Here is a 115,343-nt window from a genome sequence, read left to right as displayed (position 1 = left end):
GCCATATGCTCCAAAAGGCTCTGAGGAAATAGAGTCTGCTTTTAAGGATGATAAGGAAGTTCCTTCTTGGGTTGGAATAGATGCCTGGATGACAGGTATAACAGTAAATACTAAAGAATTAAAAGATAAAAATATACCAGTTCCTAGTTCTTATGAAGATTTAACAAAACCAGAGTATAAAGGGCTTATATCTATGCCTAATCCATCTTCTTCTGGTACAGGATATTTAACAGTATCAGCGCTTATACAAATTATGGGAGAAGAAAAAGCATGGGAATATATGGATAAATTGCATGAAAATATTGGTGTATATACTCAATCTGGTTCAGCTCCAGCTACATCAGCAGCTTCTGGAGAATACCCTATAGGTATATCTTTTGGATATAGAGGTATAAAACTAAAAGAGGAAGGCTATCCAGTAGAAGTTGTATTTCCAAAAGAAGGTTCTGGATGGGATATAGAAGCAAATGCGCTTGTAAAAAAAGATGATATAAAAGAAGCTTCAAAAGTATTTTTGGATTGGGCGATAAGTAAGGATGCAATGAATGAATACTCTAAGAATTATGCTGTTACTACAGTTTCTACAGGAAATCCAATTCCAGAAGGATTCCCCAAAAAGCCATTAGAACAAATGATAGATAATGATTTAAAATCAGCAGCAAAAAATAGAGAAACTATATTAAATAAATGGATATCAAAATATGATGGAAAAACAGAAAAAGAGAGTTAAACTTATAGTAAATTAACTTAAAATAAAGTATACCAAAATAAAATGATAATTTACAAATATAAAAAGGTGAATTCCAATAGATGGAATTCACTTTTTTATATATAAATATCCTATTGACAGAAGGATATAATGAATATTAAGAAAATATATTTACAGATTGAATATGCAGAAGAATATCTTTAATCATATTTGGAAATAAGGTTATAAAAAACAAAGTCTATATTAATCTAATAAAATAATTTTTTAATAAGATATGTTTTCAAATAAAAATAAATAGTTTAGTACCTTGATTAAATCAAATAAAAACTTTAAAATAAAGAGATGTAAAGAAAAACTAAAAATGAATAAAAGGTGAATTTATATGATAAAAGAAATAATCGTAGTAGAGGGTAGAGATGATGTTACAGCAGTTAAGAGAGCAATAGATGCAGAACTTATAACTACAGGTGGATTTGGATTTCCAAAAGGTGTAATGGAGCGTATAAAATCTGCTAATGAGAGACGTGGTGTTATAATATTTACAGACCCAGACTTTGCAGGTGAAAAAATAAGAAAAAAAATAGCATCAGAAGTTCCAGGATGTAAACATGCATTTCTACCAAGAGAAGAAGCTAAAAAAGATGGAGATATAGGTATTGAAAATGCTACTCCTAAAAGTATAATAGCTGCTTTAAATAAAGTCAGAACTGAAAATACAGAAAAAAGAAATGAATTTAAACAAGTTGATTTAATTAGAAATGGTCTTATAGGCAATGAAGATGCATCACTTAGAAGAGATACACTTGGCAAAATACTTGGAATTGGATATGGAAACGCGAAACAATTTTTAAATAGATTGAATAATTATGGAGTTGAAAGAGAAGAATTTATAGATGCATTAAAACAGCTCTAAGTGTAATATTTAGTATGTGAAAAATATTATATAAAATGGATGTAAAATCACAGGTTAATTTAAGATAAAATATTTCTAATAAATACTTTATTTTAAATACATACGAATATGTATAATTAAAAAAATTAAATCTTAAAATAAGTCAAAAGGAGTAAATAATGGATAGACTATCTTCACATAGTGCAACAAAAGAAGTAGTACAAAAATATAATTTTAAATTTTCAAAGTCTCTAGGTCAGAATTTTTTGATAGATAGTAATATAATTGATAAAATACTGGTTGGAGCTAGAATTAAAGAAGGCGATAATATAATAGAAGTGGGGCCTGGTATAGGTACACTTACTCGTGAAATGGGTAAAGTAGCACAAAAAGTAGTAGCTATAGAAATTGACAGGAATTTAATCCCTATACTGAAAGACACATTGTCAGATTTAGATAACACAGAAGTAGTAAACAAAGATATATTAAAAGTAGATATACAAGAACTAATAAAAGAAAAATTAAATGGTGGGCCAGTTAAGCTTGTGGCAAACCTCCCATACTATATAACTACCCCAATAGTTATGAAATTTCTAGAAGAAGATATACCTGTAACAGATATAGTGGTCATGGTTCAAAAAGAAGTTGCAGATAGAATGAATGCTATACCAAGCACTAAAGATTATGGAGCATTATCTATAGCTGTTCAATATTATTGTGAAACAGAGATTGTAGCAAAAGCTCCAAGACATATGTTTATACCACAACCAAATGTAGATTCTACAGTTATAGGTCTACATGTAAGAGCTGAAAAAAAATATGATGTTCATAATGAAGAACTATTTTTTAAAACAGTAAAAGCATCTTTTGGACAAAGAAGAAAAACTCTTCTCAATTCGTTGGGAGGACTTGGTTTTCTTAATAAAGATGAAATAAGAGAAATATTAAAAGAAGCTAATATAGACGAAAAAAGAAGGGGCGAAACTCTTAGTATAGAAGAGTTTGCAGTTCTTTCAAATATAATAAATACAAAAGTATCTTCTAAATAGAAGGTACTTTTTTTTATTTTATCAACATATATTGTTTAGAGAAACTGTGTTAAGGGGGGATTGCAGTGGGTTCTAAAAGAAAGTTTAAAAGAGACTATATAATACTAGAAGCTAAAGACATAAACTTTAGATACAAAGAACGAGTACTGCCAAAAGCTTTTGCAAAAGTTGAAGTAAATGATGAAAAAGCAATTATTGCATTATATGTAGAAAATCTAAAATATGTTAAAGATGGGTATAAAGCAGTAGCAATAAAAGGTGACCATGGATTGATAGACTTGGGAAATATAATTTTAAATGAACAAGGAAGAGGTGAATTTGTTTTAGATTTAGAAGATTACGATGATGAGATAAAAGGTATTGCGTTATTGTATGAAAGAAACATACCTTTAATTGGATTTAAAGGAAATAAGATTGAAAATTATGAGGACATATTATTCCAAGAGATAGAAGAAGAGTATGAAGAAGAATATGAAGAAGAATATGAAGAAGAATATGAAGAATTGGAAGAAGACGAAGAATATGAAGAGTCAGACGCTGAGGAAGAGAGTGATAGAGAAGAAGGGAATGACGATGAAGAATATATTATAGAAGAATATGATGAAGATGAGTATGAAGATTATTGGGAAGATGATGAAGACGTTGAAGAGGGAGAGTTAAAAGCAAGAACGGATATAGAAGATTCTAGTGATGAGGAAATAGAAGAATTTAATAACTATAAGGAAATAGAAAATTATAATAAGGTTAAAGCACAAGAAGAATATAGAGATATGGAGTATGATGAGGAATATGACGAAGATGATGAAGAAGATTTTGAAATAAGTAGAGAAGAAGAAGCTATCGTTTCTTCAAAACCTACTAAATCAAAGAAAGCTCAAAAAGAGTTAAATAATATTGAAAAAATAAAAAGAGCTAATGGAATAAGTCAAGGAGATAGTGGAAATAAACAAGCTGGAACATTACTTATGCCTAGACAAATAAAGAAAGGTTTGAAACTTTTTAGAGAAGTAAAACCTTTTGCGACAGATTATATAGATAAGACAAGATGGTGGAAAATAGAGATAAACCCTACAACTCTATGTGGATATACAATGCCACATTTAGGATATTTAAATGTGTTGAATTATACGATGTATAGTGATGCAGTATTAAATTCATATAAATATAGACATTACTTATTTGGAGTTCAATATGATGAATATAATAAAAGAAAACATTATATATATGCTATTCCGGGAAATAGAAGTGAACAGCCAGACAATGGAAGTACAGGATTCTTAAGATACCAAGCTTGTGACAATAGAACAAATAGTTTAGGATACTGGTTATGTTTTATAGATTCTAGACAAAGAAATATAGTCAGATAGAAATAATGAAAATGCAAGAATTTAGCTTTAACTTTCATTTTACTAAAATAAATTAATGAAAGTAATATAAAAACTTAAAAACTATTGATAATATTTAAATATTACACTACAATATATGTTGAAATACCTATTATATTATGGAGGAAAATTATGATAAACGAGCAAAGAATTTTAAACGAGTTCCTTGAATTAATACAGATAGACAGTTTATCTTTAAAAGAGGGGAATGTTGCTAAAGTATTAGTTAAAAAATTAGAAGAAATAGGTTGTTCAGTTGCAGTAGATAATGCTGGTGAAAAAACAAATGGAGAAACTGGCAATATAATAGCTACATTAAAAGGAAACAAAGAAGGTAAGAAAATATTATTTAGTTCACATATGGACACAGTAACTCCAGGTATAGGAGTAAAACCTATAGTGGATGAAGCAAATGGAATAATAAAAAGTGATGGTACTACAATATTAGGTTCTGATGATAAAGCAGGTATAGCAGCTATATTAGAAGGCCTAAGATATATAAAGGAAAATAACATAGAACATACTGATATACAAGTTGTATTCTCTATATGTGAAGAATGTGGATTAGTTGGTGCTAAAAATTTAGACTATGGAAAAATAGATTCTAAATATGCTTTTGTATTAGATAGTGGAGGTTCTCCTGGAGAAATAATAGTAAAAGCTCCTGCACAAGATGTAATAAATGTTAAGATATTAGGAAAGACTGCTCATGCAGGTCTTGAGCCTGAAGCTGGTATAAGTGCTATAATGGTAGCAGCTAGAGCAATAGAAAATATGAATTTACTTAGAATAGATGAAGAAACAACTGCTAACATAGGAATTATAAACGGCGGAACAGCTACAAACATAGTAACAGGTGAAGTTAATATAGTTGCAGAAGCTAGAAGTTTAAAAGAAGATAAATTGGATGTTCAAACTAAACATATGGTAGATACTTTTGAAAAAGCTGCCAAAGATTTTGGAGCTCAAATTGAAATAGATGTAAACAGAGCATATACTCCAATTGATGTTAGTGAGGATTCTGAAATAATAAAACTTGCAAAGAAAGCTTTTTCAAACTTAGGTATAGAAGGTCATACTGAATCTACAGGAGGAGGTAGTGATACAAATATATTAAGTAAAAATGGTATCGAAGCTATAACTTTAGGAATAGGTATGAAAAATGCTCATACATTAAGCGAACATATAGCTATAAAAGATTTATATGATTCTGCTAAAATGGTAGTAGAGATAATAAAAGAAGCATAAATTTAAATAATAGTGTATAATATATATCGCCTAGCTTAAGCTAGGTGATTTTTCATTTTATAGAAGATTGATAATCTCTATTGAAAGTAAAGAGTATACATTTGCATGTAATAGTAAGTTTAATTTATATCCAGATGTATGTTTTTGATATAATATTAGAGTCGTTTTAGGAGGAGGAATAAAAGTGGAAACAAGGTATGAGGAAGCAAATAAAATAACTATACAATCAATACTTTGGAATATAGCATTAACAATAATTAAGATGATAGCTGGGGTTATTGGTAACTCTAGTGCAATGATTGCAGATGGTTTACATTCAGCATCAGATATCATAAGTTCGATAGGAGTATTAATAGGTAATTATGTATCTTCTAGACCAGGAGATAGAGAACATAATTATGGGCATGAGAAAGCAGAAACATTGGTATCATTCGTATTATCAATATTACTTATATTTGTTTCTATAACAATAGGTATAGAGGCAATTAAATCTTTATTTAACTTAGATGCACTAAGTGTTCCATCAATATTACCATTAGTTGTATCAGTTATTTCAATCTTGATAAAAGAGTATCAATATAGAATAACAATAAAAGTTGCTAAAAAGATAAATTCTCCAGCCTTAAAAGCTGATGCTTGGCATCATAGGTCAGATGCATTATCTTCAGTAGCTGCTTTTATAGGGATAGGAGGTTCTATTTTAGGTTTTAAGCCTTTAGACCCAATTGCATCAGTTGTAGTGGCTATATTTGTAGCTAAGGTAGGAATAGATATACTTATAAGTTCTGTTAATGAATTGATGGATGTTTCAGTTGATGAAGAAGAAATAAAAGAATTAAACTATATTGTAGCAGATACAGAAGGCGTTAAGAATCTAGGAGATATAAAGACTAGAAAACATGGAGCTATGGCATATGTAGATTTGACTATATGTGTTGATGAAAACTTGACAGTTAAGCAAGGTCATGACATTGCTACTAAACTTGAAAAACATATAATAAAACACATGGAATTTGTAAAAGGTATAACGGTTCACGTTGAACCATGTACTAATTGTCAAGGAAATAAGTGTAATAAATAATTAAACCTTAAAAAAAAGTGTAAAAAGTTATATAATTGTTTTATGATTATAAACTCTAGGGGTGGTTAAATGAGTAAGAAAAGAAAACTAAAGAAAAAAGCTGCGATATTAATAGGAGTGGTTGTTTTCTTTATAATATACTTTATATCCTTCAAAATAGGATTGAATATGGAAAAGGATAAAAGTGAAGTTCCAAAAAAAGTAGAAAGAGAAGAAGAAGATACTCGGTCTTTAATGACTCAAATAAAAGAGAAGAAGAAGATTTATATATCAGATAAGAATATAGAAAACATAAAAATTGAAGAAGATATGTGGGATGAGATAAAGTTCTTTTTCTCAGATTTTAAGAAAGTAAGAAATACCACATCTTCTTATGAAGCAGTTTACGAAGGTTATTCTGATGATGGTGTTAAGTTTTCTACAGACCTTAACTTTTTTAGAGTATATACTGTAAACAAAGAAGAGTATTATAAAGTTCCAGTTGATTCTAAGAGTGCTTTTAAGAAGCTTTTAGATGAAAGTATATATACTTCATTTGACCTCTTAAGTCACTATAAAGATTGGAAAGAAGTGACTATATCTCATGGAAAAGAAATTAAAAAAGTTCATAGATGGAAGTTCGATGATTTAGCACATAAGATGATTTCAAAGAGGGTTGTAGGGAAAGTTCAGCCTGAGAAAAGTAAGGAAAGAAGTGAATATAACTTTACTATAGACATAAAAGGTGATGATTTTGCTGTAAAAGTTGAAACAATGGGAAAAGATTATGTGAAAGTCACTTCTAAAAAAACTGTATCTTACTATGAGGTTCATACAAGTTTGTTCGATTACCTTAAAAACGAGATATTTGAAATTGGAAAGAAATAAGATTTTAAGAAGGCTATCAAATGAGATATTTGATAGCCTAAATTACTTTTTATATATTATTTTTCAACCAACAAGTCTGCAACTTTATAAATTGGACCAGCACCAGCAGTTATTACTAAATCATTATCATTAACATTTTCACGTAAATATTTTACTATATCTTCAAATTCTTTTATGTAGATAGCATCTACATTGTTTTGATATAACTTTTCAACTAAGTCTTTAGAATGTATGTCTCCTGGGTCATTTTCTCTAGCAGCATATATATCTGTTATTATAACTTTATCAGCTGCATAGAATGCTTCTGAGAATTCACCTAAAAGAGATTTTGTTCTAGTATAAGTATGTGGCTGGAAGATACACCATAAAGTGGATTTTTTTAATTTTTTAGCAGCAGCTAAAGTAGCTTTTAATTCAGTTGGATGATGTGCATAATCATCTATTACTAAAGCATTTTTATAATATCCTTTAGTCTCAAATCTTCTTCCTACGCCTTTATAAATCTTTATATTTTTTCTTATAGTCTCTAAATCAATACCAGAAACAAGAGCTGCCATTATAGCAGAAGATGCGTTGTATATATTATGAAGACCATATACAGAAAGTTCAAATTCTCCTAGGTCTCTTCCTTGATATTCTATTTTAAATATTCCATGACCACCATTGTCAAAGTGAATATCTTTTATTACAGCATCATTATCAGAGTCTCTACCGTATTTTATAATAGTAGCCTTAACATCGTACAATATGTCATCAACATTCTCATCATCACCATTTATTATGAAATAGCCATCTGGAGGTAATAGCTTACCAAATTTGTTAAAAGAAGCCTTGATTTCATCTATACCAGAGAAATAATCAAGATGGTCTTCCTCAACATTTAAGACTATAGATATTTTAGGGTTAAAATTAAGGAAGCTATCTACATATTCACATGCTTCAGTTATAAAGTGGTCAGAATTACCTATCTTAACATTACCACCTATCATACTTAAGTTACCACCAACTAGTATAGTTGGGTCTAAATCTGCATATTCAAAGATTGTAGATAACATAGATGTTGTAGAAGTCTTTCCATGTGTTCCAGAAACTGCTATAGAGTTCTTATATTCCCTCATGATTTGGCCTAAAAAAGTAGCCCTGTTCATTACTAATTTATTTTTTTCTTTAGCAGCTATAAGTTCTTCATTGTCTGGATGAACTGCTGCTGTATAAACAACCATATTTACATTATCTGATATGTTCTCTTTTTTCTGACCGATATAGATAGTTGCCCCTTGGTCTCTAAGTTTGTCTAATAGGTATGATTCGTTTGAATCCGAACCTGAAACTTGGTAACCTTTATTGATACATATTTCAGCTAATGCACTCATGCTGATACCACCAATTCCTATAAAGTGTATATTCATAATAAAACCACCTTTCTTTTTAATTAAGTCCTACAATATGAACTATTTTTGTGGTATAATAATATAATGTTCAATATTTTATAATTAATATGCATATAATATTATATGTATTTTATTTTTGAATATAATAAAACATAAGTAATATTATACCACAATAAGAATTGTTATGCATTAGTTAGTTTAACGTTATATAAAGGTACTTGTAGGAGGAAATAGCAATGAAATTTAAAAGAACAGAGAGAATTGGAGCGATAGTTAAAATACTATCTGACAATCCAAATAAAATATATACATTAAGTTATTTTACAAATCAATTTAATGCAGCAAAATCAACAATAAGTGAAGATTTATTAGTTGTAAAGAATGTATTTGAAAAACTTCATTTAGGTAAAGTTATAACTATCTCAGGAGCAGCAGGAGGAGTAAAATATATACCTAAAACTTCTATAGCAGAAAATGCAGAGTTCTTAATGGAATTATGTGAGAAAATATGCGACAAGTCTAGAATATTATCTGGTGGTTTTTTATACTTGATTGATTTAATTTATGACCCTACAATAGCTGCTAAAATAGGAAAGATATTTGCCTCAAATATTGATTATGTAGATGCAGATTATGTTGTAACAATGGAGACAAAAGGTATACCTATGGCACTTATGACTGCTAAAGCTATGAATTTGCCTCTAGTAATAATAAGAAAAGATATAAAAGTATCAGAAGGTCCTACTCTTAGTATGACATATGTGAGTGGTAATAGAAGCTCTAAGGTTGAGAGTATGAGTTTGCCAAGAAAAGCCCTTAAGCCAGACAGTAAGGTTATAATTATAGATGATTTCATGAGGGGTGGAGGTACTATAAAAGGAATGGTAGACCTTATGAATGAATTTGGTGCAGAAGTTATAGGTACTGGAGTATTCATATCTACAACAAACCCTTCAGAAAAGATGGTAAAAGATTATATCTCATTAATTCAGTTGGATGTCGATGGAGATAAAATAGTAGTAGAGCCAAATTTAAAGACTTTTAAAGATGAATATAGAAATGAAGATTTAGATGAGGAAGAAGATTCAGAATTTGAATTTGAGATAGATGAAGATTAATAAAAAAAATATTTAGAAAAATATGTAAAAATAAAAAGAGGATATCCCTAGTTGTTCATAGAATTACTTAAAAAACAGTTTATATTAATTTATTCCAGCGATAATAATTTTAATATAAATTAATTTCTGTCAAAATCAAAGGGGGATATTTTGGTATGAAGATAACTGACGTAAGAGTAAGAAAATTAACAGAAGAAGGTAAGATGAAATGTATAGTTTCAATAACTTTCGATAATTTGTTTGTAGTACATGATATAAAAGTTATAGAAGGCCATAATGGCCTATTTATAGCAATGCCTAGCAGAAAAGTAGGCGAAGGAAATTTCAGAGATATAGCTCATCCAATAAATGCAGAAATGAGACAAGTTTTAGAAGATGCAGTTTTACAAGCGTATCATGAAGCATTAGTTCAATGGGAAGTAGCTGCTGAATAATAATAAATATATAAAATGGAGAGAGCCCGAACATTTAGGCTCTTTTTAAATGGAGAATTTGTATTAAAATATGTACTTTTTAGTAAAAAAGTGCTATATTATTAGTGATAATGTATATGTTGTATACAAATTGTCAAATAAATGTATTATAATGTATATTGATTGAGAGAATAATACGAATAAAATTAAATTGATTGAATGGAGTGTATCAATGAACTTTAAAGCTATAATCCTTGCCGCAGGCAAAGGAACAAGAATGAAGTCTAAATACCCAAAAGTTATTCATAAAGTATGTGGAAAAGAAATGGTCAACCATATTATAGATGTTTCAAAAAAATCTGGTGTAAAAGATACTGTTGTGATTTTGGGACATGAAGCTGAGGTAGTAAAAGAAAAACTAGCAGAAGAAACTATAATAGCTATGCAAACAGAACAGCTTGGAACAGGACATGCTGTAAAGATGGCTAAAGAATATATTAATGATGAAGATATAATAGTTGTACTTTGTGGAGATACTCCACTTATAAAGGAAGAGACATTAAAAAAATTATTTGAATATCATATAGAAAATAAATATCATGCCACAGTTCTTACAACAAGAGTTGGAAATCCAACAGGTTATGGTAGAATAATAAGAGATAAGAAGGGTGACCTTCTTAGAATAGTGGAACAAAAAGATGCAAATTCAGAAGAAAAAATGATAAGTGAGATAAACTCTGGAATTTATTGTTTTAATGGTAAGAGTCTTAGAGAAGCATTAGATTTGTTAAATAATAACAATGCACAAGGCGAATATTATTTAACTGATACTGCTAAAATAATGAGAGATAAAGGTCTTAAAGTTGGTGCATTTGCAGGTTCAACTATTGAAGAGCTTATGGGTGTTAATTCAAGAGTAGAATTATCAAAAGCAGAAGAGATTATGAGAAGAAGAATAAATGAATCTCATATGGTAAATGGAGTGACTATAATAAACACTAACTCTACCTATATAGAATCTGATGTTGAGATAGGTAATGATACTATAATATATCCAGGAGTTATGTTACAAGGGAAAACAAAGATAGGTTCAGATTGTATAATTGGGACAAATTCATCTATAACAAATTCAGAAATAGGTGATGGTACAGAAGTAAAAAATTCAACTATAATTGATAGTAAAGTTGGAGAAAATACTACTATTGGTCCATATGCATATCTAAGACCAAAGAGTAACTTAGGAAACAATGTAAAAATAGGCGATTTTGTTGAAGTAAAAAATGCTGTTATAGAAGATGGTTCAAAGGCATCTCATCTTTCTTACATAGGAGACGCACATGTTGGTAAAAATGTAAACATTGGATGTGGAGTAGTCTTTGTAAACTATGATGGTAAAAATAAATTTAAATCAATAGTAAAAGATAATGCATTTATAGGTTCAAATTCTAACCTAGTTGCACCAGTAGTTGTAGAAGAAAAAGGATATATAGCAACTGGTTCAACAATAACACATGATGTTCCAGATGGAGCTTTGGCAATAGCTAGAGAAAGACAAGTTATTAAAGAAGGCTGGGTAGAAAAGAAGAATCAAAAAGATGCAGAAGGTAAGTAATCATTAGTTTATTATTTTGGCTAATAAATTTAGCTCGAAATTATTATAAATTATATTCACTAGGATTTTAAAATTTTCAGGAGGGTTACATAAATGAATACTAGCGGAAGCGAGATTAAAATTATTGCAGGTAATTCATCGAAAGAGTTAGCGCAGAAGATAGCTGACTATATAGGTGTATCAGTGCTAGACTGTGAAGTAGGTACATTCAGTGATGGTGAAATATGTGTAAACATGAATGAGACAGTAAGAGGTTGTGATGTGTTTGTAGTACAATCTACTAACAGTCCAGTAAATGATAACTTAATGGAGTTATTAATCTTAATTGATGCATTAAAGAGAGCATCAGCAGGAAGAATAACAGCAGTTATTCCTTACTATGGATATGCAAGACAAGACAGAAAAGCTAAGGCAAGAGATCCAATCACTGCTAAATTAGTTGCAAACTTAATAACTGCTGCTGGAGCAGACAGAGTATTAACAATGGATTTACATGCAGCTCAAATACAAGGATACTTTGATATACCACTAGACCACTTATTAGGTGGAACAATATTAGCAGATTACTTCAATGAAAAGAAAATAGAAGATTTAGTAGTAGTATCTCCTGATTTAGGAAGTGTTACTAGATCAAGAAAATTTGCTAATACTTTAAATGGAGAAGTACCAATAGCTATAATAGATAAGAGAAGACCAAAAGCTAATGTATGTGAAGTTATGAACTTAATAGGTGACGTTAAAGGTAAAAATGTTATACTATTAGATGACATGATAGATACAGCAGGAACAATAGTTAATGCGGCAAATGCACTTAAAGAATTTGGTGCAAAAGATGTTTATGCTTGTTGTACTCATGGTGTATTATCAGGACCAGCTATTGAAAGAATTTCTAATTCAGAGATAAGTGAGTTAATAGTTCTTGATACTATACAACTTCCTGAAGAGAAAAGAATTGATAAGATAAAGATAAAAACTGTAGCTCCTTTATTTGGTGATGCTATAAGAATGATATTCTCTAACGAATCAGTAAGTAAATTATTCTAATTTATTAGATTTATAAGAGTTGTTTAAAAGGATATAAAACTTTTGGACAACTCTTTTTTGTTATTTTAATTTATAGGAATATTTTAGATGTGTATATGTAATTTTAGAAAAGGATTATAGTTTAAAACTTCAGTGTATTTAAGTAAAAATAAGTGTAAAAAGTAAATAAAATTATGAATATTATGAATATAAAAAATATTTAGAAAAAGTATTGAAAAATTTTAGATTATGTAGTATTATGTAAATATAAATAAAGAAAGAGGTGTTTCCAATGGGAAGGTCAGAAGATGAACCCTTAATAATTAAATGATTCAGTCACAATCTATAAGGAATAAAAAAATCTATTGAAAGTTTATTTATAAGAATTGAAAATAGTATCTATTCTATATCTTTAATGTTTGTGAGAGGGTTCTGGATTATATAAAGTTACTGTAAAGAAAGTAATTTTGCACAATAAGCATATCTGTAAATGAAGAATTTCGTTTATATAGTGATTGTGGCTGAATCATAATTAAAAGAGATAGAATGTTTATAATAGATGATTTTAATAAAATACTATATTGTAATAGCTTCTAGCTTTCAAATAAATATTAGCAAAGGATGGAAATGACGATGATAAAACTAAATGATAATTTATAAATATCTCCTTACGATATATGATAATTGTAGGGAGATGTTTCTTTTTTTGTATAGTCTAAATATTTCTAGAAATTGTGTTTCAATATGTAAAAAATTGGTATATATAAATAATATAAACTTAGTTGATAAAATTTGGTAACTATTATATAATATAAGTGGATATGTATATATAATTATGCATTACCCTGAATTTAATAAAAATAGAAACGCTGATATATGTTCTGTGATTTGGGCACCTTGGGACATATGGAGTTAGTGGTGCAACCGGCTATGGAATTGTATTTATTTATGGATACTTTTATTTTCATAGCATTTTTTGTTTTAAGATGGTTATATGCTAGAAATAAATCTGGTTAGTACGTGTAAATAACTTTACTTAGATTTTAACCAGGTATATTATAAGTAAGTATTAATTAAAAAAATTGAGGGGGAATAAAAATGAAGTTAAGAAAGAATAAAAAAGGTTTCACTTTGGTGGAATTATTGGTAGTAATTGCAATTATAGGTATATTAGCAGTAGTAGCAGTTCCAGCTTTATTTAGTAATATAAATAAGGCTAAGGTAGCAAGTGTTGAGTCTGATTATAGTTCAGTTAAGAGTGCAGCATTGTCTTATTATTCAGATGAGAATAAACTACCTGTAAATGCAAGTAAATTAGATGTATTTGGATCATATATGGAATCTATACCAACTAAAGCAGATATAGGAGGTAGTTATGAGCTTACTGTAACTGGAAATAAATTGGCACTAAAAATAGATGATGTTACATTAACAAAAGCACAAATGGACAAATTAATAAGTGACATAGGTGAAGATAAAATATTTACAGATTCAAAACTTACAACAGCGTTAAATGCTGCAGAAAAAGCTGGTGTGAAAAATATTCCAATATATCTAGTTCTTATTGATAATACAAATTTATAATTAAGTAGGAAAATATACTAGTTTCAAATTAATAGAATTTAAAAGACAGGAAGAAAAATCTTCCTGTCTTTTTATACTATTTTCTTTAATATCCAATCACAAATGATGATATAATTGAGATAGTAAAGGAGTGAAATCTGTGGCTAAAAAAGTTAGAATAGGAGACAAACTGGTTGAAAAAGGATACATAACAGAAGACCAGCTTAAATGGGCATTATCAGAGCAAAAAAACAGTGGGAAAAGACTAGGAGAATTTCTAGTACAAGAAGGTCTTATAGATAGTAACTTATTAATAAGTGTATTAAAAGAACTTTTGGATATAGAAAGTGTATTTTTAGAAGGAACAGAAATAGACACATTAGCTACAAAAATGGTTCCAGAAAATATATGTAAAAGATATACGATATTTCCATTCAAAATCGATGGAGACAAGATATGTCTAGCCATGTCAGACCCACAAGATAGAGAAGCAGTTCAAGATGTAAGACGTATGTCAGGGAAAGATGTAGAAATATTTATATCGAGTGCAGAAGATATAAACAAAGCAATAGGTCATGCTTATGCTCATTCAGAAATAAATAAGGCAATGACTGAGTACAACAAGAATAGAACTGGTGGAGTAAGAGAAACAGTAATACTTGAAGAAGATGTAAACGCAGCTCCAATAGTAAGATTAGTAAACAACATACTAGAAAATGCTGTGAGAATGGAAGCAAGTGATATACATATAGAACAAAGCGAAAATTACATGCGTGTTAGATTTAGAATAGATGGTATGCTAAGGGAATATATGAGAATGAACTCAGCGCCATACAAAGCAGTAGTAAGTCGTATCAAAATAATGTCAGATATAAATATATCTGAAAAGAGAATCCCACAAGATGGCAGAATTTATTTAAAAGTAGATAACAAACCTATAGATTTTAGGGTTTCTACAATGCCAACTAATAGGGATGAAAAGATAGCCATGAGGGTTCTTGATAAGAGTAATTTTATGGTTAGTAAAGAAGTACTAGGAATAGATGAACATGGCTCTAAGATATATGACGAGTTGATAAACACTCCTTATGGGCTTATATTGGTAGTTGGTCCTACTGGAAGTGGAAAGACAACTACATTATATTCAATGTTAAATCAATTAAATACAGAAAATAGGAACCTCCTAACTATAGAAGACCCTATAGAGTATGAATTACCTGGCGTAAATCAATCTCAAATAAATGAAAAAGCAGGTCTTACCTTTGCCAGTGGACTTAGAGCTTTTATGCGTCAAGACCCAGATATAATAATGGTTGGGGAGATAAGGGATACTGAAACTGCGGAAATAGCAATAAGAGCTTCTCTTACAGGACATTTAGTTTTAAGCACATTACATGCAAATACAGCAGTTGGAGCAATTTCTCGTCTTTTAGATATGGATGTAGAAAGTTTTTTGATAACCTCATCCGTTTTAGGGGTAATATCTCAAAGACTTACAAGAAAAATTTGTGAGCATTGTAGGGTTTCATATGAAGCAGATATTGGAGAAAAAAAGGCTCTTGGTATTGATATAAATGAATCAGTAACTATTTATAAAGGAGAAGGATGTGAAAGATGCAATAATACGGGATATAAGGGGCGTCTAGGTATATTTGAAATGCTTGAAATAACACCAGAAATAAAAGAGTTAATAGATTCATCTGCCAATCAAAGAGAAATTTTAAAGGTAGCTAGACAACAAGGTATGATTAGTCTAAAAGAGGATATAGTTAAAAAGGTTTTAAATGGAAAGACAACAGTAGAAGAAATGATTAGAATAATTTTGATGACTGATTAAAGGATGATATTATGAAAAGTTTTAAGTATACAGTGATAAAAGAGGATGGAAAAAAGCAAACTGATGTGATTGAAGCTAATGATTTTAATGAAGCTAGAAATCTACTTAGAAAAAGAAATCTTAGAGTTCTCGAAATTAAAGAAAGTAAAAGTAAAAATATAAGTGTCTTTAGTAGAAAGAGAAAAAAAGACTTAGGAGCTGACCAGATAAGCCACTTTTGTAGACAGTTTGCTATTATAGTATCTTCGGGTATAAATAGTATCTCAGGCCTAGAAACATTAGCCAGAAGGTCAACTAATGTTACCTTGAGAGAAGAAATTAATCGTATAGTGGCAGAAATAAAAATAGGTTCTACTATTGCAGATTCAATGCTTTCATCAAAATCAAAGTTTCCAAAATTACTTGGAGCTATGGTAGCTACAGGTGAGGCCACAGGTAAATTAGATGAAGTACTAAAAAGTATGGCTTCATTTTACTCAAGTGAACATAGAATTAAGCAAAAGCTTAGAAATGCAGCAACATATCCATTAATAGTTTTAATTTCTTCATTTATAATGATTTTTATATTTACAGCATTTATGGTGCCTAAGATGGTTAATTCAATTACAACAGTAGGTGCAACCCTTCCCCTTATAACAAGAATTGTTATGGGGTTTGGTATGTTTATGAAGAAGTTTTGGATAATAGTACTTCTAGCTATTATACTGTCCATTTACCAATTTAAGAAATATTTAAAAACACCAATTGGTAGAGCACATAAAGATAGAGTCATAAATAAGATACCTATTTTAGGAAAAGGAATAAACTGTATGGTAGCTACACGTTTTTCAAGAGCATTGTATCTATTTGTATCAACAGGGTACCCATTAGTTCAGGGACTTGATTATATTATAGATAGTGTAAATAATACCATGGCAGAAAAGATTTTGTCATCAGCTAAAGATGGAATAACAAGAGGTGAGGGCTTAGCAGAAAACTTAGAGAGATATACCTATTTTGATTCTGTATTAGTGCAGATGATAGCTATAGGAGAGCAGACAGGGGAGTTAGAGAATATAAGCAGACAGATGGCCGAATTCTATGAGTATGAATCCGAAATTTATTTAAATAGGATGGCATCAATGATAGAACCTGTTTTAATAATTGCAGTTGGTATTATAGTTGCGGTACTGGTTGTATCAATATTTATGCCAATGCTTAGTATATATGATGCTATGTAGGAGGGAAAGGACAAATGAACAAGGTTTATGTATCATATTATGGCGATTCTATTTCCATAGTTGAGGGCAGATATAAACATGATAAAGATAAGTTTTATATAAAAAATTTTAATGCGTTTTCAATAGAGGATATTGCACAAGATTTTTCTAAGGAAAAGTATGCTCTATTGAGATACGCATTAGAAAATATTAAGTTAAAATCAAGACATGTAGTTTTTTGTTTAAATACAAGAGATGTAATTCTAAAACCCCAAAAACTCCCTAAGATGGATAAAAAGGATTTAGATGGATTTATGAAGCTAGAAATGGATGAGATGATGGCTTTGGAATCAGATGAATATGTGTTTTCATATGAAGTATCTAGTGAAACATCAGATAGTTCAACTGGTGAGGAGTCAAGTCTAAATCTTATCATTGGAGCTATAAAAAAGGAAGAAATAAATGCAATTGTAGAGATAATGCATGAGTTCGATTTAATATTGGATAGAATAGACACATTATCAACTGCTTATTTAAGAATTCTTAAAAATTTGGATTACAACGATATAATGGTAACTAACATAAGTGACAATAGTACAATTATAAATATATATAAGAAAGATACTTTATTTATTAGTGATAATATACCGATAAGAATAACTGCAAAAGATATGGAAATGCAATTATTAAATGTAGTAGAAGAATCAAAAGGTCTTATGAATTACTATTCGTCAAGAAACTTTGGTAAGGTTACAGATACCATATTAATATTAGGAAAAAGATATTCAAATAAATTGATTTATGAGGCTTTTAGTTCTGCATTTTCAAATTATGTTTCTCAAGGTCTTACTGAAATAATGGATATATCTGATATGATAACTGGAGATATAGATGAAGATGATATAAATTCAATTGTAGAGCTTCTAGGAAGTATGATAGAACCTAAAGGTAAAAAGGATTTTGAAAATATAAACTTTTTACCAATGGATATACTCAAAAAACAGATGAAAGCCAAGCAAGTGAAAAACATGCTAAAAATAGCACCAATAGTTATTTTAGTTCTTGCTATTCCATATTTATGTTTGATTTTTTCAAATAGCTTAGCTAATAAAGAGCTTGAAAATGTTAATGATGAAATAAGAAGTATTGAATCTGCATATTATCAGATTGGAAATATAGAAAAGATGATACAAAGCAAAACTGAAGAAATAAAAGTATATGATATGTTAATTGGGAAAAAGGTGAAGTGGGAAAATTTATTGGATGATATAGATAAAAATACTCCAAGTAGAGTTGAGCTAACAAGTTTATCAACTACTTATCAAAATCTTGGCACTACTAATAAAACTGAAAACTCAAATAATGATAAAGCTACTACAAATAAATCAAGTAATAATGAAACAAAATCAAACACAAAAAGCAATAGTGATGGAAATAAAACTAGTAGTGATTTAAGTGAAGAGAAGACTACAAATATATCAGAAGCATTAACTGGGGATAGTGAAACTAATGATACAGATACAGAGAAGGATGATAAGACACCATTATATGACAAGATACCAAATATCATAAACATAGAAGGAAATGCTAAAGATTCTTCTTATGTAGGTCAATTTTTATATAAACTAAAGGGATTGTATTATTTTGAGGATGTTAAATTACATAGCATAAAAAATAATGAAGAAGATTCTAATTATACATTTAACATGACATTATACCTGAAAGAAGGTGTATTAACTAATGAATAAAGATATATTTAAAAAAGATATAAAAGATATATTCAAAGTGGAAGTTACTCTAAAAGGAATTCTTATAAAAGTCATAATTTTATTAGCTATTTTATCATATGGCTACTTTGGGCTTTATCCTCAATACCAAAAATATGTTGCTACAAAAAATTCTGTAAAACAATCTACAGAAAAATTAAATACGTATAAAGAGAAAACAGCTCTTATGCCAAAATATGAAAAACAACTTAAGGAAATTGAAAGTGAACTTAAAGAAAAAAGTAAAAACCTTTTATATGATATGCAAGACGGTCTTTTTTTAATAGGTCTAGACAAAAAAATGAAAGCATACAATATAGACTTAACTAGTTACGATGTTGGAAACGTTAGAGAATATGAACATTTTTATGGTATATCAACAACAATAAGTGTTAGAGGTGATTATAGAAACGTCAAGAAATTAATGGCTTACTTAGAAGAACAAAAAAATGTTACTCAGATATTAGATTATACAATGACTTCATATATAGAGCCAGAAAAAGAAGAAAAAGAAACGACAACTAGTAAGGATTTAATTAAAAATGTGAACATAAATAAAGATACAAAAATATATTGGGTAGAAGGCGAAGATAGATGGCACTTATATAATGATTGTCCATTGATAAAAGAAGGAGAAATTCTAAAAAATGATAAGCTTTTAGATAGGTCTACTAGTTATCTATGTAATACTTGTGTACTTAGAGCAGCTACAGAGAAAGAAATACAAAAAGAAGTTGTAGCTCCAGAAGCAGAAGGTGTAGTGGATGCTACATTCAAATTTATAATGTACACTAAGGATAATACTACTATGATACTTGATACAGATAATCCATCTTCATGGAGACCAGGAAAATATAATCCATTTAAGTCTAGTGCAAAATAAAGCTAAATGGGCTTTAAAGATAGGTGATAAACTTGTACAAAAATAATGAAAAAGGTCTTACCTTATTAGAAATAATCATAGCTGTATTTATATTGACTATAGTTTTAAGTATTTCTTATAAAGTGTTTAATGGTATAACATTAGCAGTAAAGAAACAACAAATCATTACAGATGCTCAAGTAAATGTTAATTTGATTAATAAGTATCTAAATAGGGATTTGGAAAACTGTAAAGAGGTAACCAAAGCTAGCTCAGGTGATAATTATGAATATAATATAGAGACACCAGATAATATTGTAAGGTATGAAGTTTCTATAGAAACCAAAAATAATACAGGAGTATATTCTGTAACGAGAATTCAAGAAAATACTTCTGATGCTGATAATGCAGTTAGAGAAGAAATAATCTCTAATCAACCACTAGTTCAAAATAATAAAGAAATGAAGGAAACACCATTTAAAATAGAGAAGCAAACTGATAAATCTATTTATACTGTAAGTATATACTATAATGAATCAACACAAGAAAGTCAGAAAGACAGTGATTTAAACAATAAGACTTATACATTTGATGTTATGTCTAGAATTGGGTAATAAGAATTTATTTAAAAATAAGTAGGTTGATAAAATATGGGTAAAAAGAGTAATGAAAAAGGATTTTCCTTAATTGAAGTGCTGGTAGCCCTGGCTATTATGGGAATTATACTATTTGCATTTTTTAACATTATCAATACTAATAACAAAGCTAACACTAAAAATGACACAGATATAAGTTCCTTAAACTATGTTCAAAGTGAAATAGAAAATCTGAGGGGAAAAATAAAGAGTGGAGAATTTGATTTTGATAGTTTAGATAAACAAGAAGATGGGAATGTTGTGTATGAAAAACTAATAGATAAGTCAAAAAAAGTAGTGTATGATAAGGCACTTAGTAAGGATGATGTGAGTCTATATGATACTCCATACGAAAAGATTACAACTATAAAAGATAAAAATGGAGATTTAATTGACAAAGAAAGTATTGCAAATAAGATAAAGATTACTGTAGAAGATAAAAATGGTCAAATATATAAAATAACTGCAATTGGAAAAAGTATGAATGACTATTCAAGTAAAAAAGAAGTTAAAATTGTAACTGAAATATTTAAAGATAAATAATTTTACTTGGGGGTGAGATTTTGAGGAAGTGGAATAAATCTAAAAGTGAAAGAGGGGCAGCTTTAGTTTTAGTTTTGGTAGTGGTGGCATTGCTTTCTATTGTGGGATTGACATTTTCAAATCAGATAGCTAATAGAATAAAATCTACAAAGACTACTAATGAGGGTATACAAGCAAAGTATTTGGCAGAAACATGTGTGGAAAATAGTATTGATAAAACATATACAAAATTATATGATGAGCTTGAAAAAATAGATAATGAGTTTAAAAATGAAAATAAAGAAAAATCTATATCTAGGTCAACATTAAGGAATATATCAGAGACAGATATTAATAATCAAGATGATGAAAATCTTCCAAAAGAAAGATTAGGTTATATGAATAATGTAAAGTCTTATTTAAGTAAGGCTTCTTCAGATTTAGAAAAAGCTAGTATAGAGTTAAAAAAATTACAGGATTTAAATATACTTGATGATAGAGATTTTGAAGAAGTAAATATAAATATTCTATCACATAGAGATTCTATATTAGCAATCTTGAAGAATTATACTTCTGGAGATATAAATAAAATAAGTGAAAGTGTTTTGGATGGAGATATAAATTCAACTACGATTACTGAAACAAAGTTAATAAATAATGATATTATTTTAAAAATGTTCTTAGATGAAGGGAAAGTTGAAAAAGAACAATTAAATCCTACATTTTCATACACTTATAAGGCACTAGATAATATTTCCTTGGCAATGCAAAATATGATTGAGTATAGACATACATTTCATATTGATGACCCAAAAGTAGAGGTATCTGATGGAATTCCAAATTCTCAACAATATTATGACTTAATACAAAGTTCTATAATGAATAGTAAGAAATATAATTGGAAGGATACATGGGAGAAATTAGAAGTATTATTGAAAGATTTACCAAATCAAACTGAAGGATTTAATTCCTTAAGAGTTCATTTGAGAAATAATGTAAGAAAATTTGAACAGTTAAGTGATAATATATCTAATGGTAATAAAAATACGGCAGAAGCTTTTCTAGAATATAAAGATTTATTATATGAGATATCAGAACAATGTAATCAGTTAAAAAGTATGTCTTATGAGAAGATACCAGTTAGATATGACAATATGGCTTTGATAACAAACTTCAATTATATACAAAATGATCTTTTAGCAGAAATAAAGTGCAGACTGAAAGAATTAAAACCTCAAGAAGTTGATAAAACAGAAGACACTACTATAAAAATACCTTTTTACAAAGCTGACTATGATATGACAAAAGAAGGTTGGCCAGAATTAAAAGAAAATGGCTCAGGGTCAGAATTGAGTTTGATAGTAACTGGGGATGAAGACGGAATAAAAGAGGTAGAAATTAAAGAAGGACAAGAAAAAATTCTCGGATTAGGTGTTGAAGAAAACTCAAATTCAAAATATGAAGTTGAGGCTAAAGTTAAATTTAATATAAATGTAGATTCAAATATATTAGATAATTATGATATAAAAGACAAAATTTCAATTAGCCATGACATAAGTTCATACAAAAAGGTAAACTAAACACAAAAATACAACTTAGTATAAACGAATAAGTAATAAATTAACTTTGTATATTTATTACTAAAAAATAAGTAAACTAATAAAAGATATGGAGATTAAATATTATGTATATTTATGATTTATTGGAGCAAGGTATAAGACTGAACGCATCAGACATACACATAACGGTTGGAACGAATCCTGTAGCTAGAGTAAAAGGTGGATTTGTAAAGCTAAGTGAGCAGATACTTACACCAGAAATAACAATGCAAATGGCAAAAGACATAGCAGGGGAATCTATGTTTAAAGTAATAGAAGAACATGGAGAAGCTGATTTTTCAGCTTCTCTAAAAACAGGTGAAAGATTTAGGGTAAACTCATATAGACAAAAAGGCGATTACGCAATAGCAATAAGAACTATAACAGCAGAGATACCAACTTTTGAGAAATTAGGTCTTCCAGAAAATATAAGGTCATTTACTGAAAGGCATAAAGGATTAGTTTTAGTTACAGGTCCAACAGGAAGTGGTAAAAGTACAACACTTGCAAGTATGATAAATATAATAAATGAAACACAGCAAAAACATATAATTACACTTGAGGACCCAATAGAATATGTACATCATCATAAACAAAGCTTGGTAAATCAAAGAGAAGTAGGAACTGATACAGAAAGTTTTCACTCAGCTCTTAGAGCTATCTTGCGTCAAGACCCAGATGTAATACTAATAGGAGAGATGAGAGACCCTGAGACTGTATCAATAGCATTAACAGCAGCAGAAACAGGGCATTTGGTATTTTCAACACTACATACAGTTGGAGCAGCTAAGACAATAGATAGAATAGTTGATATGTTCCAACCATCTCAACAGCAACAAATAAAGACTCAGTTATCTACAGTTTGTGAAGGGGTAGTGTCACAACAATTACTTCCTACAGCTGATGGAAAAGGTAGAATAGCTGCTATTGAATTGATGTTTGCTACTCCAGCAATAAAAAACTTAATAAGAGAAGGAAAAACATATCAGATTCCAAACATGATACAGACTGGGGTTAAAGCAGGTATGAAGACTATGGACCAAGATTTAATGGAACTTTATAAAAACGGAAAGATTACAAAAGATATGGCACTTAGTAGATGTACTGACCAAGAGTTTATGACAAGGATGATAGGTGGAGTAAATTATAATGGACATTATAATCGTTAATTTATATGTATTTATAGTTGGACTAGTATTTGGAAGTTTCTTTAATGTTTGCATTTTTAGGATTCCAGAAGGTATATCTATTTCTAGACCTCCATCCCATTGTATGAGTTGTAACACTAGATTAAAGCCTATAGACTTGATACCAGTACTAAGCTATTTAATAAGTGGTAGAAAATGTAGATATTGTTGTGAGAAAATCTCTAGTAGATATGCTCTAGTAGAATTAATTACAGGAATTTTATTTTTAACAGTGTTTATGATATATGGAATATCTACAACAGCCATTTATTATTTAGTTCTTGTGTCTTTACTGATTATAATAACATTTATAGATATTGACCACTTTATAATACCAGATAGAATACTGATTTTTGGAGCTATATTTGCTATAATTTTTAATCTCATTTTTAAAGAAATACCAATTAAGAATTCCATTATAGGAGCTTTTATCTGTGGAGGAAGCGTTTGGCTTATTGTGCTTCTTATTGAATTTATAGTAAAAAAAGAGTGTATGGGTGGAGGAGATATTAAACTATTTGCAATGATAGGTCTTTATATGGGTGTTAAAAATGGTCTTTTGACTGCCCTACTAAGCGTTTATGTAGGTGCAGTATATGGAATTTGTGTGATAATCTTAAGTAAGATAAAGAGAAAGAAATACAATTCTGTTATACCTTATGGTCCATTTATATCAATTGGAGCATTAATAACAATCTTATGTGGGAAACAGTTACTTGAACTTTATTTTTCTATGATTATGTAGAAAATAGTTAAACTTAATCAAGTTTTAATTTTTATAAAAATGAATTAAAGTATTCAATAAGGACAATATTATTATTAACCCTATTACTAACGTGCTGTAGACTATGGAGTATATAATAATAATTTCCTTATTTTTTGCGCATTTGATAAATAAATCTCTAGATATTTTTTGTGCTAGAGGAAAGAAAAATCTATATAATATGTTTTTTATTTACATAATAACTGTAGTTTTATCTGTATTAATATATCTAAAGTTTGGAATTAGTGTAGAATGTGTACAATATATGGTATTAATTCCATTTCTAATAATTATATCCATTATAGATTACTACACAATATATGTATATGATATAACAATAGTTAGTGGTATAATAGTTCAAGGTATAATTTTTTTGGTATTTTGCAATATTGTTAAGTTTGACTATATAAATCATATAATTGGACTAGCAATAGGCTTTGTTATACCTTATATTATTGCTAAATTAACAAAAGGATTAGGCTATGGAGATGTAGGTCTCTATAGCTTATGTTGCTTTGCATTGGGAAATAATTATGGTTTTTATGTGATAGTTTTATCATTTATTTTAGCGTTTTTGTTTTTTGTTGTTTTATACATAACTAAAATATTTAAAGGTATAAACATAAAAAGGCAGATTCCTTTTACACCTTTTATTTCCTTATCAACAATTATAATAATATTTACAGAGTATAATATATTTGATTTTTATTATAGTTTGTTATACAAATTTATATAACAGGAGGTAAGAAATGTACGTAGTAGTAGGGTTAGGTAATCCAGGAAAGAAATATGAGAAGACTAGACATAACGTTGGATTTGATGTTATAGATATTCTTGCAAAAGAATACAACATTAGTGTCACTAAAATAAAGCATAAAGCTTTAATTGGTGAAGGTAGAGTAGGTACTGAAAAAGTATTATTAGTAAAACCACAAACTTATATGAATTTAAGTGGAGAAACATTAATAGATATATATAAATATTATAAGGTTGATTTAAGTAATATAGTAGTAGTATACGATGATATAGACTTAGAGGTTGGAAAAATACGTATAAGAAAAAAGGGAAGTGGGGGAACACATAATGGTATGAAGTCTATAACTAAATGCCTAGGTTCAAATGATTTTCCAAGAGTAAGAGTAGGTGTATCTAAGCCAGCAATTGGGCAAGATTTAGCCGACTTTGTGCTTTCTAGATTTAGAAAAGAAGAATCTGATAATATAAATGAAGCACTAGAAAAAGCAGCATGTGCTATTGACTCAATAATAAGAGAAAATATAGATATGTCTATGAACAAATACAATGGATAGTGAGAGGGAGATTTAAATGAATGATGTTTTTTTATATCCTTTGCAAAATTCAAAAGAGTATAAAGATATAATAAACTGTATAAAAAATACAAAAGGTTCATTATTAGTTAATGGACTTTTACCAGTACAAAAACCTCATATATCTTATTCTATATTTAATGATTTATCACGACAAATGATTTTTATAACTAGTAGTGATTTAGAAGCTAAGAAAGTATATGAAGATTTAAGTTTTTATATTGAAGATAAAGTTGAATATTTAGGCTTTCAAGATATTTATTTTTATCACTTAGATGCAAAGGACAGAAACGAAGAGGCAAAAAAATTAAAGGTATTATTAAAACTGGCAAATAAAGAAAAAATAATATTAGTAACTTCTATTGAAGCAGTTTTAAGAAAATACATACCAAAACAAGTTTTACTTGATAGTGTATCTCATTATAAGGTGGGAGACAACTTAGATTTAGAAAAATTAACTGAAAAACTAGTTTCATTAGGATATGAAAGAGTTTCAAAAATAGAGGGGTTTGGTCAATTTAGTATAAGAGGTGGAATTATAGATGTATTTTCACTTGAATATACAAATCCAATTCGTATGGAATTATTTGATGATGAGATAGATTCCATACGAACTTTTGACGTATATTCGCAAAAATCAATTGATAAATTACAACAGTTTTCTATTACCCCATCCAGAGAATTTATTTATCCAGAGAAAACTACAGATGCATTAGTTAAACTAAAAAAAGAAACAACTAAGATTACTGATGAAGGTACATTTCAAAATATAGACTATATATCAAGCAAGACTTATTTTGAAGGAGTAGAAAACTATATAGATTATATTTATCCAGAAGAAAACAAAAGTATATTTACTTATCTAGCAGATGATGCAATAGTATTTATAAATGATATAACAAGACTTAAAGAGAGATGTGAAAATTATATAAATGAGTTTAGAGAAAATTATAAACTTAATCTTGAAAGAGGCTTGGCTATTAAAAACCAAGGAAAATTATTATATCATTATACAGACTTAGAATATCTAGTAAAAGACAAGTCTGTAGTTTTAAACTCACTATTGCCAAAGTCTATAAATAATTTTTCTATAAAATCTATAATCAACTTTGAAAGTAGAGAAGTCCCTACATTCAATGGAAAAGTAGATTTGTTAACTGAAGAATTAAATCGTCTGAAATACAATGGATACAAAATAATTTTAGCAACAAATACATTGGAAAGAGCAACTAAGTTGAGTAAAGATTTGTTGGATAAAGGCTTAGAAACAACTATTTCTAAAGATAGAGACCTTGAGATTAAATCCTCTCAAATTATAATTGTGCCTGCACATATAAACAGCGGTTTCCAGTATAAATCCATAAAGTTTGCTGTTATAACAGATAATGAAATGATAGGTGTTTATAAAAGAGCATCTAAAACGAGTAATAAAAAAGCTAAAAAAGGGAAAAAAATCGAATCTTTTTTAGATTTAAGTGTTGGTGATTATGTAGTACATGAAAATAGTGGTGTAGGTAGATACACAGGGATTGAACAGATTACAGTCAATGCTATTAAAAAAGATTACATGAAAATAGTTTATCAAGGTGGAGATAACCTATATGTACCAATAGACCAAATGGATAAAGTACAGAAATATATCGGTGCAGAGGTAGAAAAAGTTAAGTTAAATAAGCTTGGAACCAATGAATGGACAAAGGCAAAAGCAAAAGTCAAAAAAGAAATTGAGGACATGACAAAGGATTTAATTGAACTTTATGCAAAACGTGAAAAAATACAAGGATATAAGTTCTCAAAAGACACACCTTGGCAGGCAGAGTTTGAATCGTTGTTTCCATATCAAGAGACAGAAGACCAATTAAAAGCAATAGAAGAGACTAAAAAAGATATGGAATCAAGTAAGGTAATGGACAGACTTGTATGTGGAGATGTTGGTTATGGAAAAACAGAGGTAGCTATTAGAAGTATTTTCAAAGCTTGTATGGACCAAAAGCAAGTTGCTGTGCTAGTTCCAACAACCATATTAGCTCAACAGCATTATAATACATTTAAAGAAAGATTTGAAAATTATCCTTTAAGAGTTGAAGTTTTAAGCAGATTTAAAACTCCAAAACAACAAAAACAAATTATTGAAGATGCTAAAAAAGGATTAGTAGATATTTTGATTGGGACACATAGAATAATATCAAAAGATATAAATTTACCAAACTTAGGTCTTGTAGTTATTGATGAGGAGCAAAGATTTGGGGTAAAACATAAGGAAGCTTTAAAGAAAATTAAATCTACAGTAGATGTACTTACACTTTCAGCAACTCCTATACCAAGAACCTTACATATGTCTCTAAGTGGAATAAGAGATATGAGTGTTATAGAAGAACCTCCACAAGAAAGACATCCTGTAATAACATATGTTACAGAGAGTAAGGAAAGTGTAATTCAAGATGAAATAGAGAGAGAATTAAGTAGAGGTGGACAGGTATTTTTCGTATACAATAGAGTTGAGCATATTGAAGAGATGGCAAGCATGATTCAAAAGCTCGTACCAGATGCTAGAGTAGCTGTTGCACATGGAAGAATGACTTCTAAATCATTAGAAAATATAATCCTAGGATTTTTAAATAAAGATTATGATGTACTAGTTTGTACTACAATAATCGAAACAGGTATGGACATATCCAATGCAAATACAATGATTATATATGATGCAGATAAAATGGGATTAGCTCAACTTTACCAATTAAGAGGTAGGGTTGGCAGAAGCTCAAGACAAGGATATGCATATCTCTTATATGAAAAAGACAAAACTCTGAGTGAAATAGCTGAGAAACGATTAAAAGCTGTCAGAGAGTTTACAGAGTTTGGTTCAGGTTTTAAAATAGCAATGAGAGACCTTGAAATAAGAGGAGCTGGAAATATTTTAGGTTCTCAACAACATGGTCATATGGCGGTTATAGGTTATGATTTGTATGTTAAAATGCTTAATGATGCAATTAAAAAGGTTAAAGGTGAGCCTATTGTTGAAGAAATTGATGTTGAAATAGACTTAAGCGTAAATGCATACATTCCAGATAATTATATAAAAGATGAATTGATTAAAATTGAAATGTACAAAAAAATTGCTTCTATTGAAAACAAAGAGGATATGCTGGATATACAAGAAGAACTTGAGGACAGATTCTCTGATATACCTAAACCAGTTCAGACATTACTTACAATAGCTTATATAAAATCATTGTGTAAAATATTGAAAATAGAAAAAATAAGACAATTAAAAGATGAAATATTATTAGTTCCAATAACAAAGTATAGAACTAAACAGAAAATAGGTTATAATATAGTTACAGAATTAGAAGAATTATTAGAAAAAATGTGCAAGGCAAAATAACTTGTAAATTTAAGAAGGGATGTTTTAAATTTGAAAAAAGTAATAACGTTGGCAATAGCTATGATTTTGGTAGTATCTATGACTGCCTGTAGTTCTAGTAAAGGAGAAACTGTGGCGACAGTTGAAGGGTCAAAGATATCATCAGATGAATTTAAAAAGACTATAGCTCTTTATAAAGATTCTATGGAACAAACTTATGGAAAAGATATATGGGATAAGGAAGTTGAAAAAGGTGTAAAATATAAGGATAAGTTTAAGGATTTAATTCTTGACCAACTTATAACTACAGAAGTAATATATTCTCAAGCTAAAAAAGATAACTTACTTCCTAAAAAAGAAGATGTTGAGAAAAGTTTTAAAGATTTAAAAGATGCTATGAGCAAAGACGAAAAATATAAAGAACAACTTAAAAAACTAGGAATAGATGACGAATTTTTAAGAGACCAACAAGAGAAAGATTTAGCTATGCAAAATTATCAAAGTAGTTTTACTAAAAAGACTAAGATATCAGATGAAGAACTGAAAAAATATTATGATTCACATAAAGATGAATTTAAAAAAGATGAAGTAGAAGCTTCTCATATTTTATTGAAAACAGTAGATGATAATAACAAACCACTTTCAGATGATAAAAAAGCAGAAGCTAAGAAAAAGGCTGAAGAAGCTCTTAAAGAAGTTAAATCAGGTGAAGATTTTGCCAAAGTAGCAAAAAAATATTCACAAGACTCTACAGCAAGTGATGGTGGCAAATTAGGTTTCTTCTCAAGAGGTCAAATGGTTGCTGAGTTTGAAGAAGCTGCTTTTTCTATGAAAAAGGGTGAAGTATCTAATTTAGTTGAAACTCAATATGGATATCATATAATTAAAGTAACAGATAGAGTAAATGAGCAAACTTCATTTGAAGATGCAAAAGAAACTATAAAAGACCAATTATTAAAAAATAAGTATCAAGAGCAAATAGAAAAATTAACTAAAGAAGCTAAAGTAGAAAAAGATGAAAAAGTAATAGATAAAATCACAATCTAAAAACTAAAAAAAGAGTAATATGCTTAAAAAAGCTATATCTAGATAAGATATAGCTTTTTTTGTATATTTTTCTTAACAATGGTAAAAATAAACTTAAAGTAATTTATGGAGGGATTAAAAAATATGAAAGCAACAGGCATAGTTAGAAGAATAGATGATCTTGGAAGGGTAGTTATACCAAAAGAGATAAGAAAGACATTAAGAATTAGAGAAGGAGACCCTTTAGAGATATTCACAGCAAAAGATGGAGAAGTCATACTTAAAAAATACTCTCCAATAGGGGAATTAAATGAATTCTCTCAAGAATATGCTGAAACATTAGCTGAAGTACTAGGATATGGTGTATTGATAACAGACTTAGATTCTATAATAGCTGTATCTAAACTTCCTAAAAAAGATTATAAAGACAAAAGTATAAGTGATGAGTTAGAAGCAATAATAAGTGAAAGAACAGTAAAATATTCAAAAGATAAAAATATTTTACCTTTATTTAAAGAAGACCAAAAAGAATACACTAGTCAAGTTATAATGCCTATAATTAGTGCATCTGGAGACTGTATAGGTTCAATTGTAGTCGTTTCAAAAGATAAAGATACAATTGCAGAGAGTGAAGAAAAATCTTTAAAAATAGCTGCTAACTTTTTAGGAAAACAAGTTCAATAATTTTATCATAAAGACCTTTTAAATGAAGGTCTTTTGAAGTTTTTGTGTAAAATATTGAATATAGCATTAAAAATATGGTATATTAAAGTTTGTTATATAAACAGTATGGAGGTTATGTTATGAACAATAACAAAAATAAAGACTCTTTTTTAAAAGGAGCCCTTATACTTGGACTAGCGGGTGTAATCGTAAAAATAATGGGAGGATTTTTTAGAATTCCTCTTGGTAACATGATTGGTTCAGAAGGAATGGGATACTATCAGGCTGCTTATCCTGTGTATACTCTATTTTTAACATTAGCTACTGCTGGATTCCCAACAGCTGTGGCAAAGTTGGTTTCAGAAAAAGTTGCTGTTGGAAATTTTAAAGGTGCAAATAAGATATTTAAAGTATCGCATACAGTTTTATTTATTACTGGAATAATATCATTTTGTATATTATTTTTTGGTGCTGACTACATAGTAACAAACGTAATGAAAAATCCAGGTGCATTATACTCTATGAAAGCTATTGCTCCAGCATTATTATTTGTTCCTGCAATGTCTGCATATAGAGGATATTTTCAAGGGAGACAGGATATGACTAAGATTGCTGTGTCTCAAGTTGCAGAGCAATTTTTTAGAGTTGTATTAGGTCTTACTTTGGCTTATTTACTTATGAAAAGTCTAGGTCAAACTTTTGGGGCGGCTGGTGCTATATCAGGAGCTACAATAGGTTCAGTAGCATCTATGGTTTATTTGATGTTTGCTTATATGCTAGGGAGAAAAGAGCGTAGAGCAGAGATAGATGCAAGTCAAAGATTTAAAGATGAGAGAGTTTCTTATATTTTTAAAAAGCTTTTAACTGTTGCTATTCCTATAACAATAGGAGCATCAGTAATGCCACTTGTGAATATGATAGATAATGTTATCGTGATAAGAAGACTTATGGAAGCAGGCTATACATACAAAGTAGCGAACTCAATGTTTGGTCAGTTAACAGGTATGGCAATGGCCACAATAAATTTACCAGCAGTTATAACAACTGCAATGAGTATGAGTTTAGTTCCAGCAATTTCTAAAGCATATGCATTAGGAAACAAGACAAAAGCTAGAAAAGATACTAAGAGTGCAGTTAAGGTAACTCTACTTATAGTATTACCTTGTGCGTTTGGTATGGCTTCTTTAGCAATACCAATAATGGGTCTTTTGTTTCCACATGAACCATCTTCTGTAGGAACTATTTTATTTACTCTTACTCCATGTGTATTATTTTTAGGATTAATACAAACATTAACTGGTATAATTCAAGGTATGGGAAAACCAATAGTACCTGTAATTGCCTTATGTGCTGGTATGTTATGTAAGATTGTGATAAGTTATACTTTAACAGGAATACCAGATATTAATGTATTAGGCTCTGCATTTGGTACAGTTACAGCATACTTTGTTGCAGCTATGATTAACTTGTTATACGTTAAAAAGCACATGAATGTAAGCTTCCCTAAAAAAGAATTTATAATAAAGCCATTTATAACAGTTTTGACAATGTTTATAATGGTTAAATTGAGTTATGGAGCTTTAGTTGGATTCTTGGGAAATAGTATATCTACAATAATTGCAATATGTGTTGGTGGAATTGTATATGTAGTAGTTATACTTGGAATAGGTGGAATTAAAAAAGAAGAGATTTTGACTATGCCAAAAGGTGATAAATTATATAAATTGTTAAAAAAAGTTAAGCTTATAAGATAATATAGGAATATATATGCAAATAAAGGAAATACTATACAAATAGTAAAGCTCCTTATTTGTATAATAATATAAAAATAAAGTGAAATTTGCTAATAGGAGTGATGTTATGGGTAAGATAAGTATTGTAGGTCTTGGACCAGGAGATTATTCTCTTATAAGCCAAGGTGCGTTAGAATCTTTAAGAAATAGCCCAAGAGTTTTTTTTAGAACAGAGAAACATCCAATAATTGATAAACTTAAAGAAACTATACAATACACTTCATTAGACTATTTTTATGAAAATGAAGAAAATTTTGAAAATGTTTATTTAAAAATATCTGAGTTTATCATAGAAGAATCTACAAAGGGTGATTTAATATATGCTGTTCCTGGTCATCCAAGAGTCGCAGAAAAGACTGTAAGTATAATAGAAAGAATAGCCAATGAAAAGCACATAACAGTAGAAATATTGCCTTCTATGAGCTTTGTAGACGCTATGTTTAACTATTTGGCTATAGACCCATCTGAGGGATTTAAATTGATAGATGCTTTTGAAATAGAAAATTCATATATAGATTTGAATACTAGTATGATAATAACTCAAGTATATGATAAATTTATAGCATCTAATGTAAAGTTAAAGCTTATGGAATATTATGACTATAATCAAGAAGTATGTATAGTAAATGGAGCAGGTGTCAAAGATTTAGAAAGTAAAAAGTTTATAAAACTGTGCGAATTGGACAGAAATGAAAACTTTTTTGACTATTTAACTAGCTTATATATACCCAAAAGTTCTAAAAAGATGTATAATACAGTACATGACTTAGAAATAATAGTTAATACACTTAGAAGTCCATCTGGATGTGAATGGGATAAAAAACAGACACATCAATCATTAAAAAATTCTGTTATAGAGGAATCATATGAACTTTGTAATGCAATCGACAATAATGATATAGATGAAATGGTAGAAGAACTAGGAGATGTTCTTTTACAAGTTATATTCCATTGCCAGATAGGAAATGAGGAAGGCTACTTTGATTTAAAAGAAGTAGTAAATGGAATATGTAAAAAATTAATTAATAGACATCCTCATATATTTAGTGGTGTAAAACTAGATATGTCTAAGTTTGAAAAAACTTGGGAAGAATTAAAGAAAGAAGAGAAGGGCGAAAGCACTATAACAGATAGCCTTAGAAGGATACCAAAGCATTTACCAGCTCTTATGAAGGCTAGTAAAGTTCAACATAAAGCAGCCCTTGTTGGCTTTGATTGGGACAATGTAGAAGATGTATTTAAAAAAATTGAAGAAGAATATCAGGAATTACTTGACGAACACAGGGTCGGGAATATAAAATACATAAAGGAAGAACTAGGCGATTTATTATTTTCGATAGTAAATCTAGCTAGATTTTTAGACATAGACTCAGGAGAAGCCTTGAACTGTACTACCGATAAATTCATAAATAGATTTGAGTTTGTGGAGAAAAGTGCAATGAATTTAAATAAAAAATTAGAAGACATGACACTTGAAGAGATGGATGAATTTTGGAATCAGGCTAAAAAACAATAAAATTGTGGAAGGAAATTTGTCAAAAATCTAGAACTTTTATCACAAAGATAGAAGTCTATATTATAAACATTTTTAGGAGGTAAATATCGTGAATAAAGCTGAATTAGTATCAAAGATGGCAGAAAAAAGTGGATTAACAAAGAAGGAAGCAGAGGCTGCATTAAACGCATTTATGAGTTCTGTTCAAGATGCACTAGTAAATAACGAAAAAGTTCAATTAGTTGGATTTGGAACATTTGAGACAAGAGAAAGAGCTGCTAGACAAGGAAGAAATCCAAGAGATCCAGAGCAAGTTATAGATATACCAGCTTCTAAAGCACCAGTTTTCAAAGCTGGAAAAGGATTAAAGGATATAATAAATGGATAATTAGAAATCTTGTGAAAAAGTGTGGATAAATTTGCCACACTTTTTCTATAGAACTAAGGAAGGTGATAATTATGAGATTAGATAAGTTTTTAAAGGTATCTAGGATTATAAAGAGAAGAACTGTTGCTAAGGATGCATGTGATAAGGGAATTGTCACTATAAATGGAAAAGTTGCTAAATCCTCTTCAGAAGTGAATATTGGAGACACCTTAGAAATACAATTTGGAGAGAAAAAGATGAGGCTTAAGATAAATGAAGTAAAAGAGCATGTGCTAAAAAATGATGCAAAAGAAATGTACGAAATTTTAGAATAAAATTGATAGTCCTCTAGTATATTAATAGTAGTATTAGTGAAATATTTACTGGGGGGATATTATGGAACAGAACATAACTTTGAAAGATAGATCAAAGCTGGTTATTTCAGGAGTCGAGCACATATATTCTTTTAATGACAAAAGAGTTGAGCTTAAAACTTCTGTAGGCGAGATGGTAATTGAAGGCGAGAACCTAGATATGAGCAAGCTAAGTATAGACGAAAATATAATTAGCATAGATGGAACTATAAATTCTATGGTGTATGCAAAGCCTAAAAAGCCACAAGAGAGTTTCTTGAAAAAGGTATTTAGATAAATGATACCTTTCACTCAAGATGTAAGCATTTTTTATGCTACTATTTATGGTGGAATACTTATAGGAGTATTGTTTGATTTTTATAGAGGTCTAAGAGGAAACTTTAAATTTATCAATTATTTCGCGATAATCTTTGATGTATTATTTTGGTTTCTAGCAACAGCTATAATATTTGTAACAATAAACCTTACAGAATTTTTTGATTTAAGATATTACCATTTTGTGGCTTTGTTTATTGGTTTTATTTTATACTATAACACCATAAGTAAAATTGTTTTATCAATTATCAATAAAATAATCTGTTTTGTGAGGAATTTTTTTAAAAAAGTTATACAATACATAGTCAGTTTTTTAAATAATTTGTATTACGTTATAATCTATTCACTACACCTACTATTTGATATTATATTTTATATACCTAATATATTTATAGCAACAAAGAAAAGTATAAAAAGAAAATCAAATAAAAAGTTAAAGAGCAAGAAAAAATCAAAACATAAGAAGAAAAAAAATAAAACCAAAAAAAGGGTGTAGGGAAAATGAACTTAAGAAAAAAATTTTCAGGACAAATTATTGTTGTCAGTTTATTTTTAGGAATATCACTTTTTAGTATGATGACAGGGTTTGTATTTGAGTACACAAAAGCCAAAGAGTATAAAAAAGAAATAGCAAGTCTAAATAAACAATTAAAAAAGACTGAAATACAAATAAACAGCTTAAAGAAAGATGAAAAATCATATGAAGGAGACTTAGAAGAGATAGCAAGAAAAAGATTAAATATGGTAAAGCCTAATGAAACCGTTTATGTTGATATAAACCGTTGACTAAAACTTGCTAATAAGTTTACAGATGTATTGATTTTAAAATTTAAGATTTAATAAAAAAGTCATTCAGTTTAAGAATGGCTTTTTATTTTTATTGAGGAGGTATTTTATAATGAAAGTAGGAGCTATAGATATTGGGACAAACTCAATGAGATTATTGATAGCAGATTATAGAGATGGAAATCTCACAAACAGAAAAAAATTTGTTAACACAACTAGAATTGGTCATGGTGTAGATAGTAAAGGATATATAAAAGAAGATGCTATTCAAAGAAACATAGATGCCTTAAAAAAATTTTCTGATAAGTGTAATGATGAAAAGTGTGAAAAAGTATACTGTATGGGAACATCTGCCCTTAGAGATAGTAAAAATGGAGATTACTTTGTTAAACTAGCAAAAGAAGAAACTGGGATAGATGTTGATATAGTTACAGGAATAGAAGAATCAAATCTAGGATTTAAGGGTGTCTTAGAAGGCATACAAGGTGATGACAATATTATTGTTATAGATATTGGAGGAGGCTCAACAGAATTTATTATAGGCGACTTAGATGGAATTAAATTTAATAAAAGCGAAAATGTAGGTGCTCTTAGAATGACAGAGAGATTTTTAAAGCATGATATTATTGAAGATGAAGAGTTTGAAAATATGAGTTCATTTATATATAACGAGATTAATGAAACTTTAAATTATATAAAAGGAAGAGGATTAAAAACTCTTATAGGCATAGGTGGAACGATTACATCATTATCAGCAATGAATCAAGAATTAGAGGTCTACTCTATGGAAAAAATACATAATAGTAAAATACACAAAAAAGAAATAGAAGAAATTCTACAAAAATTAATAAACATGACATTAAGTGATAAAAAGAACTTAAAAGGCCTACAAGAAAAACGTGCGGATATTATAACTGCTGGTGTAAAAATATTGAATATAATAATGGAAAAATTAGAAATAGAAGAAATAACCGTAAGTGAATACGATAATTTGGAAGGCTTAATATGTCAAAAGTCAAAAAAAATGTATTAATATTTTTTGATTTTTAAAACCGATTATGACAAAAAAAATTACTCCTCTTTGTTACAATTCTTAATATAAACAAAAGAGGAGGTTTTTTTATGCAAAGAAGTGTAGCAGTTGTGGAGAGTAAGACTGTAAAACCAAATGTCATAAAATTAATAAGCGGATATATTGATTTTACTACGGTGGCATTCGCCGTAATGGGATTTTTACTTAGTAGGTCTATTATAGTAGACTCTGTAGCTCCTTTAGGAATTGCCTTTTTTATATGTGCATCAAAGATTGACAAGTACAAGATACCTGTATTCATATCAACATTATTAGGAATATTGTTATCATCTAATGATTTTGGAAATGTAGCAAAATATGCTGTGTGCCTTACAATATTTATGGCAGTGAATAAAAAGTTAAAATTATCAGATTCAATTGCTAAGGTGGCATTTATAAGTGCAATGATATTACTTCCAATTTCCATGGGACAAGCTTTCTTTTCAAATAGGTATATGTATAATCTTCTTATAGCAGGTGTAGAAGCAATAATAATGTTTATATCTGTATATGTATTTTCTTATGGGATAGGTTTGATGGCCAATGTCAACAATAGGATGTCCGTACGGACAGAAGAAGCTATATCAATAAGTTTACTGCTAACCTTTAGCATAATGGGAATAGGTGATATATCCTTGTTTGGAATATCGATAAGGACCATTTTGTCCACCGTATTGATATTACTGACCTCAATAGTAGGAGGAGCTACGATGGGAGCATCTAGTGGTGTAATTATTGGCGTAGCATCCATTTTAAATAACATAACATCAGCCATTTATATGGGTATATATTCTTTTTCAGGATTAATAAGTGGCGCATTTAATAAAATAAATAAATATTTCTGTATATTAGGATATATTCTAAGTTGGACAATAATATACCTATATACTTCTGGTATTACTTCTAATATGATGCAATTAAGAGATATATTGTTAGGCTGTTTAATAGTTATAGTGTTACCAGAGAAGTTGTTTAGTAAGATTGAAAAATTAATAAAAAGTAATGTAGCTTCAAATGAAATCGTATACGATTATATTATGAGAAGTAAGAACTTAACTAATAGTCGATTAAATAGTATTTATAAAACTTACGATGACCTTGCAGATACATTTGATAAGATAAGAGAAAAAGATAAGGTACTAGACCAAAGAGATATAGCAAATGTAATAGATATGATTCATAATGATGAATGTAAAAGTTGTAGTATGAGAAGAATGTGTTGGGAATCAAGATTTAATCATACATACACTATGATATATAACATTCTTGAAAAAATTGAGGAGGAAGGGGAGTTAAATCTAAACGATATACCTAAAAACTTTAGAAAGGAATGTATGAAACCAGAGTCAATAGTGAAAATATCAAATCACTATTACAAAATGTTTGTATTAGATTATGATTGGAGTGTGAAGTTTTCAGAAAGTAGAAAATTAATAGCAAATCAAATAAGAAGTATTTCAAAATCAATTAAATCATTGTCTCAAGATTTAGAGAGCGATATAATGCTGGATATAGAAAAAGAAAAAAATATATATGAGCAATTAGAGAGATATGACATAACCGTTGATAAAGTAAGTTACTTAACGAAAAGTAACAGTGAATTTGAAATATCTATAGAAAAGAAAACTTGTCATGATGGTTGTATGTGTGAAGATAAAATTGTAAACATAATTTCAGACCTAGTAGGTGAAAATATGTCTGTTAGGAAAATAGGGTGCCATTGTTTAGGAGGTAAATGTAAGGCAACATTCGTTAAATCTCAGAAATATAAGGCTGTTACAGAAGTTTCAGCCATGTCAAGGGATGGGCATATTCTTTGTGGAGACAATTACACATATATGGAGATAAATGATGGTAAATATATGATGGCTATAAGTGATGGTATGGGAAAAGGTAAAAAAGCATATGAAGAATCCTCTGCCACGATTGATATATTAGAAAAAATGATAGATGCAAAAATTAAAGACGAAATAGTTATAGATACTATAAATAATATGTTGCTATTAAAGTCTTCAGAGGAGATGTTTTCAACCTTAGATTTAGGAATTTTAGATTTAAAACGAGGTTGTTTAGAAACTATAAAGATGGGAGCGTGTTCTACCTATATAAAAAGAGGTGATGGAGAAGTCGATTTAATATCATCATCATCATTACCTGTGGGTATATTATCTGATGTAAAAATTGATAGAAAAAATGTAAAAGTTAAGGAGGGAGACTATGTCATAATGGTTTCTGATGGAATTGTAGATGCAGGAAGAAATAACAATTTGGGAGATAATTGGTTAATATACTTCTTAAAGAATATAGAGACTACAAATCCAAAAGAAATTTCAAATTTAATATTAGATAGAGCATTAGAGTTACAAGCGTTACAAATCGAAGATGATATGACTGCTTTAGTTACGAAGATATGTACAAAATAAAGTTTATAAAATTCTGTGTATAATATGTGGATAACTTGTGTATAATATGTTAATAGACTTTTGAAAAAAGTATAGTTATTAACAAAAAAAACATATAAATCAACAAAATTTGTTGATAAGTATGGCATAAATGTTAATAAAATGTAAAAAAAGAAAAAACAAAAGCTATTATCAAAAGAGATTCATGTTGAAATAACTAAATTTCTAGGTAAACAAAGCCTGTGAATATGTTGATTATTATGTGGATAACTATTAATTCGATATTTGTTTATATAGTATGAATAATTGAATAATATATCTAAAAAAAGCCATCCTATTATTAAGTAAATTTATTGAAAGGATGGCTTTTTATGAATAGAAAATTGTGCAAAGCAATAATACCTTTATTTATTTCTATTTTTTGCATGTTAATAATAAGTATAAAAGCTGACCAAGGATATCAAAAAAATAATGATAGAGCAGTTACTGTCATGAATAATGATACTGAAGATGATGCTGAAAAAAAACAAGAAATAGATTATGAAAAAACATGTTGGAACTTACAATCTTTGTTTAAAAGTGATGACCAGTGGAAAAAAGAACTTAAGAGTTTTGATAAAGATACGAAAGAGTTAAAAAATTACATAGGTAAAGTAACAAAATCGCCAACACATTTGTCTTTTGCCTTAAATATCAAGGAAAAACTTGATATAAGATTAAATAGACTATCTGCCTATGTAAAATTAAAACAAGATACTAATAAAAATTCATATAAATACTTAGATATGAATGATATTATGAGTAAATCTTATGGAAACTATATGGGAATTTGTTCAGATTTAGAATTAGAGATATTAAAATTATCAAACAAAGATTATAAGAAAATTATTTCAAATAAAAATATAAATAGAAAATATGGTGCATATTTAAGAGATATAAGAAGAAACAAAGTGCATTATTTAGATGATAAGTCAGAGGACATCCTAAGCAAAGTGTCTTCTATAAGTAGTCTTCCAAGTCAAGTTTATGAATTGTTTAGAAATATGGATAGAAAAACTAATTTAACACCAGCTCAATATGCTAGTGAGCTAGAATCATCAGATAGAGAAAATAGAAAAAAAGCTTATCAAGATGAACTTATAACTTACAATGATAATCTAAATACAATTGCAGGCTTGATTACTGGTCAAGTTAAAAAGAACATTTTTTATTCTCAAGAGAGAGGTTATGAGTCCTCGCTAGAAATGTATTTGGAATCTGATAATGTAGATGAAAAAGTATACAATAATCTAATAAGAACTGTAAATGGGAACATGGACAGTTTACACAAATATATAGATTTAAGAAAAAAAGTCTTAAAATTAGATAAGGTCCATTCATATGATATGTTTGTGCCTATAGTTAAGGCTGTTGATAATAATATTAACTATGAGAAAGCGCAGAGTATAGTATATTCAGCGTTATCACCTCTAGGAAAAGAATATAATGATGTAGTCTATAAAGCTTTCAATGAAAAATGGGTAGATGTTTATTCACATGAAAATAAAGTGAGTGGTGGATATTGCTTATCTGTTTATGAAAATCATCCATATATACTTTTGAATTATAATAATTCATTAAGTTCAGTTTCAACATTATCTCATGAACTTGGTCATGCTGTATACGAATATTTAAGTTCTAAGAATCAAAATTATTTTAATTCAAATCCATCTATATTTACTCATGAGGTTGCATCTACAACTAATGAAGCTTTACTTTATGAAATGCTTATAAGAGAAGCCAAAGGTAATGATGAAAAAGCTTATTATATAACACAATATTTAGACTTGATAAAAGATACTCTTTATACACAAACAATGTATGCTGAATTTGAAAAGACTATACATGAGTTAGTTGAAAAAGAGAAAAGTGTAAATGCACTAGTACTAAATGATGTTTGGGGACAACTTCTTAAAAAATATTATGGACAAAGCTATGAATTAGACCAATTATCTAAGGTCGGATGGGCTAGAATCCCACACTTTTACAATAGTTTCTATGTCTATAAATATGCAACAGGTTGTAGCGCAGGAGTAAGTTTTGCCCAAGACATATTAAAAAATGGCTCAGACAACTATATAAATTTTCTTAAAAAAGGAAGCTCAGATTATCCAATAAACTTGTTAAAATCAAGTGGGATAAACTTAACTAATACAAAACCTATAGAAAATACAATTAAAAAATTTGACAGTTTAGTAGCAGAACTTGAAAAGCTATTATAAAAGATTATTATAATCCACATGGTAAATATATCGAATTAATGTTAAAATATACTAAAAGTTTAAAGTCCTATTGAAGATAGGACTTTTTATTTATTAATTAGTGGGAGATGATTCTATGCAAATTAAAGTTAAAAAAGCTGTAATACCAGCAGCAGGTTTAGGGACTAGGTTTTTGCCAGCTACTAAGGCGCAACCGAAAGAAATGTTACCAATAGTTGATAAGCCAACACTACAATACATAATAGAAGAAGCTGTGGCCTCAGGAATAGAGGAAATACTAATAATAACTGGTAGAAACAAAAAATCTATTGAAGACCACTTTGATAAATCCGTAGAATTGGAACTTGACTTGGAGAAAAAAGGTAAAAAGGAATTGTTAGAGATAGTCCAAAATATATCTAACATGATTAACATACATTATATAAGACAGAAAGAGCCAAAAGGATTAGGAGATGCGATTTACTGTGCTAGACACTTTATAGGTGATGAGCCTTTTGCAGTAATGTTAGGTGATGATATTGTAGATAATGATGTACCTTGTTTAAAGCAATTAACAGATGCATATGAAGAATATAGAACTACAATATTAGGAGTTCAAAAAGTGAATTCAGAGGATACTAATAAATATGGTATAATAGAGGCAAAAAATATAGAAGGTAGAGTTTATAAGGTAAAAGATATGGTAGAAAAACCAGAGCCAGGAAAAGCTCCTTCAAATATTGCTATATTAGGTAGATATATAATAACTCCTGAAATATTTGATATTCTTAAGGATTTACCACCAGGTAAAGGTGGAGAGGTGCAACTAACAGATGCTCTAAAAATATTGTCTAAAAAAGAAGCTATGTATGCATACGATTTTGAAGGAAAGAGATATGATGTTGGTGATAAGTTAGGATTTTTAGAAGCTACTGTTGATTTTGCTCTAAAGAAAGAGGACCTTAAGAAAGATTTTATAAAGTATCTAAAACATGTATGTGACGAATTTGATAAAGATAAAAATGTGTTATACAATAGTACAGATGAAGAATTAGGTTTATCTGAGGTCTCTGATGTTAGAGAACTTGAAATTCAAAAATAATTAGTGAAAGGTGATGTACTGTGGCAAAATCAAGTCAGAAAAAAATTAATAGAATAATAGCTATTGGGATTGTAGGGATTCTTGTGTTAACAAGCATAACAGCTGTTTTAAGCATGATTGCAACCATGTAATAGGATAAATAACTACAATGAATATACATAAATATAAAAACCATATATAACTTAATGTAGTTAAAAACTTACAATATTTTAGTTATATATGGTTTTTAGAATTTATAAATGTAAAAAAAAATTTTTATAATAGTTGCATATTTTAAGGGAAAATATTATTATAAGATATAAATATAGTGATAAATTTATAAAAATGTGCTAAGATTGGACTTGAAATACAATAATATAATAGATGATAGTGTTTTAAATTTTATTTATTGACCATAATGTATAAATAGTGATATTATTAGACTTAACTGTTTAAATAAAACTTTTCTTTTTCATGCCTTCAATTTCCAAAATAAGTATGTATATAAATGAATATATAGATGAGGAGGATTTTTTTGATTTTAGATGATAAAGTATTAGAAGGATTAGGTAGTAAAACCTTAGTTGAGCTACGAGAGATAGCGAAAGAATTAAAAATAAAATCAATTACTACATATAAGAAAAATGAGTTAATTGAGATTATAAATTCTAAAAGTAAAAATGAGGAAAAAATAAACGAAGAGATTAAAGAAAAAAATGAAGAGATTAAAGAAGACATAAAAAATAGAAAAGAAAATATAGAGCGTGAGAGTATAGAAAAAGAAGTTGAATATAAGAGCCCTACCAAATCATACAACAAGAAAGAAATAGATACTCAAAATATTTCCCAAAACCAAGAAAACAGAAACCAAAGAAACGATTATAATAAGACAACGAATGTAAATGATTGTAATAAGGCATCAAATATATCTAATAGAATGGTCAGAAATAATAATAAAAACTATTATATGCCTAAACAAGTCGATGAATCTAAAATAGTTGATGAATTTAACACATCAAAAGAAGATGAAGTAGTAGGTGTACTTGAAATTTTGCCAGATGGCTTTGGTTTTTTAAGAGGTTCAAATTATTTATCTACTGAAGGAGATGTTTACGTTTCGCCATCTCAAATAAGAAGATTTAATATGAAAACAGGAGATAAAATTAAAGGGATAACTAGACATCCAAAAAGTGGAGAGAAATTTAGAGCGCTTTTATACGTTCAAAAAATAAATGATGAAAACCCTGATACAGCTATACAAAGAAATGCATTTGAGACATTAACACCAATATTCCCAGAAGAGCGACTTACACTGGAAACTAATAGAAATGAAATAGCTACAAGAATTATAGATTTAATTTCTCCTATAGGAAAAGGACAAAGAGGATTAATAGTAGCACCTCCAAAAGCTGGGAAAACAGTTCTTCTAAAAAGTGTTGCAAATAGCATAGCTAAAAATCATCCAAATGTTGAACTTATAGTACTTCTTATAGATGAAAGACCAGAAGAAGTTACTGACATGAAAGAATCCATTGAAGGAGATGTTATATACTCTACCTTTGACCAAGTATCAAGTCATCATGTTAAAGTTGCAGAGATGGTACTAAATAGAGCTCAAAGATTAGTTGAACATGGGAAAGATGTGGTAATCTTGCTAGATAGTATAACTAGATTAGCAAGAGCATATAACCTTACAATATCTCCTACAGGTAGAACTTTGTCTGGAGGTATTGACCCTGGTGCACTTCATGGACCTAAAAAGTTCTTTGGAGCAGCTAGAAACATTAGACAAGGTGGTTCTTTGACAATACTAGGAACAGCATTAGTCGAAACTGGTTCTAGGATGGACGATGTAATATTTGAGGAATTTAAAGGTACAGGAAATATGGAATTACACCTAGATAGAAAATTAGCTGAAAAAAGAATATTCCCTGCAATAGATATTTACAAATCTGGGACAAGAAGAGATGACTTATTGCTTGATGATGAAGAAAAGACAGCTCTTTGGAGATTAAGAAGAGAAATGAGTAATAATTCAGTAATGGAAATTACAGATAAAGTTATTGAGCTTATCAAAAGAACTAAAGACAATAAAGAGTTTGTAAAATCAATAAAGAATTTGTAAAGTTAGTAATATAAATGTAAATATAGATTATATAAAGTAATGGAAAAATCACTTGAATGGCATAATAAGTTGTGCTATAATAATGTAGTTGATAATGTAAAAAGAAAGTTAATATAATTAATTTTTTTAAATAAAGAGAAGAGGTGACTATAATGCAAAAGGAAATACAACCAAAATACAATCCAGTTGAAGTGCGTTGTGCTTGTGGGAACACATTTGCTGCTGGTTCAACTAAGGACGAAATAAAAGTTGAAATATGTTCAGAGTGCCATCCATTCTATACAGGAAAACAAAAGAACATAGAAAAAGGTGGAAGAATCGACAAATTCAAAAAAAGATTCAAAATGGATTAATTTTTATAAAAATGGAGTTGGAGGAAGCCAACTCCTATTTTATTACAAAAAAACATTCATATTCTACTTTAAATTGTCTTTTTGTATTATAATAATAAATATGTAAAATTGAGTATTCTAAATACAATAAAATGAGGTGAGTGGATGTCAAAACAAGCTGTAGGTGGGCAAGCTGTTATTGAAGGTGTAATGATGCAGTCAAAAGACAAAAGAGCAGTAGCTGTTAGAAAAAGTGACGGAGAAATAGCACTAAAAGAAGATAGAATAAAAAGTTGGGTAAGAGATAAGAATATAGATAAGATACCTTTTGTTAGAGGTTCTTTTGTTATGATAGATACAATGATTCAAGGTATAAAAAGTTTGAATTTTTCTTCAGAGTTTTTTATGGAAGACGCCGAAGAAGATAAATTTGATTTATTTATAAAGAAAATCTTTAAAGATAAAGCGAATGATATCATTATAATATTTTCATTGGTCATAGCAATGCTACTTTCTGCTGGATTATTTATTTTCATACCTACATTAGTAGGAGGAGCTTTTTCTAAAGTAATGCCTAATGACTTTATGCTCAATTTAATAGAAGGTATTATAAGAATAGTTATATTATTTGCATATATAGTACTAATCTCACGAAGCAAGGATATAGAAAGAGTATTTCAATATCATGGTGCAGAACATAAATCTATATATTGCTATGAAAATGATTTAGAACTTACAGTAGAAAACGCTAGAAAATTTAAAAGGTTACATCCTAGATGTGGTACAAATTTTTTATTTATAGTTATGGTTGTATCAATAATATTATTTGCATTTTTTGGTTGGCCAAATCCAATTCTTAGAATATTTATGAGAATCATATGTGTGCCAATAGTAGCAGGTTTATCTTATGAGGTAATCAGGATTCTTGGAAAATATGACAATAGATTCACTAAAATTATTGCATACCCAGGGATGATGTTGCAATATTTTACAACAAAAGAGCCTGATGATGAGCAGCTAGAGGTAGCCTTAGAAGCATTAAAGGCAGTAGTAGATTAAAGAAAAGGATATTTATTATGACGATAAGAGATATAATTATTAAATATTCAGATACATTTAAAGATATAAGCGATACTCCAAGATTAGATACAGAGTTATTATTGCAAAAAGCTTTAGGTGATGTTGACAGGCTGTATATTCACTTAAATCTAAATAAAGAGTTAGCTCAAGAACAAGAAACAAAATTTATAGGCTTTGCACAAGAAAGATTAAATGGGAGACCAATAGCCTATATAGTTGAAAATAGAGAATTTATGGGATTAGATTTTTTTGTTAAGGAAGGTGTATTAATTCCAAGACCAGATACAGAAACATTGGTAGAAGAAATAATCGAAATGTGTAAAGGAAAAAGAGATGTAAGTATACTAGATATAGGTACTGGTTCTGGTGCTATTACAATCAGTTTAGCAAAATATATTGAAAATTCTAAAGTCATGTCTTTTGATGTATCAGAAATAGCTTTAGAAATAGCTAAAAAAAATTCTATTATAAATGGAGTTGATGAAAAGACAGAGTTCATTAATTCTGACTTATTTACAGCAATAAGTGATAGTGATATAAAATTTGATATCATAGTTTCAAATCCACCATATATTAAAAAACAAGATATAGAAACTTTACATACACAAGTAAAGGATTATGAGCCATATAATGCTCTTGAAGGTGGAGATGACGGATTAGATTTCTATAGAAAAATAACAGAGCAAGGTAAGAAATATCTAAATACATGTGGAATATTAGCATACGAAGTTGGTCATAATCAAGCTGAAGATGTTATTAATATTATGAAAAGTAATGGATATAAAAAAATATATACAAAGAAGGATATTCAAGGCATTGATAGAGTTGTTATAGGTTACAATATATGATATAATCAACAATTGATATGTTACATTTAATCGAGGTGAAAGTATGTTAAAAAAATTAGAGGTATTGGAAGATACATATAAAGACTTAAGTGAAAAAATAGGTGACCCTGATATAATAAATGATCAAAAAGTTTGGCAAAAGTATATAAAAGAACACGCTGACTTAGAGCCTATTGTTATGAAATACAGAGAGTATAAAAATGTTTTAGATAGTATAAAAGAATCAAAAGAAATTTTACAAGAAGAGTCAGATGAAGAATTAAGAGAATTAGCTAAAATGGAGTTAGCTGAGATGGAAGAAAAAGTAGAACCTCTAGAGGACGAAATAAAAATATTATTATTACCTAAAGACCCTAATGACGACAAGAACGTTATAGTTGAAATTAGAGGTGGAGCTGGAGGAGATGAAGCAGCTCTATTTGCAGGTGATTTATTTAGAATGTACTCAAGATATGCTGAGAGAAGAAGATGGAAAATAGAATTATTAAGTGCAAGTGATACTGGAGTTGGTGGATATAAAGAAGTATCTTTTATGATAAAAGGTAAAGGAGCATACTCAAGATTAAAGTATGAGTCTGGAGTTCATAGAGTTCAAAGAATACCATCAACTGAATCTGGTGGAAGAATACACACATCAACTTCTACTGTTGCTGTATTACCAGAAGTTGAAGATGTAGAAGTTGAAATAAATCCAAATGATTTAAGAATAGATGTTTTCCGTTCTTCAGGTAATGGAGGGCAAAGTGTCAACACTACTGACTCTGCAGTTAGGGTAACTCATATACCTACAGGTGAAGTAGTATCTTGTCAGGATGGAAAATCACAATTAAAAAATAAAGAGCAAGCTTTAAAAATATTAAAAGCTAGACTTTACGATAAAGCATTGGCAGAACAACACAAAGATATAGCAGCGGAAAGAAAGAGCCAGGTTGGAACAGGAGATAGGTCAGAAAGAATAAGAACATATAATTTCCCTCAAGGTAGAATAAGTGACCATAGAATAAATTTAACTTTATATAAGCTAGATGCGTTCTTAGATGGAGATATAGATGAAATGATAGATGCTTTAATTACTGTTGACCAAACAGAGAAAATGACTGCAATATAAGTAATGTTTTAAAGAAGCTGTTTCTTTCTAGAAATTATTTTCTATTTTGAAACAGCTATTTTGCATTTTAGGTCATGTTATCATATTCTACTGTATATAATTGTTATATACAAGTATAGGAGGGTTATATGATACTAAAAGTAACAATGATTGGGCTTTTGGCAGGTGTTATAGGGACAGGATTAGGAGGAGTAATATCGGCTATTTTTAAAAGAGAGGTTGATAAATATCTAAATTTCTTTATGGGATTATCTGGCGGAATAATGTTAGCTGTAGTGGTATTTGACTTGATGAAAGAATCAATGGACAAAATGGGTATACTCAATACAGTTATATTTACATTTGTTGGGGCTCTCATAACTATGTACATAAAAACAAAATTAGATGTGTCTGGAAGTATGACATCTGGGTATCTTATATTCATAAGTATATTACTACATAATTTACCAGAGGGGTTAGCAATAGGCTCTTCTTTCATGTCAACTGAAAGCTTAGGTATCACTCTTGCTATAGTTATAGGTCTACACAATATACCAGAAGGATTAGCTATGGCATTAGGTTTAGTTTGCAATAAAATGAAACTAGGCAAGGTAATTTTATTTACTTTGATAGCTGGACTACCTATGGGTCTAGGAAGTTTTTTAGGTGCTTATTTCGGAGGGGCATTTACGTCCCTTATAGGTGTATTTCTTGCTACAGCAGGAGGTACAATGATGTATGTTGTATTGGAAGAAATTTTCCCGCATTCAAAAAGTGTGTATTGTATAATTGGTTTTTTGGTAGGTACAATAATTGTAAACTATATATAAAATTAAAATGAAAGCAGGCATACAAAAGATGAAAACTATTATAAGTAGTATTGATATAAATAATATTGATTATGAAGAAATAAAAATACAAGCAAAACTTCTTAGAGAAGGTAAAACAGTTATCTTTCCAACTGAGACAGTATATGGGCTAGGTGCAAATGCATTAGATGAGAATGCAGTAAAAAAGATTTATGAAGCTAAAGGAAGACCTAGTGATAATCCACTAATAGTTCATATATATGAAAAAGAAGAAGTATATGATTTAGCTAAAGATGTAAGTGATAAAGCTAAACTTGTTATAGAAAAGCTTTGGCCAGGACCTATAACAATAATATTAAATAAGAAAGATATAATTCCATATAGAACTAGTGGGGGGCTTGATACAGTTGCAATAAGAATGCCTTCTAATGTTATTGCCAGGGCAATAATAAAAGAAGCTGGCGTACCTATTGCAGCTCCTTCTGCAAACATATCTGGTAGACCATCTCCAACAAAAGCAAAACATGTATATGAAGAAATGAATGGAAGAGTAGATGGAATAGTTTTGGGTGGAGATAGTAACTTTGGATTAGAGTCAACTGTATTAGATTTGACAGAAGAAACTCCAATGATATTGAGACCAGGAAGTATCACTAAAGAAGTTTTGGAAGAACTTCTTGGTGAAGTAAAGCTTGACCCATCATTAAGTAAAAAAGAAGACAATCAAAAAGCTAAAGCTCCTGGAATGAAGTATAAACACTATTCTCCAAATGCAGATGTATATATTATATCTGGAAAAAGAGAAAATGTAGCAACAAAGATTAATGATATGATAAAATCTAATAAAGATAAAGGCCTAAAAACAGGCGTAATGTGTATTAGTAGAAATAGAGAGTTTTATGATGGAGAAGTAATAGATTTAGGAAGCACTCTTGAAGAAGTTGCAAGTAATCTGTTTGATGCTCTTATAGAAATGGATAAAAAGGGTATTGATGTCATATATTCAGAGGAGTTCCCTAAAACTGGCGTTGGACAAGCCATTATGAATAGATTACTTAAGTCAGCAGGATACAAAGTAATAAAGGCTTAAAAGGGAGTTGTAAAATATGAATATACTTATTGTATGTACAGGGAATACTTGTAGAAGCCCTATGGCTGAAGCTATATTAAAGAAGGCAATTGAAGAATCTGGAAGAAATATTGAAGAATATTGTATATCATCAGCAGGTATATCAACAGTAGATGGTATGAATGCTTCTAAACATTCTATAGAAGCAGTAAAAGAATTAGGTATAGACTTATCAAATCATAGAAGTAAGGTAATTACTAAGGAATTAATTGATAACTCAGATATAATACTAACAATGACTAAATCTCATAAAGAAATTTTAGTACAAGCAGTTCCCAAATGCAAAGAAAAAGTGTATACTTTTAAAGGGTTTGTAAATAAGAGTGAGTTAGATATATCTGACCCATTTGGTGGAAATTTAGATACTTATAAAGATACTATGAAAGAAATAATATATTCTGTCAACGAAATAGTAAAAAAAATATGAAGTGGAGGATAAACAAATGAAGATAGGATTAGGTTGTGACCATGGAGGATATAATTTAAAAAAAGAAATAATAAGCTATTTAGAAGGTAAAGGGATAGAATGTGTGGATTATGGAACTAATAATGCTACAGATTCTGTTGATTATCCTGTTTATGGAGAAGTAGTTGCAAATGCAGTTGTGGATAAAGAAGTAGATTATGGAATATTATGTTGTGGTACAGGTATAGGAATATCTTTAGCTGCAAATAAGGTTCCTGGAATAAGATGTGCAGTTGTATCAGATGTATTTTCTGCAAAAATGTCAAAAGCACATAATGATGCAAACATGTTGTCATTAGGTGAAAGAGTTTTAGGAAAAGGTCTAGCACTTGAAATAGTTGAGGCATGGATTAACACAGATTTTGAAGGTGATAGACATGCTAGAAGAGTAAATATGATTAAATCAATAGAAGAAAAACATAATAAATAATAAAAATTACAGTTTTATCAGGAGGAATTATCAAAATGAGTAAAGTGGTAGAGACAAACCATCCATTAATACAACATAAATTAACTTTAATGAGAAACAAAAATACTGGTTCTAAGGATTTTAGAGAACTTTTAACTGAAATTGCAATGTTAATGGGATATGAAATAACAAAAGATATACCATTAAAAGATGTAGAAATAGAAACTCCTATTCAAAAAACATCATCTAAAGTAGTTGCGGGTAAAAAATTAGCAATAATTCCAATCTTAAGAGCAGGTCTTGGGATGGTAGATGGATTAGTAAGTTTAATGCCAGCAGCAAAAGTTGGGCATGTGGGACTATATAGAGACCCAGAAACATTAAAACCAGTTGAATACTATTGTAAACTTCCTCAAGATATAGGAGAAAGAGATATAATAGTAGTTGACCCTATGCTTGCAACAGGAGGGTCTGCTGTAGCAGCCATAGATTTACTTAAATCTAAAGGAGCTAAAAGTATAAAATTAGCTAATTTAGTAGCTGCACCAGAAGGTATAGCAGAAGTACAAAAATATCATGATGATGTTGATATATATGTTGCATCAATTGATGAAAAATTGAATGAACATGGATATATAATTCCTGGTCTTGGTGATGCTGGAGATAGATTATTTGGAACTAAATAAAAATAAATAACCATAAATATTTCTTGGGGCCTTCTTATGTAATATATAATTTTATGTAAGAAGGTTCCTTTTTATATATTTTTCTCAAAATAGTAATTCTTGAATTGATAAATTTCTCGAATTGAGAATAAAAAGTTTTTACCAATTAAAAAAGAATGGCTATTTTACAGGAATCTACAAAATATTAATGTTTTTCAATATGGCATGTTAGTTGCTTACAATTAAATTGATGTGTATTAAATTAGAAATAAAGTATGAAGGATATTATTAGGAGTGATAATACATGAAAAATTGTATAGTGGTAAGAGGAGCAGGAGATTTAGCGACAGCAGTTATTCATAAATTACACAATAGTGGTTTTAAAGTGATTGCTCTAGAAATAGAAGAACCATTAGCCATAAGAAGACAAATTTCTTTTTGTGAAGCTGTTTATGAAAAAAAAGTAATTGTTGAAGGTGTAGAGTGCATACTTTGTAATACTGAAAAAGAAATAGAAGAGACCTTGTCTCAAGATAAGGTAGCATTGATTATAGACCCAAAAGGAGAAATGCTATCAAAGATAAATCCAATTGTTTTGGTTGATGGGATATTAGCTAAGAAAAACTTAGGTACAACTAAAGATATGGCGCCACTTACAATAGCTTTAGGACCTGGATTTTGCGCAGGTGAAGATGTAGACATTGTTATAGAAACAATGAGAGGTCATAACCTAGGAAGAATAATAATTGATGGTAGAGCAGAAAAAAATACTGGAATACCAGGTGCAATAAAAGGTTTCGCTAAAGAGAGGGTAATGCATTCACAACATGCTGGTATAATGGAAAATGTATGTAAAATAGGCGACATAGTTGAAAAAGGAGACTTACTTTGTTATATTAATGATTATGAAAAAAAGCATGAAGTTAGAGCAACAATACCTGGAGTGCTTAGAGGATTATTAAAAGATGGAGCAAAGGTAAATAAAAATTTAAAAATACTAGACATAGACCCTAGAAAAGAAGAAGTTAAGAATGCTTTTACAATATCAGATAAAGCTAGATGCATAGCTGGGGGGGTTTTAGAAGCCATATTAAATAATGGAATCTATCCAAAAAATTAATTTATATTAGATAAGGCTATTAATATTTTGTTAAGATGATATAATAAATTTAATAGATTAAAGAGAGCATATAACGGGTATTTAAAATTTAAATGGTAAAAATGCTCTTTTTTTATTGGACATTCAATTAACATGTGTATATAATATAAAAATAAGTATTTATTTAGCTTGAAATCTAATAAATATATAAGACCAGTACATAAGCAAAGAGGAGAAAAGTAAATTATGAGACCATCATGGGATGAATACTTCATGGAAATTGCAGAAGTAGTGAAAAAGCGTTCAACTTGTATTAGAAGACAAGTAGGTGCTGTCATTGTAAGGGACAAACAAATATTAACAACTGGATATAATGGCTCTCCAAGAAATCTTGAACACTGTGAAAATATTGGATGTAAAAGGCAGGAATTGAATATTCCTTCAGGAGAAAGACATGAATTGTGTAGAGCATTACATGCTGAACAAAATGCCATAATACAAGCAGCTCATAATGGTATTAGTGTAGATGGAGCAACTTTGTATGTTACTACAAGGCCTTGTGTTTTGTGTGCAAAAATGTGCATAAATGCAGGTATATTAAAAATTGTTTATGAAGGTGATTATCCAGATGACATGTCTACAGAATTGCTAAAAGAAGCAGGAATAGAGCTTATAAAATTTTAGTAAATAGCAATGACATGACAATAAAAGCCAAATTATGACAATGGAATGATATGGTTAAAAGAAAGTGTTTGAAAAATCATCAGATTAGTAGTAAGATATATTTTATAATTAAATAAATTTATGATATAGATTAATTAATTGTTATTTATTTTGTAATAATGAGGGATACTATTTATGAGTAAAAGAAATACACATATGGAAATTGCAAAGTTGTTTAGTTTAATAAGCCAAATAGGATTGATGATTGTAATATCAATATTAGGATGTACTTTCTTAGGAAAATTTTTAGATAGTAAATTAAATACTAGTCCAGTTCTGACAATAATATTTTTATTGTTAGGCGTTGGAGGAGCTTTCAGTGGTGTTTATAAAACTCTAATAGTATATACACGAAGGAAGTGATATATTGGATATAAAATTACTTAACCAAGTAAGGTCAGTAACAAAGGGTATAGTAATATTTGATGTAATTTTAATTGTGCTAATGTTGATAACATCAACATTAAGTAAGCCATTATTATTAGGACTTATATTTGGCTCTATAATAGCTATGTTAAATTTTAGATTATTGGCAATATCACTGGAAAAATCAGTGACATTTCCTGCTGGAAAGGCACAAGCTTATGCATCAGCACAATATACCATTAGGTTATTTATAATGGCAGTTGTTCTAATTGCTTCAGCTAAAGTACCACATTTAAATATAATCGGAACAGCATTAGGATTATTGAGTACAAAGTTTGTCATATTATCAAAAAACTTTATAAATAAATTAAAGAGGAAGGAGGCATAAGTATGAGTCAAGCGCATTATTATCTCATAGGAAACTTTAAAATTAGTGAAACAATACTAGTGAGTTGGGGAATAATGGCCTTTTTAGCGATAGCATCTTATTTCTTGACTAGAAACTTAAAAAAAGTTCCAACTAGTAAAATCCAAATATTTTTGGAGTTTGCAATAGGTGGTCTTGCTAAAATGGTTACAAATGTTATGGGTAAAAACACAATAAAAAGAATGCCATATATGATACCATACATAGGAAGTTTGTTTTTATTTTTCGCATGCTCAAATTTAAGCCCATTACTTGGATTAAGATCACCAACAACCGACTTAGATACAACTGCTGCATGGGCAATGATTACATTTTTTATGATTTATTTTGCAGGAGTTAAATTTAAGGGATTATCGTACTTTAAAGAATTGGCTCAACCACTTCCTGTAATGTTACCAATCAATATTATAGGTGAGTTAGCCAGACCAATATCATTAAGTTTCCGTCCATTTGGGAATATTTTAGGTGGAACAATTATAATGGGTCTATTTTATCAACTTTTAGGTTTTGTATCTAGTTTAATACCAGGATTATCAATACCAATTGGACAGATACTAATACCAGTACCATTGCACTTGTATTTTGACTTATTTGCAGGATTGTTACAAGCATATATATTCATAATGTTAACAATGGTGTTTATATCAAGTGCAGGAGAATTAGATTAAGAAATCAACTTATATTAAGATAAAAATAAAATAATTTAAAAAATTAAAGTTTTAAGGAGGAAATAATTATGGAAACAGCAATAGTAGCGGCAGCATCAGCAATAGGTGCAGGAATAGCAGTTGCAACAGGTATAGGTGCAGGAATAGGTCAAGGTGTAGCAGCAGGTAAAGCAGCAGAAGCAGTAGGGAACCAACCAGAAGCTAAAGGTGATATAACTTCAACTTTATTACTAGGTGTTGCTATAGCAGAGTCTTCAGCAATATATGGTTTGGTTGTATCAATAATACTTCTATTCGTAAATCCATTCTTTAAATACTTAGGAATGTAGATTTAGTCCTTAAATATTTTGAGATAGGTTTATAGGTAAATCATCTCAAACTTATAATCATGAGAAGAGTTTTTTCTTCTCGTGATTATAAGTAGTTATGATTTATGGAAAGGAGGATAATTATGGAGAAAGCACTAGTAGGTATAACATGGGAATTTGTGTTCCAAATTGTTAATACTTTTATAATATTTTTACTTCTGAGAAAGCTTTTATTTAAGCCAGTATTAAATATAATTGAATCAAGAGAAAATGATATTAAAAACGATCTGGCAGAAGGCGAAAAAGCAAAAAATGAAGGTTTAGCTCTGAAAAAAGAATATGAGTCAAAAATCAATTTTGCTAAAGATGAAGGTCAAGAAATCATAAAACAAGCAACTATAAGAGCAGAACAGAAATCAGATGATATAGTAAATACTGCAAAGAAAGATGCTCTTGATATAAAAGAGAAAGCAAGTAAAGATGTAGAACAAGAAAGACAAAAGGTTATAAATGAAATTAAGAGTGATATATCTAATATAGCACTACTTGCAGCATCTAAGGTCATTGAAAAAGATTTAGATAAATCTAAACATGAAGAATTGATAGAAAACTTTATAAAAGAGGTAGGGGAAGCTAAATGATAAATGTAATAGCCAACAGATATGCTGAAGCCCTATTTCAATTAGGAGAAGAAGAAAATTCAACTGATTTATTGTTCAAAGAATTAGAAAAAGTAGTAGATATGATGACTAAAGTTAGTAAAGATTTCTACAAAGTTTTAAAATCACCATTAGTTTCAAAATCAGAAAAGAAAAACTTGGTAGAAATTATTTTTAGTAAGGAAGTAAGTTCCAACATAAAAAACTTCTTGAAAGTTTTGATAGACAAAGATAGGATATCATATTTAGAAGATATAGAATTAGCTTATAAAGAGTTATTAAATAAGAAAAACAATGTGATTGCTGGTGTAGCAATAAGTGCTATTCCAATGAGTGAAACAGATATTAAAGAACTTGAAGTTAAACTTTCAAGTAAATACAATAAAAATGTTACTATAGAAAATGTAGTTGACAAGACTATACTAGGGGGAGTTCTAGTTAGACTTGGAAATGAACAGATAGATGGCACTGTAAAAACTCGTCTAGATAAGATGAAAGAAAAGCTATCTGAAGTAATATCTTAAGAATGGCGGTGAACCCATGAACTTAAAACCTGAAGAAATAAGTTCTATAATTAAGCAGCAAATAAAAAATTATGAGAATAAAGTTGAGTTAACAGATACAGGGAGTGTTTTAACAGTTGGGGATGGTATAGCGAGTGTATATGGATTAGAGAAAGCTATGTCTGGTGAGTTACTAGAGTTCCCAGGTGAAATATATGGTATGGCACTTAACTTAGAAGAAGAAGTAGTTGGAGCTGTTATACTTGGTGATGACAGTGAAATAAAAGAAGGCGATATAGTTAAGAGAACTGGAAGAATAGTTGAAGTTCCAGTTGGAGAAGCTTTAATGGGTAGGGTTGTAAATTCTCTAGGTCAACCAATAGATGGAAAAGGACCTATAGCATATACAAAAACTAGACCAGTTGAATCTGAAGCACCTGGTATAATAGATAGAAGGTCTGTTTATGAACCATTACAAACGGGAATCAAATCAATAGATTCAATGATACCAATTGGTAGAGGTCAAAGGGAGTTAATAATAGGTGACAGACAAACTGGTAAAACATCTATAGTTATTGACACTATATTAAATCAAAAAGGAAAAGATGTTATATGTATATATGTAGCAATTGGGCAAAAACGTTCTACTGTAGCTCAATTGGTTAATTCACTAGAAAAAGGTGGAGCTTTAGACTATACAATAGTAGTTTCAGCAACAGCATCTGAATCAGCGCCACTTCAATATATAGCGCCATATGCTGGAGCAGCAATGGGTGAAGAGTTTATGTACAATGGAAAACATGTACTTATAGTATATGATGATTTAAGTAAACAAGCCGTTGCATATAGAGAAATGTCATTATTACTTAGAAGACCACCAGGACGTGAGGCATATCCTGGAGATGTATTCTATTTACATTCAAGATTACTTGAAAGAGCAGCTAAGTTATCAGATGAATTAGGTGGAGGTTCAATGACTGCTTTACCTATAATAGAAACTCAAGCTGGTGACGTTTCTGCGTATATACCAACAAACGTTATATCTATAACAGATGGTCAAATATACTTACAACCAGAATTGTTCTATTCAGGTGTAAGACCAGCAGTTGACCCTGGTATATCAGTATCGAGGGTTGGTGGTTCTGCGCAAATTAAAGCAATGAAAAAAGTTGCAGGTACATTAAAACTTGCATATTCACAATATAGAGAACTTGCAGCATTCTCACAATTTGGTTCTGACTTGGATGAAGATACTAAAAAGAGACTTGCTCAAGGTGAAAGAATAGTTGAGATATTAAAACAAGGTGAGCATCAACCAATAAAAGTTGAAAATCAGGTTATGATAATATACGCTGTTATAAATAATCATCTAGAGGATATTCCAATAGATAATATAGCTAGATTTGAATCAGAATTGTATGCATTTGTAGATAATAATTATCCAGAAATATCAAGAAAAATATTAGGTGGAGATGACTTCACTCATGATTTAACAGATGCAATAAATGAATTTAAAGAAAAGTTTGTTGTTGAAGTATAATCCTTTTTAAAAAAGGAGGTAAATTAATTGGCAGGAGCTGGAATTAAAGCAATCAAAATACGTATGGGAACTGTTGAAAGTACAAAACAAATAACTAAAGCTATGGAACTAGTTGCATCTTCTAAGCTTAGAAAGGCAAAAGAAAAAGCTGAAGATTCAAGAGAATACTTTAATACTTTGTACGATACAGTAAAAGATATTGCCCAAACAACACGTGGAGTTAGAAATGAATTTTTAAAAGAAAGAGAAGTAAAGAATAAGTGCTATATAGTAGTAGCTGGAGACAGAGGTCTTGCTGGTGGATACAATTCCAATGTGTTAAAGGAATCTGTATCTCATATGCAAGGTAAAAAGGAAACAGTTATAACTGTAGGAAAGAAAGCTCATGAATTCTTTTCTAAAAGAGATTACAATATAGTAAAAGATATAAATAGTGTGGAAGCTTGTGGATATGAAGATGCGATAGAAATTTCACAAACTATTATCGACCTGTATAAAAAAGGTGAAGTAGACGAAGTTTATATTTCTTATACAAAATTTAAATCAGCTTTATCACAAGAAGTTGAAATTTTAAAATTGCTTCCATTAGTTTTTGAGAAAGATACAGATGACCATGGAATTGTAATAAAAGAAGAAAAGCAAAGTAAATCAAAAGTACAATATATACCATCAGCAGAGGCAGTTTTAAGTTATATAGTACCTCAATTTATATCAGGTACAGTATATGGTGGAATTTTGGAATCTTTTGCGTCAGAGCAAGGTGCTAGAAGAACTGCGATGGAATCAGCCACAGACAATGCGAATGAAATGCTATCTAATTTAGAGTTAAGTTATAACAGAGCAAGACAGTCAGCTGTAACTCAAGAAATAACAGAGATAGTTGGTGGAGTTGAAGCTCTAAAATAGGGAGGTTAGGAAATGGCAAATGTAGGTAAAGTAGTACAGATTGTAGGAGCTGTACTAGATGTTAAGTTTGATAGTGAACAAAGCCTACCTAACTTATTAAATGCGTTAGTAATAAAGTTAGGAGATAAAGAAATAGTTGCAGAAGTTGCTCAACATATAGGTGATGATACTGTAAGATGTATATCTATGAGTGCGACAGATGGACTTGTAAGAGGTATGGAAGTTGTAGATACAGGTGGACCAATAAGTGTTCCTGTTGGAGACGAGACTTTAGGTAGAATATTTAATGTTCTTGGAAAACCAGTTGATGGAAAACCAGCTCCAAAATCTGCACCTAAATTACCTATACATAGACCAGCACCAGCATATGATGAACTAGAAACTACAGCTGAAATACTTGAAACAGGTATTAAAGTAGTTGACTTACTAGCACCATATCTAAAAGGTGGAAAAATAGGTCTATTTGGAGGAGCAGGAGTAGGAAAAACAGTTTTAATACAAGAACTTATAAACAATATCGCTAAGCAACATGGTGGTATTTCTGTATTCTCAGGAGTAGGAGAAAGAACAAGAGAAGGTAATGACCTTTATGGAGAGATGAGTGAATCTGGAGTTATAAATAAAACTGCTCTAGTATTTGGTCAGATGAATGAGCCACCAGGAGCAAGAATGAGAGTTGCTTTAACTGGACTTACAATGGCAGAGCATTTTAGAGATGAGCAAGGACAAGACGTTTTACTTTTCGTTGATAATATATTCCGTTTTACACAAGCTGGTTCAGAAGTTTCAGCACTTCTAGGACGTATGCCATCAGCTGTTGGTTATCAGCCAACATTAGCTACTGAAATGGGTGCGCTTCAAGAGAGAATAACATCAACTAAAAAAGGTTCAATAACATCTGTTCAAGCAGTATATGTACCAGCGGATGACTTAACTGACCCAGCGCCAGCTACAACATTCTCTCACTTAGATGCAAAAACAGTTTTATCTAGACAAATATCATCATTGGGTATATATCCAGCAGTTGACCCTCTTGAATCTACATCAAGAATTCTTGACCCTAATATAGTAGGAAAAGAACATTATGAAGTAGCTAGAGGTGTACAATCAATACTTCAAAGATATAAAGAACTTCAAGATATAATCGCTATACTTGGTATGGATGAATTATCCGATGAAGATAAGTTAATAGTTGCACGTGCTAGAAAGATACAAAGATTCTTATCTCAATCATTTACAGTTGCTGAGCAATTTACAGGAAATCCAGGTCAATATGTTCCTGTTAAAGAGACTGTAAGAGGATTTAAAGAGATTCTTGAAGGTAAACATGATGACTTACCAGAGTCAGCATTCTTGTTTGTAGGAACAATAGAAGATGCTGTTAAAAAAGCGAAGGGAAGTATGTAGTCATGGCCAGTGAATTTTCATTGAAAGTTGTAACTCCAGATAATACTTTTTATGATGGAGACGTTGAAATGATAGTAGTTAGAACTACAAAAGGAGACAAAGGAGTATTGAAAGGTCATATACCATTTGTTTCAGGTATACCTGTAGGAACTTTAAAGATAAAAAAAGATGGAAGTTTTAAAGAAGCAAAAATAGCAGAAGGATTTGTTAACGTAGCTCAGAATAAAACTGTTATATTAACAGAATCTGCTGAATGGATTTAATAAATTAATTTATAATCTGAAAAGTCATTTTGACCAAAAAAATATTTTGGATAAAATGACTTTTTTGTTTTTTGGTGTTAATAAAATAACAAAAAAATTGTAAATTTTTAGTGACAATAAATTCACAAAAAGTTTAAATTTACTGCAAAATTATGTTGTAATTCAGAATATAAAGAAGGTTTAGCTAGGTTTTATGTAAATGAAAACATCTTCATATAATAAATATATATAAAATTTTTATAAAATTTAAAAAATTTGCTTAGTTGTGTAGTATAATAAATAATATAATAGATTTGTATATAATATTCATTACAAATAATTTTAAAAGTTACAATTTTATTATAATGATTATTAAATTAAGATAAGTAACATAAACTAAATAATAATATGTATTATCAATAGTAAATTTATAAATTCATTATTAATATTTAAAGAAGCATTATAAATTTTCTGGAGGAACAATGAATATATTTGATATTGGTGTAGACATAATTGAAATTGACAGAATAAGAAAAGCTGTAGAAAAAAATAACAGGTTTTTGGAAAAAATATTTACTGATAAAGAAATTGAATATTTTAATTCTAAGAATTTTAAAGCAGAAAGTATAGCAGGTAATTTCGCAGCTAAGGAAGCTATAAGTAAATCTATGGGTACAGGAATTAGAGTATTTAACTTTAAAGACATAGAAGTTCTCAGAAATGAAATGGGAAAACCAATAGTAAAAACTTATAATAATCTCGCAAAAATGTGCATAGATTATAATGTTTTAGAAATAAAAGTTTCAATATCACATTCAAAAGATTATGCTATAGCAAATGCGATAACCATAATTAAGGACTAAGGAGTGATTACATTATGATGGATAAAACAGCAAAAGAAATAATGACAACAGATGTAATAGTAGCAAAACAAGATGATAGTATAGCAGATGTAGCTAATATGCTAATTGCAGAAAAAATAGGAGGTCTGCCAGTTGTAGATTCAGAAAACAGAGTGGTTGGAGTGATTTCTGAAACAGATATTCTTAAAAAAGAAAAATATATAGAAGCACCTCTCTATATAAATCTATTACAAGGATTGATTTTCTTAGATGATTTAAAAAAAGTAGAAAAAGATATAAAACAGGTGGCTGCTTATAAAGTTGGAGAACTTATGTCTAAAGATATAATAAAGGTTCATGAAGATGATAAGTTTGATGATGTAGCTAATGTAATGATTAAAAAATCAATAAACAGAGTTCCTGTGGTAGATGATGACAATAAACTTAAAGGTATAATTTGTAGATATGATATAATAAAAGCTTTATACAATGAATAAACTAGAGTAGGAGGTGTGATGTGAGAAAAAAGTGGACCATAGTATGTATTATGTTTTTGGCACTGGTTATAATTGTAATAGGATGCCAAAAGCGACAGTCCACTAAAGAAGAAGTATACAAAGACTTTCAAAAGCAGATTTCTGATATGAATTCTTACAGTTGTAAAGCTGAAGTAGAAGTATTTGGAAATAAAAGCCCACACAATTATGTTTTAATTCATACTTATAAAAAAACTGATAACTATAAATTAGAAGTAATTTCCCCAAAACATTTAAAAGGGAAGAGTATAGAGTATCAAGGTGATAAAATATTAGTTAAAAATCCAAATATCAGTGATATAGTGGAATTGCCTAATACAGGAAAGAACAATCAATATCTTTTTATAGGAGACTTTATAAAAAACTATCTTCAAAACGAAGAGATGAAAATAAAGTTATCCAAAGGACATTTGGTTCTAGAAACTTTTATTCCTGGGGATAATAAATATTTTAATAAGCAAGTATTATATGTAAATGCTGACACAAAGAACCCTGAAAAAATGGAAGTATTAGATAAAGAAGGCGTGCCGAGATTTACAGTAAAATACAATGATTTTGAATACAGAAACTAAGGGGGACTAAAGAAATGCAAAAAATAACAGTGCCTACATGGGCAGAGATAAATCTAGATAACTTAAGATTTAACTTAAATAATATTAAAAATTTATTAGAAGAAGATATTAAGGTTTGTGGAGTAATAAAAGCTGATGCATATGGACATGGTGCAGTAGAAGTTGCAAAATTGCTAGAAAAAGAAAAAGTAGATTATTTAGCAGTAGCAAGAACTGCTGAAGGAATCGAACTTAGACAAAATGGCATAACACTTCCTATTTTGAACTTAGGATATACTCCAGACGAAGCTTTCGAAGATTCTATAAAAAATAAAATAACTATGACAGTTTATTCTTTAGAAACAGCACAAAAGATAAACGAGGTTGCAAAATCTTTAGGAGAAAAAGCCTGTGTTCACATTAAAATAGACTCAGGAATGACTAGAATAGGTTTCCAACCTAATGAAGAGTCAGTACAGGAAATAATAAAATTAAATAAATTAGAATATATAAATTTAGAAGGTATGTTTACTCATTTCGCTACAGCTGATGAAGTAAGTAAAGAGTACACTTATAAACAAGCTAATAATTATAAATTTATGTCTGATAAGTTGGACGAAGCTGGTGTAAAAATAGCTATAAAACATGTATCAAACAGTGCAGCTATTATGGATTGCCCTGATTTAAGATTAAATATGGTAAGAGCAGGAATAATATTATATGGTCATTATCCATCTGAGGATGTATTTAAAGAAAGATTAGAATTAAGACCAGCAATGAAATTAAAATCAAAAATCGGACATATAAAACAAGTTGAACCAGGTGTAGGAATAAGTTATGGACTAAAGTATACAACTACTGGTAAAGAAACAATCGCTACAGTTCCAATAGGATATGCAGATGGATTTACTAGAATTCAAAGAAATCCAAAGGTTCTTATTAAAGGAGAAGTGTTTGATGTAGTTGGTAGAATTTGTATGGATCAAATAATGGTTAGAATTGACAAAGATATAGACATAAAAGTTGGAGATGAGGTTATACTATTTGGAGAAGGTGAAGTTACAGCTGAGCGTATAGCCCAAGACTTAGGAACTATAAACTATGAAGTGTTATGTATGATATCAAGAAGAGTTGACCGTGTTTATATGGAAAATAATGAGCTTGTACAAATAAACAGTTATTTGCTAAAATAAAACCATGATATTATAATCTGGGAGGCGATTTTGTGTACGATAAAAGTAAAGAAAAAATAGAAGTTACTTTACCAGACTCTCTGATTTCTGAAGTTGATAGTATAGTTCAGATGGAGAACAGTAACAGAGAAGATTTTGCAAAAGCTGCTTTTCAGTTCTATATAACTCAGAAAAAGAGAATTCATATTAAAGAATCTATGAAAACGGGTTATAGAGAAATGGGTCAAATTAATCTGTCATTGGCTGAGTTAGGTATGACAGTTGAAGAAGTATCTTCTGATGATAAAAATGAAGGGAAGATTGCCCAAGGTGAGTACTAATTGTGAAATAAAGCGTGGTGATTTATATTACGCTGATTTAAGTCCAGTTGTTGGCTCAGAGCAGGGAGGCGTTAGACCTGTTCTGATAATACAAAATGATGTAGGTAATAAATATAGTCCTACAGTTATAGTATCAGCTATAACATCTCAGATTAATAAAGCCAAACTACCTACTCATGTAGAGATAAGTTCCAATGAATATGGGCTTAATAAAGACTCAGTAATTCTTTTAGAGCAAATTAGAACTATTGATAAAAAGAGACTGAGGGAGAAAATTGGTTGTCTAGATGAAAATATGATGATAAAAGTAGACGATGGACTTCAAATAAGTCTAGGATTGTTTACTTTTTAAAGAGGGGTTTGTCTTTTATTAGACAATCCCTTTTTTCTTTGGAAATATCTTTTAGTATTTAATTTTGGTAGCGTGTATTAAGAAAATCAAAAATAACGCAAAAAAATAGCATAAAAGTGATATAATAATATGGAATTGATATAAAATTACGAACTCAAGGGAGGTAATTGCATGAGAGACCATAAAGGATTAAATGAGATTGCGCGTATCATAAGAAGAGATATAGTTTCCATGATACATAGAGCCAAATCTGGACATCCAGGAGGGTCATTATCAGTAGTTGAAATACTTACTGCGTTATACTTTGATGAAATGAATGTGGATTATTCAAATCCTAAAATGGAGGATAGAGATAGATTTGTATTATCAAAAGGACATGCTGCACCAGCATTATATGCTACATTGGCTGAAAAAGGCTATTTTGATAAGGAAGAACTTGATGGTCTAAGGAAGATTGGAAGAATGTTACAAGGTCATCCAGATATGAAAGGTACGCCTGGTATAGAGATATCTACAGGTTCTCTAGGGCAAGGTTTTTCAGTTGCGTGTGGTATGGCGATGGCATCAAAACTTGATAATGCACCATGGAACGTATATACTTTACTTGGTGATGGAGAAGTTCAAGAGGGTATTGTTTGGGAAGCTGCTATGAGTGCTGCACACTATAAGCTTGATAATTTAATTGCTTTTTTAGATAATAATGGGCTTCAAATAGACGGAGATACAGAAAGTGTAATGAATTTAGGTTCAATAGTTGATAAATTTAAAGCTTTTGGATGGAATGTAATTGAAATAGATGGTCATGATTTTGACCAAATATTTGCTGCTCTTGACATAGCTAAATCAACAGTTAAAAAACCTACAATGATAATTGCAAAAACTATAAAAGGCAAAGGAATATCTTTTATGGAAAATCAAGCAGGATGGCACGGAACAGCTCCAAGTGATGAAGAGTTAGAAAAAGCCTTGCTTGAACTAGGAGGTGCTGACAATGAGTAAAATGGCGACGAGAGAGGCATATGGTAAAGCATTAGTAAAGCTAGGTCAAATAAATGACAATGTTGTTGTGTTAGATGCAGACTTATCAAAATCTACAAAGACACACGACTTCTATAAATCATTTCCAGATAGATTTTTTAATATGGGTATAGCAGAACAAAACCTAATAGGTGCTGCTTGTGGATTGTCAACTGCTGGCAAAATACCTTTTGCAAGTACTTTTGCTATGTTTGCTACAGGAAGAGCTTTTGAGATTATAAGAAATTCAGTTTGCTATCCAAAACTAAATGTAAAAATTTGTGCTACTCATGCAGGTCTTACTGTTGGAGAAGATGGAGCATCTCATGAAAGTGTAGAGGATATTGCTATAATGAGAGCTATACCAAATATGACAGTTCTTGTTCCAGCTGATGGTGTTGAAACAGAAAAAATGATTTTTGAAGTAGCTAAGTATAATGGTCCTGTTTATGTTAGATTAGGAAGAAGCTCAGTACCAATTTTATTTGATGAAAACTATGAGTTTGAAATAGGAAAAGGTACAGTTTTAAGAGATGGAAATGATGTGTCTATTATAGCTTGTGGAATTATGGTAAATGAGGCTATACTGGCACAAGAAAAGTTGCAAGAAGAAGGTATAAGTGCTAGGGTCATAAATATGTCTACAATAAAACCTATAGATAAGGATTTAATATTAAAAACAGCAAAAGAAACAAATGCTATAGTAACTGTAGAAGAACACAGTGTAATTGGAGGATTAGGTTCTGCTGTAAGTGAAGTAGTTGGAGAGTCTTATCCAACTATAGTAAAAAAAGTTGGAGTTAAAGATTCATTTGGAGAATCTGGTGCTCCAAATGACTTGTTAAAAAAATATGAATTAACTTGTGATGATATAATAAAATCTGTCAAAGAAGCTATTCTTGCAAAAAGAATTTAAGACATATAAATTATTCATATTTGTTAATAATATAATATATTTGAAGGAGAGATATAAAGGTCTGTATTAATTTATATCTCTCTTTTTTATACATGATATCAATATATCAAAAATGTAATAAAATATTCAAATTTTTACAAAAATAGAGAAAATATTCAAATATATATTGACTATTCAGAAAAATATGACTAATATATAGTTTATAGGGAAATTAATTTTATATATAAAAGCTACTTAGACAAAAAGAATTTAATAAATCTTATGGAGGGAGGTATACTGTATAAAAGATATATTATAAGTTTTAAGTTATTATACTAAAAAGCTCTAAAACAGTTATCATGTATTTTATGTTAAAGGAAATTATAGGTAGTTTATCGAATTGTTTAAGCAGATGAAAAATTTCACGTGGGGAGGTAACTGAGATATGTCAGAAAAGGTAAACGTTAAAACAGTCATAAGTTTCGCAGGAGCTTATGTAGCAACAGTAATAGGTTCTGGATTTGCAACAGGACAGGAAATAATGCAATTTTTCACTTTTTATGGTTTCGCAGGAGTTATTGGTGGGATAATTTCAATGGTATTATTCTCATGGATGGGTGCTTCAGTTATGTCAAAAGGTAAAGAACTTCAACTTAAAGAACCTATCAAAATTTATCGTGTTTATTGTGGTAAGTATTTAGGAATATTCTTTGAGTGGTTTGGACCATTATTCTTATTTGGTGTTTTCGTAGTAATGATTTCAGGAGCAGGAGCAACTTTAACTGAGTACTATGGATTAAATCCATTTGTAGGTAGAGTTGGTATGGCAGTAGTAGCATTATTAACTGTTTCACTAGGTCTTGATAAATTATCAAAGATACTAGGTGGAATAGGACCTATAATAATAATCTTTACACTTTTAGTTGGTGGTATAAGTTTAGCTAATAATATAGGTAATATAGGTCAAGCGGCAGAAGTTCTTAGAACTGTAGAGATAACTAAACCAGTTCCAAACGCATACCTATCTGGTGTAATATACACTACTTATAATACAATCGTTGTCATGGCATTCTTAACAGGATTAGGAGCAAGTGCTGCTAATAAAAAAGAAGCTGTTTGTGGTGGTATATTAGGTGGGGTAGCACTTATGGCAGCAGCTATAATGATGCACTTAGCTATTCTTTCTGATATAGGAAATCTATATTCAAAAGCAATACCTTCATTATTCTTAGCTGATAAGATTTCACCAATAGTTGGAGTTTTATTCTCAATAATTCTTATATTAGGTATATATACAACAGCTGTGCCTCTATTATGGTCAGTAACTAATAGATTTGTTGATGATAATCATCCTAAGTTTAAGATAATAACAATAATAACAGCTATATTAGGTCTTATAGGTGGATTCCTACCATTTGACAAGCTGGTTGGTATCTTATATCCATACACTGGATATATGGGCGTCATAATACTGGTCTGTGTTCTTTATAGACAGATTACAAAGACATCTGGATATCAAGAAGGCGTTAGCGATAAATAAATATTTTAAGATTGTAAATCAAAGAGCTATATTAAAACAATTAAATTGTTTTAATATAGCTCTTTTTATTTTATGTGTTATAAAATGTTTAGAATATGTTTTTTAATAGTATTACATATATTTATAATTATGGATAAACGTATTCTAATCAATAATTTAGAGTCTAAGATAAGGTTGTAAATCATATATTTAGAATAGATGGGAGGAGTGATAAGATTGAATGTAAAATTTAATATTAAAGGTATAATTTATGGAGTTATAGCTCTTGTATTCGTTATAGGGGGATTTATATTCATACCAAGTATGTTTGTAGAGAAATCTAAGCCTGTAGATTATACGATATTACAAAGAAATTCAATACCAGAAAAAATACTTGATGTCATGGATAAGTATACAAATGAAGAAAGAGCTTTGGCAGCTAAAATTGATAACAAAATATACATCATAGTAACTAGAGGAAATAATAAATATGGTATAGAAATGAACAAAATAGAAAGTGTAAGTGAAGAAGGAAAAGATGTTTTAAGAGTCAAGATAAAGTATAAAGATAAGGAGGACTCTTATCCGTACATAGTTGTTGAAACAAATATGAGTGAGCTTCCAGATAGAATAGAATTAAATTCAACCAAATAAAAATATGTTTTATAACTAAATAACTAAGTAGTTTATATAATAAAGTCATGGTTTTTATTATAAGTAAATGATATGTGTTTATTATTATTTTAAAAGCCATGACTTAAGATGTGATATTAACAATATTTGCTATTCTAATTGTCTGGTGTGATAATTCTAGTTTCAGTAACTATATAATTTAATTGTGCATCATGAGTTTCTTTTGGGATAGAATTGAATATTTGGAAATCAAATGCTATTCCTATAGTTATAGCATCTTTTCTTAAGTTTTCTAAAAACCTATCATAAAATCCTCCACCATATCCTAGTCTATAGCAATTTATATCATATGCTACAGCTGGTACAATTACAACATCTAAGGTCTTGATATCGATTGTAGGTGATTTTTCTTTAGGTTCTCTTATTCCATATATTCCAATTTTCAATCCTTCTTTTAAGTCTGTTATTTGAGTAGGGATTAATGTATGATTTTCTTTTATTGTAATAGGGCTTGAGACTATTTTCTTTAGGGATAAAAGTTTTTGAATTAAACTATCTGTTTGAACTTCGTTATTGAAGTCTAGATAAAGCATTATATTAGTTGCATTTCTTATATCTTTCATTTGAAGTAATCTTTCTGTTATTAAATTTGAATTATTAAATACAAAATCTGCACTCTTACTTTTTCTGGATTCAATAACTTTTTTCCTAAATTCTTTTTTCATAAAATATTCCTCCCTTAATGTGTTATAATGTGTAAAGCAATTGTATTTAATATAAATTTTAGTATAGTTTATTATAATAAAGCAATATATTTGGGTAAATGTAATAAAAATAACAGCTAGTCATATAATAATAATAGTTTATGTAAAAGGAGATGTATCTTGTGATTTCAAAGAAGAAAGCTATTTTTTTAGGGGTGATTTTAGTAATTATAACGGCGATGACTACATCAGCCTTTCAGTTAACATTGGGGAATAAGGTTGTAATATCGAAGGAACTCTATGAGGACTATAAAAAATATGATAAGTTGTTAGGATTAGAAACTATTATAAAACAAGATTTTTATAAAAAAGTATCTGATGCTGACTTAGTAGATGGAGCATCAAAAGGTTTGTTCTTAGGTACTAATGATAAGTACTCTGGTTATTACACTAAAGATGAAATGGAAGACTTAATAAATGATAGTGAAGGCTCCTATGTTGGTGTAGGTATGTATATAGGTGCATCGAAAGATGGAGGGCTAGTGGTAGTTCCTATGAAAGATTCTCCAGCAGAAAAAGCAGGTGTAAAAGCAGGGGATAAATTAGTAAAAGTAAATGGAAAATCTGTGTCATATAAGAATTCAGATGAAGCTGTGCGTATGATGAAAGGTAAAAAAGGAAAAATAGTCGAATTGACTATATTAAGAGAAGACAAACATCTAAACTTTAAAGTAAAGACAGAACAAATAGTTGAGAAAAGTATAGAAAGTAAAGTAATTGATAATGATTTAGGATATATAGAAATCACTCAATTTATATCAAGTACATATACTGACTTTGACAAAGCTTTAAAAGAATTAAAAACAAAAAATATTAAGGGATTAGTAATAGACCTTAGAAATAATCCTGGTGGAATGCTGGATATATGTAAAGAAGTTGCTGATGAGCTAATTGGCGAAGGAACTATAGTATATACAAAAGATAATAAAGGAAACACTGAGTACTTGAAATCTGATAAAGAAAAATTAGGACTTCCAATAGTAGTCTTAACTAATGGAGAAAGTGCTTCTGCTGCTGAAATATTAACAGCTGCAATCGTTGATAATAAAGAAGGTATTTCTGTAGGTACTACAACCTTTGGTAAAGGGTTAGTACAATCAGTTGTAAGATTAAAAGATGGAACAGGGTACAAACTAACTACTGCTCAATATTTTACACCTAATGGAGATTATATCAATGAAAAAGGAATAAAGCCTACAATTGAAGAAAAAGATGAAAATAAGCAACTGGATGTAGCAACTAAGTGGCTTAGAGAACAGATTGATAAATAGGATTTAATTTTTGTAAACTTATACTATAAAATAAAGTGTACTATGAAAGAGTGGATAATTGAAAATATCCACTCTTTATTTTTATATAAAAACTTTTCATATTAATTTGCATAATATTTTGCAAAAGTTAGAACTTAAAGATACAATTTTTTAACTGACTTTTATTTAATGTATATTTATATTGTAAGAAGCAGTAAAAATTTTTCCTTTACCAAGTTTATTAATGAATTTCTTATCTTTATAAATTTTATTAGAATGTATACTATCAGCAAGACCATACCAAGGTTCTATACATAAAAATGGAGCAGTAGAATTAGTTTCACTATAATAAGGAGTCCAAATACCAACTAGAGGAAAATCTTGCATAGATAGAGTTATATATTTGCCACCATCATTATTACATATAGACACTTCATCTATATTAGTGTATATTAAGGCATCATTCTTGAATAATTCTGGACTTAACTGTAAGTTTTTTAAATCTCCAATAAATGTTATATCATCTATAAAAGAAGTATTTAAATTGATTTTTTCTACATCACTTCTTTTTTTAAATTCAAGATGATATTTAGAAAAATCATTTTGCTCAAAAAGAGGAAGATTAAATGCAGGATGTCCGCCTATAGAAAAGAATATATCTTTAGAGTCAGTATTTTTTACAATCCACTCTATATTTATACTATTATCTTTTAATGTATAATTTATGATTAGCTCAAAAGAATATGGATACTTTTCTAAAGTAGATTCATTGTCTGTTAATTTATAAGATATGAATGTATCTCCTTTATCTATAATCTCAAATTCCATATCTCTGGCAAATCCATGCTGAGTCATGCTATATAGATTTTCTTCTATTATAGTTTCATTATCAACAAGTTTACCTACTATAGGAAATAATATAGGTGATTGTCTACCCCAATATTTTTTATTACCATTCCAAAGAATGTCTTTATTATATCTTTTAGAAAATATTTTAGTGAGTTCAGCACCAGAATTGTTTGATTCTATAATTAACTTTTCATTTTGTAATATATTCATTTAAAATCTCCTTTATTATATTTTATGAGTATATTATACTATAAAGTATAAGGATTATTAAATTTTATTTGATATTATATTTGAAAGGTAGATTTTAGTATATTTTGAAAATTTTGTTTTGAAAATTTGGGATTATTTAAGAAATTTTGTATTATAAATAGAAGGAAATAGATAAATTGTATAGAATAAAATATATTAAGATAAGTTAATAATGTTAAATGGGAAGTGAGTTTATGGAAAAACCAAATACAAAAGTTGTTAACTTTCAAGAGTATAAGGACAGAAAAAATGAAAGAGAAGTAAACAGAGACGAACTTTTAAAGCTTATAAAAAAAATTGTGACTTCAAAATAGGGAGTTGTTAAACTCCCTATTTTAATGGGTTTCATAATATTTAAGACATTCTCAGTCCATCTATATAATCTTTGAATTGCGAGAAATCTGATTCGCTACTTAACTCGATAGTTTCTGAACCTTCCGTATAAAAATTCTTAAGATATATAGTGTAATTATTATCTACACAATCATGATAAATACATCTATATCCATCTTCATATAAATTTTTTAATTTAGAAAAATCATCCACGATATCATCTCCTTAAAGTTCTTTTAAATATATTTTTACAAAAAGCATGCGATTGTATGCAAATTCATAATGGAAAATAAAGGAAATAGAGATAAAATGTAGAATAATTTTTGTATATATGTAAAAATAAAAATAAAAAGTTGAAATTTTTAGAAAATAAGAGTATTTTTTATCTAAAAAGATAATTTAAAAAATAAAAAAATGTTGGGAGGATAGAAAATGAGTTTATTAGAAAGTATATCAAAAAATATATATTCTTTAGATAATTCTTCTATTGAAAAAACAAAGCAGAGATTGGACAGGCTTATACATCCAACTGGAAGCTTAGGCAAAATAGAAGATATTTGTATGCAATTATCAGGGATATTTGGTAATGAAAATTTTGATACAAGTAAAAAAGTTATAATAGCTTTTGCAGGAGATCATGGTGTATATGAAGAAGGTGTAGCACCTGACCCTCAAAATATAACAAAACTACAATTTCCAAATTTTTCGAAAGGATTATGCGGAGTTGGAGTAATAAGTAAATTTGTAGGGGCAGATGTTGTAGCTGTAGATGTAGGAATAAACTGTGATGAAAAACTAGAGGGAGTATTGGATTATAAGATTAGAAAAGGAACATCAAACATGGCCAAAGGGCCAGCTATGAGTAAACAAGAAGCTATTAGATGCTTAGAGATAGGAATTGAAATAGCAGAACAGTGTATAGAAAAAGATTATAAGGTTATTGGTATTGGAGAGATGGGAATAGCGAATACTACTCCAAGTACAGCAATAATATCTGTAATTTCAGGCTGTGACCCATTAGAAGTTACTGGTATAGGTGCAGGTCTTAAAAAAGAGAGACTAAAACATAAGGCTGAAGTAATCAGAAAAGCTATTGAAATTAATAATCCAAATCCAACTGATGGAGTAGATATTTTATCTAAAGTGGGTGGATTTGAAATAGGTTCAATGGCAGGTGTAATATTAGGATGTAGTGCTAATAGAATTCCAGTAGTAATTGATGGATTTATTTCTTATGCAGCAGCACTAATTGCTTATAAGATAAATCCAAAAACTAGAGAATATATGATAGCATCTCACATGTCAGCAGAATCAGGAACTAAGAGAGCCTTAGATATATTGAAATTAGACCCTTTACTAAATATGGATATGAGGTTGGGTGAAGGAAGTGGAGCTGCTCTAGCATTTAACATAATAGAAGCTTCAAATTATACTTATAGGAATATGGCAACTTTTGATGAAATTGACATGGGGAGATAAGGCATAAAAATTTAATATGTAGGAGTGTTTTGATGAGTGAAATTGTTCTGGTAACAGGAGGAGCTAGGTCAGGGAAGAGTAACTTTGCAGAAAAGCTATGTTTAAATAGGAATAATAAAACAGCTTATATAGCAACTTCTATTCCGTTTGATGATGAAATGAAAGATAGGGTAAAAAAGCATCAAGAAAATAGACCTAGAAATTGGGATACATATGAAATATATGAAGATATATATTCCATAATTAGACAGCTATACAAAGAACATGAAACTGTTATACTAGACTGTGTAACCTTATTAGTAAATAATCTAATGTTTAAACACAATCTAAATATAGAAGAGTCTACTCAAGAAGAGATAAACAAATTGGAAGAATATATAAAAGAACAAGTTATAAGACTTATTGAAGAAATAGAAAAAACAAATCTATACTTTGTATTTGTTACAAATGAATTAGGTATGGGAATTGTTCCTGGGAATAAACTTAGTAGGATATATGCTGATATTGTAGGTCGCATAAATCAATACATAGCATCAAAAAGTAATGAAGTTTATTTTGTAGTTAGTGGCATACCTATGAAAATAAAGGAGTAGTATGTGACTATGAAAAGATTTATTTTAATACTACAGTTTTTAACAAGGATACCTATAAAATTAAATGTAGGATTTGATGATGAATTTTATAAATCAATAGTGTATTTTCCACTTGTAGGTTTTGTTATTGGTGTATTATCTTATTTAATAGGATGGATTTCTATGCTTTTATTTGAACCATTTATAGCTTCTATAATAATAACTCTAGCTGGGGTATTAATTACTGGAGGTCTTCATATAGACGGATTAGGAGATACATTTGATGCAATATATAGCTATAGAGATAAAGAAAAAATGCTTGAAATAATGAAAGATTCAAGGTTAGGTACAAATTCACTTTTAGCAATTATGTTTGTGCTTTTATTAAAGGTTGGATTCATATACAATATAATAAGTAATAATTCATTATGGGTTATAATATTTATGCCAATGATTGCAAGATTAGGAGTAATGTTATTGACATATAAAACTGTGACACCAAGAGAAAAAGGAATGGGAAATTTATTTATAGGTAAACTGACTACAAATATGTTAATAACAGCTATAGTATATACATCATTAATAGTTATTCTTATTACTAAATTTATATTCTTATTACCTAATATAGTGTTGATTAAAATATTAGGTTCAGCTATAGTAATTTTTATATTTATAATATTATTCAAAAAACACATTTATAAAAAGATTGATGGAGTAACAGGTGATATATTAGGTTGTGGAATAGAACTTTCAGAGCTTGTATATTTGATTTATATATATTTGTTAATTTTTATGTTTTTTTAAAACTAAAAAGTGGTGATAATGTGATAAGATTAATACTAATAAGACATGCATTGACAAATGATAATAAAAAAGGAAGATTATCAGGTCACATAAATAGTTGTATCAGTGAAGAAGGAAAAATTCAAATAAATAAAATTACTGAATACCTAAGTAATGAAAATATAGACCGAATTTACACGACACCATCTTCACGTACAAAGGATACAATAGAAAAGATATCAAGGTTAAAATTAATAGAAATAGAAGAAAAAGAAGCTTTAAGAGAAATTAGTTTTGGAGACTTTGAAGGAATAACTTTTGAAGAAATTAAAGTCAAATATCCCAAAGAGTTCGAAAAGATGATAGAAGAAGGTAACAACTATAGATATCCAAATGGAGAAAGTCTCATAGACTCTTATAAAAGAGTGGCAAAAGAAATTGATAATATACTTTTAGAAAATGATAGTCATTCAGATATAAAAACAATACTTATATGTTCTCATGCAGGAACAATAAGAAATATAATAACACATTTGATTTCTGGTGGTTATAAATATCATTGGAACTTTAAAATTGATAATGCATCTATTACAGTTTTAGAAATTAATAGTGGATTTACTGTAGTAGATAAAATGAATTTTACAGACTTTATATAATTTAATTAAAATTAAGTATTACAATATATGTCTGTAAAAATATTAATGAAAATAGAATATTAGATTAAAATTAGGTTCTTAATTATATATTAAAAGGGAAAAAGGTTAGATGCCTTTGCAGCCCCCGCTACTGTGAAACCAACGAAACTATAAATACCACTGTCAATTTGATGGGAAGGTTATAGAAGTAGGATGAAGTTAAGCCAGGATACCTGCCTAATTTAATTTAAAACAAGAGGTCTTCGGGGTGAAAGATTTTTAATTAATACGTATAAAAGTCCTATCTTTAGAAGCAATAGGACTTTTTTTATTGGCATTTTAGTAAATTTTAGCAAGGAGGGGTTAGAAAGTGGGGAAAAAAATAATGCTACAAGGAACAGCATCAAACGTAGGTAAAAGTATCTTAGTAGCAGGTTTGTGTAGAATATTTAAACAAGATGGTTATACTGTTGCTCCTTTTAAGTCTCAAAATATGGCTTTAAATTCCTTTATAACTAAAGAAGGATTAGAAATGGGAAGAGCACAAGTATTTCAAGCTGAAGCAGCAAAAATAGAGCCTATAGCTGATATGAATCCAGTTCTATTAAAACCTTCTGGAAATAACAAAAGTCAAGTTATTGTAAGAGGTAAAGTTATAGGGGAAATGCCTTCTTCCCAATATCATGATTACAAACTAGAATTGGTAGATATATTGAAAGATACCTTTGATAGCTTGAATTCAACTTATGATATTGTAGTTATGGAAGGCGCTGGTAGTAATGCAGAGATAAATTTAAAAGATAGAGATATATCTAATATGGGTATGGCAGAAATAGCAGATGCACCTGTAATAATAGTTGGAGATATTGATAGAGGAGGAGTATTTGCATCATTAGTAGGAACAATGCTTTTATTAAATGAAGATGAGAAAAAAAGAGTAAAAGGTGTAATAATTAATAAATTTAGAGGAAAAAAAGAGCTTTTACAAGATGGAGTAAATATGCTAGAAGACATTATAAAAGTACCTGTTATAGGAGTAGTTCCTTATACAGATATAAAAATAGAAGATGAGGATAGTGTGACTACTAGATTTAAGAAAAAAATGAATAAAGGTGATATACACATAGAAATAATTAGAACTCCACACATGTCAAATTTTACAGATTTCAATATATTTGAGACACAAGAAGATGTAAGCATCAGGTATGTAGATTTTGGAGAATCTTTAGGAAATCCAGATATGGTAATAATACCAGGAACTAAAAGTACTATAAATGATTTAATGTATATAAGAGAAAGTGGTCTTGAGTCACAAATTAAAAATTTGCATGGTCAAGGTAAATTGATATTTGGTATATGTGGTGGGTATCAAATGCTAGGTAAGAAATTAAGAGACCCTTATCATGTTGAAAGTGAAATTGAAGAAGTTGATGGTATAGGTCTCTTAGATACAGAAACAATATTTGAGAAAGAAAAAACTACCACACAAGTAGAAGCTACTATTGTTGAATGTAATGGTGAATATATGAATGACCTTAAAGGTATAAAAGTAAAAGGTTATGAAATCCATATGGGTATTACAAATCGAGGTGATGGTATAAGAAGCTTAGATTTGATAACAAAAAAACTGGATGAAGAAGTGAATTATACTGAAGGAAGCATAAATAAAGATGGTACTGTAATTGGAACTTATATTCATGGAATCTTTGATGAAATAAGTTTCACAAGGAAAATTTTAAATAATATAAGAAAGAAAAAAGGTCTACAAGAATTAGAAAGCAAGGTAAATTCTTTTGGTGAATTTAAAGATAAAGAATATGATAAATTGGCTGATTTTTTAAGAGAGCATTTAGATATAGAGAAAATATATGAGATTATGAAATAGTAATGATTCTGTATTTATAATTTAGGTAGGAGGTGTATTATGAAAAAAATCTTAATTGCAGGTACCAGTAGTGGAGTAGGCAAGACAACAATTTCATTAGGAATAATGCAAGCCTTAGTCAAGAGGAATATGAAAGTACAGCCATATAAAGTAGGGCCAGACTATATAGACCCTTCATATCACACTTTTATAACTGGAAGACATTCCAGAAATCTAGATTCTTATATGTTAGATGATGAAAAAATAAAGTATATAGTGAATAAATCATCAAAAGATGCAGATATTTCAGTAATAGAAGGTGTTATGGGGCTATATGATGGTTTTGGAATAGATTTAGATAACTGTACAAGCTCACATACTTCAAAGGTGTTAAAATCACCTGTTATATTAGTTATAAATGGAAAATCTATGGCTGCATCTAGTGCTGCTATGGTACTTGGATATAAGGAATTAGATAAAGATGTAAATATAAGAGGTGTCATAGTAAATAATGTTAAGACCAATAGCCATTATCAAATAATTAAAAGTTCTATAGAGAAATATTGTAATATTGAAGTATTGGGGTATTTTCCTCCAAATAATAAGTTTTCTTTAGAATCTAGACATTTAGGATTGGTTCCTAGTGTGGAGATGAAATCTTTAAGAGAAAAATTTTATACTTTAGCTGATGAAATTGAAAGTTATATAGATATTGATAGGATAATAGAAATTTCAGAAAGTGATGAGTTTGAGAGTGATTTTGATTTTCAAACTTTAATAGAGAATAATGAAATAAAAAAGCATGTTAAGAATAAATCAATAGCTATAGCATATGATAAGGCATTTAATTTTTATTATAGAGAGAATATAGAGCTTTTAGAAGAACTTGGATTAGAGGTAAACTATTTTAGCCCTCTTGAAGATACATCAGTGCCAACTTCAGATTATATTTATATTGGAGGGGGATTTCCAGAGATATTTGGAAAAGAATTGGAGGCAAATGAGTCAATGAGAGCTTCTATATTAGAGGCACATAACAATAACATACCAATTTATGCAGAATGTGGGGGGCTGATGTACCTAGGTGAGAAACTATTGAATCAAGAAGAACAAGAATTTAATATGGTTGGTATATTCAGTGGAATTAGTAAGATGACATCTTCTTTAAAAAGATTTGGATACTGTATTGGTGTAGCTAAAGAAAATACTCTTTTATCTAAAAAAGGAGAAGCTATCAAAGGTCATGAGTTTCATCATTCAATATTTGAAAGTGATGAAAAATGTGCATATTCAATGAAAAAAGAAAGAGATGGAAATATAGTTGAGGAATGGGATGGCGGTTATAGTAAAGGAAATACTTTAGCTACATATCTTCATACTCATTTCTATAATAATTTAAATTGTATAGAAAATTTTTTGAATAAAGGAAATAAGTAAATGAATATTTTATCTATTTATATAGGATATGTGGCAGATTTAATTGTAGGAGACCCGTATTCTTTTCCTCATCCAGTAAGGTTTATTGGTAAACTTATAAATTTTACTCAAGGTATAATAAGGAAGGTCTTTAAGAGTGATAAACAGTTAAAATTTGGTGGATTTATATTATGGTTTATAACTGTGGGAATAACATATTTAATAACCTATTCTATAGTGAAGTTATTTAGCTTTAATGGATTATTGAGTGTTGTGGTAAATGGTTTTATAATTTATACCACACTGGCTACAAAATGTTTGAAAGATGAAGCTTTAAAAATTTATAATGTATTAAAAACTGGAGATATAGAGAAATCTAGAACGCAGTTGTCTTATATAGTAGGTAGAGATACTACTACTTTAAGTGAGTCTGAGATAATAAGAGCAACTGTAGAAACTGTTGCAGAAAATACTGTAGATGGTATAATCGCACCTATGTTTTATGCATTTATTGGAGGAGCACCACTTGCTATGGTGTATAAAGCTATAAATACATTAGATTCAACTGTTGGATATAAAAATGAAAAATATAAAGATATTGGCTTTGCTTCTGCTAAGATTGATGATGTAGCCAATTATATACCAGCTAGAATATCCGTTGTCCTTATGACAATTGGGAGTTTCTTTTTACGTTACAATTATAGAAATTGTTTTAAGATATCCATTAGAGATAGAAAGAATCATAAAAGTCCAAATTGTGCTTTTTCAGAGGGTGCAGTATCTGGTGCTTTAGGAATCCAATTGGGTGGTACTAACGTTTATTTTGGGGAAAAAGTATATAAGCCAACAATAGGGGATAAGCTTAGGGAGATAGATAAAGAGGATATAATTAAAACGAATAAAATTATGTACGCATCTTCGTTTGTATCCATATTAGTATTTACACTATTATATGTGTTGTGTAGGATGATTTTAATCAAATTAATTATATAAATGATGGTTTGCGAACTTAAGGGGGACATAGATGAAGGATTTAGGGCATGGTGCCAATGTGGATGAGATGGCTGAATTGTATGGGAAAGACCCAAAAGAAATAATAGATTTTAGCTCAAATATAAATCCAAATGTATTGCCAAATTTAGAAAAATACATTTTAAAAGGATTAAAGGAGTGTAGGAATTATCCAGACATAAACTATACAAACTTGAGAGAAAATATATCAAAATATATAGATATAAATCAGAACTTTATAATACCTGGAAATGGTGCTACAGAAGTGATTTATTTGCTTATGAAGAGTCTTAAAAAAAGATTAGCTATAATAAATCCTACATTTTCAGAATATAGAAGAAGTGCTAAGTTAAACAATCTAGATATTATAGATTTAGAGTTAGATTCAGAAAATAATTTTAAATTTGATATAGATATAATAAAAAATAACATTGAAAAATTCGATAGCTTATTTATCTGTAATCCTAATAATCCTAGTGGAAATGTTCAAGACTTAAAGGAACTTGTTTATTTATTAGGTCAGTATAATAAGATGTTAATAGTTGATGAAACTTTTATGGAGTTTGTTGAAGATGAAAATGAGTATAGCTTAGTCAAATATATAGAATCAAACAAAAACATATTCATAATTAAAGCTGTGACTAAGTTTTTTGGTATGCCTGGCTTAAGGTTAGGATATGGTATTACAAGCAATACTAACATTATGGACAAAATTTATGAATACAAAGAGCCATGGACTATAAATTCTTTTGCAGACATACTATCTGATTTTATTTTTGAAGATAAAGAGTATATTAGAAAGAGTAAAGAATATTACATAAAAGAAAGAAAATACATGTTACAAGAGTTGAGAAATGTAAAAAATATAAAAGTCTATGATACAGATGCTAATTTTATTTTGATAAAAATTTATAAAAAAACATCTAGAGAATTGAAAAAAGATTTATTTAAGCAAGGAAATTTATTGGTTAGAGATGCATCTAACTTTGTAGGACTAGATGAAAGTTTTATAAGAGTAGCTATAAAATCTCATGAAGATAATAAAATTCTTATAGAAAATATAAAAGGTTTATTGGGTGATTAGAATGAAATCTTATGGAATGTGCCCAGCATCTTGTGGAGAGTTTGTACAAGGAATAATTGATGATGAAGAATATCTATGCTCATATGCAATAGATATGTATTCCAAGGTGTATATTGAAGAAAAATTAATAGATATAAACTTAGGTAGACGTAAGTCAAGACTAGCAATTGAGAAAGTATTTGAAAAGTTTAATCTACCTAAAAAATATACTAAAAATATTTCTCTGAATATAGATAGTAAGATACCTGTTGGAAAGGGAATGGCAAGTTCGACTGCTGATATAGGAGCTACTATAAAGGCAACATTGTCATTGATAGATAAAGATTTAAGTAGTGAAGAGATTTGTAAATTAGCAGCGGAAATAGAACCAACAGATTCTATATTTATAGATAAAAATAGCATATTTAATCCTTTAAGTGGAACTGTTATAAAATATTTAGGGAATCTAACCAATGCAAAAGTTATAATACTTGAACCAAACAAAATGTTAGATACTATGAAAATTAGGCTGAGGAAAGATTACAACACCTTAAAAATAGAAAATAGAGAAATCATAAAAAGGTCATTTGCTATTCTAGAAGAGGGAATAAAAAGTGATAACTTATCCCTAGTTGGAGAGGCTTGTACTTTAAGTAGTTTAGCAAATGAAAATATAGAGAAAAAAGAGTACCTAAGTGAAATAATAAAAATATCAAAAAAATGTGGAGCATATGGAGTAAACATTGCTCACAGTGGTACAGTAATAGGCATCTTAATTGATAAGTTTATGGATGATAAAAAGATAATAGATGTATTATGTGAATCTAATATAGATTCTGTTTATAATAAGATTTATACATTGAACATAATAAATGGAGGAGTTAAGGGGGAAATAGAATGCAATACATAAAGAATCCTATGAAAATAGAAGAAAAAAGTTTTGAATTAATACAAGAAATAATAGATGAGATTAGACCAGATTATAGATTTAAGAATAATATCGAAGAAAAAATAATAAAAAGAGCTATACATACTACTGCTGATTTCGATTACTTAGACATATTAAAAATATCAGAAGAAGCAGTAGATAGTATAATAGATGCATTAAAAAATAATGCTAGTATTTATACTGATACAAATATGGCTCTTAGTGGAATAAATAAAAGAAAGCTAGAAGTATTAGGATGTAAATATAAATGCTTAGTAGCAGACGAAGAAACAGCAAAATTAGCTAAAGAGAAAGGGATTACTCGTTCTATGGCAGCAGTAGAAATTGCAGCTAAAGAAGATGGCAGAAAGATATTTGTTTTAGGAAATGCACCAACAGCTTTATATAAAGTTATGGAGATGAAATCAGAAGGTAAATTAGATTTAGATGCAGTTATAGGAGTTCCTGTAGGTTTTGTAGGGGCGCAAGAATCAAAAGATGAGGTTGAAAAAACAGACATACCATATATAATTTCTAAAGGTAGAAAAGGTGGTAGTAATTTAGCAGCAGCAATAGTAAATGCTATATTATATACTATGTAGGTATATGTATGGAAGAATATGTATATATAGATGGTAAAAAATATCGAAGAGGATATACTACAGGCTCATGTGCAACAGGTGCATCCAAAGCTGCTGTATATATGCTGATAACAAAAAATAAAATTGATACTATAAATATAGATACTCCTAAAGGGATACCATTATCATTAAAGGTTGATAATATAAATATTTCTAATACATTTGTGGAATGTTCCATAAAAAAAGATGGTGGAGATGACATAGATGCAACTCACACCATGGATATTTATGCAAGAGCTGAAATTGTGTCCAAAAACGATAATGATAAAGATTATCTTACTTTATGTGATATTGATAGTGTAAATACTAATAGTGAGAGTCAAAATGAACTTTATAAATATATTAGAGTTTATGGTGGAATTGGTATTGGAGTAGTAACCAAAAAAGGACTAAGTGTAGATGTTGGTAAGCCAGCTATAAATCCTACTCCACTTAAAATGATAAACGAGGAAATAAGAAAGCTTGTAGGAAGTAATTTTGAATCTATACTTGGAGATAATAAAGTTTTAAAAATAACAATCTTTGCTCCACAAGGAGAAACGGTAGCAAAGAAAACATTTAATCCAAGATTAGGTATAGTTGGAGGAATATCTATAATAGGTACAACAGGTATTGTTGAACCTATGAGTGATGAAGGATGGAAAAAATCCTTATCCATAGAACTTCAAATGAAAAAAGAACAAGGCTTAGATAAAATAATACTGGTTCCAGGAAATCATGGAGAACAGTTTATAAGAGAAAAACTAAACTTGGATATTAAGTATGTAGTTAGAACGAGTAATTTTGTAGGCTATATGATTAAAGAAGCTCAAAGAATAGGGTATAAAAAAATATTAATGGCTGGTCATATAGGCAAATTTATAAAACTATCTGCTGGTATCTTTAATACTCATAGTAAAGTTGCAGATGCTAGAAGTGAGATATTAGTGGCAAATCTAGCCTTAATGGGAGCTAAATACGAATTTTTAAATAAAATAAATCAGTGCCTAACATCTGAAGAAGCTGTAGATATAATAAACAATAGTGAGTATAAACGGGTGTATAATATATTGAGTAATAAATGTAGAGATAGAGTAAAGGAATACTTAAATGAAGAGTCAGATGATATTGATGTGGAAGTGATGATATTTTCAATGGATAAGTCATTGTTAGGTAAATCGGATAATACAGATGCATTAGTGGAGGTCTTTATATGATAAACATAATAGGTCTAGGGCCTGGAAATTTGGACTATATAACAAAAAAAGGTGAAAACTTAATTTCCACTTCTGATGTATTAATTGGTGGTAAGAGGAATCTAGAATCTATAAAAAACTTCGAAGGAGAAAAAATAATCTTAGATTCTAATTTGAGAGAAATTATAGAGTACATAAATAATAATAAAGAAAAGCAAATATCAGTAATAGCTTCTGGTGACCCATTAATATATGGTATAGGTAGGTATCTATCTAAGAATATTGACAACAAAATAATAAATATGGTTTCTGGAATTAGTTCATTACAATATATATTTTCAAAAATATATGTTGATATGAATGATGTATATATCACAAGTAGTCATGGAAAAGTACCAGATTTTGATTATATACTATCACATAAAAAAGTATGTATGGTTACAGACTCTAAGATAGGTCCAAAACAAATAAGTAAAGAAATAATAGATAGAAATTTAAATAAGATTGTTGTAGTAGGAGAAAATTTATCATATGAAAATGAAAAAATAACAATAGCAAAACCAGAAGAGATAATAAGAATGGACAATTTCGAGATGAATGTTGTGGTGATTTTAGATGAAGAATAGTGAATTTATAACAGGGAAAGTTCCAATTACTAAAGAAGAAGTTAGAGCAATATCAATAAGTAAGTTGAATTTAGTAAAAGCTAAAAACTTTATAGACATAGGTGCTGGTACAGGAAGTGTAAGTATTGAAGCTGCATATAATTATCCTAATCTAAATGTTATATCTATAGAGAAAAATGATGTTGCTATAGAACTTATAGAGAAAAACATAAAAAAGTTTAACTTAAAAAATATAGAAGTAATAAAAGGGTATGCTCCAATCGATGTAGGATTAAATACCCAAGTTGAGTCTATTTTTCTTGGTGGGACAGGGAATAATTTAGAAGAAATAATAGAATGGTCTAAAAATAATTTAGTTATAGGAGGAAGACTTGTAGCTAATTTTATAATAATGGATACTTTTAATCAAACTTTAAAATTACTTAAAAAATATGGATTTAAAGAAATAGATGTAAGTGTTTTAAATGTTTCTAAACTAGAGAAACTAGGAAAAGGTGAATACTTTAAACCACTAAATCCTATATATATAATATCTTGTGAAAAAGGGGAAAATGATTATGAATAAAGTACATTTTGTAGGAGCAGGGCCTGGAGATAAAGAATTAATAACATTAAAAGGATACAAATTATTAAGTAATGCAGATGTAGTAATATATGCAGGTTCACTTGTTAATCCTGAACTTTTGGAATATTGTAAAGAAGATTGCCAAATACATAATAGTGCACATATGGATTTACAAGAGATAATAGATGTCATGAGAGAAGGTATAGAAAATAACAAGTCTGTTGTAAGACTGCAAACAGGTGATTTTTCTATATATGGTTCAATTAGAGAGCAAGTAGAGGACTTAAATAAATTGAATATAGATTATGATTGCACTCCAGGAGTAAGTTCTTTTTTAGGAGCAGCTTCATCTTTAGGTGTTGAATATACAGTTCCAGAAATTTCTCAAAGTGTAATTATAACAAGAATGGAAGGAAGAACCCCAGTTCCAGAGAAAGAATCAATACAATCATATGCTAAACATCAGACATCTATGGTAATATTTTTATCTGTTCAAGAAATTGAGAAAGTTGTGTCTAGATTACTAGAAGGTGGATATCCAAAAGATACTCCTATAGCAGTTATATATAAAGCAACTTGGGCAGATGAAAAAATAGTTAAAGGAACTTTAAGTGAAATAGCTATAAAAGTTAAAGAAAATAATATAAATAAAACTGCTTTAATAATGGTTGGAAGATTCTTAGGAGAAGAATATAATAACTCAAAGTTATATGACAAGGATTTTAAACATGAATATAGAGGGTAATATTGCTATAATCTGTATCACAGAAAATGGTAAGAATCTAGCTATAAAGATAAAATCTCTAGTAGATAATTGTGTTGTATATCAAATAAAAAATAAAGAAATTAATTTAAATCTTCAAGAAACCTGTGTACATATAGTTCAAAAGAAACTGAGCGATTTTGTGGGAGAAATATTTAATAAATTTGATTACATAGTATTTATAATGGCTACAGGTATAGTTGTACGAAGTATAGCGCCATATATAGTGAGTAAATTTAGTGACCCAGCAATTTTAGTACTAGATGAGAAAGGTAAAAACGTAATAAGCTTATTGAGTGGGCATATTGGAGGAGCAAATAAATTAACACATTACATAAGTAATCTTATCGATGCTAATCCAGTAATAACAACAGCCACTGATGTAAATCAAAAGGCTTCATTAGATATGATAGCAAAAAATCTAAGTGCATATATTGATAACTTTAGAGAAAATGTAAAAGAAGTGAATTCTAAGTTAGTTAACAATAAATGTGTTGGTTTATATGTTGATGAATGGTATCAAGTTGATACTAGAGGATTTAAGTTTATACAAAACATTGATGAGTTAAAAGAGAGTTTCTTAAATAAGTACATAGAAAAAGTAGTTATAATAAGTCATAAAATAAATTGTATTAGAGATGTTGAAAATTTAAATACAGATAATGAGTTTGAGAATGATTATATTAATGAAAAAATAATAAGAGTAATTCCAAAAGATATAGTAATAGGAATTGGCTGTAGAAGAAATACAGATAGTGAGCTAATGTATAATTCGCTTGTAGAATTTCTTAATAAACAAAATATAGATATAAGAGCAATAAACACGATTGGAAGTATAGAGCTAAAAAAAGATGAGAAGGCAATCATTGATTTATCAAAAGAACTACAAATACCTTTTAAAACATTTTCAATAGATGAAATATCAAATGTTGATAATCTATTTGATAAATCTGATTTTGTTAAAAAAAATGTGGGAGTGTATTCAGTAGCAGAGCCAGTAGCGTATCTTTTGAGCAAAGGGAACTTAATAGTTGAAAAACATAAATATAAAGGAATAACTTTTTCAGTGGGGAGAATAAAAATATGATATACGTTGTAGGAATTGGTCCAGGAAGTAAAGATACCATGACTTTAGAGGCAATAAAAGCAATAGAAGATTCTGAGGCTATTGTTGGATATAAGACTTATATAAATTTAATAGAAGAATTTATACAAAATAAAGAAATAATTCAAAATGGTATGAGACAAGAAGTTGATAGATGTAAACAAGCAGTAGAGGAAGCGAAGAAAGGAAAAAAAGTGGCAGTTGTAAGTAGTGGAGATGCTGGAATATATGGAATGGCAGGACTTATCTTGGAATTAATATCTAAAGAAAAAGAAGATATAAAAGTAAAAGTGATTCCAGGTGTTACTGCAAGTATTGGTGCAGCAGCTATACTTGGAGCTCCTATTATGCATGATTTTTGTCATATAAGTTTAAGTGATTTAATGACTCCATGGGAAGTAATTGAAAAAAGGTTGAAATTAGCTGCTGAAGCTGACTTTGTAATTTGTTTATATAATCCAAGAAGTAAAGGAAGAAGTGAGCATTTAAGTAAAGCATTTAAAATAATGGGTGAATTTAAAAGTGGGAATACGCCTGTTGGAGTGGTTAAAGATGTAGGTAGAGAAAAGGAAGAAAAGTTTGTATGTACCTTTGAAAATATGGATTTTGAAAAGGTTGATATGACTACAATGGTTATAATCGGAAATAAATCTACTTATATTGATAATGAGTTGATGATAACTCCAAGAGGTTATACAGTATGATTTTGATTTTAGGAGGAACTTCAGATAGTTTATCTATATGTGATAAGATAAATGAACTAAAACAACCATATATCCTTTCAGTGACCACAGATTATGGAAAGGAGCTTGCACAACGACATACAGATAATATAATTTTAGGAAAACTCGGACAGGAGGAGATGCTAAAATTTATAAAAGATAATCATATAGTGAAAATAATAGATGCAACTCATCCTTATGCAGTTGAAGTATCTAAAAATGCTATGTATTGTGCAAAACTGTTGAATGTAGAATATATAAGATTTGAGAGGAAATCTCTAATTGAAGAAATAAATTATGATAATAAGTTTATAGTAGATACAATTGAGGAAGCCTGTAAAATAGCAAATAAAATAGGAAAAAATATATTTATAGGAACAGGAAGTAAGAATCTAAATAGATTTGTAGAGGAAATAAACGATAAAAACTTAGTAGTTAGAGTTCTTCCAACTAGTGAGGTTATACTAAGTTGTGAAAAATTAGGTTTAAATGCAGACAATATAATAGCTATGAAAGGTCCGTTTAGCCAGTGTATAAACGAAGAAACGTATAAACATTATGGCATAGACTTAGTTATAACAAAAGAAAGTGGAATAGCAGGTGGTTTCTTAGAAAAAGTAAATGCATGTAAAAGTTTTAATATACCAGTGATAATTATTAAGCGAGAATCGATTAACTATGAAAATGTAATTAATGATATAAATAAAATTAAAGACATACTTGTATAATTTTTAGGAGGAGAACATATGAAGAAGGCCTTATTAGTAGTGAGTTTTGGTACGAGCTACCATGAAACGAGAGAAAAGACAATAGATATGTGTGAAAATAAAATAAAAGATTCATTAAAAAACTATGACTTTTTTAGAGCTTATACATCAAATATGATAATAAATAAAATAAAAAAAAGGGATGGAATAGAGATAGACAATCCAATACAAGCTTTAGATAAAATATATGAACAAGGATATGATGAAGTAATAATTCAAACACTTCATATTATATGTGGAGAAGAATTTAACAAGTTAAAAGAGCAAGTAGAAGGCTACTCATATAAATTTAAAAAGATTGTATTAGGGAGACCTTTACTTACACATATTGAGGATTATCAAGAATCTGTAGAGGCGATTAAACATCAAATCCCTCATATGAAAAATGATGAAGCAGTAGTATTTATGGGTCATGGGACTATTCATGAATCACATTCAGCATATCCAGCATTAGAATATATGCTTAGAGATAATGGAGTAAATGCTTATGTTGGTACAGTTGAAGGTTATCCAGAAATAGAGCATGTAATAAGAAGATTAAAAGAAGGTAATATAAAAACCGTAAATCTAATGCCATTTATGTTAGTTGCAGGTGACCATGCTATAAATGATATGGCGGGAGATGAAGAAGATTCTTGGAAAACAATATTAGAAGAGAATGGATTTAATGTAAATATACATCTAAAAGGTTTAGGTGAAAATCCTTATATACAAGATAAGTTTGTTCGTCATGCGACTAAATGTGCAGAAAATGTTAAGTTTTATGGTATAGGAGCAGGACCAGGAGACAGTTCTTTACTTACAATGAAAGCAGTTAGCGTATTAAAGAAACTAGATATTTTATATACTCCAGAATCAAAAAAAGGTGGAGATAGCTTAGCTTTATCAATAGTTAAAGAATACTTAAATGAATCAATAGAGATAAAATCTAGACATTTTCCAATGTGTTTTGATGGAAATGAAAAGAATATAGCATGGGACAATGTAGCTGAAGAGATTGCTACAGATGTTAAGAATGGAAAAAACGTAGGGTTTGTAACATTAGGAGACCCTATGATTTATAGCACATATGTGTACATAATGGAGAGAATATCAGATGAGATAGAAGTAGAAACTATACCAGGGATTTCATCATTTTCTAATATAGCATCTAATCAAAATTTTCCACTAGTTATGGATAAGGAAGCCTTAGTAATAGTTCCTTGTACTATGGAAGATGATAAAATAGAACTTGCTTTACAAAATTATAATTCAATAGTATTGATGAAAGTTTATAAGAACTTTAAGGAAATAATAAAAAAACTAGAAAAATATAATCTAATAGAACATGCTATTTTAGTAAGTAATTCGTCTCAAGAAGGTGAAACTGTATTTAAAGATTTACGAGAGGCACATCTTGAAGATAAGATATCTTATTTTTCTACAATACTAGTAAATAAAGAGAACAAAATAAAATAGATGAAGGTAATATTTTAAAGGAGATTTAGTATGAATATCGTGGTTGGAACTAGGGGTAGTAATCTAGCACTTATACAAACAGAATGGGTAATTAATGAATTAAAAAAGAAGTATCCAGATATTAATTTTGAGATTAAAGTCATAAAGACAAAAGGGGATTTGATTCAAAATGTTTCCCTAGATAAAATAGGCGATAAAGGATTGTTTGTTAAAGAAATAGAGCAGCAACTATTGGATGGAAAAATAGATATAGCAGTACATAGTATGAAGGATATGCCCTCTTATTTAGCAGATGGACTAAAATTTGCTCATACACCTAAGAGAGAAGACCCAAGAGATGTTCTAATACTTAGAGAAGGATATAAAAGCTTAGATGATTTACCTCATGGAGCAGTAATAGGCACAGGAAGTAAAAGAAGAAAATTTCAATTATTAAAGCAAAGACCTGACCTAAATATAGTACAAGTTAGAGGTAATGTAGAAACTAGAATACGAAAAATAAAAGATGAAAATATGCATGGGATTGTGTTGGCTGCATCAGGAATAATAAGAGCGAATTTACAAGAAAAAATAAGTTCTTATTTACCTGTTGATGTTGTTATACCAGCACCTGCTCAAGGAGCTTTGGCTATAGAAATAAGAAGTAATGATAGTAATATAGAAGAAATAGTGAATTCACTAAAAGATGAAAATACAGAAATCCAAATATTAGCTGAAAGAGGTTTTTTGGATGGTGTTAATGGAAGTTGTCATATACCAATGGCTGCTTATTGTGAAATAAACCAAGATAAGATACATCTTACTGGTCTATATGGAGATTCAGAAGGAACTAAAGTAGTAATTAAGTCTATGGAGGGGGATATTTCTTCTCCTAGAGAGTTAGGTTTAAAACTAGCTAAACTTGTATTGAAGGAGTATGAAAATTATGAAGGGTAAAGTTTACTTAGTAGGTGCAGGGCCAGGTGATTATAAACTCATGACTTTAAAAGGTCTAGAGTGTATAAGAAAGTCAGATGTAATAGTATATGATAGATTAGCAAATAGTAGTTACTTAAGAGAAGCTAAGCCTGATTGTGAGCTTATATATGTAGGAAAGGTATCAAGTAATCATATTTTGCCACAGGAAGATATAAATAGAATTATAGCAGAAAAGGCTAAAGAAGGAAAATATGTTACTCGTCTTAAGGGGGGAGACCCTTATGTATTTGGTAGAGGAGGCGAAGAAGCAGAGACTTTAGTAGATGAGGAGATAGAATTTGAAGTAGTTCCAGGAATAACTTCTGCTATAGGAGGCTTATGTTATGCTGGTATACCTATAACACATAGAGAACATGCTTCATCTTTTCATGTAATAACAGGTCATTTGAAGGGTGATGATAGTGGAGAATTAAATTGGAATGCTCTTGCAAATAATAAAGGTACTCTTGTGTTTTTAATGGGAATATCAAATTTAAAGAAAATAAGTGAAAACTTAATGAGAGAGGGAAAAGATAAGGATACACCAGTTGCACTTATAAGCTGGGCAACTAGATATAATCAAAGAGTTGTTACATCTACACTTGAAAATGTTTATGAAACTGCTATTAAAGAAGAAGTAAAGCCACCAACCCTTATAGTAGTTGGCAGTGTTGTAGGTCTTAGAGAAAAGTTAAATTTCTTTGAGAATAAGCCTTTATTTGGAAAAAGTATTGCTGTAACTAGGTCTAGAAATCAAAATAGTGTATTAGTGGAAAAAATAATGGATTTAGGTGGAAATCCAATTGAAATACCTACTATAAAGATAGAAAAACTACAAAATAATATTAAGTTAGAAAATGAAATAAGAAATATAAATAAATATAATTATCTAATATTAACTAGTAAAAATGCTGTAGAAATCTTTTTTGAAAAGATATATGAAATGAATTTTGATTTAAGAATACTATCTAATTTAAAAATATGTGCTATAGGTTCTGCTACATCAAATGAATTGAAAAAAAGAGGAATTATAGCTGATATAGTACCTAAAAAATTTGTAGCAGAATCACTATATGAAGAGCTAATGCCTATCTTGAAAAGTAGTGATAATATACTTATACCTAGAGCAGAAAATGCTAGAGATTATCTAGTTGACAAGCTTAAGGATATTTGTGAGGTAACAGAAGTACATACATATAGAACAGTAATAGATGAAGAGAAGAAAGATGAGATATTAGATATTTTAAATTCTAATGATATAGATTATATAACATTTACTAGTTCCTCAACAGTAAATAATCTAATTGAAATTATAGGAAAAGAGAATATTAAACTATTAGACAAAATAAAAACACTATCTATTGGACCTATAACTACAGAGACGATAAATAACTTAGGAATAAAGTTATATAAAGAAGCTACTACATCTACTATAGATTCATTAGTAGATTTAATCATAAAAAATTAATTTTGGAGGATTATCATGTTAAGAAGACCAAGAAGATTAAGAGCAAGTAAAGCAATAAGAAACTTAGTAAGAGAAACTAAAGTAAATGTAGAAGATTTAATATATCCGCTATTTGTAGTAGAGGGAGAGAATATAAAAGAAGAAATTAAATCTTTACCAGATGTTTATCATTTATCTATAGACATGTTAGAAGAAGAAATAAAAGAAATAAGTGAGTTAGGTATTGAGCATATAATGTTGTTTGGTGTGCCAAATGAAAAAGATGAGTGTGCCTCACAAGCTTTTAATGATAATGGAATAGTTCAAAAGGCAATTAGGAAAGTTAAAGAGATAAATCCAGAGATGAATGTGATAACAGATGTCTGTATGTGTCAATATACAAGCCATGGACATTGTGGAATTTTAACTGATACTGGTTATGTTGATAATGATAAATCATTAGAGTATTTAGCTAGAATATCTGTAAGTCATGCTAAAGCTGGAGCAGATATGGTAGCTCCATCGGATATGATGGATGGAAGAATACAAGCGATAAGAGAAGCTTTAGATGAAAATGGATTAGAGAATATAGGAATAATGGCTTATAGTGTTAAATATGCTTCAAATTTCTATGGTCCTTTTAGAGAAGCAGCTCATTCAGCACCATCTTTTGGAGATAGAAAAACATATCAAATGGACCCAGCAAATAGCAATGAAGCTATAATAGAAACAGAACTTGATATATTAGAAGGTGCAGACATACTTATGGTTAAACCTGCATTATCATATTTAGATATCATAAGAAGGGTTAAAGACAACTTTGATTTACCTCTAGCAGCTTATAATGTAAGTGGAGAATATTCTATGCTTAAGTATGCTGTAAAAGAAGGTTTATTAAATGAAGATGTAATTCTTGAATCAATTACATCTATAAAAAGAGCAGGAGCAGATATAATAATAACTTACTTTGCTAAAGATATTGCGAGATTGTTACAAAAATAGATTCTATAAAGAAAAAGAATTATAAAAAGTATAGGAATTGTAATTAGATATTCTATAGTGTTTTTATTTAGAGCTTTATTAAATAAGAATAGATACTAATTTATAATTTCTATACTTTATTTATGTGATTAAATAAATTTTGGAGGTATAAAATGCTATATCCTATTAATTTAAAATTAGATGACCTAGATGTAGTTATAATTGGTGGAGGAGAAGTCGCATATAGGAAATGTAAAAATTTTTTAAACTTTAATAAGAGTGTTACTATAGTTTCTAAACAACTTTTAAATAAGTTTTATGATTTGGAGGGAGATATAAAGATAATAAAGGATGATTATAGAGAAAAGTATATAAAAAATGCTTCTGTAATAATTGCTGCAACAAATAATAGGGAATTGAATATGGAAATAGGATTATATTGTAGAGCGGAAAATAAGCTGGTAAATGTTGTTGATAATGTAGAGGTATCAAATTTTACTGTCCCATCATATATAAAAAGAGGCGATTTACTTATAAGTATATCTACTGGGGGTAAGAGTCCTTCACTATCATCAAAAATAAAAAAGGAGCTTGAAAAGATATATACTGAAGATTATGAGGAATATTTAAATGTATTAGGCGATATTAGAAAAAAAGTTATAAAAAAATATGAAGATAAAAGCGAAAGAAAAGATATGCTTAATATGTTGATAACGCTCGATTTAGAAGAGTTAAAGAAACTTGATATATAAAAAATAAAATAAAAAATATTAAAAATGTGTTGACGGATTATTTTTAAGATGATATAGTATTACTTGTCCTTAAGAAAAGGGCAAACATGAAAAATGAACTTTGAAAATTAAACAGTAGGTTAATTTACAAAACAAGAAACAAACCATAAAGCCAGATATTTTGATAACAATAGTATCTGAGCCTGATAAACTTTTATTTGAGAGTTTGATCCTGGCTCAGGATGAACGCTGGCGGCGTGCCTAACACATGCAAGTTGAGCGATTTACTTCGGTAAAGAGCGGCGGACGGGTGAGTAACGCGTGGGTAACCTACCCTGTACACACGGATAACATACCGAAAGGTATGCTAATACGGGATAACATATTTGAGAGGCATCTCTTGAATATCAAAGGTGAGCCAGTACAGGATGGACCCGCGTCTGATTAGCTAGTTGGTAAGGTAACGGCTTACCAAGGCGACGATCAGTAGCCGACCTGAGAGGGTGATCGGCCACATTGGAACTGAGACACGGTCCAAACTCCTACGGGAGGCAGCAGTGGGGAATATTGCACAATGGGCGAAAGCCTGATGCAGCAACGCCGCGTGAGTGATGAAGGCCTTCGGGTCGTAAAACTCTGTCCTCAAGGAAGATAATGACGGTACTTGAGGAGGAAGCCCCGGCTAACTACGTGCCAGCAGCCGCGGTAATACGTAGGGGGCTAGCGTTATCCGGATTTACTGGGCGTAAAGGGTGCGTAGGCGGTCTTTCAAGTCAGGAGTGAAAGGCTACGGCTCAACCGTAGTAAGCTCTTGAAACTGGGAGACTTGAGTGCAGGAGAGGAGAGTGGAATTCCTAGTGTAGCGGTGAAATGCGTAGATATTAGGAGGAACACCAGTTGCGAAGGCGGCTCTCTGGACTGTAACTGACGCTGAGGCACGAAAGCGTGGGGAGCAAACAGGATTAGATACCCTGGTAGTCCACGCTGTAAACGATGAGTACTAGGTGTCGGGGGTTACCCCCCTCGGTGCCGCAGCTAACGCATTAAGTACTCCGCCTGGGAAGTACGCTCGCAAGAGTGAAACTCAAAGGAATTGACGGGGACCCGCACAAGTAGCGGAGCATGTGGTTTAATTCGAAGCAACGCGAAGAACCTTACCTAAGCTTGACATCCCAATGACATCTCCTTAATCGGAGAGTTCCCTTCGGGGACATTGGTGACAGGTGGTGCATGGTTGTCGTCAGCTCGTGTCGTGAGATGTTGGGTTAAGTCCCGCAACGAGCGCAACCCTTGTCTTTAGTTGCCATCATTAAGTTGGGCACTCTAGAGAGACTGCCAGGGATAACCTGGAGGAAGGTGGGGATGACGTCAAATCATCATGCCCCTTATGCTTAGGGCTACACACGTGCTACAATGGGTAGTACAGAGGGTTGCCAAGCCGTAAGGTGGAGCTAATCCCTTAAAGCTACTCTCAGTTCGGATTGTAGGCTGAAACTCGCCTACATGAAGCTGGAGTTACTAGTAATCGCAGATCAGAATGCTGCGGTGAATGCGTTCCCGGGTCTTGTACACACCGCCCGTCACACCACGGGAGTTGGAGACGCCCGAAGCCGATTATCTAACCTTTTGGAAGAAGTCGTCGAAGGTGGAATCAATAACTGGGGTGAAGTCGTAACAAGGTAGCCGTATCGGAAGGTGCGGCTGGATCACCTCCTTTCTAAGGAGAATTACCTACTGTTTAATTTTGAGGGTTCGTTTTTACGAATACTCAAAACTAGCACTTAAAGCAACAGAATAAGCTGAGCGTATGCGAAGTTTGTTTGTTGGCGACGTGCGTTAGCACTTTAAGCAACGGGATTTATCCGTTGGCGCTGTGCGTTAGCACTTTGAAAACTGCATATATATTTAGTGATATGACATCTAATTTGTAATATATAAAGCTGATAACTTTTAAAAATTATCAAGTTGATAGACTTTAATCTATCAAACCTTTTTAACTGGTCAAGTTATTAAGGGTGCAGGGCGGATGCCTTGGCACTAGGAGCCGATGAAGGACGTGATAAGCTGCGATAAGCTTCGGGGAGTTGCACGTAAACTTTGATCCGAAGATTTCCGAATGAGGAAACTCACTTAGAGTAATGTCTAAGTATCATTAAGTGAATACATAGCTTAATGAGGGGAACTCAGGGAACTGAAACATCTAAGTACCTGAAGGAAGAGAAAGAAATTCGATTCCGTAAGTAGCGGCGAGCGAACGCGGAAGAGCCCAAACCATTAAAGTTTTCTTTATTGGGGTTGCGGACATATCATAACGAAGAGGTATCGTAATTGAAGAGGTTTGGAAAGACCCACCACAGAAGGTAATAGTCCTGTATGTTAAACGAGAAAACTTTAGATATGATCCAGAGTACCACGGGACACGTGAAACCCTGTGGGAAGCAGGAGGGACCACCCTCCAAGGCTAAATACTACCTAGTGACCGATAGCGTATAGTACCGTGAGGGAAAGGTGAAAAGAACCCCGGGAGGGGAGTGAAATAGAACCTGAAACCCTGCACTTACAAGCTGTGGAAGCACATTTCTTGTGTGACCGCGTACTTTTTGTAGAACGGGCCAACGAGTTACGTTAAGTAGCAAGGTTAAGCACTTAAGGTGTGGAGCCGTAGCGAAAGCGAGTTTTAACTGAGCGTTCAGTTACTTGACGTAGACCCGAAACCGGGCGACCTACCCATGAGCAGGATGAAGCGAAAGTAAAATTTCGTGGAGGTCCGAACCCACGAGCGTTGAAAAGCTCGGGGATGACTTGTGGGTAGCGGTGAAATTCCAATCGAGCCCGGAGATAGCTGGTTCTCCCCGAAATAGCTTTAGGGCTAGCCTCAAGGTGAGAGATACGGAGGTAGAGCACTGAATGTCCTAGGGGGTATTGCACCTACCGAAGACTATCAAACTCCGAATGCCGTCATCTTATACTTGGGAGTCAGACTGTGGGTGATAAGATTCATAGTCGAAAGGGCAACAGCCCAGATCGTCAGCTAAGGTCCCTAAATGTAAGTTAAGTGGTAAAGGATGTGGGATTGCACAGACAACCAGGATGTTGGCTTAGAAGCAGCCACTCATTCAAAGAGTGCGTAATAGCTCACTGGTCGAGTGATCCTGCGCCGAAGATTTCCGGGGCTAAAACTTACTACCGAAGCTACGGCATCATTATGATGGGTAGGGGAGCTTCCCATACGGGTTGAAGCATGACCGTAAGGACATGTGGACAGTATGGGAGTGAGAATGTTGGCATGAGTAGCGAGATGTGGGTGAGAATCCCACAGGCCGTAAACCCAAGGTTTCCAGGGGAAGGTTCGTCCGCCCTGGGTTAGTCGGGACCTAAGCTGAGGCCGAAAGGCGTAGGTGATGGACAACAGGTTGATATTCCTGTACTACCGATAACCGTTTGAGAGATGGGATGACACAGTAGGATAAGCTAAGCACACTGTTGGTTATGTGTGCCCAAGCATTGAGGCAGTCAGAGTAGGTAAATCCGCTTTGATAATGCTGGGATGTGATGGGGAGCGAAATTTAGTAGCGAAGTAGCTGATTTCACACTGTCAAGAAAAGTCTCTATCGAGGTTAAAGGTACCCGTACCGCAAACCGACACAGGTGGGTGAGGAGAGTATCCTAAGGCCCGCGAGAGAACTGTTGTTAAGGAACTCGGCAAAATGACCCCGTAACTTAGGGATAAGGGGTGCCACCATCCGGTGGCCGCAGAGAATAGGCCCAAGCGACTGTTTACCAAAAACATAGGTTTCTGCTAAGTCGCAAGACGATGTATAGGAGCTGACGCCTGCCCGGTGCTGGAAGGTTAAGGGGATCTGTTAGAGCAATCGAAGCAGTGAACTTAAGCCCCAGTAAACGGCGGCCGTAACTATAACGGTCCTAAGGTAGCGAAATTCCTTGTCGGGTAAGTTCCGACCCGCACGAAAGGCGTAACGATTTGGGCACTGTCTCAACAACAGACTCGGTGAAATTGTAATTCCGGTGAAGATGCCGGATACCTGCGACAGGACGGAAAGACCCCATGGAGCTTTACTGTAGCTTGACATTGGGTCTTGGTACTACATGTACAGGATAGGTGGGAGGCTTTGAAACCAGGACGCCAGTTTTGGCGGAGCCATCCTTGGGATACCACCCTTGTAGTACTGGGACTCTAACCATAGGCCATGAATCTGGTCTTGGGACACTGTCAGGTGGGCAGTTTGACTGGGGCGGTCGCCTCCCAAAAGGTAACGGAGGCGCTCAAAGGTTCTCTCAGTACGGTCGGAAATCGTACGTAGAGTGTAAAGGCAAAAGAGAGCTTGATTGCAAGACATACAGGTCGAGCAAGGATGAAAATCGGACTTAGTGATCCGGTGGTTCTGCGTGGAAGGGCCATCGCTCAACGGATAAAAGCTACCCTGGGGATAACAGGCTTATCTCCCCCAAGAGTCCACATCGACGGGGAGGTTTGGCACCTCGATGTCGGCTCATCACATCCTGGGGCTGTAGTAGGTCCCAAGGGTTGGGCTGTTCGCCCATTAAAGTGGTACGCGAGCTGGGTTCAGAACGTCGTGAGACAGTTCGGTCCCTATCCGTCGCAGGCGTAGGAAATTTGAGAAGACCTGTCCTTAGTACGAGAGGACCGGGATGGACGTACCTCTGGTGTACCAGTTGTTCTGCCAAGGGCATGGCTGGGTAGCTATGTACGGAATGGATAAGCGCTGAAAGCATCTAAGCGCGAAGCCAACTTCAAGATAAGATTTCCCACCGCAAGGGTAAGACCCCAGAAAGACTATCTGGTTGATAGGTCGAAGGTGTAAGTGCAGCAATGTATTTAGCTTATCGATACTAATAGGTCGAGGACTTGACCAAATTATTTGATGTTCATTCAATAAAATATATATGTAGTTTTTAGAGTGTTAACTCTAAAGAAACTAGATTACTAGATTCTAAAAACTTAATAGAAATATTAAGCATAAAGATTATGTGGTTACAATAGCAGAGAGGATACACCTGTTCCCATTCCGAACACAGAAGTTAAGCTCTCTAGCGCTGATGGTACTTGGTGGGAAACTGCCTGGGAGAGTAGGACGTAGCCACGTAATTTTTTTTGAGTAAATTTATTAAAATAAAAAAAAGTTTTGTTTTTTATGTTTAGACCCTACAAATTTGGGACATAATATAATTGTAAAACTTAATATAGCAAAAATAAATTACTCAATCTCCCCCACTTAAAGGCCTCTATCCCCCATAGAGGTCTTTTTTATTTTCTTTTATTTTCAACTCTAATCTTATAAAAATAAAGAGTCTTATATATCATTCTGTAAATTAAAATTCTCTTGTTATACTAAATATTAAATATAGAAACTATAGAAAGTTATAAATAATATAAATAGCATATTCATTTAAGTTTAGTATATTTAACAAAAAATGTTTACAATTTAACCTTCATTTTAATAAGTTTACTATATATTCACTTTGTCTTAATATATCCTTTACAAATTAAGAGTATTATTAATCTATAAGCAAATCATAAAATGAAATCAAATATTTTAGGAGGATAAAAAATGGCAGATATAAGACTAGAAAATGTCACAAAATCTTATAATAAAAAAAATACCGTTATAGAAAACTTAAATCTTACTATAGAAGATGGTTCTTTTACAGTGTTGGTAGGCCCAAGTGGATGTGGTAAATCTACTACACTAAGAATGATTGCAGGTCTTGAAGATATAACTTCAGGTAAATTAAAAATTGAAGAAAATGATGTAACAAAAACGGATGCTAGTAAAAGAGATATAGCTATGGTATTTCAGAACTATGCGTTATATCCACACATGACTGTCAAAGAAAATATAGAATTTGGTCTTAAGAATAAGAAAGTACCTAAAGAAGAGAGAGAACAACTTATAACAGAAGTTATTGATGTGGTAGGATTACAAGAATATTTAAATGTGAAACCAGGTAATTTATCTGGAGGTCAAAGACAAAGAGTAGCACTTGCTAGAGCTATGGTTAAAAATCCAAAGGTATTTTTAATGGATGAGCCATTATCAAATTTAGATGCTAAATTAAGAAACCAAATGAGAACAGAATTAATACAATTACATCAAAAACTAAAATCTACATTTGTTTATGTAACTCATGACCAAGTTGAGGCAATGTCGATGGCAGATAAGATAGTGATAATGAACAAAGGTAAGATAATGCAAATAGGTTCCCCAAAAAAAATATATCAAAATCCTAAAAACTTATTTGTAGCTCAGTTTATTGGAAATCCTTGCATGAATATACTAAATATCAAAAATGATGTTAAGCTTGGATTTAGACCAGAAAAAGCAACACTAGAGAGTATAAATATAGATGGAAAAAATGATGGTGTATTTAGCTTATTTGGAAAAGTAGTTACTAAAGAAGTCTTGGGAAATGAAACTATATATTGTCTATGTGTTCTTGATAGTGAGATAAGAGTTAAAACAGAAAATGATATATTTGATATTGGAAGAACCTTAAGAATAAGCGTGTTAGAAAAAGATTTATATTATTTTGATAAGTATGGAGAAAGAGTAGAAGATTTAAAAAAATGTAAAAATATGTATTCTAAAATCAAAGGAGATATTTATGAAAAAGCGATTTAACAAAGCATATTTATATATAACACCTGCTATTATAGGAACTCTTTTGTTTATAGTATATCCAATAATCAAGACAATATCTTTAAGTTTTAAATCAGGAAGTCTTCTTAGTTCGACTTTTGAAAATGTAGGTTTAAATAACTATACAGAACTCTTAAAGAATCCAGAATTCATACAAACTATAACTAATACAGCAATTTATACTTTCTTTATGGTAGTTATATCTATTTCATTAGCTATAGTACTTGCTGTTTGGTTAAATAAAAACTCTATAATACACAATTTAACGCAAAGTATAATCTTTACACCACATGTAATTTCACTAGTATCTGTAGCTGTATTGTGGCTTTGGATTATGGAGCCACAATATGGCTTTTTAAACTGGATACTGTCAACACTACATTTACCAACATCAAAATGGCTTTCAAGTGAAAGCTCAGCTTTAATGTCACTGATTCTAATAGGAATATGGAAAACTCTTGGATATAATATTTTAATAGTGTTGTCAGGTCTTAAATCCATACCAAACTATATATATGAGGCATCTAAATTAGATAACGCGAACAAGATAACTAATTTCTTTAAAGTGACATTGCCATTATTGTCACCAACAATATTTTTTCTTATGATAACAACAACAACTGCATCATTTCAAGTGTTTGATGAGATAAGTATAATGACACAAGGTGGGCCATTAGGTTCAACCAATATGTTGTCTTATTATATATATGAGTCTGGATTTATATATTATGATATAGGACAAGCAAGTGCAGCGAGTATGTTTTTACTAGCTATAGTTATGATTGCTACATATGCTAATTTCAGATTACTGTCAAAGAAAGTTCACTATCAATAAAAAAATAGACATAAGGCCTATCAAGAAGGAGGAGAAAATGGATATTATACAACCTATCAAAAAAGACAAAATTAATATAAAGAAAATAGCATCAAAATCAATAGAAGTATTAGTTTTATTACTTTTATCTGCAATATTTATATTTCCTTTTATATGGATGTTATCGACATCTTTTAAAAATCCACAAGAAATGATGCAATTACCACCTACTATAATACCAAATGATATAGTGTTAGAAAATTATAGCACAGCATGGAATTCAGGACCATTTTTTAGATATTTACTAAACAGTGTATTTGTAACAGGAAGTGTTTTAATCATACAGTTTTTAGTGATGGTTCCAGCAGCTTATGCATTTTCTAAAATTAGATTTAAAGGCGAAAAGGTATTATTTGGACTTTTACTTATAGGGCTTATGATTCCACCACAAGTAACTTTTTTACCAGTATATATGATGATGAGTAAGTTTGGATTTATAAATACATATGTTCCACTTATAATTCCATTTATGACATCTTCATTTGGTATATTTCTACTTAGACAAAATTTCATGCAGATTTCAGATGAGATTATTGAAGCAGCTAAACTAGATAATGCTTCTGATTTAAAGATAATGTTTAAAGTAATGGTTCCTATGGCAAAACCAGCAGTAATAACATTTATATTATTCAATTTTATATATCATTGGAACAATTACTTCTGGCCTCTAGTAATGACAAATACAGATGCCATAAGAACTTTACCAATAGGGGTGGCACTTCTTAAATCTTCAGAAGGAATTACTGCATGGAATGTAATAATGGCAGGAAATATAATTCTAATTTTACCAATAATTCTTGTATATATATTTGCAAATAAAAAGGTAAAAGAAGCTTTTATGTATTCAGGAATAAAATAAAAAATTAAAGACTAAATTTGGAGGATGAAAATGAAGCTTAAAAGAAAATTAGCAACAGGATTAGCAATAACATTATTATTAGGTTCTTTAGTTGGGTGTTCAAATTCTAATGATTCAAATACATCTAAAGGGGAAAAAACTGATAGCAATATTACAAAGATAGATTTCTGGGCTCCTTTGGGTGGAACTAATGGAGAAACTGCACAAAAAATGGTTGACCAGTTTAATAGTGAGCATAAAGATGTACAAGTAAATATGCTAAAACAGAAAGATTACTATGAAAATGCAACAAAATTACAGGCAGCCTTAACTTCTAAAGACCAACCAGATGTAACATTACTAGAAATAACTCAAACAGGTACATTTGCATCAGCAGGAGCTTTAGTAGATATGAGCAAGTATTTTGATAAAACATACCAAGAAAGATTTTTTTCTGGTCTTTTAACAAATTCATATTACGAAAACAAGTTTGTTGGGATGCCATTTAATAGAAGTACTCCAATATTATACATAAATAAAGATATGGCAACTAAAGCAGGTCTTGACCCTTCAGGTCCAAAGTCATGGGAAGAACTTAAAAATTATGCTAGTAAGATGACGAATAAATCAGAAGATACTTATGGTTTTGAAACACCAATAGATATTTGGTTCTATGAAGCTATGGTAATGCAAAGTGGTGGAGAAATAACTAATGGTAAAAAAGTAGCGTTTAATAATGAAGCAGGGCAAGCACCAGTTAAATTTTGGCAAGATATGATGAAAGATGGAATAATGAAAATGCCTCCTGGAGAAGATTATAATGCTTGGGATGTGGCAAAACAAGATTTTGTAAATGGTAAAGTAGGCATGATATTTACATCAACAGCTGATTTAGCAGGACTTATGCAACAAACAGAAGGTAAATTTGAAATATCAACAGCATTTTTACCAAAGAATCAAAAATACGCAACTCCTACAGGTGGAGCAAATCTAGTTATGCTTGAAGGTGGAACAGATAAAGAAAAAGAAGCAAGTGCAGAATTTATAAAATGGATGACTCAAACAGATAAGATAGTTCAATTCAGTTCATCAACAGGGTACTTACCAACAACTGAAGATGCAACTAAGTCTGAAAAATTACAAACACTATATAAAGAGAAACCTCAATATAAAGTTGCAACTGACCAGTTACAATATGCTGTAGCACTTCCAATGTTAAATGGATATAAAGAAGCAACTGATAAGCTAATGGATGAAATTAAAAAGGGACTTACTGACTTAAATGTATCTCCAAAAGATGCAGTAAGTAAAGGAACTTCTGCAATGCAAGCAGTAATAGATAAAACAAATAAATAATTATTTATAGCCATAAACTGATTAAAAGTATTTAATAATATATGAATGAAGAGGTAATGTAAATGACAAAAGTTATAGTATTATCAGTAGATTCTTTATTTGAAAAAGACTTGAAATTCGTAAAAAATCTCCCAAATTTTAAATCTATATTAGAGAATTGCTCTATAGTAAAAAATATAAATTGTGTATATCCTACTTTAACATATCCATGCCATACTAGCATGGTTACAGGAGTATATCCTAAAAAGCATGGTATATATCATAATGAAAAATTTGACCCAAATAAAGAAAACAAAGATTGGTATTGGTATTCGAAGGATATAAAAACAAAAACTATTTTAGATGTAGCAAAAGAAAATAATTTAACTACAGCTAGTGTATTATGGCCTGTAATGGGAGCAAATCCAAATATAGACTTTAATATTGCAGAAATATGGGCACCTAATAGAGAAGATGATCCAAGAGAGACTTTTGAAAAAAGTTCTAGTAAGATTATAATGGATAGTATTTATAATAAACATTGTCATTATATTGATTGGAAGCTAGAACCTAACATGGATTTGTTTGGAGTAAACTGTGCAGTAGATATTATAAAGGACTATAAGCCTGATTTAATGTTGATACATTTGGCGACATTGGACCATACAAGACATAATTATGGATTATTTAATGAGCAAGTGGATGAAGCATTGAAAATGAATGATGAATGGCTAGGAGATATAATTCAAGCTACAAGGGATGCAGGTACATATGAAGATACAAACTTTATAATACTTGGAGACCATGGTCATCTTAGAGTTGACAAAGTTATAAATCCAAATGTTTTACTTGAATCAAGAGGATTTATAACAGTAGAAGATGGAGAAATTAAACATTTTGATGCCTACGTAAATTCTTCTGGTATATCAGCTCAGATAATAGTAAATAACTTAGATAGATTAACAGAGTTAAGAGAACTACTTGAGGAGTTTAAAGAAGAATTATTCATAGAAAATATTTTTAGCAAAGAGGAAGCATCTGAACTTGGTCTTGAAGGTGATTTTGAAATGGTAATTGAAGGAATTGAAGGAATTTCGTTTGGTAATGATGTAGAAGGAAATATTATAAAGGATTCTGATATAAAAGATTATAAATTTGCTGTTGCAACACATGGTCATTTACCTACTAAGGGTAATAGACCTCCATTTATAGCTTTTGGACCTAACATTAAAAGTGGTGTGGTTATAGAGAATGGAGATTTGAGGGCACATGCAGCAACTATATTAAAGTTATTTGGTTTAACGTTGGATGGAGCTGAAAAAGAGGCATTTGATTTTATCATATAAATTGGATGAAGTATTTATTTTCCATGTATTATAGACTTCTATTGTAAAGATAGAAGTCTTTTTTTATATTTTAGATTTAAGTAAAATTTAAATGGGTAAAATATTTAAAATAACTTAAACAATTTTATAAAGGTATGATATAATAATAAATGTTAGGAACTAATGTTCGAAAAAGGAGTGATACCGTGGATTTTAAAATAAAATCAGACTTCAAACCTACAGGTGACCAACCAGAAGCTATTAAATCAATAGTGGATTCTATAAATAGAAATGAGAAATTTTCAACATTATTAGGAGTAACGGGTTCAGGAAAAACATTCACAATGGCAAACATCATTCAGCAAGTTAAAAAACCTACCCTAATAATGGCTCACAATAAGACACTAGCAGCACAGCTTTACAGTGAGTTTAAAGAATTTTTCCCAGACAATGCAGTTGAATATTTTGTAAGTTACTATGATTACTATCAACCAGAAGCATATGTAGCTCACAGTGACACTTATATAGAAAAAGATGCAAGCATAAATGATGAAATAGATAAACTTCGACATTCTGCTACGGCATCTATTTTAGAAAGAAGAGATACTATAATAATATCATCTGTATCTTGTATATATGGACTGGGTGATCCAAAAGACTATAAAGAACTTATGCTATCTATAAGACCAGGTATGCAAAGAGACAGAGATGATGTAATAAAAAGGTTAATAGAGATACAATACGAAAGAAATGACATAAATTTTACAAGAGGTACCTTTAGAGTTAGAGGAGATATACTAGAGATATTCCCAGCAAGTAACGATGAGAAAGCAATAAGAATAGAGTTTTTTGGTGATGAGGTAGATAGAATAACAGAGATTGATTATGTAACAGGAAAGATTGTTGGTACTAGAAACCACATTGTTATATTCCCCGCATCTCACTATGTAACAACACCAGAAAGAATTGAAAAGGCAATTGTAGAAATAGAGGACGAACTTCAAGAGCAAATAAAATTTTTTAAAAAAAATGATAGACTTTTAGAAGCTCAAAGAATTGAACAAAGGACTAAGTACGATATAGAAATGCTAAAAGAAATAGGATTTTGTCAAGGTATAGAGAACTACTCAAGACATATTACAGGTAGAGAAGAAGGAGAAAAGCCATATACTTTAATGGATTTCTTTCCAGATGATTATTTAATAATTGTAGATGAGGCACATGTTACTATACCACAAGTAAGAGGTATGTATGCAGGAGATAGGTCTAGAAAGACATCTCTTATAGAGAATGGATTTAGATTACCTTCCGCACTTGACAATAGACCATTAAATTTTCAAGAATTTGAAGGAAATATAAATCAGATGTTGTTTGTAAGTGCTACACCAGGGCCTTATGAAATTCAACATTCAGAAGCTATAGCAGAACAAATAATAAGACCAACTGGACTTTTAGACCCAATTGTAGAAGTAAGACCTATCAATAATCAGATAGACAATTTGGTAGGAGAAATAACTAAAACTATAGAAAAAAATGAAAGAGTACTTATAACCACTTTAACTAAAAAAATGAGTGAGGACTTGACTAATTATCTTAAAGAGATAGGGATAAAAGTTAAATATTTGCATTCAGATATAGTTACATTAGAAAGAACCGAAATAATAAGAGATTTAAGACTAGGAAAGTTTGATGTACTTGTAGGAATAAATCTACTTAGAGAAGGATTAGATATACCAGAAGTTTCACTTATAGCAATTTTGGATGCTGATAAAGAAGGTTTCTTACGTTCCGAAACAGCATTAATACAGACTATTGGACGTGCTGCTAGAAATGAAAATGGAAGAGTAATCATGTATGCAGACAGAATAACTGATTCAATGCAAAATGCTATTGATGAGACAAAGAGAAGAAGAGATATACAAAATCTATATAATGAAGAACATAATATTACTCCTAAGACTATACAAAAAAGTATAAGAGATAGTATAGAAGCTACTAAGGTAGCAGAGGAAGAAGTTGTATATGGAATCTCTGACACAGATGATAAAGATGAAATAAGAGATAATATAGAAAAATTAAAATCAGAGATGATGGAGGCTGCTCAAAACTTACAATTTGAGAGAGCAGCAGAACTTAGAGATAAAGTAAAACAATTAGAAGAAAAATTGGAAAAATAGAAAGGTAAAAACAACATTATGGAAGATAAAATTATAATAAGAGGAGCAAAAGAGCATAATTTAAAAAATGTAGATTTAGAATTACCAAGAGATAAATTTATTGTTTTTACAGGGTTATCAGGTTCTGGAAAGTCTTCTTTGGCATTCGATACAATATATGCAGAAGGTCAAAGAAGATATGTAGAGAGTCTATCAGCATATGCTAGACAATTTTTAGGTCAAATGGAAAAGCCAAATGTAGAATATATTGAGGGGTTATCACCAGCTATATCAATCGACCAGAAGACTACTTCAAAAAACCCACGTTCTACTGTTGGAACAGTAACAGAAATATATGACTATTTAAGATTATTATTTGCAAGAGTAGGAGATGTATATTGTCCTACATGTGGTGAAAAAATAAGTCAAATGACTATCCAAGAAATAGTTGATAAAATGCTAGATTTTCCAGATAGAACGAAATTACAAATACTTTCACCAATTGTTAGAGGTCAAAAAGGTACACATAAAAAGGTTTTTGATAATATCAAAAAAGAAGGATTTGTAAGAGTTAGAGTCAATGGTGAAAATTATGAAGTTAGCGATGATATAGTTCTGAATAAAAATCAAAAACATAATATAGAAGTTGTAGTAGACAGAATAGTAATTAAAGATGGAATTGAATCTAGATTGGCAGATTCGATTGAGACTGCAGTTAAGTTATCAGATGGTCTTGTAATAGCTCAAATAATAGAGGGAGAAGAAATTCTTTTTTCAACTAAATTTGCATGTCCAGAACATGGAATTGGTATAGAAGAATTATCTCCAAGAATGTTCTCATTTAATGCTCCTTTTGGTGCTTGTGATGTTTGTAATGGTCTTGGAGAAAGTAAAGAAGTTGACCCAGAATTAGTAGTACCAAATAAAGATTTGTCAATAAAACAAGGTGCTGTTGCAGCGTGGGGGTCAACAGGTGTTAATGATGATACTTACTATAGTAAAATGATAAAGAGTTTAGCAGAACATTTTAATGTATCTTTGACAACACCATTTAAAGATTTACCAGAGGATTTTGTTGAGGAATTACTTTATGGTAAGGACAATATAATCGTAGAGTTTACTTATGAATCAAAATTTGGAGGAACTAGAAATTATAAGTCGTACTTTGAAGGAGTAATAGTAAACTTAGAGAGAAGATACAACGAAACTAACTCGGAGTACATGAGAGATAAGATTGAAGAATATATGGCAGAAAGACCATGTCCAAAATGTAAAGGTATGAGACTTAAAAAAGAAGTCCTATCTGTTTTGGTTGATGGTAAGAACATAATGGAAGTTACAAACTTATCTGTAAATGAATTAATTGATTTTATGGAAAATATAACCCTTACAGAGAAACAGAGATTTATAGCTCATGAGATTATAAAAGAAATAAAAGGAAGAACTATGTTCTTAAGAGATGTAGGTCTTGATTATTTGAATTTATCAAGAAAAGCTGGAACTCTATCAGGAGGGGAAGCACAACGTATAAGATTAGCAACTCAAATAGGTTCTGCACTTGTTGGGGTTTTATATGTACTTGATGAACCAAGTATAGGACTTCATCAAAGAGACAATGATAGGCTTATAGGTACACTTAGACACTTAACAGACCTAGGAAATACCTTAATTGTTGTAGAGCATGACGAAGACACAATGAGAGAGGCTGATTATGTTTTAGATATTGGACCAGGCGCAGGTATACATGGTGGTGAGATAGTTGCACAAGGAACTTTGGATGAAATAATTAAAAATGAAAACTCAATAACAGGTCAGTATCTAAGTGGTAAAAAACAAATATTACTTCCTGAGACTACTAGAGAAGGAAATGGAAATTTTATAGAAATAATTAAAGCATCAGAAAATAATCTAAAAAATATAGATATAAAATTCCCATTAGGTAAGTTTACTTGTATAACAGGTGTTTCAGGCTCTGGTAAAAGTACACTAATAAATGACATACTTTACAAAGGTGTAGCAAGTAAAGTAAATAGACTTAAACAAAGAGCTGGTAAACATAAAGAAATAAAAGGAATTGAAAATATAGATAAAGTTATAAATATAGACCAAAGCCCAATTGGAAGAACACCTCGTTCAAATCCTGCTACTTATACAGGTGTATTTGATTTTATAAGAGATATTTTTGCAGCAACTAATGAAGCTAAAGCAAGAGGTTATAAAAAAGGAAGATTTAGTTTCAATGTAAAAGGTGGGAGATGTGAAGCTTGTAAGGGTGATGGAATAATAAAAATAGAAATGCATTTCTTACCTGATGTATATGTTCCTTGTGAAATTTGTAAGGGTGAAAGATATAATAGAGAAACACTACAAGTAAAATACAAAGATAAAACTATATCTGATATATTGGATATGAATGTGGAAGAAGCTGTTGAGTTTTTCGAAAACATACCAAATATAAAAAGAAAATTAGAAACTTTAATGGATGTAGGTCTTTCATACATCAAATTAGGTCAGCCTTCAACTCAATTATCAGGAGGAGAAGCACAACGTATAAAATTAGCTGCTGAGCTTAGTAAAAGACCAACAGGAAAGACATTGTATATATTAGATGAGCCTACTACTGGACTTCATATGGCAGATGTAGACAAGCTAATCCAAGTGCTACAAAGATTAGCAGATACAGGAAATACAATTATAGTTATAGAACATAATTTAGATGTCATAAAGACTTGTGATTATGTAATAGACCTAGGACCAGAAGGTGGAGATAAAGGTGGAACTGTAGTTGCAACTGGAACACCAAAAGAAGTATCTAAAGTTGATGGGTCTTATACTGGTCAATTTTTAAAGAAATATTTTTCTTAAATCATCTAAAATGTGATAAGTTTTAAAATTAGAGATATAAACTGATTACATCTTTTAGAAGCTAATTAAATATAAGTTGTAAGTAGTCAATAAAAGTATAAAGTCCATATTGCTCTTCATAAGGTTTGTTTTTAAATCAATTATGGAAGGGGGATATGGGCTTTAACTTGTTTAGAGCACTGGAAACTGTATAACTTTTTAAATTTCACATTTTAGGGTATAATTTTAATATAAAATTTAATGTTTTGGAGGGCTATATGTTTGATATACAAGAACATTTAAAAAAATTACCTTCTGAGCCCGGAGTATATTTAATGAAAGATAAATACGACCATATAATATATGTGGGAAAAGCCATATCTTTAAAAAATAGGGTAAGGCAGTATTTTCAATCTTCAAAAAACCATACATCTAAAGTAAAATCTATGGTTAAAAATATATATAAATTTGAGTATATTATAACGGATTCAGAGTTGGAGGCATTAATACTTGAATGTAATCTAATAAAAAGATACAGACCTAAGTATAATGTAGTACTTAGAGATGATAAAACTTATCCATATATCAAAGTAACTACAAATGAAGATTATCCGAGAATCTTAAAGGTTAGAAGAGTTCTTAAAGATAAGGCAAAGTATTTTGGACCATATACTAATATAACTGCTGTGAATGATACTTTGGAACTTATAAATAGTACCTATCCAATAAGAAGTTGTAAAATAGATATCGAAAAAGCGATAAAGAATAAAACAAGACCCTGTTTAAATCTGCATATAAATAAATGTCTAGGGCCTTGTACAGGAAATGTTTCTAAAGAAGAATATGGAAAGATGATAGAAGAAATTATAATGTGCTTATCTGGTAAAGAAGAGAAATTGATGGAGCTTTTAAAGGAAAAAATGAATGAGAGTTCTATGAATTTTAGATTTGAGGAAGCTGCGGTATATAGAGATAAAATAAAGAGTCTTGAAGAGATGATACAGAAACAGAAAATAGACACTAATGTAAGTGACTTAAATCAAGATGTGGTTGCAATGGCAAGAGCCCATAATGAAGCCTGTGTACAGGTATTTTTTATCAGAAATGGTAAGATTGTAGGTAGGGAACATTTTATATTAGAAGGTGTAATGGATAGCCCAAGAGCCTCTATATTAGGTTCATTTGTGAAACAATTTTACAATGAACAAGAGTATATACCAAAAGAATTAATTATAGAAGATGAGATAGAAGATAGTTCTATATTAGAGGAATGGTTGTCATCCAAAAAAGGTCAAAAAGTAACTATAAGAGTACCACAAAAAGGAGAAAAGAAAAGCCTAGTTGAAATGGTAAGAAAAAATGCTATAGAGTATCTTGAAAAGTTTTCTGATATGAATAAGAGAAAATATGAAAAGAGTATTGGAGCATTAGAAGAATTAAAACGTCTATTAAATCTAGAAAAGTTACCAATAAGGATAGAGGCTTATGACATATCAAATATACAAGGCGTAGACTCGATTGGCTCTATGGTAGTATATACAAATGCTAAAAAAGACAAAAAAGAATATAGAAGATATAAAATAAAAACAGTCATTGGACCTAATGATTATGATTCTATGGCTGAAATTGTAGATAGACGATTAAAACATGGAAATTTACCTGACTTGATATTATTGGATGGTGGAAAAGGACAAGTTAGCGCAGTAAAAAAAGTATTAGAACTTAATGATGTAGATATACCTCTTTGGGGAATGTACAAGGATGATAAGCATAGAACCAAGGGATTGATATGTAAAGGAAAAGAAATAGAGCTAGATAAAACAACCAATTTATATAGATTTATTGCTAGTATACAAGAAGAGGTTCATAATTATGCAATAACATATCATCGAAGTTTAAGAAATAAAGCTTTGACAAAATCTATCTTAGATGATATACAAGGAATAGGTGAAAAAAGAAAGAAATCATTATTAAATCACTTCAAAGATGTAGATGCTATAAAAAAAGCTACTATGGAAGAACTTTTAGAAGTAGAGGGAATGAATAAAAGCATTGCAGATAATGTTTATAATTTTTTTAGGAAGGAAGAAAACTAATGGAAACTAGCAATAAGGTATCGATAAGAGAGATAATAAAAGACTTGAAGTTAAAAGTAGTGTACATGCCTGATGATGTAGATTATTATGTCTACTCTCAAGATATAAATAGACCAGGGTTACAGTTTGCAGGATATTTTGATTACTTTGCGTATGAAAGAATACAAATAGTTGGGAAGACAGAATATAATTTCTTTGGATTAATGGATAATACTATTAGAGAAGAAGTGTTGGATAGATTTTTCTCATATGAAATACCTGCTCTAATAATCTCTAGAGACTTGGAAATCAAGCCAGATGTAATTGAAAAAGCTAAAAAATATAAGAGAATACTTTTGAGTACAAATAGAAACACAACTAGACTTATAAATAGACTATCAAATTATTTGGATAATAAATTAGCACCACACACAACAATTCATGGTGTGTTAGTTGATATTTATGGAATAGGTGTACTGATAAAAGGTGAAAGTAGTATAGGAAAGTCAGAAACAGCATTAGAACTGATTCAAAGAGGAAATAGACTAGTTGCAGATGATGCTGTGGAAATAAGAAAACTGGATGAAAGTATGCTGATGGGACAGTCACCTGAATTGATAAGACATTTTCTTGAGATAAGAGGAATAGGGATAATAGATGTTAGAAGTCTATATGGAGTAGGAGCAATTAAAAATTCTAAAATGATAGATTTAGTAGTTCATCTAGAAGCTTGGGATGAGACTAAGTATTATGACAGACTTGGGCTTGATAAAGAATATGAAGAGATACTTGGTGTCAATGTAGAGAAACTAGTTGTACCTGTTAAGCCTGGAAGAAATACTGCTATGATATTAGAAGTAGCAGCAATGAATTTTAGACAAAGAGGAATGGGATATGATGCAGCACAAGAGTTTACTAAAAAACTATCAAAATTAATTGATACTAAGTAGTGTAGACTGATATTAAAATTAAGTTGTATCTAATATTTATTAATAATATATATTAGATAAGGATAATTTAAAGTAATAGATTAAAACTGCACTAGATTAATTTTATATTTGGATTTTATTATATAACAAGAAAGTTGGAATTTTTTATGGGAATAGACTATTTTAGTAAACTTTTAGAAAGTACTACTGAAAAAGAATTGCTCTTAAGTAAAAAGTCAAATAATATAAGTACAGCGAGATTAATCTCTTTTTTGATAGTGATAGTAGGATTTGCTATTGGACTTTACAATAAAAATATAGTGGGTGTTTTTGTTGGAATTGTAGCGATTGTAGCGTTTATAGTACTCTTAGTTATTCATAATAAAGTAAAAGAAGAAGAAATGTATTTTAAAAGTAAGATTGATGTAATAGACAAGTATATAAAACGATTTGGAGATGGCTGGAAAGAATTTAAAATAGATGGTAAAGAATACTTAGAAGATGAAAATTCACAAGCAAAAGATTTAGATTTGTTTGGAAGAGCTTCATTGTATCAATATATCTGTGTGGCTAATACATCTTATGGTAAGAAATCCTTGGCTAAGTCATTATGGAATGAAAATCCAGATGAGAAGATAATCTTAGAGAGACAAATAGCAATAAAAGAACTTTTATCAAAAGATGATTTTTCTATTCATATTCAAACACTGAGTAATATAATTGGTAAGGAGCAAAAAAATAATTCTGATGGTAGTATAGAAGCATTCATAGAGTATGGAGAAAATAAGGATGTATATATACCAAAATGGATGCATATTTTTACTTGGGGTCTACCTACTGCTACAATCCTATCTTTTATATTTTTTACATTAGGTTTTTTACCTATTTTGCCTGTTTTTCTACTTTTCATAATACAGTTGGGATTTAGTGGCTTTGGGCATACGAGACTTATGCAGACTCTTTCACCATTATTTTCATTTAGTAGAAATATACAAGTATATGAAAAGATGTTTGAGGTTTTAGAAAAAGAGACATTTGAGAGTGATTACTTAAAAGAATTACAAAAAAAACTTTCTAGGGGAAGTGGCGTTTCAAAAGGTATTAAACAACTAAATTCAATAGGAAATGCTGTAAATTTAAGATATAATCAGATATTATATATAATTGCTTGTGGTGTTCTTATGTGGAATTATCATTGTGCAGAATCACTGGAACGATGGAAAGGTGTGTATGGAAATCAAATTAGAGGCTGGCTAGAATCTATTGGAGAATTTGAAGCTCTAATAAGTTTAACAGTTATTGGTCATGTAAAGGAGAATACATGTTTTCCAGTAATAAAACATGAAGACATTCCAAGGCTAAAAGTTGAAGAAGTATATCATCCATTAATAGCAGAAAAAAGTGTTATAGCAAATTCAATACAATTAAATTCTCAGACATGTATTATTACAGGTTCAAATATGTCTGGAAAAACAACATTTTTAAGAAGTATAGGAGTGAATTTAGTATTAGCATATGCAGGAGGACCAGTATGTGCTAAGAATTTTGATGCAACCTGTATGGCTATATTTACATCTATGAGAATACAAGATGATGTAAGCCAAGGAATATCAACTTTTTATGCTGAGATTCTTAGAATAAAATCAATGATTCAATATAGCTTAAAAGAATTACCAATGTTGGTTTTAGTGGATGAGATTTTTAAGGGAACTAACTCTGCTGATAGAATTATTGGAGCAAGTGAGGCAGTAAAGAAATTATCAAGACCATGGGTTATAAGTATGGTTACAACACATGATTTTGAGTTATGTGACCTTTCAGGTAGTGGAGATGTTGAAGTTGTAAACTATCATTTCTCAGAGTACTATGTAGATGATAAAATTCATTTTGACTATATGATAAAAGATGGAAGATGTAAAACTACAAATGCAAAACAACTTATGAAAATGGCTGGAATTCTTTAATTAATATATAAGACTAGGAAGTTGTATTAAAGTAAACTAATAAGGATTGTCTTAAAGTACTTAAGAGTATTTTAAGACAATCCTTTTATTTAATAACACTTAATTTTTATAATTGTTAGAGCTTATTTAGATTCCTCACAAGCACATTCTTGTGGGCATTCTCCATAAATACAACTCTTATCGAAGTAATGAGTATGAAGGTATTTATGAGCTACATCACTATTTGGGTCTCCAAAGAAGTCTTTATAAATAGCCTGTAAATCAGGATTTTCATGAGATTTACGAATAGCTTTATTTCTATCTATTTCATATAATGCATTTGCACGTCTATCAACTATTTCAGTATTACCATGGTGATAAGGTTGACCAGCACCTCCAACACATCCACCAGGACATGCCATAACTTCTATAATGTGATATTTACATTCTCCACTTCTAACCTTATCCATAATCTTTCTAGCATTTTTAAGTGTATTTACAATACACACATTAACTGTAGTTCCATCA

General features: G+C 30.1%; 107 protein-coding genes, 3 rRNA genes and 2 riboswitches (2 of these 112 running past the window's edge). Of the genes, 105 read left to right on the top strand and 5 right to left on the bottom strand.

Annotated elements, in window-relative coordinates:
- The 7 genes from ACTG46_RS18625 to ACTG46_RS18595 all read left to right on the top strand — a co-directional run.
- A protein-coding gene (locus tag ACTG46_RS18625) for a putative 2-aminoethylphosphonate ABC transporter substrate-binding protein (protein ID WP_231301273.1) crosses the window boundary here: on the top strand, positions 1-730 show its 3' portion. 338 nt of this gene lie to the left of the window's left edge; only the last 730 of its 1,068 coding nucleotides appear in the window; the start codon falls outside the window, past its left edge; the stop codon is at positions 728-730.
- Between the two features lie 361 nt (positions 731-1,091).
- Positions 1,092-1,622 (top strand): ribonuclease M5, encoded by a 531-nt coding sequence (gene rnmV / locus ACTG46_RS18620; protein ID WP_054271959.1) that lies wholly within the window; start codon positions 1,092-1,094, stop codon positions 1,620-1,622.
- A gap of 158 nt (positions 1,623-1,780) precedes the next feature.
- Entirely contained in the window at positions 1,781-2,650 is an 870-nt protein-coding gene (gene rsmA / locus ACTG46_RS18615; protein WP_054277755.1) for a 16S rRNA (adenine(1518)-N(6)/adenine(1519)-N(6))-dimethyltransferase RsmA, read from the top strand.
- A 65-nt stretch (positions 2,651-2,715) separates the two neighbouring features.
- The gene (locus tag ACTG46_RS18610; RefSeq protein WP_479923380.1) at positions 2,716-4,017 is read left to right on the top strand and encodes a hypothetical protein; all 1,302 of its coding nucleotides are present in this window, start codon (positions 2,716-2,718) and stop codon (positions 4,015-4,017) included.
- Positions 4,018-4,167: 150 nt separating this feature from the next.
- Positions 4,168-5,283, top strand: a complete 1,116-nt coding sequence (locus ACTG46_RS18605) for a M20/M25/M40 family metallo-hydrolase (RefSeq protein WP_054277753.1) — start codon at positions 4,168-4,170, stop codon at positions 5,281-5,283.
- A 184-nt stretch (positions 5,284-5,467) separates the two neighbouring features.
- Positions 5,468-6,364, top strand: a complete 897-nt coding sequence (locus tag ACTG46_RS18600; protein WP_054271955.1) for a cation diffusion facilitator family transporter — start codon at positions 5,468-5,470, stop codon at positions 6,362-6,364.
- Positions 6,365-6,433: 69 nt separating this feature from the next.
- The gene (locus tag ACTG46_RS18595) at positions 6,434-7,231 is read left to right on the top strand and encodes a hypothetical protein (protein WP_074180078.1); all 798 of its coding nucleotides are present in this window, start codon (positions 6,434-6,436) and stop codon (positions 7,229-7,231) included.
- Positions 7,232-7,287: 56 nt separating this feature from the next.
- Here ACTG46_RS18595 and murC read toward each other — a convergent pair whose 3' ends face one another.
- Complete coding sequence (gene murC, locus ACTG46_RS18590) at positions 7,288-8,640, bottom strand: UDP-N-acetylmuramate--L-alanine ligase (RefSeq protein WP_054271953.1); 1,353 nt, start codon at positions 8,638-8,640, stop codon at positions 7,288-7,290.
- Positions 8,641-8,858: 218 nt separating this feature from the next.
- Between murC and purR the strand changes: the two genes are divergently transcribed.
- The 62 genes from purR to ACTG46_RS18280 all read left to right on the top strand — a co-directional run bounded on the left by purR (position 8,859) and on the right by ACTG46_RS18280 (position 68,703).
- Complete coding sequence (gene purR, locus ACTG46_RS18585; protein WP_054271952.1) at positions 8,859-9,740, top strand: pur operon repressor; 882 nt, start codon at positions 8,859-8,861, stop codon at positions 9,738-9,740.
- A gap of 155 nt (positions 9,741-9,895) precedes the next feature.
- On the top strand, positions 9,896-10,174 hold the full coding sequence (gene spoVG / locus ACTG46_RS18580; protein ID WP_003421453.1) for a septation regulator SpoVG: 279 nt from the start codon (positions 9,896-9,898) through the stop codon (positions 10,172-10,174).
- 211 nt (positions 10,175-10,385) lie between these two features.
- On the top strand, positions 10,386-11,765 hold the full coding sequence (gene glmU / locus ACTG46_RS18575) for a bifunctional UDP-N-acetylglucosamine diphosphorylase/glucosamine-1-phosphate N-acetyltransferase GlmU (RefSeq protein ID WP_054271951.1): 1,380 nt from the start codon (positions 10,386-10,388) through the stop codon (positions 11,763-11,765).
- A 93-nt stretch (positions 11,766-11,858) separates the two neighbouring features.
- Complete coding sequence (locus tag ACTG46_RS18570; RefSeq protein WP_054271950.1) at positions 11,859-12,809, top strand: ribose-phosphate diphosphokinase; 951 nt, start codon at positions 11,859-11,861, stop codon at positions 12,807-12,809.
- Between the two features lie 832 nt (positions 12,810-13,641).
- A riboswitch (cyclic di-GMP riboswitch) is annotated at positions 13,642-13,727 on the top strand.
- Between the two features lie 159 nt (positions 13,728-13,886).
- Positions 13,887-14,372, top strand: coding sequence for a type II secretion system protein (locus tag ACTG46_RS18565; protein WP_479923379.1), 486 nt, complete (start codon positions 13,887-13,889; stop codon positions 14,370-14,372).
- A 139-nt stretch (positions 14,373-14,511) separates the two neighbouring features.
- Positions 14,512-16,188 (top strand): GspE/PulE family protein, encoded by a 1,677-nt coding sequence (locus tag ACTG46_RS18560; RefSeq protein WP_479923378.1) that lies wholly within the window; start codon positions 14,512-14,514, stop codon positions 16,186-16,188.
- Between the two features lie 11 nt (positions 16,189-16,199).
- Positions 16,200-17,408: a type II secretion system F family protein gene (locus ACTG46_RS18555; RefSeq protein WP_054271947.1), complete on the top strand. Its 1,209-nt coding sequence runs from the start codon at positions 16,200-16,202 to the stop codon at positions 17,406-17,408.
- A 14-nt stretch (positions 17,409-17,422) separates the two neighbouring features.
- Positions 17,423-19,135 (top strand): PilN domain-containing protein, encoded by a 1,713-nt coding sequence (locus ACTG46_RS18550; RefSeq protein WP_479923377.1) that lies wholly within the window; start codon positions 17,423-17,425, stop codon positions 19,133-19,135.
- Positions 19,128-20,036 carry a type 4a pilus biogenesis protein PilO gene (gene pilO, locus ACTG46_RS18545; RefSeq protein WP_054271945.1) on the top strand — a complete coding sequence of 303 codons (909 nt, stop codon included), beginning with the start codon at positions 19,128-19,130 and terminating at the stop codon, positions 20,034-20,036. The genes ACTG46_RS18550 and pilO overlap by 8 nt, the downstream gene beginning before the upstream one ends.
- 23 nt (positions 20,037-20,059) lie before the next feature.
- Complete coding sequence (locus ACTG46_RS18540) at positions 20,060-20,629, top strand: PulJ/GspJ family protein (RefSeq protein WP_407964140.1); 570 nt, start codon at positions 20,060-20,062, stop codon at positions 20,627-20,629.
- Between the two features lie 36 nt (positions 20,630-20,665).
- Positions 20,666-21,193 (top strand): prepilin-type N-terminal cleavage/methylation domain-containing protein, encoded by a 528-nt coding sequence (locus ACTG46_RS18535; RefSeq protein ID WP_479923376.1) that lies wholly within the window; start codon positions 20,666-20,668, stop codon positions 21,191-21,193.
- Between the two features lie 20 nt (positions 21,194-21,213).
- Positions 21,214-22,752 carry a hypothetical protein gene (locus ACTG46_RS18530; RefSeq protein WP_219673901.1) on the top strand — a complete coding sequence of 513 codons (1,539 nt, stop codon included), beginning with the start codon at positions 21,214-21,216 and terminating at the stop codon, positions 22,750-22,752.
- A gap of 104 nt (positions 22,753-22,856) precedes the next feature.
- The gene (locus ACTG46_RS18525) at positions 22,857-23,939 is read left to right on the top strand and encodes a type IV pilus twitching motility protein PilT (RefSeq protein ID WP_054271941.1); all 1,083 of its coding nucleotides are present in this window, start codon (positions 22,857-22,859) and stop codon (positions 23,937-23,939) included.
- Positions 23,920-24,702 (top strand): prepilin peptidase, encoded by a 783-nt coding sequence (locus tag ACTG46_RS18520; protein WP_479923375.1) that lies wholly within the window; start codon positions 23,920-23,922, stop codon positions 24,700-24,702. Before ACTG46_RS18525 ends, ACTG46_RS18520 begins: the two co-directional genes overlap by 20 nt.
- 103 nt (positions 24,703-24,805) lie before the next feature.
- A complete protein-coding gene (locus tag ACTG46_RS18515; protein ID WP_479923374.1) occupies positions 24,806-25,456 on the top strand; it encodes a prepilin peptidase in 651 nt (216 codons plus the stop codon).
- Positions 25,457-25,469: 13 nt separating this feature from the next.
- Positions 25,470-26,030 carry an aminoacyl-tRNA hydrolase gene (gene pth, locus ACTG46_RS18510; protein WP_021386404.1) on the top strand — a complete coding sequence of 187 codons (561 nt, stop codon included), beginning with the start codon at positions 25,470-25,472 and terminating at the stop codon, positions 26,028-26,030.
- A 16-nt stretch (positions 26,031-26,046) separates the two neighbouring features.
- Positions 26,047-29,433 carry a transcription-repair coupling factor gene (gene mfd, locus ACTG46_RS18505; RefSeq protein ID WP_479923373.1) on the top strand — a complete coding sequence of 1,129 codons (3,387 nt, stop codon included), beginning with the start codon at positions 26,047-26,049 and terminating at the stop codon, positions 29,431-29,433.
- A 30-nt stretch (positions 29,434-29,463) separates the two neighbouring features.
- Positions 29,464-30,459, top strand: coding sequence for a peptidylprolyl isomerase (locus ACTG46_RS18500; RefSeq protein ID WP_054271937.1), 996 nt, complete (start codon positions 29,464-29,466; stop codon positions 30,457-30,459).
- Between the two features lie 123 nt (positions 30,460-30,582).
- Positions 30,583-31,122, top strand: a complete 540-nt coding sequence (gene spoVT, locus ACTG46_RS18495) for a stage V sporulation protein T (protein ID WP_054271936.1) — start codon at positions 30,583-30,585, stop codon at positions 31,120-31,122.
- Positions 31,123-31,241: 119 nt separating this feature from the next.
- Positions 31,242-32,855, top strand: a complete 1,614-nt coding sequence (locus ACTG46_RS18490; protein ID WP_054271935.1) for a putative polysaccharide biosynthesis protein — start codon at positions 31,242-31,244, stop codon at positions 32,853-32,855.
- Between the two features lie 106 nt (positions 32,856-32,961).
- Positions 32,962-34,410: a bifunctional methyltransferase/pyrophosphohydrolase YabN gene (gene yabN / locus ACTG46_RS18485; protein WP_054271934.1), complete on the top strand. Its 1,449-nt coding sequence runs from the start codon at positions 32,962-32,964 to the stop codon at positions 34,408-34,410.
- Between the two features lie 88 nt (positions 34,411-34,498).
- Positions 34,499-34,777 carry an HU family DNA-binding protein gene (locus ACTG46_RS18480; protein ID WP_003421415.1) on the top strand — a complete coding sequence of 93 codons (279 nt, stop codon included), beginning with the start codon at positions 34,499-34,501 and terminating at the stop codon, positions 34,775-34,777.
- 71 nt (positions 34,778-34,848) lie between these two features.
- On the top strand, positions 34,849-35,091 hold the full coding sequence (locus tag ACTG46_RS18475) for an RNA-binding S4 domain-containing protein (protein ID WP_054271933.1): 243 nt from the start codon (positions 34,849-34,851) through the stop codon (positions 35,089-35,091).
- A gap of 61 nt (positions 35,092-35,152) precedes the next feature.
- Positions 35,153-35,407 (top strand): YabP/YqfC family sporulation protein, encoded by a 255-nt coding sequence (locus ACTG46_RS18470; protein WP_003421411.1) that lies wholly within the window; start codon positions 35,153-35,155, stop codon positions 35,405-35,407.
- Positions 35,408-35,941 carry a spore cortex biosynthesis protein YabQ gene (gene yabQ / locus ACTG46_RS18465; protein WP_479923372.1) on the top strand — a complete coding sequence of 178 codons (534 nt, stop codon included), beginning with the start codon at positions 35,408-35,410 and terminating at the stop codon, positions 35,939-35,941.
- Positions 35,942-35,946: 5 nt separating this feature from the next.
- On the top strand, positions 35,947-36,231 hold the full coding sequence (locus ACTG46_RS18460) for an FtsB family cell division protein (RefSeq protein WP_054271931.1): 285 nt from the start codon (positions 35,947-35,949) through the stop codon (positions 36,229-36,231).
- 112 nt (positions 36,232-36,343) lie between these two features.
- Positions 36,344-37,264, top strand: a complete 921-nt coding sequence (locus tag ACTG46_RS18455) for a Ppx/GppA phosphatase family protein (RefSeq protein WP_223153328.1) — start codon at positions 36,344-36,346, stop codon at positions 37,262-37,264.
- An 89-nt stretch (positions 37,265-37,353) separates the two neighbouring features.
- Positions 37,354-39,726, top strand: coding sequence for a stage II sporulation protein E (gene spoIIE, locus ACTG46_RS18450; RefSeq protein ID WP_479923371.1), 2,373 nt, complete (start codon positions 37,354-37,356; stop codon positions 39,724-39,726).
- Positions 39,727-40,076: 350 nt separating this feature from the next.
- The gene (pepF, locus tag ACTG46_RS18445; RefSeq protein WP_219673907.1) at positions 40,077-41,966 is read left to right on the top strand and encodes an oligoendopeptidase F; all 1,890 of its coding nucleotides are present in this window, start codon (positions 40,077-40,079) and stop codon (positions 41,964-41,966) included.
- Positions 41,967-42,081: 115 nt separating this feature from the next.
- Complete coding sequence (galU, locus tag ACTG46_RS18440; protein WP_054271927.1) at positions 42,082-43,047, top strand: UTP--glucose-1-phosphate uridylyltransferase GalU; 966 nt, start codon at positions 42,082-42,084, stop codon at positions 43,045-43,047.
- Between the two features lie 499 nt (positions 43,048-43,546).
- On the top strand, positions 43,547-45,151 hold the full coding sequence (gene rho, locus ACTG46_RS18435) for a transcription termination factor Rho (RefSeq protein ID WP_176702557.1): 1,605 nt from the start codon (positions 43,547-43,549) through the stop codon (positions 45,149-45,151).
- Between the two features lie 152 nt (positions 45,152-45,303).
- Complete coding sequence (gene rpmE / locus ACTG46_RS18430; protein ID WP_021386394.1) at positions 45,304-45,504, top strand: 50S ribosomal protein L31; 201 nt, start codon at positions 45,304-45,306, stop codon at positions 45,502-45,504.
- 144 nt (positions 45,505-45,648) lie between these two features.
- Entirely contained in the window at positions 45,649-46,542 is an 894-nt protein-coding gene (locus ACTG46_RS18425; protein ID WP_479923370.1) for a DUF1385 domain-containing protein, read from the top strand.
- Between the two features lie 17 nt (positions 46,543-46,559).
- Entirely contained in the window at positions 46,560-47,411 is an 852-nt protein-coding gene (gene prmC, locus ACTG46_RS18420; protein ID WP_054271924.1) for a peptide chain release factor N(5)-glutamine methyltransferase, read from the top strand.
- Between the two features lie 43 nt (positions 47,412-47,454).
- Positions 47,455-48,519, top strand: coding sequence for a peptide chain release factor 1 (prfA, locus tag ACTG46_RS18415; RefSeq protein WP_054271923.1), 1,065 nt, complete (start codon positions 47,455-47,457; stop codon positions 48,517-48,519).
- 128 nt (positions 48,520-48,647) lie between these two features.
- Positions 48,648-49,328 carry a ZIP family metal transporter gene (locus tag ACTG46_RS18410; RefSeq protein ID WP_054277734.1) on the top strand — a complete coding sequence of 227 codons (681 nt, stop codon included), beginning with the start codon at positions 48,648-48,650 and terminating at the stop codon, positions 49,326-49,328.
- Positions 49,329-49,356: 28 nt separating this feature from the next.
- Positions 49,357-50,397, top strand: coding sequence for an L-threonylcarbamoyladenylate synthase (locus tag ACTG46_RS18405; protein ID WP_479923369.1), 1,041 nt, complete (start codon positions 49,357-49,359; stop codon positions 50,395-50,397).
- Between the two features lie 16 nt (positions 50,398-50,413).
- Positions 50,414-50,863 carry a low molecular weight protein arginine phosphatase gene (locus tag ACTG46_RS18400; RefSeq protein ID WP_054277733.1) on the top strand — a complete coding sequence of 150 codons (450 nt, stop codon included), beginning with the start codon at positions 50,414-50,416 and terminating at the stop codon, positions 50,861-50,863.
- Between the two features lie 16 nt (positions 50,864-50,879).
- Positions 50,880-51,332 (top strand): ribose 5-phosphate isomerase B, encoded by a 453-nt coding sequence (gene rpiB / locus ACTG46_RS18395; RefSeq protein ID WP_054271919.1) that lies wholly within the window; start codon positions 50,880-50,882, stop codon positions 51,330-51,332.
- Positions 51,333-51,367: 35 nt separating this feature from the next.
- Entirely contained in the window at positions 51,368-51,997 is a 630-nt protein-coding gene (gene upp / locus ACTG46_RS18390; RefSeq protein ID WP_479923368.1) for a uracil phosphoribosyltransferase, read from the top strand.
- A gap of 283 nt (positions 51,998-52,280) precedes the next feature.
- Positions 52,281-53,096, top strand: coding sequence for a selenium-dependent molybdenum cofactor biosynthesis protein YqeB (gene yqeB / locus ACTG46_RS18385; RefSeq protein ID WP_479923367.1), 816 nt, complete (start codon positions 52,281-52,283; stop codon positions 53,094-53,096).
- Between the two features lie 225 nt (positions 53,097-53,321).
- A complete protein-coding gene (locus ACTG46_RS18380) occupies positions 53,322-53,759 on the top strand; it encodes a deoxycytidylate deaminase (protein ID WP_003421374.1) in 438 nt (145 codons plus the stop codon).
- Between the two features lie 174 nt (positions 53,760-53,933).
- A complete protein-coding gene (locus ACTG46_RS18375) occupies positions 53,934-54,161 on the top strand; it encodes an AtpZ/AtpI family protein (protein ID WP_021386436.1) in 228 nt (75 codons plus the stop codon).
- Positions 54,162-54,165: 4 nt separating this feature from the next.
- A complete protein-coding gene (locus tag ACTG46_RS18370) occupies positions 54,166-54,552 on the top strand; it encodes an ATP synthase subunit I (protein WP_054271916.1) in 387 nt (128 codons plus the stop codon).
- Between the two features lie 2 nt (positions 54,553-54,554).
- The gene (atpB, locus tag ACTG46_RS18365) at positions 54,555-55,259 is read left to right on the top strand and encodes a F0F1 ATP synthase subunit A (protein ID WP_054271915.1); all 705 of its coding nucleotides are present in this window, start codon (positions 54,555-54,557) and stop codon (positions 55,257-55,259) included.
- A gap of 68 nt (positions 55,260-55,327) precedes the next feature.
- A complete protein-coding gene (atpE, locus tag ACTG46_RS18360) occupies positions 55,328-55,588 on the top strand; it encodes an ATP synthase F0 subunit C (protein WP_021386434.1) in 261 nt (86 codons plus the stop codon).
- Positions 55,589-55,710: 122 nt separating this feature from the next.
- The gene (gene atpF, locus ACTG46_RS18355; RefSeq protein WP_054271914.1) at positions 55,711-56,208 is read left to right on the top strand and encodes a F0F1 ATP synthase subunit B; all 498 of its coding nucleotides are present in this window, start codon (positions 55,711-55,713) and stop codon (positions 56,206-56,208) included.
- Positions 56,205-56,750 carry a F0F1 ATP synthase subunit delta gene (locus tag ACTG46_RS18350; RefSeq protein ID WP_479923366.1) on the top strand — a complete coding sequence of 182 codons (546 nt, stop codon included), beginning with the start codon at positions 56,205-56,207 and terminating at the stop codon, positions 56,748-56,750. The genes atpF and ACTG46_RS18350 overlap by 4 nt, the downstream gene beginning before the upstream one ends.
- A 16-nt stretch (positions 56,751-56,766) precedes the next feature.
- Positions 56,767-58,269: a F0F1 ATP synthase subunit alpha gene (atpA, locus tag ACTG46_RS18345; protein ID WP_054271912.1), complete on the top strand. Its 1,503-nt coding sequence runs from the start codon at positions 56,767-56,769 to the stop codon at positions 58,267-58,269.
- 27 nt (positions 58,270-58,296) lie between these two features.
- Positions 58,297-59,175: an ATP synthase F1 subunit gamma gene (atpG, locus tag ACTG46_RS18340; RefSeq protein ID WP_054271911.1), complete on the top strand. Its 879-nt coding sequence runs from the start codon at positions 58,297-58,299 to the stop codon at positions 59,173-59,175.
- A 12-nt stretch (positions 59,176-59,187) separates the two neighbouring features.
- On the top strand, positions 59,188-60,582 hold the full coding sequence (gene atpD / locus ACTG46_RS18335) for a F0F1 ATP synthase subunit beta (RefSeq protein WP_021386424.1): 1,395 nt from the start codon (positions 59,188-59,190) through the stop codon (positions 60,580-60,582).
- A gap of 2 nt (positions 60,583-60,584) precedes the next feature.
- Positions 60,585-60,845, top strand: coding sequence for an ATP synthase F1 subunit epsilon (gene atpC, locus ACTG46_RS18330; RefSeq protein ID WP_054271910.1), 261 nt, complete (start codon positions 60,585-60,587; stop codon positions 60,843-60,845).
- A gap of 461 nt (positions 60,846-61,306) precedes the next feature.
- The gene (gene acpS / locus ACTG46_RS18325) at positions 61,307-61,687 is read left to right on the top strand and encodes a holo-ACP synthase (protein WP_054271909.1); all 381 of its coding nucleotides are present in this window, start codon (positions 61,307-61,309) and stop codon (positions 61,685-61,687) included.
- A 14-nt stretch (positions 61,688-61,701) separates the two neighbouring features.
- Positions 61,702-62,163 carry a CBS domain-containing protein gene (locus tag ACTG46_RS18320; RefSeq protein ID WP_021386374.1) on the top strand — a complete coding sequence of 154 codons (462 nt, stop codon included), beginning with the start codon at positions 61,702-61,704 and terminating at the stop codon, positions 62,161-62,163.
- Between the two features lie 20 nt (positions 62,164-62,183).
- On the top strand, positions 62,184-62,774 hold the full coding sequence (gerS, locus tag ACTG46_RS18315; protein ID WP_054271908.1) for a germination lipoprotein GerS: 591 nt from the start codon (positions 62,184-62,186) through the stop codon (positions 62,772-62,774).
- A gap of 14 nt (positions 62,775-62,788) precedes the next feature.
- Positions 62,789-63,946, top strand: a complete 1,158-nt coding sequence (gene alr / locus ACTG46_RS18310; protein WP_479923365.1) for an alanine racemase — start codon at positions 62,789-62,791, stop codon at positions 63,944-63,946.
- A gap of 32 nt (positions 63,947-63,978) precedes the next feature.
- A complete protein-coding gene (locus ACTG46_RS18305) occupies positions 63,979-64,266 on the top strand; it encodes a ribbon-helix-helix protein, CopG family (RefSeq protein WP_054271906.1) in 288 nt (95 codons plus the stop codon).
- On the top strand, positions 64,235-64,618 hold the full coding sequence (locus ACTG46_RS18300) for a type II toxin-antitoxin system PemK/MazF family toxin (RefSeq protein ID WP_003421356.1): 384 nt from the start codon (positions 64,235-64,237) through the stop codon (positions 64,616-64,618). Before ACTG46_RS18305 ends, ACTG46_RS18300 begins: the two co-directional genes overlap by 32 nt.
- A 171-nt stretch (positions 64,619-64,789) precedes the next feature.
- Complete coding sequence (locus ACTG46_RS18295) at positions 64,790-65,617, top strand: transketolase (RefSeq protein ID WP_054271905.1); 828 nt, start codon at positions 64,790-64,792, stop codon at positions 65,615-65,617.
- A complete protein-coding gene (locus ACTG46_RS18290; RefSeq protein ID WP_479923364.1) occupies positions 65,610-66,551 on the top strand; it encodes a transketolase family protein in 942 nt (313 codons plus the stop codon). Before ACTG46_RS18295 ends, ACTG46_RS18290 begins: the two co-directional genes overlap by 8 nt.
- A gap of 424 nt (positions 66,552-66,975) precedes the next feature.
- On the top strand, positions 66,976-68,070 hold the full coding sequence (locus ACTG46_RS18285) for a YkvI family membrane protein (RefSeq protein WP_219673911.1): 1,095 nt from the start codon (positions 66,976-66,978) through the stop codon (positions 68,068-68,070).
- A 216-nt stretch (positions 68,071-68,286) separates the two neighbouring features.
- On the top strand, positions 68,287-68,703 hold the full coding sequence (locus tag ACTG46_RS18280; RefSeq protein WP_054271902.1) for a hypothetical protein: 417 nt from the start codon (positions 68,287-68,289) through the stop codon (positions 68,701-68,703).
- A 134-nt stretch (positions 68,704-68,837) separates the two neighbouring features.
- Here ACTG46_RS18280 and ACTG46_RS18275 read toward each other — a convergent pair whose 3' ends face one another.
- A complete protein-coding gene (locus ACTG46_RS18275) occupies positions 68,838-69,407 on the bottom strand; it encodes a 5-formyltetrahydrofolate cyclo-ligase (RefSeq protein ID WP_479923363.1) in 570 nt (189 codons plus the stop codon).
- Between the two features lie 152 nt (positions 69,408-69,559).
- Between ACTG46_RS18275 and ACTG46_RS18270 the strand changes: the two genes are divergently transcribed.
- Positions 69,560-70,717 (top strand): S41 family peptidase, encoded by a 1,158-nt coding sequence (locus tag ACTG46_RS18270; protein WP_054277727.1) that lies wholly within the window; start codon positions 69,560-69,562, stop codon positions 70,715-70,717.
- A 165-nt stretch (positions 70,718-70,882) separates the two neighbouring features.
- Here ACTG46_RS18270 and ACTG46_RS18265 read toward each other — a convergent pair whose 3' ends face one another.
- Entirely contained in the window at positions 70,883-71,755 is an 873-nt protein-coding gene (locus ACTG46_RS18265) for an aldose 1-epimerase family protein (protein WP_074180110.1), read from the bottom strand.
- A 393-nt stretch (positions 71,756-72,148) separates the two neighbouring features.
- Positions 72,149-72,340, bottom strand: coding sequence for a hypothetical protein (locus tag ACTG46_RS18260; protein WP_003425777.1), 192 nt, complete (start codon positions 72,338-72,340; stop codon positions 72,149-72,151).
- Positions 72,341-72,559: 219 nt separating this feature from the next.
- On the opposite strand from ACTG46_RS18260, the gene cobT reads away from it, so the two are divergent.
- The 35 genes from cobT (at position 72,560) to ACTG46_RS18085 (ending at position 114,836) form a co-directional block, all read left to right on the top strand.
- Positions 72,560-73,606, top strand: coding sequence for a nicotinate-nucleotide--dimethylbenzimidazole phosphoribosyltransferase (gene cobT / locus ACTG46_RS18255; protein WP_407814887.1), 1,047 nt, complete (start codon positions 72,560-72,562; stop codon positions 73,604-73,606).
- A gap of 32 nt (positions 73,607-73,638) precedes the next feature.
- Positions 73,639-74,199, top strand: a complete 561-nt coding sequence (gene cobU / locus ACTG46_RS18250) for a bifunctional adenosylcobinamide kinase/adenosylcobinamide-phosphate guanylyltransferase (protein ID WP_054271885.1) — start codon at positions 73,639-73,641, stop codon at positions 74,197-74,199.
- A gap of 9 nt (positions 74,200-74,208) precedes the next feature.
- The gene (cobS, locus tag ACTG46_RS18245) at positions 74,209-74,982 is read left to right on the top strand and encodes an adenosylcobinamide-GDP ribazoletransferase (RefSeq protein WP_074180112.1); all 774 of its coding nucleotides are present in this window, start codon (positions 74,209-74,211) and stop codon (positions 74,980-74,982) included.
- Between the two features lie 20 nt (positions 74,983-75,002).
- Positions 75,003-75,617 (top strand): histidine phosphatase family protein, encoded by a 615-nt coding sequence (locus ACTG46_RS18240; protein ID WP_054277758.1) that lies wholly within the window; start codon positions 75,003-75,005, stop codon positions 75,615-75,617.
- 55 nt (positions 75,618-75,672) lie between these two features.
- Positions 75,673-75,851: riboswitch (cobalamin riboswitch) on the top strand.
- 115 nt (positions 75,852-75,966) lie between these two features.
- A complete protein-coding gene (locus tag ACTG46_RS18235) occupies positions 75,967-77,481 on the top strand; it encodes a cobyric acid synthase (RefSeq protein ID WP_479923362.1) in 1,515 nt (504 codons plus the stop codon).
- Between the two features lie 39 nt (positions 77,482-77,520).
- Entirely contained in the window at positions 77,521-78,897 is a 1,377-nt protein-coding gene (locus ACTG46_RS18230) for a cobyrinic acid a,c-diamide synthase CobB (RefSeq protein WP_479923361.1), read from the top strand.
- On the top strand, positions 78,898-79,869 hold the full coding sequence (gene cbiB / locus ACTG46_RS18225; protein WP_074180115.1) for an adenosylcobinamide-phosphate synthase CbiB: 972 nt from the start codon (positions 78,898-78,900) through the stop codon (positions 79,867-79,869).
- 31 nt (positions 79,870-79,900) lie between these two features.
- A complete protein-coding gene (locus ACTG46_RS18220; RefSeq protein WP_479923360.1) occupies positions 79,901-80,971 on the top strand; it encodes a pyridoxal phosphate-dependent aminotransferase in 1,071 nt (356 codons plus the stop codon).
- A gap of 1 nt (position 80,972) precedes the next feature.
- Positions 80,973-81,860 carry a GHMP family kinase ATP-binding protein gene (locus ACTG46_RS18215; protein WP_479923359.1) on the top strand — a complete coding sequence of 296 codons (888 nt, stop codon included), beginning with the start codon at positions 80,973-80,975 and terminating at the stop codon, positions 81,858-81,860.
- The gene (locus ACTG46_RS18210) at positions 81,848-82,480 is read left to right on the top strand and encodes a cobalt-precorrin-8 methylmutase (protein ID WP_054271879.1); all 633 of its coding nucleotides are present in this window, start codon (positions 81,848-81,850) and stop codon (positions 82,478-82,480) included. Before ACTG46_RS18215 ends, ACTG46_RS18210 begins: the two co-directional genes overlap by 13 nt.
- An 8-nt stretch (positions 82,481-82,488) precedes the next feature.
- Complete coding sequence (gene cbiD, locus ACTG46_RS18205; RefSeq protein WP_479923358.1) at positions 82,489-83,715, top strand: cobalt-precorrin-5B (C(1))-methyltransferase CbiD; 1,227 nt, start codon at positions 82,489-82,491, stop codon at positions 83,713-83,715.
- Entirely contained in the window at positions 83,712-84,320 is a 609-nt protein-coding gene (locus ACTG46_RS18200) for a cobalt-precorrin-7 (C(5))-methyltransferase (protein WP_054277713.1), read from the top strand. The genes cbiD and ACTG46_RS18200 overlap by 4 nt, the downstream gene beginning before the upstream one ends.
- Positions 84,310-84,885, top strand: a complete 576-nt coding sequence (locus tag ACTG46_RS18195) for a decarboxylating cobalt-precorrin-6B (C(15))-methyltransferase (RefSeq protein WP_054277712.1) — start codon at positions 84,310-84,312, stop codon at positions 84,883-84,885. The genes ACTG46_RS18200 and ACTG46_RS18195 overlap by 11 nt, the downstream gene beginning before the upstream one ends.
- Entirely contained in the window at positions 84,878-85,630 is a 753-nt protein-coding gene (locus ACTG46_RS18190; protein WP_479923357.1) for a cobalt-precorrin-4 methyltransferase, read from the top strand. The genes ACTG46_RS18195 and ACTG46_RS18190 overlap by 8 nt, the downstream gene beginning before the upstream one ends.
- Positions 85,614-86,735: a cobalt-precorrin 5A hydrolase gene (gene cbiG / locus ACTG46_RS18185; RefSeq protein ID WP_054271874.1), complete on the top strand. Its 1,122-nt coding sequence runs from the start codon at positions 85,614-85,616 to the stop codon at positions 86,733-86,735. The genes ACTG46_RS18190 and cbiG overlap by 17 nt, the downstream gene beginning before the upstream one ends.
- Complete coding sequence (gene cobJ, locus ACTG46_RS18180; RefSeq protein ID WP_054271873.1) at positions 86,732-87,457, top strand: precorrin-3B C(17)-methyltransferase; 726 nt, start codon at positions 86,732-86,734, stop codon at positions 87,455-87,457. The genes cbiG and cobJ overlap by 4 nt, the downstream gene beginning before the upstream one ends.
- Positions 87,454-88,203, top strand: coding sequence for a precorrin-6A reductase (gene cobK / locus ACTG46_RS18175; RefSeq protein WP_479923356.1), 750 nt, complete (start codon positions 87,454-87,456; stop codon positions 88,201-88,203). Before cobJ ends, cobK begins: the two co-directional genes overlap by 4 nt.
- Before the next feature lie 18 nt (positions 88,204-88,221).
- Positions 88,222-89,700 carry a cobalt-factor II C(20)-methyltransferase gene (locus tag ACTG46_RS18170; protein ID WP_479923355.1) on the top strand — a complete coding sequence of 493 codons (1,479 nt, stop codon included), beginning with the start codon at positions 88,222-88,224 and terminating at the stop codon, positions 89,698-89,700.
- 30 nt (positions 89,701-89,730) lie between these two features.
- Positions 89,731-90,636 (top strand): hydroxymethylbilane synthase, encoded by a 906-nt coding sequence (hemC, locus tag ACTG46_RS18165; RefSeq protein WP_074180123.1) that lies wholly within the window; start codon positions 89,731-89,733, stop codon positions 90,634-90,636.
- Complete coding sequence (cobA, locus tag ACTG46_RS18160; RefSeq protein WP_054271869.1) at positions 90,626-92,125, top strand: uroporphyrinogen-III C-methyltransferase; 1,500 nt, start codon at positions 90,626-90,628, stop codon at positions 92,123-92,125. Before hemC ends, cobA begins: the two co-directional genes overlap by 11 nt.
- Before the next feature lie 15 nt (positions 92,126-92,140).
- Entirely contained in the window at positions 92,141-93,106 is a 966-nt protein-coding gene (gene hemB / locus ACTG46_RS18155; protein WP_054271868.1) for a porphobilinogen synthase, read from the top strand.
- Positions 93,107-93,258: 152 nt separating this feature from the next.
- The gene (locus ACTG46_RS18150; protein ID WP_054271867.1) at positions 93,259-93,837 is read left to right on the top strand and encodes a precorrin-2 dehydrogenase/sirohydrochlorin ferrochelatase family protein; all 579 of its coding nucleotides are present in this window, start codon (positions 93,259-93,261) and stop codon (positions 93,835-93,837) included.
- Between the two features lie 193 nt (positions 93,838-94,030).
- A 16S ribosomal RNA gene (locus tag ACTG46_RS18145) occupies positions 94,031-95,533 on the top strand.
- A 282-nt stretch (positions 95,534-95,815) separates the two neighbouring features.
- Positions 95,816-98,712, top strand: a 23S ribosomal RNA gene (locus ACTG46_RS18140).
- Positions 98,713-98,825: 113 nt separating this feature from the next.
- Positions 98,826-98,942 (top strand): 5S ribosomal RNA (gene rrf, locus ACTG46_RS18135).
- Together the 16S, 23S and 5S rRNA genes form the textbook arrangement of a ribosomal RNA operon.
- A gap of 465 nt (positions 98,943-99,407) precedes the next feature.
- A complete protein-coding gene (locus tag ACTG46_RS18130; RefSeq protein ID WP_479923354.1) occupies positions 99,408-100,478 on the top strand; it encodes an ABC transporter ATP-binding protein in 1,071 nt (356 codons plus the stop codon).
- The gene (locus tag ACTG46_RS18125) at positions 100,462-101,331 is read left to right on the top strand and encodes a carbohydrate ABC transporter permease (protein ID WP_054271860.1); all 870 of its coding nucleotides are present in this window, start codon (positions 100,462-100,464) and stop codon (positions 101,329-101,331) included. The genes ACTG46_RS18130 and ACTG46_RS18125 overlap by 17 nt, the downstream gene beginning before the upstream one ends.
- 37 nt (positions 101,332-101,368) lie before the next feature.
- Positions 101,369-102,229: a carbohydrate ABC transporter permease gene (locus tag ACTG46_RS18120; protein WP_054271859.1), complete on the top strand. Its 861-nt coding sequence runs from the start codon at positions 101,369-101,371 to the stop codon at positions 102,227-102,229.
- Positions 102,230-102,259: 30 nt separating this feature from the next.
- Complete coding sequence (locus ACTG46_RS18115; protein ID WP_054271858.1) at positions 102,260-103,564, top strand: ABC transporter substrate-binding protein; 1,305 nt, start codon at positions 102,260-102,262, stop codon at positions 103,562-103,564.
- A 62-nt stretch (positions 103,565-103,626) separates the two neighbouring features.
- A complete protein-coding gene (locus ACTG46_RS18110) occupies positions 103,627-104,889 on the top strand; it encodes an alkaline phosphatase family protein (protein WP_479923353.1) in 1,263 nt (420 codons plus the stop codon).
- Positions 104,890-105,038: 149 nt separating this feature from the next.
- Complete coding sequence (gene uvrB / locus ACTG46_RS18105) at positions 105,039-107,045, top strand: excinuclease ABC subunit UvrB (RefSeq protein ID WP_479923352.1); 2,007 nt, start codon at positions 105,039-105,041, stop codon at positions 107,043-107,045.
- Between the two features lie 18 nt (positions 107,046-107,063).
- Entirely contained in the window at positions 107,064-109,889 is a 2,826-nt protein-coding gene (gene uvrA / locus ACTG46_RS18100) for an excinuclease ABC subunit UvrA (RefSeq protein ID WP_479923351.1), read from the top strand.
- A gap of 257 nt (positions 109,890-110,146) precedes the next feature.
- Positions 110,147-111,964 carry an excinuclease ABC subunit UvrC gene (gene uvrC / locus ACTG46_RS18095; RefSeq protein ID WP_054275754.1) on the top strand — a complete coding sequence of 606 codons (1,818 nt, stop codon included), beginning with the start codon at positions 110,147-110,149 and terminating at the stop codon, positions 111,962-111,964.
- On the top strand, positions 111,964-112,893 hold the full coding sequence (gene hprK / locus ACTG46_RS18090; RefSeq protein ID WP_054271853.1) for an HPr(Ser) kinase/phosphatase: 930 nt from the start codon (positions 111,964-111,966) through the stop codon (positions 112,891-112,893). The genes uvrC and hprK overlap by 1 nt, the downstream gene beginning before the upstream one ends.
- 146 nt (positions 112,894-113,039) lie before the next feature.
- Positions 113,040-114,836, top strand: a complete 1,797-nt coding sequence (locus ACTG46_RS18085; protein ID WP_479923350.1) for a MutS-related protein — start codon at positions 113,040-113,042, stop codon at positions 114,834-114,836.
- 122 nt (positions 114,837-114,958) lie between these two features.
- On the opposite strand, the gene ACTG46_RS18080 is transcribed toward ACTG46_RS18085, so the two are convergent.
- Positions 114,959-115,343 carry the 3' end of an NADH-dependent [FeFe] hydrogenase, group A6 gene (locus tag ACTG46_RS18080; RefSeq protein WP_054271851.1) on the bottom strand. 1,397 nt of this gene lie beyond the right edge of the window, so the window shows 385 of its 1,782 coding nt (coding positions 1,398-1,782); its start codon lies off the right edge, out of view; the stop codon is at positions 114,959-114,961.

The organism is Clostridioides sp. LIBA-7678 (assembly GCF_056716065.1).
The sequence above is the reverse complement of the archived record's forward strand: the minus strand, read 5'-3'. Positions and strand labels throughout refer to the sequence as shown.

Coding starts and splice junctions, on each gene's coding strand:
- rnmV (WP_054271959.1), top strand. CDS start 1,092: ATGATAAAAGAAATAATCGTAGTAGAGGGTAGAGATGATGTTACAGCA.
- rsmA (WP_054277755.1), top strand. CDS start 1,781: ATGGATAGACTATCTTCACATAGTGCAACAAAAGAAGTAGTACAAAAA.
- ACTG46_RS18605 (WP_054277753.1), top strand. CDS start 4,168: ATGATAAACGAGCAAAGAATTTTAAACGAGTTCCTTGAATTAATACAG.
- ACTG46_RS18595 (WP_074180078.1), top strand. CDS start 6,434: ATGAGTAAGAAAAGAAAACTAAAGAAAAAAGCTGCGATATTAATAGGA.
- murC (WP_054271953.1), bottom strand. CDS start 8,640: ATGAATATACACTTTATAGGAATTGGTGGTATCAGCATGAGTGCATTA.
- purR (WP_054271952.1), top strand. CDS start 8,859: ATGAAATTTAAAAGAACAGAGAGAATTGGAGCGATAGTTAAAATACTA.
- spoVG (WP_003421453.1), top strand. CDS start 9,896: ATGAAGATAACTGACGTAAGAGTAAGAAAATTAACAGAAGAAGGTAAG.
- glmU (WP_054271951.1), top strand. CDS start 10,386: ATGAACTTTAAAGCTATAATCCTTGCCGCAGGCAAAGGAACAAGAATG.
- ACTG46_RS18570 (WP_054271950.1), top strand. CDS start 11,859: ATGAATACTAGCGGAAGCGAGATTAAAATTATTGCAGGTAATTCATCG.
- ACTG46_RS18565 (WP_479923379.1), top strand. CDS start 13,887: ATGAAGTTAAGAAAGAATAAAAAAGGTTTCACTTTGGTGGAATTATTG.
- ACTG46_RS18555 (WP_054271947.1), top strand. CDS start 16,200: ATGAAAAGTTTTAAGTATACAGTGATAAAAGAGGATGGAAAAAAGCAA.
- ACTG46_RS18550 (WP_479923377.1), top strand. CDS start 17,423: ATGAACAAGGTTTATGTATCATATTATGGCGATTCTATTTCCATAGTT.
- pilO (WP_054271945.1), top strand. CDS start 19,128: ATGAATAAAGATATATTTAAAAAAGATATAAAAGATATATTCAAAGTG.
- ACTG46_RS18535 (WP_479923376.1), top strand. CDS start 20,666: ATGGGTAAAAAGAGTAATGAAAAAGGATTTTCCTTAATTGAAGTGCTG.
- ACTG46_RS18525 (WP_054271941.1), top strand. CDS start 22,857: ATGTATATTTATGATTTATTGGAGCAAGGTATAAGACTGAACGCATCA.
- ACTG46_RS18520 (WP_479923375.1), top strand. CDS start 23,920: ATGGACATTATAATCGTTAATTTATATGTATTTATAGTTGGACTAGTA.
- ACTG46_RS18515 (WP_479923374.1), top strand. CDS start 24,806: ATGGAGTATATAATAATAATTTCCTTATTTTTTGCGCATTTGATAAAT.
- pth (WP_021386404.1), top strand. CDS start 25,470: ATGTACGTAGTAGTAGGGTTAGGTAATCCAGGAAAGAAATATGAGAAG.
- mfd (WP_479923373.1), top strand. CDS start 26,047: ATGAATGATGTTTTTTTATATCCTTTGCAAAATTCAAAAGAGTATAAA.
- spoVT (WP_054271936.1), top strand. CDS start 30,583: ATGAAAGCAACAGGCATAGTTAGAAGAATAGATGATCTTGGAAGGGTA.
- ACTG46_RS18490 (WP_054271935.1), top strand. CDS start 31,242: ATGAACAATAACAAAAATAAAGACTCTTTTTTAAAAGGAGCCCTTATA.
- yabN (WP_054271934.1), top strand. CDS start 32,962: ATGGGTAAGATAAGTATTGTAGGTCTTGGACCAGGAGATTATTCTCTT.
- ACTG46_RS18475 (WP_054271933.1), top strand. CDS start 34,849: ATGAGATTAGATAAGTTTTTAAAGGTATCTAGGATTATAAAGAGAAGA.
- ACTG46_RS18470 (WP_003421411.1), top strand. CDS start 35,153: ATGGAACAGAACATAACTTTGAAAGATAGATCAAAGCTGGTTATTTCA.
- yabQ (WP_479923372.1), top strand. CDS start 35,408: ATGATACCTTTCACTCAAGATGTAAGCATTTTTTATGCTACTATTTAT.
- ACTG46_RS18460 (WP_054271931.1), top strand. CDS start 35,947: ATGAACTTAAGAAAAAAATTTTCAGGACAAATTATTGTTGTCAGTTTA.
- ACTG46_RS18455 (WP_223153328.1), top strand. CDS start 36,344: ATGAAAGTAGGAGCTATAGATATTGGGACAAACTCAATGAGATTATTG.
- spoIIE (WP_479923371.1), top strand. CDS start 37,354: ATGCAAAGAAGTGTAGCAGTTGTGGAGAGTAAGACTGTAAAACCAAAT.
- pepF (WP_219673907.1), top strand. CDS start 40,077: ATGAATAGAAAATTGTGCAAAGCAATAATACCTTTATTTATTTCTATT.
- galU (WP_054271927.1), top strand. CDS start 42,082: ATGCAAATTAAAGTTAAAAAAGCTGTAATACCAGCAGCAGGTTTAGGG.
- rho (WP_176702557.1), top strand. CDS start 43,547: ATGAGGAGGATTTTTTTGATTTTAGATGATAAAGTATTAGAAGGATTA.
- rpmE (WP_021386394.1), top strand. CDS start 45,304: ATGCAAAAGGAAATACAACCAAAATACAATCCAGTTGAAGTGCGTTGT.
- ACTG46_RS18425 (WP_479923370.1), top strand. CDS start 45,649: ATGTCAAAACAAGCTGTAGGTGGGCAAGCTGTTATTGAAGGTGTAATG.
- prmC (WP_054271924.1), top strand. CDS start 46,560: ATGACGATAAGAGATATAATTATTAAATATTCAGATACATTTAAAGAT.
- prfA (WP_054271923.1), top strand. CDS start 47,455: ATGTTAAAAAAATTAGAGGTATTGGAAGATACATATAAAGACTTAAGT.
- ACTG46_RS18410 (WP_054277734.1), top strand. CDS start 48,648: ATGATACTAAAAGTAACAATGATTGGGCTTTTGGCAGGTGTTATAGGG.
- ACTG46_RS18405 (WP_479923369.1), top strand. CDS start 49,357: ATGAAAACTATTATAAGTAGTATTGATATAAATAATATTGATTATGAA.
- ACTG46_RS18400 (WP_054277733.1), top strand. CDS start 50,414: ATGAATATACTTATTGTATGTACAGGGAATACTTGTAGAAGCCCTATG.
- rpiB (WP_054271919.1), top strand. CDS start 50,880: ATGAAGATAGGATTAGGTTGTGACCATGGAGGATATAATTTAAAAAAA.
- upp (WP_479923368.1), top strand. CDS start 51,368: ATGAGTAAAGTGGTAGAGACAAACCATCCATTAATACAACATAAATTA.
- yqeB (WP_479923367.1), top strand. CDS start 52,281: ATGAAAAATTGTATAGTGGTAAGAGGAGCAGGAGATTTAGCGACAGCA.
- ACTG46_RS18380 (WP_003421374.1), top strand. CDS start 53,322: ATGAGACCATCATGGGATGAATACTTCATGGAAATTGCAGAAGTAGTG.
- ACTG46_RS18375 (WP_021386436.1), top strand. CDS start 53,934: ATGAGTAAAAGAAATACACATATGGAAATTGCAAAGTTGTTTAGTTTA.
- atpB (WP_054271915.1), top strand. CDS start 54,555: ATGAGTCAAGCGCATTATTATCTCATAGGAAACTTTAAAATTAGTGAA.
- atpE (WP_021386434.1), top strand. CDS start 55,328: ATGGAAACAGCAATAGTAGCGGCAGCATCAGCAATAGGTGCAGGAATA.
- atpF (WP_054271914.1), top strand. CDS start 55,711: ATGGAGAAAGCACTAGTAGGTATAACATGGGAATTTGTGTTCCAAATT.
- ACTG46_RS18350 (WP_479923366.1), top strand. CDS start 56,205: ATGATAAATGTAATAGCCAACAGATATGCTGAAGCCCTATTTCAATTA.
- atpA (WP_054271912.1), top strand. CDS start 56,767: ATGAACTTAAAACCTGAAGAAATAAGTTCTATAATTAAGCAGCAAATA.
- atpD (WP_021386424.1), top strand. CDS start 59,188: ATGGCAAATGTAGGTAAAGTAGTACAGATTGTAGGAGCTGTACTAGAT.
- atpC (WP_054271910.1), top strand. CDS start 60,585: ATGGCCAGTGAATTTTCATTGAAAGTTGTAACTCCAGATAATACTTTT.
- acpS (WP_054271909.1), top strand. CDS start 61,307: ATGAATATATTTGATATTGGTGTAGACATAATTGAAATTGACAGAATA.
- ACTG46_RS18320 (WP_021386374.1), top strand. CDS start 61,702: ATGATGGATAAAACAGCAAAAGAAATAATGACAACAGATGTAATAGTA.
- alr (WP_479923365.1), top strand. CDS start 62,789: ATGCAAAAAATAACAGTGCCTACATGGGCAGAGATAAATCTAGATAAC.
- ACTG46_RS18300 (WP_003421356.1), top strand. CDS start 64,235: ATGAAGGGAAGATTGCCCAAGGTGAGTACTAATTGTGAAATAAAGCGT.
- ACTG46_RS18295 (WP_054271905.1), top strand. CDS start 64,790: ATGAGAGACCATAAAGGATTAAATGAGATTGCGCGTATCATAAGAAGA.
- ACTG46_RS18290 (WP_479923364.1), top strand. CDS start 65,610: ATGAGTAAAATGGCGACGAGAGAGGCATATGGTAAAGCATTAGTAAAG.
- ACTG46_RS18285 (WP_219673911.1), top strand. CDS start 66,976: ATGTCAGAAAAGGTAAACGTTAAAACAGTCATAAGTTTCGCAGGAGCT.
- ACTG46_RS18275 (WP_479923363.1), bottom strand. CDS start 69,407: ATGAAAAAAGAATTTAGGAAAAAAGTTATTGAATCCAGAAAAAGTAAG.
- ACTG46_RS18270 (WP_054277727.1), top strand. CDS start 69,560: ATGTATCTTGTGATTTCAAAGAAGAAAGCTATTTTTTTAGGGGTGATT.
- ACTG46_RS18265 (WP_074180110.1), bottom strand. CDS start 71,755: ATGAATATATTACAAAATGAAAAGTTAATTATAGAATCAAACAATTCT.
- cobT (WP_407814887.1), top strand. CDS start 72,560: ATGAGTTTATTAGAAAGTATATCAAAAAATATATATTCTTTAGATAAT.
- cobU (WP_054271885.1), top strand. CDS start 73,639: ATGAGTGAAATTGTTCTGGTAACAGGAGGAGCTAGGTCAGGGAAGAGT.
- cobS (WP_074180112.1), top strand. CDS start 74,209: ATGAAAAGATTTATTTTAATACTACAGTTTTTAACAAGGATACCTATA.
- ACTG46_RS18230 (WP_479923361.1), top strand. CDS start 77,521: ATGAAAAAAATCTTAATTGCAGGTACCAGTAGTGGAGTAGGCAAGACA.
- cbiB (WP_074180115.1), top strand. CDS start 78,898: ATGAATATTTTATCTATTTATATAGGATATGTGGCAGATTTAATTGTA.
- ACTG46_RS18220 (WP_479923360.1), top strand. CDS start 79,901: ATGAAGGATTTAGGGCATGGTGCCAATGTGGATGAGATGGCTGAATTG.
- ACTG46_RS18215 (WP_479923359.1), top strand. CDS start 80,973: ATGAAATCTTATGGAATGTGCCCAGCATCTTGTGGAGAGTTTGTACAA.
- ACTG46_RS18210 (WP_054271879.1), top strand. CDS start 81,848: ATGCAATACATAAAGAATCCTATGAAAATAGAAGAAAAAAGTTTTGAA.
- cbiD (WP_479923358.1), top strand. CDS start 82,489: ATGGAAGAATATGTATATATAGATGGTAAAAAATATCGAAGAGGATAT.
- ACTG46_RS18200 (WP_054277713.1), top strand. CDS start 83,712: ATGATAAACATAATAGGTCTAGGGCCTGGAAATTTGGACTATATAACA.
- ACTG46_RS18195 (WP_054277712.1), top strand. CDS start 84,310: ATGAAGAATAGTGAATTTATAACAGGGAAAGTTCCAATTACTAAAGAA.
- ACTG46_RS18190 (WP_479923357.1), top strand. CDS start 84,878: ATGAATAAAGTACATTTTGTAGGAGCAGGGCCTGGAGATAAAGAATTA.
- cbiG (WP_054271874.1), top strand. CDS start 85,614: ATGAATATAGAGGGTAATATTGCTATAATCTGTATCACAGAAAATGGT.
- cobJ (WP_054271873.1), top strand. CDS start 86,732: ATGATATACGTTGTAGGAATTGGTCCAGGAAGTAAAGATACCATGACT.
- cobK (WP_479923356.1), top strand. CDS start 87,454: ATGATTTTGATTTTAGGAGGAACTTCAGATAGTTTATCTATATGTGAT.
- ACTG46_RS18170 (WP_479923355.1), top strand. CDS start 88,222: ATGAAGAAGGCCTTATTAGTAGTGAGTTTTGGTACGAGCTACCATGAA.
- hemC (WP_074180123.1), top strand. CDS start 89,731: ATGAATATCGTGGTTGGAACTAGGGGTAGTAATCTAGCACTTATACAA.
- cobA (WP_054271869.1), top strand. CDS start 90,626: ATGAAGGGTAAAGTTTACTTAGTAGGTGCAGGGCCAGGTGATTATAAA.
- hemB (WP_054271868.1), top strand. CDS start 92,141: ATGTTAAGAAGACCAAGAAGATTAAGAGCAAGTAAAGCAATAAGAAAC.
- ACTG46_RS18150 (WP_054271867.1), top strand. CDS start 93,259: ATGCTATATCCTATTAATTTAAAATTAGATGACCTAGATGTAGTTATA.
- ACTG46_RS18130 (WP_479923354.1), top strand. CDS start 99,408: ATGGCAGATATAAGACTAGAAAATGTCACAAAATCTTATAATAAAAAA.
- ACTG46_RS18125 (WP_054271860.1), top strand. CDS start 100,462: ATGAAAAAGCGATTTAACAAAGCATATTTATATATAACACCTGCTATT.
- ACTG46_RS18120 (WP_054271859.1), top strand. CDS start 101,369: ATGGATATTATACAACCTATCAAAAAAGACAAAATTAATATAAAGAAA.
- ACTG46_RS18115 (WP_054271858.1), top strand. CDS start 102,260: ATGAAGCTTAAAAGAAAATTAGCAACAGGATTAGCAATAACATTATTA.
- ACTG46_RS18110 (WP_479923353.1), top strand. CDS start 103,627: ATGACAAAAGTTATAGTATTATCAGTAGATTCTTTATTTGAAAAAGAC.
- uvrB (WP_479923352.1), top strand. CDS start 105,039: ATGTTAGGAACTAATGTTCGAAAAAGGAGTGATACCGTGGATTTTAAA.
- uvrA (WP_479923351.1), top strand. CDS start 107,064: ATGGAAGATAAAATTATAATAAGAGGAGCAAAAGAGCATAATTTAAAA.
- uvrC (WP_054275754.1), top strand. CDS start 110,147: ATGTTTGATATACAAGAACATTTAAAAAAATTACCTTCTGAGCCCGGA.
- hprK (WP_054271853.1), top strand. CDS start 111,964: ATGGAAACTAGCAATAAGGTATCGATAAGAGAGATAATAAAAGACTTG.
- ACTG46_RS18085 (WP_479923350.1), top strand. CDS start 113,040: ATGGGAATAGACTATTTTAGTAAACTTTTAGAAAGTACTACTGAAAAA.